Here is a 97,231-nt window from a genome sequence, read left to right on the forward strand (position 1 = left end):
TGAAGCCGAGGTACGCAAAATAGGCATTTCGATTAATTCAAACCGCACCGTCCGGTTAATACAATATGGATGAAGGCAGACGACAGGATCGGAGCTGGAGGACACCCATGCTGGCATCTACCGAAAAAGCGAAATCGTGCGAAACGTTGCTGAGCGAATTTCGCCGGGAGAAGACCTCGGCTTTCGGGGAGAAGTTGGTTTTCTCCGGCGTGGGAACCCGGGACGTATACAATATCAGCGCGCCATTCATGGACGAAGGGGAGACGGTGATCGCGGGACGCGTGGAGGAGCGCAGCAGCGAGTCTGCGGAAGTGATGTTCTTCGCCTTGCGGGGAGAGGAATGGGTTCCCCGGCCGGGAGCGCCGGTATTTGCCTTGCAGGATCCGTTCGTCGCATTCATCCGGGGAGAGCTTGTTTTCGGGGGCGTCGAGGTGTACTTCGACGGCGACGATCCCCACTATGTCACCTCCTGGCGGACCGTCTTTTACCGGGGCGGGAACATATCCGAGCTTCGGCCGTTCGCCAAAGGCCCGCTGACGATGAAGGATATCCGCCTCCTTGAACTCCGGAGCGGCAAGATCGGCGTCTTCACGAGACCCATGATGGTAGACGGCGCCCGGGCGATGATCGGCTACACGGAAATCGGCGACCTCTCGGAGCTCACCGAGGAAGCGATCGACGGTGCCGACCTGCTGCGCAACCAATTCCTCCCTGACGAATGGGGCGGCGCGAATGAAGCGCACTTGCTCGCGAACGGAACGGTAGGGGTTCTCGGCCATGTCGCGTACATGGAGAACAACAACATCCGCCACTATTATCCGATGGCGTTCGCTTTCGATCCCGAGACGCGCAGGCATTCACCGCTGAAGCTGCTGGCGGAGCGGAGCATGTTCCCGGACGGCCCGGCCAAACGTCCCGACCTGAGTGACGTCCTGTTCAGCGGAGGGCTTGTTCGCTTGAAGGACGGCAATGCCCGCTTGTACACGGGCGTCAGCGACGCGGAAGCGCACGCGATCGTCATCTCCGATCCGTTCATCGAATATGAGACCTAACGGCGGGGCCGGCATGGCGCGGAGTATCGATGCTCCGAGCCCGTGCCGGCCCTTCGCGTCCTGCGGGAGGTCAGCGCTTTTGCCCCGATGGCCTACGGGAACGCTTTTTCCGGCGGGATTTTCTGTTCCTGCGAGCGCCGCCGCTGGCGTCGGCCGCCTTGACGGCGGCGCCTTTGCCGATGAAGAGCCGCAGAAGCGGTGCCATCTGCTGCATGGTCGTCACGATTTTCTGGAGCTTGCCCATCGTGGTCAGAACCCCGTCGATGCCTCCCAGCCGGTCGAGCATCAGTTTCCATTCGGCCAGGTTGCTCAGGAATCCCGGTTTGGCATTCCCCGGCCCGGGGAGCACCTTCGGGTTCGCGAACGCGGGAGGACCGGCGAACGGATCCCCGAGACCGGGATACATTTCGCCTCCGAAGCCCTGCGGCTTGTTCCAGCCTTGGATTGAAGGAAGATTCGGATCGTTCATGGAGTCACACCCTTTCTCTTGTAGGGTATGAAGGCAGCAGCCCCCGCGAATGGACGGATGCCTGCTTTTCCGTGATTTTAGTCCGGTAATGCGTGAATACGGCAACGCTTGAAGAACTTCACGAGACGCAGTACAATGGGGAGTGATCGGATTAGCGAGGAAATCGGGGTGCCGGCATGCAGCTGAAAAAATTGAACGATCCGTCGATCGACCAACTGTTCGAAGCCATCCTCACGCTCAAGAACGTGGAGGAATGCTACGTCTTCTTCGACGATCTGTGCACGGTGAACGAGATCCAATCGCTTTCGCAGCGGCTGGAAGTCGCCCGGATGCTGGGCAAGGGCAACACGTACAACCAGATCGAGACGGAAACCGGCGCGAGCACCGCCACGATCTCCCGGGTCAAGCGCTGCCTCAATTACGGCAACGACGGCTATAAGATGGCGCTGGAGCGCCTCGGGCGGTTCGGGGGCCAAGGGAATACGGAAGCCGCTGAATAAGGCGGACGTGAGGATGACGGAGAGCGGAATCGCCCTGGGAATAGGACCTGATATCGGCAATTAGGAATGGGACGAAGCCGCAAGGCGAGGGTGCCGGAAGCGCGCATGGGGATATCGAAAGCCGGCAAGCAGCGGGCGCATAGAGCGCACGCTTGCTTCCCGGCTTAAGGCCGTTTGGGGTATGGAGGCAGGCCTTCTCAACCGCCCGCGCTGCTGTAACGCTTGATCGATACGTTCCAGAAAATTCGGACCAGTCCCATAAACAGGAGGGGTGCGGCGATTGACCATAGCGCCATCTTCCAAGTCAACTGATTCCATAGAAACATCGCCGGAACATTGAAGATGAGAAAGATCGGAAATAAGGAGGTGCCGATCCGCTGCATCCATCGGCGGTAGATAGCCATGGGCATCGTGTTGAAATCCCAAGCCTTGTCGGCGAATTCAACGACCGCAGACGTCCGTACGGTCCAGAAGGTCAGAATTTGGGGGAATAAGTACAAGGAATAGGCAAGGAATACGCCGCACAGAAGCAGCCCTGCGAATCCCGCGACATGAACGAAATCGAAGGGAATCGAAAGCCGCCGCCAACCGATCGCGATGATAATGCCGCCCGCGATCATGTTGGGGACCGGAATGGCAAAATCGACATGACGGGTGCTTACCATGAACAACGTGGAAACCGGCTTCGTAATCAATAAATCAAGCGTTCCTTCCCTTACATAATCGGGGAGCCGGTAGAAGTTGTTCATGAACAATCCGGTGTAAAAAGCGGTGATGAGAATGAAAACTCCGATGTACAGAAACATGGCGTCCGGCGAGAGCCCGCCCAGCTGGATCCCCGTTTTGTACACGACAGCCGCATAGATGAGCTTCGATAGCAAGAAACACGATTCAACCGCCAAAGTCAGCAAGAAATTCGAACGATACTCCATTTGGGACATCAGGCTGTATTTGGCGAACAAGGCCCATATTTTCATATGGTATCGGATACCGGCAACAAGTTGGCCCACCTGTCTAACCTCCAACCGCGATATATTTTTTCATCCCTTGCTTCCACCACAACCCGGAGCACCCCATGAGAACGACGATCCATAAGAGTTGCAGCATGCAGCCCTGCAGCATCGCATCCGCCGAGATTTTGCCGTTCAGGATGTTGATGGGGAAGAAGATCGTATATGGAAAAGGCGAGAAGCTGACGATTTTCATGAAGGTTGCTCCGAACACATCGAGCGGAAACACGCCTCCGCTGCAGATGTTGATGAGCAGATTCAAGCCGATGAACGCCGCCCACGCTTCCGTCAGCCAGAAGGCCAATATACTGACGCAGTAGAAAATAAAGAAGTTAAGCGCAAGGGCCAGAAGCATGGCGGGCACAAAGAAAGCCAATCGGCGGAGCAGCTCTTCCGCGTGCAGCGAACCGTCCACCAGGAGCACCGTTGCGATCGCCACGATGAAGATGAACAGGCTTTGAGGCGCCTTGCTTCCGAAAAAACAGAACATGCGGAAGTATAGATAATGGATCGGTTGAACGATAAATTTGCTTAATCCCCCGCTCTTGATATCCCCCGCCACTTCGTATTCGAAGCCGGTCGCGACCAAGCGGGATACGATGCCCGCAATAATGACGTAAGCAATCATCTGTTGATAGCTGTAGCCGTACAGCGTCTGTCTGTCTCCGCTCTCGAACATGGCCGTCCAGAGGAATACTTGGAGCAGAACGGCAAAGCTTCCGCTCACGAGCCCGATCAGAAAATCCGCCCGATATTCGATGGCGTTTTGCATCCCCATTTGAAAACAGCGCCAATATTTGCCGAATACCCGCATCCCGTTCACCCCCCCTTCGCAAACAGCTTGGCGACCGCTTCGTCAATCGGCTGTTCTTCGACGGCAAAGTCCAGCACGGGGAAGCGGTTTAGCAGCTGCTGGGACACGGCCGGAACGTCTTGATGATTCGTTTCGATCGTCGCATGGACGCCGTCCCACTCGGTCACCTTCCCGAATGAACGCAAACGTTCGACATCTACTTCCTCGGCGAATTGAACCTTCAGTCTCTTAATATCGGCAAACGATGTTTTGATGCGGTTCAAATCGCCGTCAAACATCACCTGGCCTTCATTGATGACAATCGTGCGGCGGCAAAGCTCTTCAATATCTTTCATATAATGGCTGGTGAGCAGAACGGTTATTTTGAACCGTTCATTGTATTTCCGTATGAATTCCCTTATTTTTTTCTGGGAGATCACATCCAGACCGATGGTCGGCTCGTCGAGGAACAAGATTCGCGGCCGGTGGATCAACGATGCGATCAGCTCCATCTTCATTCTTTCGCCAAGCGACAAGCGCCTGGCTTGAACATGAAGCAGCTCTTTGACATCGAGCAGCTCGACGAGCTCGTCCAGCGTAGCCGAGAACGTTCGGTCATCGACTTCATAGATGGCTTTATTCAACTGAAACGATTCATAGGCGGGCAGGTCCGGCCAAAGCTGGCTTTTTTGCCCCAGGACGATCGCGAACCGCTTCTTGAACTCCTTTTTCCGCTCCCATGGGGTAAACCCGAGCACGGAAGCGCTGCCGCCGGTCGGGAACAGGATGCCCGACAGCATCTTCAGCGTCGTCGTTTTGCCCGCGCCGTTCGGCCCCAAGAAACCGACGATTTCGCCCTCGTCGATCGAAAACGAAATATTCCGCACGGCTTCTTTCACCAGCTTTTCCCGATGAAAGAGATTTTTCACGGATTGCGCAAGCCCCGCCTGTTTCTTGTAGTAATGATACTGCTTGTTCAGATCCTTCACGATGATAGCCATGATTGCCGCTCCTTTTGAGTGAACGATTTTCATACGAGATCGTATTGGATGTAAAACGTTTTCTAACGTATACTGATGATTATATATCGATATTTTTCTGCTTGATAGAAGTCGATTTTAGTATTTATTTAACGATTTTCGTATTTTCGAGAACGAGGGGCGCAGGGAACATGGATCGTTTCGCTTTTCTGATGCAGCAGGAGATCGAATTAAGGCTCCCCATTTATGTATCGGGGGCGGGGCATTGGGACAACCAGGAAACGATCGTCCGTCCGGAGGGATTTCCGTTGTTCCAATGGCTGCACTGCGCAGCCGGGGAAGGGGAATTGAAGGTGGCCGGGGAATCCAGCCGCGTGAGGGAGGGGACGGGATTTTTTCTTTACCCGAATGAGCCTCATGAATACCGGGCGATCAGCGAGCCCTGGGAAATATATTGGATCGTTTTTGGGGGGGAGCTGGCGGAGCCGCTGGCCCGGTTGGCCGGACTAACCCGGTCCGGGGTGTACAGCGTGACGGACGACGGCTTGATTCGCCACATCCAGAACGCCTTGACATTGGCATCGGCCGGGAAGCCTTTGGCGGGTCTGGAATGCTCCAAATTGGTATACATGCTGCTCATCGATATCATGAAGTGCATTACGGTTGACCGTCCGTCCGTGGAACAAAATTACATGAGACTTCAGCCCGTTTTCGAATATATGGAATTGCATTACGACCGAAAAATCACGCTGGAAGAGTTGGCGGACGTCATGGGGGTCTCGATCCAACACTTGTGCCTGTTGTTCCGGAAAATCGTGAAGACGCGTCCGATCGAATACCTCAACCAGCTCCGCATCCACAAAAGCAAGGGAATGATGCTCCGGGACCGGGATGCCCGAATCAGTGAAATCGCCCGAAAGGTGGGATTGGATGCCCCGGGGTATTTCAGCACCCTGTTCAAGAGAGTGGAAGGAATGACGCCGGAGGCATTTCGCAAAATCAGCGGGGTGCGCTAAACACCCGCATGATGATTCGCTTCCTCCGGCGTCTTTGCTACTCTTCCCGTCTCTGCTCCTCCAAGGGCCCGTCCCGCAGCCCCAAGTCCGCGCGGATGGTGTCCATCATCTCCTCCACGGCTTCGCTCACCATGTCGATAGGCGACACGTCCTGCTGGTCCGGCGGGGTCGGCACGGTCGCTTCCATGTCCCCGCTGTAGTAGTTCGGGATCTGGTCGTCTCTCATCGCACGCACTCCTTTTTTTGTCGACTATTGGCTAGCATTTCCATGCACCCGGCCGCCCATAACGGGAAACCTCCGCGAAAATATACGTTGCCCGCCCGCAAACCGCTAAGTTATGCTAATGGCGTACCTGTGTTCGACACGTTTCCGGGGAGGGACGTCCATGCGTTTCTGGCAATCGGTGCGCTTCAAAATCGTTTTCGGGTTCGCGCTTATCCTGGCGCCGATGGTCGCCTTTCTCATCTACCACAACATGTATGCCACGGGCGTAGTGCGCGAGCAGATCTCCATCCAGTACAGCAAGCTGCTGGACGCGAACGCCGGCGAGACCGACAAAATCCTCAAAGAGTACCGCTATTATCTGCTGCGTCTCGCCCGCGACCCCGACATCCCGATCATCCAGTCCTACCCGTCCGATTCGGACGAATACGTGCTCGCCAAGCAGCGGCTGCTCATCCGGTTCGCGCTGGATTCGACGAGTATCTACGACATGCTGGACACGCTTTTCCTGTATCCGCGCAAGGAGCGGAACATCATCTTCGCCACGCAGTATAACAAGAACTCCGAGGAGAAGGAATCGGCGCTCGTCGATTGGTCCAGGAAGAACCTGGGCGACCCTCGCACGCTGGATGCACGTTGGGACACGTTAACGCTCCCAAGCGGCTACCATTATTTCCTGCATACGGTAGATCTCGACCTGAACGTATTCGCCGGGGCGCTCGTTCCGGCCGACAGCCTGATGCGCGTGCTGGCGGGCTTCGACGTCGGACCGTCCGGCGCCACGATGCTGCTGGACTCGGGCGGGCAGCTGCTGGCGGGCAGCGCCACCGGACCTGCGCAGAGCGCCGAGTTCCGCAAGCGGGCAGCCGCGCAGACCGGGCCGTACGGCATCCTGCGGGGCGAGGATAACGCGAACTATCTCGTTATGGCCAAACGCTCTCCGTATGCCGACCTGACGTATGTCCTCGTGATGCCTGAATCCTACATTTTGAAAAACCTGCCTTTCTTCCAAAAAGTGCTGTACTTCTGGATTCCGCTGCTCGTCGCCGCGCTGCTGTCCCTTTACCTGCTGTTCCTCCAGAGCGTCGTGTTCCGGCCGCTCATCGAGCTGATCCGCGGCATGCGCAAGCTCGGACAAGGCCGGTTCGACATCCGGCTGCCGGTCAACCGGAGCAGCGAATTCGCCTTCATGTCGAGCTCGTTCAACCAAATGGCCGAGCAAATCGAGAAGCTCAAAATCGACATCTACGAGGAGCAGCTCCGCGTCCAGCGCGCCGAATACAAACACCTGCAGGTTCAGATCAACCCGCACTTCTACATGAATTCCCTGAACATCATTTATAACCTGGCGGCGCTGAAGGATTTCAAATCGGTGCAGAAGCTGTCGCTCCATCTTGCGGATTATTTCCGGTTCCTGATGCAGAGCAATCGGCCGGTCGTTGCGCTGGAGGACGAAATCCGTCACATCGGCCATTACCTGGAGATCCAGATCGTACGTTACGTGACGAAGCTCGGCTACGAAATCGACGTGAAGCCGCATCACTTCCGGACCGAAATTCCGCCGCTCATGATCCAGCCGTTCGTCGAGAATTCCGTGATCCATGCGTTCAACAAGCGGGTCCAGGACGGCAGCCTCTTCCGGATCGCGATCCGGTCGGAGGACGAAGCGGACGAGTCGGGACGTTACGTCGTTCTGAGGGTGTCCGACAACGGCCCGGGTTTTCCGGACGCGATGCTGCGGGAATTGGAGAACGGCGCGTATCTCTCGGGCAACGGGGAACAGCACCTCGGCATCTGGAATGTTTTGCGGAGGTTCCGGATGCTGTACGGAGAGGCGGGCGGCATTTCCTTCCGCAACGCGGAAGAGGGAGGAGCCGTCGTCGAAATCCGGCTGCCGGCCGCCGCCAAGCTGCCGATCGGTTCGGAGCAACAAGCGCGGGAGGAGCCGGTGTCCGGCGAGTGGCCCCTGGCGAACGCGCGTTAAAGGAGGAGAGACTGGACGATGCTGACGATGCTCGTGGTGGACGACGAGATATACGCTTTAAAAGGCATTACGCAAGGAATCGATTGGAGCGACCTGCCCATCGGATCCATTCTCGAGGCGGAGAACGCGGATCAGGCGAAGGCGAAGCTTCGGGAGGCGAAGGTGGACCTCGTCATCTCCGATATCGAGATGCCGGGCGTGAACGGAATCGAGCTGCTTCGCCACATCCGGGAAGTTTCCCCGGATTCGCTCACGATTTTCCTGACCGGACACGCCCGTTTCGAATACGCGCAGGAAGCGCTTCAATACGGCTGCTACGATTATGTGCTTAAACCGATCGACCACGACGTGCTGAAGGAAATCGTGCGGCGGGCGGCCGGGGAAATCGAACGGAAACAAGAGCGGCAACGGTTCGAAGAGACGCTGGAAACGTACCGCAGGCACTGGACGAACCAGCTGCCCATCCTGGTCGAGCGGTTCTGGCAGAACGTCCTGTCCGGCCGCGTCCCCGCGGCGGGCCTCGAGCGGCTCGCGCGGGAATTCGAGATGTACGGCATTCCCCTGACGGCGGGCGGCCGGGTGCTGCCCGTGCTGCTCAGCATCGAGCAATGGGACGCGGAGATGGACGCCCGCGACGAGCGCATCATGGAATACGCGGTGCGTAAGGCCGCGGAGGAGATCGTGCTCGGACAACGTCAGGGGGCGGTCCTGCAGGATCGCAACGACATGAATCTGGTGCTGGTCTACTTGACGGACGGCGTCCCGTTTGACCGGGAAGCGGTGAAAGCGGCATGCGCGGAATACGTACGGGCTTGCGGGGGCTATTTCCATTGCCGAGTATCCTGTTACGTGGGCGGCGTTGTCCGGATCGGCGAAATCGCGGAAGCGGTGGAACGGCTGTCCCAGCTCGAACGAGCCAACGTTTCCAGACCGCAGACGGTGATCGACGGCCTGGAGGCTGGCGAGAACGTCGCCGCCGGCGGCGGGCCGGGCTTGCCTTCGTTGCTTGAATGGGGCATTCTGCTCGACAACGGAAGCCAGGACGAGCTGGTCGCCGAAATTGCCGCGACGATGCGCCGGTTTCAGGACGAAGCGGCCGGCCGCGAAACGCTGGAGCTGTTCTATTACGGCTTCGTGCACCTGCTGTTCCAGGCGGCGCACCGCCGGGGGCTGTCGGTTTACGACGCTTTGGCGGCGCAGGAAATCGCGGACGGCCAGTCGGCGAGGACGCCGCAGGCCATGCAAGCTTGGGCGGCGAAGACGGCGCTGAAGCTGGGACAAGCCATGCAGGATCGCCCCCGCGACGCCTCGGCCGTCATCGCCAAGATCCAGGCGTTTATCCAGGACAACCTCCACAAGGAGCTGGGCCGGGACGACATCGCCGCCGCGGTGTACCGGAATCCGGCTTACTTGTCCCGGATGTTCCGCAAGGAGACGGGGCTCTCCTTGACCGACTACATCGCGCAGATCAAGATCGAACGGGCGAAGCGGCTGCTGGTCGAGACGAACGACAAGGTCAGCAACATCGCCGAAGGGCTCGGCTACCTGCATTTCTCCTATTTCGCCAAACTGTTCAAGAAGATGACCGGCATCACCCCGCAGGAGTACCGCAAAAAGCACCAGACGATCGTATGACCCGCCGCGCGGTCAGGCCCTCGCTCTACGGAGCCGGGCCGTTCTTTCTTCATGGGGAAATGTTTTTCCTCCAAGTCACCATAGTGCTATCTAAGTCACCTCAGTAGATAGATGGAGCCGAGCCGCGCCCTGTACAATGGGGACACAGAAACAGACGCGCAAGGCAAAGGACTGGTGGAGAGATGGAGCAAGTCGCTGGGCAGGCGGTACCCCCGAAAATCGAAGTTCGCAAGGAGAAGACGCTGAACCAAAGCTATTGGAAGCGGTACGGTGTTTTCTATCTGATGATGGCGCCCGCGCTCATCGTCCTGATCATCAACAATTACATTCCGATGGTCGGCAGCTTGATCGCATTCAAGAGTATGACCTACGCCTCGCCGAGCTTTTTCCAGAACTTTGTCGATTCGCCCTGGATCGGCTGGAAAAACTTCGAGTTCCTGTTCAACTCGAGCGACGCCTGGCTCATTACCCGGAACACGCTCGCTTACAACGCGGTATTCATCGTGCTGAACCTGGTCGTCGGCGTCGCCCTCGCGCTCATGTTCCACAACCTGCGGAACAAGAAGCTCGCGAAATTTTACCAGACCACGATGTTCCTGCCTTATTTCCTGTCCATGATCATCGTTGCCTACCTGGCCTACGGGTTCCTGAACCCGGATATCGGGGTCATGAACAAGCTGATTCTTCCTTGGTTCGGCAACGAGGAAGGCGTCATGTGGTACTCGGACCCGAAATGGTGGCCGCTCATCCTGCCGATCGTCAACACGTGGAAATTCATCGGCTACTATGCGGTATTCTACCTGGCGGCGATCATCGGAATCGATAACGAGTACTACGAAGCGGCCCACATCGACGGCGCCACCCGGTGGAGACAGGTGTGGACCATCACGCTGCCGCTCATCAAGCCCGTCATCATCATTTTGACGCTGCTTCAGATCGGCCGGATTTTCTACGCGGATTTCGGCCTGTTCTTCCAGGTGACGCAAAACGCGGGCGCCTTGTACGAGAAAACGCTCATCATCGACACGTACGTATTCCAAGGATTCAGAGCCACCGGTGATATCGGGATGTCCTCGGCTGCAGGGCTGTATCAAGCCGTCGTCGGATTCGTGCTGGTGTTCGCGTCCAACCTGATCGTCCGCCGAATCAGCAAAGAAGACGCCCTGTTCTAGGAGCAATAGGAGTTTAGGAGGCTTCCCTTTATGGCAACCGCGGCTGTGAATAAAAAGAAGTTCGACGTGAATCGGATTTCCGGCGGCGCGAACTTCGCGATCAACGTGTTTTTCTGGATCTACTCGGCGCTCTGCATCATTCCGCTGCTGCTCGTGATCTCGGTATCATTCTCCGACGAGACTTCCGTCTTGGTGGGCGGTTACCGCTTCTGGCCGGAGAAATGGAGCCTCGAATCCTATAAATTCCTGGTCAGCGACTACATGGTGATCGTGAAATCGTACGGCATCTCGATTTTTGTCACCGTCGTCGGGACGATCGCCGCCATGCTGATCATGACCTTGTATGCGTATCCGATTTCGCGCCGGGACTTCAAGCACCGCAATCTGTTCGCCTTCATCATGTTCTTCACGATCCTGTTCAACAGCGGGCTCGTTCCGTTCTATCTCGTCTACAAGCAAGGGCTGCACGTCGATGACACGCTGTTCGTGCTGATGTTCCCGCTGTTCGTGCAGGCGTTCTTCGTCTTCGTCATCCGGACGTTCTTCCAGAACCAGATTCCGCCGGAGCTGCTGGAATCGGCGAGGATGGACGGGGCGGGCGAGCTTCGGACGTTCTTCCAAATCGTGCTTCCGCTGTCGCTGCCCGTGCTGGCGTCCGTCGGCCTGCTGTGCACGCTGAACTACTGGAACGATTGGTTCCTGAGCCTGCTGTTCATCTCGGACGACGGTCCCGTCAGCATCCAATTCCGGATGTACAAGACGCTGCTGGACATTCAGTACCTCAGCTCCAACACGCAAGCCTACTCGGCGATCATGCAGGCGAACCCGAACTTCAAGGTGCCGAGCGAAACCGCGCGGATGGCGATGGGCGTCGTCGGCATCGGCCCGATCATCTTCGTGTACCCATTCCTGCAGCGGTATTTCGTCGCGGGACTCACCGTCGGCGCGGTCAAGGGTTGAGTTCGATCATGAAGGCTTCTACCGGTTACCGGCCGGTTAAGCATATACCATTATATGGAGTAAAAGGGAGGCAACACCCATGCTCAAAATGAGCAGCAAGCTTGGCAAATCGTCCATCCTGCTGCTGGCGGCCGTAATGGCGCTGGCGGTCATCCTGACGGCCTGCGGCGGGAGCAACAAAGGAGGCAGCGCTTCGCCTTCGTCATCGTCGGCATCTCCGTCGGCCAGCGAATCGGATTCCCCGTCCGCTTCCGCCAGCGAATCTTCGAGTCCCGCATCCGATTTGAAGGAGTATAACCTGACGGTCTTCTTCCCGGGCTCCCCGCCGAAGGACGAGCAGAAAGTGGAGGCCGAGATCAACAAATACCTCAAGGACAAAATCAACGCGACCGTCGACCTGCGCCCGATCGACTGGGGCCAGTGGGAGAACAAAACGAACCTGGCCATCGCGGGCCGCGATCCGATGGACATCATCTTCACGGCCGCGTGGGACCGCCACGCTTCCAACGTCGCGAAGGGGGCGTTCCTGCCCCTGAACGATCCGAACGGCAAATACGGCAACCTGTTGGAGAAATACGGCAAGGATATTCTGTCCACGCTGCCTGAGGCGTTCCTTAAAGGCGCCAAAATCAACGGCTTCAACTACGGAATTCCGGCCAATAAAGAGCTGGCGGAGCAAGGGGGCATTATCTACCGCACGGACATCGCCCAAGAGCTCGGCTTGACGGACAAGATCGAAGCGGTCAAGACGATCGCCGACCTCGAGCCGATCCTGGCCGAAGTCAAAGCGAAGAAGCCGGACATGATCCCGATGTTCATGCGCGACGGCGAGAACTTCAATGCCCACTATTTCGCGAAATACGATTACCTGGGCGACGGCTCGATCGACGGTGTCATCATGAAGGACGGCGAAGATACGACGGTCAAAGCCCGTTACGATCAGCCGCGTTATAAGGAAACGCTGAACATCACCCGCGACTTCTTCAAGAAGGGCTATATCAACAAAGACGCTGCCACGACGCAGCTCGGCGCGGGCGACGCATTGAAGAAAGGCAACGTGTTCATGATTCCGTGCCCGCTGAAGCCGGGTAAAGATGCCGAAATGGCAAGCGCGACGAACCTCACGGGCAAGTTGAAGCAAGTCAACATGACGGCACGCACCGTATCGACGGGCGATACGGCCGGCTCGCTCCTCGCGATTTCCACGACTTCCGGAGATCCGGAGCGCGCGATGATGTTCATCAACCTGCTGCATTCCGACAAGTATCTGAACAACCTGATCAACTTCGGGATCGAAGGCGATCACTATACCCGCAACGGCGAAATCATCTCGCGCACCGACAATACGGGGAACTACTTCGCCGGCGGGCAAGCCTGGCAGTTCGGCAACCAATTCCTGAACTACGTGTGGGATACGGAAGCGCCGGACAAATGGGAGCAGTTCAAAAAATTCAACGAAGGGGCGCACAACTCCCCGGCGCTCGGCTTCACGTTTAACGCCGAACCTGTGAAATCCCAGGTCGCCGTCATGCAGAACATCCGCAAGCAGTACGATCCGGCGCTCGACACCGGTTCGATCGATCCGTCCAAAGCCGAAGAGTATTACAACAAGCTTAAGGCGAACGGACTGGACGACGTGATCAAGGAGAAGCAGAAGCAGCTGGACGCGTTCCTCGGCAAGTAATGCGAGTACGCGCAAACGAACAGCCGGCCCACCTGGGGCCGGCTGTTTTTCGTTTTATTATGAGGCGGTCCGATGCCGGATCATCCGCTTCTGTCTGAGCTTGCGGAAGATCACGCCATGCGATGGGGAGAAAAGCAGCGCCACCAGGAACAGGCCGCCGGCGACCGCGATCATGCAGCCTGCGATCGAAGCGTCGAGCAGGCTGGCGAGGCCATAGCCGAGGACGGAGCTGGCGCAGCCGATCGCGACGCTGTAGGCAATCATGCGTCCCAGCTTCTCCGTGAGCAGGTAGGCCGTCGCCGGAGGCACGACCAGCATGCCGACGACGAGAATCGCGCCGACGCTTTCGAAGGAAGCGACCGTGGTGACGGAGACGAGGCCCATGAGCAGATAGTGGAATAACGCCACCGGAATGCCGACCGCCGCCGCCATCGCGGGGTCGAACGAGCAAATTTTGAATTGCTTGTAGAAGAGAAACAGGAGAGCGAGTATCAGCGCCAGAGCGATCCCGACGCCCCATACCGCTTTCGGCCCGATGTCGATGCCGGCGAGCTCGATCGTATTCCAGGGCACGTAAGCAATTTCCCCATACAGCACGCAATCGAGATCCAGGTCGATGTGCCGGGTGTACAAGCTGACCAGCACGACCCCGACGGCGAAGAGGGCGGTGAACACGACGCCGATGGATGCGTCCGATTGCACCCCGCTCTGGTGGAACCATTGGATGAGGAACACGGTCACGAGACCGATCGCCGCGGCGCCGAGCATCATGGCCAGGGAGTCCCGCGACCCGCTGATCAGGAAGGCGATGACGATGCCGGGCAGCACGGAGTGGCTGATCGCGTCTCCGACCAGCGCCATTCTGCGCAAAACGAGGAAGCAGCCGACGATGCCGCAAGCGCTCGCGACGAGCGCGCCGGTCAGGATGATCCAGAACGTGCTCATACGGCCTCCTCCCTTCGTTCCCTGCGTTCCGCGAGCAGGAACTCCTTCTCCCGCCGGAGTTCGTTCCGGGCGGCAGCGCGCAGGAGCACCTTGGAAAGCAAGCCCCTGCGGGGTGCGAACACGACCGAGACGACGAACAGAACGGTGGAAGCGAGCACGGTCAGGGGGCCCGTCGGCAGGTTGTTGCCGCTTGCGCTGACATAGGTGCCCACAAGCCCGCTAAGCGCGCCGATCACCCCGGATAGAACGACCATGACGCCCAGCTTTTCGGTCCAATACCGGGCCGATACCGCGGGCGTAATTAAGAGCGCCGCCATCAGCACGACGCCGACCGCCTGGATGCCGACGACGACGGCGATCACGATGAGCAGCATGATCAGCTGTTCCAGGAAGGCGACGGGATACCCCAATCCGCGGGCGAAGCCGGGATCGAAGCTGAGCAGCTTGAATTCCTTGAAGAGCAACGCGCACACCGCGATCAGGACGGCGGAGATGACCGCCATGAGGATGACGTCGGACCGGACCATGGAAGCGGCCTGGCCGAACAGGAACTTGTCGAGCCCGCTCTGGTTGCCGGCGCCGCTGTGCTGGATCCGGGTCAGCAGGACGATGCCGATGCCGAAGAACACGGACAGCACGATCGCGAGAGCGGCGTCCTGCTTGATCCGGGTATGCCGCGTGATAAAGCCGATTCCGAACGTGGCAACGACTCCCGCCGCTGCGGCGCCGATCAGAAACAGCAGAATCGACTTCGACCCGCTCAGCATGAAGGCGATGCAGACGCCGGGCAACGCCGCGTGCGCCAGGGCGTCGCCCATGAGCGACTGCTTGCGGAGATAGGCGAAGCTGCCGATCACGCCGCTGCCGAGGCCGAGCAGCATGCAGCCGAACAGGATCCACTGCGCGTTGGGGTCTCTGAAGAGGGCCAGCCATTCTCCCGCCATGTTCATCCCCTCCCGCTGACGAGGATTGCGGACCGGTCGCCGTGATCCAGCATCGTGAGTTTTCCGCCGTAAGCCCGCTGCAGGTTGTCGGCCGTGAACGTCGTCTCCGCGGGGCCGAAGGAGATAAGCCGCTCGTTGAGCAACATCACCCAGTCGAAGTATTCCTTCACCGTCGCCAAGTCATGGTGGACGACGAGCACGGTTTTCCCTTGCGTCTTCAGCTCGTTCAGGAGCGTGACGATCGCCTTCTCCGTGGCGGCGTCGACCCCGACGAACGGTTCGTCCATGAAGTACAGATTGGCGTCTTGGGCCAGCGCCCGCGCCAGGAAGATCCGCTGCTGCTGGCCGCCGGACAGCTGGCTGATCTGCCGGCCCGCGAAGTCCGCCATGCCGACCTTCTCCAGGCATTCCATCGCGCGCTTCTTCTCCGCGGTTCCGGGGCGCCGGAACCAGCCCAGATGCCCGTAGCGCCCCATCATCACGACGTCGAGCGCATTCGTGGGAAAATCCCAATCGACGGATTCCCGCTGGGGGACATAGCCGACCAGCTTGCGCTGCTCCGAATACGGCTTGCCATAGATCGCCACGCTGCCCGACAGGCGGGGGATGAGGCCGAGCGCGGCTTTGATCAGCGTCGATTTCCCGGCTCCGTTCGGGCCGACGATGCCGATGAGTTTGCCTTCCGGTGCCTCGAAGGTGATGTCCCGAAGCACCGGCTTCTTCTGATAAGCGACCGACAGATCTTCAATCGATAAGGGATTCGCGCGTTTCATGGAGACGAGTCACTCCTTTCGCATGTCATTTGAGGGCGTTCACGATGGTGTCCGCATTGTGGCGCACCATGCCGATATAGGTGCCCTCCGGCGTTCCTTCTTCTCCCATGGCGTCGGAGAACAGCTCGCCCCCGATCGTCAGGTCGTGGCCTTGCTCCTTCGCCCCTTGGATGACGGCGTCGATCGCTTTGCGCGGCACGCTGGATTCGATGAACACCGCCTTGATCTTGTTCGCGACCAGATAATCCCGCAAATCCGTCACGTCCTTCGTGCCCGCCTCCGACGCGGTGCTGATGCCCTGCAGTCCCATCACTTTCATGCCGTACGCGTCGCCGAAGTAGCCGAACGCGTCGTGAGCCGTGACGAGCACGCGGGCGGGCTCCGGGATCGAGCGGATTTTGGCGGCGACTTCTTCGTCGAGCTTCGTTAGTTCGCCCAGGTAGGCTTCCGCGTTCTTCCGATAGTCCTCGGCATGTTCGGGGTCCTGCTCGGCGAGGGTGTCCCGGATCGCTTCCGTCGCCTTCATCCACAGCTTGACGTCAAACCAGACGTGCGGATCGTACTCGGTATCCATGCCATTCTCTGCGCCGGTTCTGAGCTTGGAGCGGTCGATGCCGTCCGTGACGGCGACCGTCGTTTTGCTCTTGGCCATCTTCTCGAAAATCTCCGCCATTTTTCCTTCCAAATGAAGTCCGTTATAGAAAATGATATCGGCTTTCTCCAGCAACTCGATATCTCCATGGGAGGCCTTGTACAGGTGGGGGTCGACGCCCGCTTTCATCAATCCCGTCACTTCCACGTGCCCGCCTCCGACCTGCTTGACCAGATCGGTGATCATGCCGACCGTCGTCGTCACCTTGATTTTGTCTTCGCCTTCCGGTGTGGCTGCACCGCTTGCCCCGCATGCGGACAAGAGCACGACCAACATCGTCAAGGCCAACCGCTGCACCGAACCCTTCAACCTCGTTTTCGCTTGGATCATCATCGCCGATTTCCTCCTCTTCGATTTCCTTTGCTCAATTATGTTTCCCTTAGGCAACATTTCGGGTTAAAAAAAAGCAGGCCATACTCGGTTGTTACCTACATTATTAGCTTACTGCAAAACAATTGCCTTTACAACAGAAATTTTCCTTAGGGAAAGATTTTGGGCGGGGGACCCGGTCCGGATCCGGGATTTGACACAAGCGGTGCGCCTGCTTTGCGGCTTGCTGCGCCTGCGTTGCGGCCTGTTGCGCCTACTTTGCAGCCTGCTGCGCGTACGTAGAGGTCCGTTGCGCCTACGTAGAGGCCTGTTGCGCCTGCGATACACCTACGTTGCGGCCCGTTACGACTGCGTTACGCCTACGTAGAGGCCAATTGCGCCCGCGTTGACTTTCATGTCAGCTTTCGCTAGCATATTAATGTTGGACGAATGTTCGGTGAGTGTAAAAAATGCCCGAGAGGGTGAACGAAAATGGACCGCAAGCCCGGGATCCTGGTGATCAGTCACGGCTCGAGCGAGAACGGCTGGGTTGCGCTGGTGGACGAAACGGTGAACGCCGCGCGGGCGGCTCTGCCGGCGGACACGCCGGTAGAGGCCGCTTTCCTCGAGCTCGTCGGCGGCCGACTGATTCAGGACGGCATCGACCGGCTGGAGCGGGAAGGCGTGACGGATCTGCTGGCCATCCCGATGTTCGTGTCGTCCGGGAGCACCCACGTGGACGAGATCGGCTGGGCGCTGGGCGCGTATCCGGAGGCCAGGACGGAGACGGATCTGGAGCCGTTCCGGGTCGGTGCCGCGTTAACGTATGGGCGACCGATCGATGACGATCCTGAGTTCGCGGAGATTCTGCTGGAGCGGTTGTCCGGGATGTCGGCGGATCCGGCTGCCGAGTGCGTGCTGCTCGTTGGACACGGGAGCGAATGGCCGGGTTTTCACGAAGCGTGGCGGGACGGATTGACGTCGCTGGCGAACGCGGTTCGGGAGCGGGGCGGTTACGCTGCAGCCGGAATCGCGATGCTGCGGCCCGACATGGCGGCGGAGACCGTGCGTTCGTTGCGCGAGAAGCGCCCGGATGCCGCCGTGCTGGCGCTGCCGGTGTTTCTAAGCGAAGGGTACTTTACGAAGGAAGTCATTCCGTCGCGGCTGGAAGGGCTGGGATGCCGGTACGAGGGCAAGACGCTCATGCCGCATCCGCTCGTGGCGCAGTGGGTGCAACGGCAGGCCGAAGCGTGGTTGGGTCGGTTTCGTGATTAGATTCACAAGGGTAGAAAAAGAGGGGATCACGTTTGGACAGCATACGAGCAAGACTCATCTATAATCCGACCTCCGGACGGGAAGAAGTGCGGCGCAGATTGCCCGCCATCCTCCAGCGGCTGGAGCGGGGCGGCATCGAGACGTCCTGCCACGCCACCGAAGGGGAAGGCGACGCCGCGTTCGCGGCCTCCGAGGCCGTTCGGCGCGGGTTCGACATTGTGATCTCCGCGGGCGGGGACGGTACGCTGAACGAAGTGGTCAGCGGACTGTCCGGCCATGAGCGGCGGCCATCGCTCGGGATTCTGCCGCTCGGCACGACGAACGACTTCGCCCGCGCGCACGGCATTCCGAAGCAATGGGCGGACGCCTGCGATCTGATCGTCCGCGGCTATACTCGGCCGGTCGATGTAGGCAGAGCCGACGACAAATATTTCATCAACATCGCGGGCGGCGGTTCGCTCACGGAGCTCACCTACGAAGTGCCGAGCAAGCTGAAGACGATGGTCGGACAGCTTGCTTACTATATGAAAGGCTTGGAGAAAATCACGAGGCTGCAAGCCGTTCCCATGAAGATCATTGCGAACGGCCAGGTCGAGATCGACGAGGAACTGATGCTCTTCCTCATCGCCAACAGCAGCTCGGTAGCGGGCTTCGACAAGCTGGCGCCCGACGCCAGCACGAACGACGGCGTGTTCGACGTGCTCGCGCTGCGCAAATGCAACCTGGCGGAGTTCATTCGGATCGCCACGATGGTCATGCGCGGGGAAGTGATCAAGAACGACCCGCATTTCATTTTCTTTCAAAGCAACAATATCCGGGTGGAGTCGGACGACCGCGTTCAGCTGAACCTGGACGGCGAATTCGGGGGTACGCTGCCTTGTACGTTCTCCATTCTTCCGTCGCATTTGAACGTGATCATGGATGAACACGGGGAGTCCACTTACCGGCGCGGAGCAGGCATGGGCAACGTACGGGGATTGTTGCCATGAGCAAGGAACGGACGGTTCCGGTGGCGGTCGGACAAGCCGTGGAATGCGAAATCGTCGGATTGACGCACGAGGGTGAAGGGGTAGGCCGGTACCGGGGCTTTACCCTTTTTGTTCATGGGGCGCTCCCGGGCGAGCAGGTTCGGGCCAAGGTGATCAGCGTGGGCAAATCGTTCGGCAAGGCGCGAATGACCGGGTTGGTATTGGCCAGTCCCGATCGCAGGGCGGCGCCTTGTCCGATCTATGACGCTTGCGGCGGCTGCCAGCTGCAGCATCTGGATTACCCGGCACAGCTGCATTGGAAGCGGCGGCACGTGGTGGACAATCTTGTGAGGGTCGGCAAGTTGCCGGTGGAGGGAGAGCCGGTTGGGGGTGCGGGGAGTGTAGCCGCGGAAGGCGAGAATGACGGCGCCGATACCGCCGGGAAAGGCGGGGATCACGGGGATAGCGCAGTGAACGGCCGGGCTAACGGAGATACCGCCTGGAAAGGCGGGATTGCCGGATCTTTACGGGTTTCCGGTGCAGAGCAGCGGGCTCCGGTTCGCGTGCACCCGACCATCGGAATGCCGGATCCTTGGCGGTATCGGAACAAGGCGCAGGTACCAATCGGCCGCGGCGAAGCCGGGCTCATCGGCGGCTTCTTCGAAGAAAGCAGCCACGACATCGTGGACATGGAGGCTTGCCTGATCCAGCAGGAAGCGAACGAAGAGACCGTCCGCGCCGTGAAGGAAGCGGCCCGGACGCTTGGTATATCTGCATACGACCGGGTTTCGGGGCGCGGTTTGCTTCGGCATGTCGTCGTCCGGCATGCGGCGGCGACCGGCCAACGGATGGTCGTGCTCGTGACGAACGGCCGGGACATCCCGCACGAGGCCGAGCTCGTGGGACTCATACGGGAGCAAGTGCCGGGAGTTGTGAGCGTGGTGCAGAACGTCAACACAACGCGCACGCCAGTCGTGTTCGGGGAAACGACCCGCACGTTGTGGGGCGAGGACGTCATCTACGACGAAATCGGCTGCATCCGCTTCGCCATTTCGGCGCGCTCCTTCTTCCAGGTCAATCCCGAGCAAACGGAGTTGCTGTACCGGAAAGCGGTGGAGTGCGCCGGCTTAACCGGCGAAGAAACGGTCGTCGATGCCTACTGCGGTATCGGCACGATCACACTGTTCCTCGCCCGCCATGCCCGGCGCGTCTACGGCGTGGAGATCGTGCCGGAAGCGATCGAGGACGCTCGGCGGAATGCACAGCTCAACGGCATCGGCAACGTCGAGTTCGCGGTAGGCCGCGCCGAAGCCGTGCTGCCCCGCTGGCAGAAAGCCGGCGTGACGCCGGACGTCATCGTCGTCGACCCTCCGCGCAAAGGCTGCGACCCCGCGCTCATCGCGACGATGCTGGAGCTTCGGCCCGCACGCATCGTTTACGTGTCGTGCAATCCTTCGACGCTGGCGCGCGATTTGAGGCTGCTGGAGGATGGGGGATACCGCACCGTCGAGGTGCAGCCGGTGGATATGTTCCCGCATACGAGTCATGTGGAGTGCGTAGCTATGTTGGAGAACGTTGAAACACCAAGCTGAGATTCCTTGTGGCTATTGAGTTTTTGGTGGTAATACAGGGTTTTTGAGTTTGTGGTACAGCACGTGAAACATGCTGTTGATGTAATTTTGATGTAAAAAAAACCAAAAGCCCAAAAGTACGAAGAGACACCGGGGAGCCCCGCGCGTCTCTTTACTATTTATGTGCTGTTTTTCATTGTGAAAAGCAATTCGAACTTATAGGCAACCGCTTGATCTGCGTTGCTAGGAGTCATAGAGTCACAAAGAAAAAAATTAATTTAAAGAAAATATAAAGCGACAAATAACGACATAAAACGATTAATACAGACATTTTACACCCTATCCAATATTTTTCTGCCAGGTTTATAATTAGGCACATCGATATAGTTACAAGGATAGAGATAATTCAAGCCGTTTTGTTGTGCGCACATAATGCTTGAATATTACGACCTAATAACGATATTCGTTATGGTCAGATACCACCATGATTGATCTTTTTTTGTCGTTCATTTAGCTTCATAAACATTGATTTCGGCACAATACGACAAAATAATATGATGTGACTTGGTTCAACAAATAGGAGTTCTTTTATCTATCCCAAGGACAGCTTAGTCTCCTCGGGCCACTCTCGCGCTTCGCTTGGGTTGCGCCTTCCATAGGGACAATATTATTAAGCTTTCAAGGTGCAAATCTTATGAGCAACCCCTAGATCGGGAACTGCTCTTAGCATACAAGGAGACGATACTATGTTTAAGAAAATAATCGCAATGGCAGTAGCTGCTGCGGTAATTTTTGGCGGAATAGGGATTAACTCCGTTACGGCAGCTGCTGTAAACGAAGGTCAAATCATTTTGCCTGTCATCGTCAATGGTCATAAAGTGAAATTTCCGGATACTGAACCTTATGTTGATGAAAACGGTCGTACGATGGTTCCTGTTCGCTTCGTCAGTGAGAAGCTGGGCGGGGAAGTAAAATGGAATAACGAAACCAACACTGTCACCATTAAAACAGCCGGCAAGGATATCTCACTGACAATCGGCTCTAAAACCCCTACTGTTAACGGACAAACTATTGAACTGGATACTGCGGCCGCTAAGGTCGATGGACGTACGATGGTTCCTCTTCGTTTTGTAAGCGAAGCTCTAGATTCCAAAGTAACTTGGGATGCTGGTGCTAATGCAGTACAAATTACTGATGCTACTTACCAAGCAAAAATCGATAACGGTTCTGTAAAGCTCGATGCTTGGGGTCGTGAATTGGGAATTGCTGATGATAAGTGGAACAAACTTGCTGATATGCCTTCTTACGTATACTCACTTTATTCTTATGCTGATATGAGCAATAAAGAATATGCTTCTATTGGATTCAATGGAGCAGACAAAAGCCACATTGATATGTGGGCAAGTAAAATTCGCAACTACTACCAAGCTCAATTGAATGTTGATTACCGTACTATTGACGAAGTTAGTTTTACCAAAGCTATTGTTTCAAATATGGGGCTAGATAATTACGGAACTAGTCAGGTAAAATCTGCCGTCAAACAATATATTGCATGGGTAAAGAAAAATCATATTGTAGCTAAAGGTTATGCTGATCCAGAGAACTCTTTAGTCGCTCATGGAAGAAGAGGTCCTGTGTTCTTAACTCATTTCAAATTTATGATTGTGCAAGCTTACGATACTGCTCAAACATTCATGGACAACTATGACGTATCTCAGTCATCAGATTCTTTTAAACTGAAAACAGGTGTTTGGTACGATGGTTATTCTAGTGTGATCATGGGTACTAACTATGCTAAAGAGCAAGAAGACCACTTTGGCTTAATTGCAAACGAAAACATGTTTGCTAAAGGCTTTTACAAATATGAAGTAGTGATGTAATAAAGTAAGGGAGCTTGAGCTAATTCATTCAACTTGCTTGCAGATTTTGGGGGCCAAACCGTGAAAGCCAATAAAGACTTTGGCGAGTGAGATCATTATTTGAAGTCACTTCAAATAATCCGTTTTTCTTTAACGTTGAATTGAAGCGACTGGTGATCGTATTTTTTCCGAAAGCGCGTTGTGAGGAATGGTAAGCGCAGATGCTGGTTGTTGAACCACGCTCAATGTGTTGTTGTGCAAAATACTATCATATGCCCTCTCACATCCGGAATCACCTAAATCTTGACGTTGTGGTGCTCCCTGTTTGTTGAACGAGAGGGTATGAGTCTACAGTAAAACTATCCATATTTCTAACCGATTAGGGAATAGCGCACAATTTGAGTTTGTATCCCTTAAGGAGCCATTCCTGTAATGAATGAATTCGAGGTTTGAATAAAAAAAGCACCTTCTGTATACTGGGGAACGTTCCGTCCAAAGAACAAATCCCAGCGCAGGAGGCACTCTACAATGAAGTATAAACACGCTAGGAAACAGAATCAACGGATTCTACAAATTACCGAATCAACTCTTGTTGTTGGAGCTGATATTGCCAAGAAAACGCATGTTGCAAGGGCGGTCGATTACCGCGGAATCGAGCTCGGCAAAGACTGCGTATTCGGCAATGATCATCACGGCCTATCGAAACTTGTAACGTGGATGAAGGAGCTTCAGCGGCGACATCACAAGACAGAGATCGTCTTGGGGATCGAGCCCACCGGACACTACTGGTTTCCATTGGCCGAATTTCTACAGCGAGAAAGCGTTAGAGTCGTCGTTGTTAACCCGCATCACGTAAGCAAGAGCAAGGAGCTTGAGGATAACTCGCCGACCAAGAACGATTACAAAGACGCCAAGGTGATCGCCGATCTGGTGCGGGGCGGGAAGTACTCCGAACCTAAATTGCCGATCAACGTTTATGCAGACCTTCGAATCCTGATGAATCTTCGAGAGAAGGTCATGGTGAACTTCGGTCAAGTCCAGCGCCGCATACAGAACTGGCTAGACCGCTTTTTTCCGGAGTATGACCAGGTGTTTAAGGACTGGGAGGGCAAGGCTTCGCTGATTACGCTGAGCGAATTCCCAACCCCGAGCGATATTGTGGCGTTAGGTGCCAGCACAATCGTGCGTCGTTGGAAGGAAGACGTAAAGCGTGCGGTCGGTCCTAAACGAGCGGCGCAATTGCTTGAAGCAGCGAAAACTTCAATCGGGCTTACGCAAGGTCTGGCAGCGGCGAAGATGGAGCTGAAGACGCTTCTCGAGCAATACGAGATGTTCGCCAAGCAGATTGAAGAGATCATGACGGAAGTAGAGCGGTTGTTAGCTCAAATTCCGGGAACGAAAGAGATGCTGACCATCCCTGGCGTTGCTATCGTGACGCTCGCCGGCTTCCTGGCTGAAGTTGGAGACCTAAGTGGCTACGACCACGGTCAGCAGATTATTCGGCTCGCTGGCTTTAACCTCAAAGAAAATAGCTCTGGCAAGAAAAAGGGCAAATCGACGATTACAAAACGCGGCAGATCCAGGCTTCGGGCTTTGTTGTTCCGAGCGGTGCTGCCGATGGTTGCGAAGAACGCCGAATTTAAGGCATTACACCAATACTTCACGAAACGGAGTCACAACCCGCTGAAAAAGAAGCAATCCATTGTGGCACTTTGCGGGAAACTGATTCGCGTCTTATACACGCTCGGCACCAAACGCATCTCGTACCAACCTAACGACGTTCTAGGGCTGGTACGTCAAGCCCAGTTACAGATGGCAGCTTAATTCAAACCATTTTCGCGTTTCTCACCAGGACTTGAAATAAACCAACGACAATTGAAGCACGGAGCAGCCGTAGATTTTATTCCATTAGGGCAACGACCCAGTAAAGGAGCAAGAAGCGGCGTCCACACCTCGAGAGGCAGGACGAAGGAATGTAAGGGCTAAGACCCAGCGTGACATGGGAGGGTAAGCCGTCGAGGGAATGGAGTGGATATCCAGAGTGCGGTCATACGACTTATCCACAGATTGGGAATAGCATCCCAACGTCTATTCCCGCCACCGGCTTCTTCAGAAAATTATGTCATAGCTACATGACTTCTCCATCTCTCGTATTGGTCGATAGTTGAAAATCTAAGAACGAGTGAGAAAACGCGAGAAAACATTAAATTATAGTGGGAGGATATCATGACCAAAATTGAGTTCTTAAATAAACTTGCAAACGAAAAGCCTAACATTGGTGTCTATCAAATAGAAACGGAAGTAAGTTCTGAAGCATCATTTATACTAGGATGCTATTTTGATTCGCAAAATAAAGAATGGATCATTTATGAAACCGATGAGAGAGGATTGAAATCCATTGTATTTAGAGCTGAAGATGAAGAAAAAGCCTACGATAAGCTTTATAAACTAGTATCAATCCAACAAAGACTTCACAATTAATCGGGAATTGCTGATGATAAGTGGAGCAAACTTGCTGATCCAGCTGACGATACTGCTCAAACATTCATGGACAACTATGACGTATCTCAGTCATCAGATTCTTTTAAACTGAAAACTGGTGTCTGGTACGATGGTTATTCTAGTGTGATCATGGGTACTAACTATGCTATTATGCTCTCTGAATTTTTCCTTACATACTTAATCTCAGATTCTCTACAGAGGGGCTCATATCATTTCTTCTGATCGGCCAGTTTACTGGCTTGTTCCGTATGCCATAAACCAATAGGAGACGTGAATCAATGATGAAAAAATTTGAGAAGAAAATAATCGCAATGGCAGTAGCTGCTGCGGTAATTTTTGGCGGAATAGGGATTAACTCCGTTACGGCAGCTGCTGTAAACGAAGGTCAAATCATTTTGCCTGTCATCGTCAATGGTCATAAAGTGAAATTTCCGGATACTGAACCTTATGTTGATGAAAACGGCCGTACGATGGTTCCTGTTCGCTTCGTCAGTGAGAAGCTGGGCGGGGAAGTAAAATGGAATAACGAAACCAACTCGGTCACCATTAAAACTGCCGACAAGGATATCTCACTGACAATTGGCTCCAAAACGCCTACTGTTAACGGACAGACTATTGAACTGGATACTGCGGCTGCTAAGGTCGATGGACGGACAATGGTTCCTCTTCGCTTTGTCAGTGAAGCTCTGGACTCCAAAGTAACTTGGGATGCAGGTGCTAATGCAGTACAAATTACCGATGCTGCTTACCAAGCAAAAATCGATAACGGTTCTGTAAAGCTCGATGCCTGGGGTCGTGAGTTGGGAATTCCCGATAGTAGGTGGAACAAACTTGTTGACATTCCTGATTATGTATATCACTTAGCGACGCCAGCTGAGTTGACTAATAAAGAGTTCTTTTCAAAGGGGCTCGATTGGGTTAACAAAGAACACATTGATATGTGGGCGGGTAAAATTCGAAACTACTATAAAGCTCAGCTCAATATAGATTATAGAACAATTAACGAAGCAGATTTTGTCGCAAGTCTTCTGAATGAGATGGACTTAGGATCATCGTACTATAAGACGCAAGGCGTTGAAGGAATTAAGCGGTATGTTGCATGGGTAAAGAAGAATCATGTAATAGCAAAAGGTTACGCAGATCCAGAGAACTCTTTAGTCCGTTATCTATTTGGAGCACCTATATTTAGAACTCATTTTAAGTTTATGATTGTCCAGGCCGATGATACAGCCCAAACTTTTATGGACAACTGGGAAGTCACTCACAAATCGGATTCTTTCAAGCTTAAAACAGGAGTATGGTATGACGGATACTCAGATGTCGGGATGTATACTCATTTCGGTAATAACCAAGAAGATCACTATGGAATAGCGGGTTTTGAAAACATGTTTCAGAGAGACCGGTATAAGTATGTGGAATTAAAGTAACCAAAGAAGGGGGATAGAATCTTGTGAGGAGATTGAGAAAATGGAACACGTTAATATCCATCGGTCCTTACAAACACTGACGTAAAGCAACATCGGCTGCTATCCGTTACACTACAGTTGCTTGGCTCATAAGGTTGCTGGAGATGAGGCTAAGCAATTTCAAGTCCCATAACCAACAGACTCGGATCAATACACCCGTCTTTTCCGATTAGGCAAATCGATATCGATATAATGAACAGGGTTCGATTAAGATTATGGAGCACATGAGGTTTTAAACCGAGGCTATACTGAAGCGGCCGTTGCTCTATCGAAATCAAATGGTATCAACTCTCGGCTTAAATCGGTTGAAAGCAAAGGAGACGATGTTTAATGTTCGCGAAAATGTTATCGGCAATAGTGGTCGTTTCCATTGCCTTTGGGCTCCACGAAGAACTCGCTCATGCAGATCCCGGGAAGGATCTGCGTATCATTCCTGTAATCGTCAACGGCCAAAAAGTAAGATTCCCTGATACCGAACCGTATATCAATACGGATGGCCGAACGATGGTTCCTGTTCGCTTTGTGAGTGAGATGCTCGGTGCCAATGTCAAATGGGAAGCAGGTACTCAGTCTGCGATAATCAATTATGAAGGCAAAACGATCCAGATGTCTGTCGGTTCTCAAATCGTTATGGTAAACGGACAAGTTACTGAACTCGATACTGCCGCTGAATTCACGGATGGCCGTACGATGGTACCTCTGCGATTCGTCAGCGAAGTCCTTGGTTCTACTGTCGAGTGGGACGACGGCGCTCATGCGGTCAAAGTTACGGATGCAAAGTATCAGACAAAAATTGATGCTGGCGAAGTAAAGCTTGACCCCTGGGGGCGTGAGTATAGTAAGAACTACGATGCTAACTGGATGAAACTAACGGACCTCGAAAGTGCCAAGTTTTATGATTTTTACGGAGCTAAACCGAGCCGTTACTTCCTCGAGCCGAAAAACGAAGACGTTGCTTTTTTCAAAGAAACAGCTGACGTTCTGAGTAGCAAAATACGTAAGTACTACGAAGCTCAATTAAATATCGACTATAGGACCGTAGATGCTGATAAGCTTATTCAAGTACTTCTTGACAGTTCATCCGGGGTTAGAAACATGAATGCTTTTTATATTGATCAAACAAAAAAGATGGTAGCTGATTATGTATCTTGGGTTAAGAAAAACAAGGTAGTTGCCCGAGGTTACGCAGACCCTGAGATGTCTTCTGTCTATAAACCCGATAACTCCGGATTAATGTTCTGGGTACCTACACACTTTAAGTTTATGATTATTTCGGCAGACGATACCGCTCAAACTTTCCTGGATAACTATAAAGTATCGTCCACATCTGATTCTTTCAAACTTAAAAAAGGTGTATGGTACGACGGGTATTCTGTTGTCAGCATGACTACGAACGTAGCTAATAGCACGTGGGGTAAAAGCTACGGTATTCGACACACAGAGAACATGTTTTACAAAAACAGCTATTTCTACAACGTAGTAGAGTAACATAGAGGCAAGTGGAGGACTGATCAATAGTTCCATAAAGGACTCATTCCTATAATGAAGTAAATTGCCCTTTTAAAACAAAAACGCCCCTTGTTATACTGGGAACCGTTCAACCAAGAACATATCCCAAAACGAAGGAGGCGCTCACCATGACGACAACTTCTAAATATAGAGTCATATTAAGCGCGTCTCTTCTACTATTTGTTGGAGAGACGTTTTTAATGCATACCTAAGACCCTCTGATATGATGTGAAATTGATGACAACAAAGATGATCGGAATGCAACTAAATAAAGAATATCCCGATCATGGCCAAAAGGCTCGCCGAACACGGCGAGGAATATCTCCAGTTGCGCAAAGAAGTTCATGCAGCCGCAATAAGGTACAATACGCATACGGATAATATCGAAGAACCGGTGGAATATCCAGAGGTTATAGAGTGGTAGGCAAACCTGTCGTTTCCTCGCTGATCTCCCACAGACGGCGGGCTAATGAGGCATCATAGGCGGTTTTGGAAGCGCGCGCTTCTCGGCAGCGAGCAAAATATTTTCCTGTAACCCCCTCCACTTCAGGAGAGGAGGCGAGATAGACGCTTGTTGCCGCACCTTTGTCCACAGGAATCAAAAGGGGGTTTAACATCGAGTTCACCCATTTTTCCAAACCGGTCAGTTGCTGCGTAAATGGCGTATTCACAAAACCGGGATGCAGACAGTTGGCCGTAACGCCGGTACCGTTTAGCCGGCGTGATAGTTCATAATTGAACAATAGGTTGGCTAGCTTGGATTGCCCATAGGCTAGACTGGGCAAGTAGCGGCGTTTACTGTGCAGATCATCGAGGCGAATGCGGCTAAACCGGTGCGCGATCGAGCTTACCGTCACGATACGGGCGTTGCCGCTTTCTTTCAGCAGTCCCGTCAATAAACCGGTTAGCAGAAACGTGCCGAAGTGATTGACGCCAATCGTCAGTTCCAACCCGTCCTCCGTTTCGGTTCGCTTGTTCGCCATCGTGCCGGCATTGTTGATCAGAACATGCAGTCGATCATACTTCTTGTTGACGGATTCCGCGAACTTGCGAATGGAAGTGAAGGAAGCCAGATCCAGCTCCATGACTTCCAGGCGCTCGTTTCCGCTCTGTTTGGCGATTTCCCGCCGAACCGCTTCCCCCTTCCCCGTATTGCGACAGGCGAGAATAAGGGAGGCTCCCTTTGTTGCCAGCGCTTCCGCCGTCGCTCTTCCGATTCCCGTATTTGCCCCAGTAATTAATACGGTACGATTGATCATCAGAGAGACCTTCTTTGCTCTAAGGTAAATAAACGCTAAAGCACGTACCGGTACCCGGCTTGCTCCGGACGCGGATGAATCCTCCGTGGGCTTTGACGAAGTGATGCGCAATGGACAGTCCGAGCCCCGATCCGCCTGAATGCCGCGAACGGGCTTCTTCCACGCGGTAAAACCGATCGAATAGATGGGCAAGATCTTCTTCGGGGATCCCGATGCCGGTGTCCGTTACGGAGACCTTGGCATAAATCGAGCCCCGGTCGACGACTTGCTCCTCGATTTCAACCGAAATCTTACCACCTCCCGGCGTGTAGCGGATTGCATTCGTCAGCAAATTGATGAACACCTGCGTGATCCGTCTCGTGTCGGCCATCACCATTACCGGCTTCGTGTTCGAATAGAAGCGTAACTCCAGTCCGTTCTCCTCAGCCTCCATCTTCACATCATCAACGATTTGCTCCAGTCTTGACGATAGATCGAGCGGTTTGCGATCCAATGCCAAACGGCCCGCCTCAGCCAACGATAAGACATGAAGATCTTCCACGAGCAAGCCTAGGCGGATAACTTCGTCATGGAGTCTCAGCAGCATTTCCGGAGGGACGTATGGAACGGTCTGTTGGGCATTTTCCAATTTAAGCTGCATGATCGACAGCGGAGTTCGAAGCTCATGAGCGACATCAGCGACCAACCGCTTGCGGGCGTCCTCCGCTTCCTGAAGGCGAAGCGTCATCTCGTTGAAAGTTTGAGCGACCTTCCCATACTCATCTTTCGAGTATACAGGTACTTTGACGTTCAGGTCTCCCTGCGACACGCGCTCTATTGCGGCTATCAGCTTTTTGAGCGGGTGGGTCAGCACCCCCGATATCCAAAAACTGAAGACCAACCCGATCGCAATAAAAGAGAACAAGCGTACGCCGTGCGTGACATTGAGCAGTGCGTTCGCCCGCATATTGTCAAGGAAAAAAGATTTAAACATTTCGATTTGCTCTTCGGGCTCGGCACTCAAATAGCGGGCATCGATGTGTTCCCTTTGAAATTGATCGATCAGGTTGCTGGAGTAAACTTGTGTTGTAAGAGCGAATGTCATACTTACAATGAGCACGAGCAGTCCCATACAGGCGAATATTTTCATGCGGACCGTCAGCTTCATGATTGTTCTCCAAATCGGTAACCGAAGCCGTATACCGTTTGAATATAACGCGGACTGGTCGGATCTTCTCCCAGCTTGCGGCGAAGATTGCGGATATGGGAATCCATCGTTCTTTCGTATCCCATATATTCGTCCTCGAGTGCGGCTCTTAATAATTGCAGGCGGCTGAAAACGATTCCGGGACGCGCGGCCAACGTGTACAAAATTTTGAATTCCGTCGGTGTCAGTTGGATCTCCTGGCCGTCCTTGAATACCTGACATTTGGCCTCGGAAATGATCAGGTTGTCTCTTTCCAGGAACATCGACCTGTCTTCAGGACCGCGCATGCGGCGAAGTAAGGCTCGAAGCCGCGAAGCGAGCTCGCGCAAGCTGAACGGCTTCGTCAAGTAATCGTCCGCACCGATTTCCAGACCTACGATTTTATCCGCTTCATCCGATCTGGCCGTAACCATGATAATGCCGCATTGCGAGGTTTGCCTTAATTCACGGCATACGTCAATGCCGCTTTTCTCGGGGAGCATCCAATCGAGCACGACAAGATCAGGCCGTTCAGATCGGGCAATCGTGAGCGCTTCTCTACCGGTACAGGCGATTAATACCCGAAACCCTTCACGTTGCAGATAGGTGTGCATTTCCTCCAGCATGCCCGGTTCGTCCTCAACGAGCAACAGTTTCGGTTCCATTCCAATCCATCCCATCTTTCCGGTTTCGTCTGCTTCCAGCGCTCGAATATACGACTTACCGAAAATTATACCGTGATTCATCATGCTCTTGAAGAAGTCCACACAATAAGTGGAGGATATGCATAAGTTCTCGACATTTATTGTTTACACTGACTGTAAAATCTGAATTTAACGAAAGCGAGGATTAAAAATGAGTATTCTATCGTTGGTGTTTAAGGCGATGGTAAGGATTTTTGCCGTATGTATTATGATCCAGGTGTTTCTTGCCGGTCTCGCAATATTTTGGGATTCGGCCCAGTGGGCCAGCCACACGGGTTTTGCCAGGGTGCTGATCGTGGTTTCGATCCTGATCCTCGTCATTTCTTTCATCGCTCGGCTGCCGCTTTCTCTTCGACTGCGCAGTGCGGGGTTGTTCGGCATCATCATTTTAATAGCGGTCAGCGCCGAATTGCCGTCTGGAATTGGATACTTATCTGCTCTTCATCCGGTACTCGCTCTATTGTTGTTTATTGGAACGGTGTCCCTCATTCGGAGGACCGATGCGCTCATGGAAGCAAAACAACAATCTGTGGAGCAAAGCGGTTGAATGGTGTTAAGTGTCCTTCTATTCCTTATCGCGTCCGGAGTATCGCTGCATCTGGTTGCGCGTGATGATGAGAATCGGACTCGTCGGTTTCGAATCATTGTAATGGTTCTTTATGGAATGTCCGGTGTCTTTGTTCTCTTTATTATCTTTCCAAGATCATGACGAAAGGCAAGGAACGAAAAAAGGAGAATCAGGCATGAAGGATCGAATTGGAATCGATAGATGGGTGGCTGGCCCCACTTCTAGATGGGTTACATTGCTTACTTGGTTAATCGCAGCAGGGCTGTTAAGCGCGGTGGCTCCGTCCATTAGCAAGGAAGTCGTGAATAATGCTCCCCCATTGGCTGTCGACAGGCCATCCGTGCAAGCACTTGAATTAGTAAAGAGAGAATATCCGAATGCGGAAGAGGCTCTTGCCCTGTTCGTGTGGCACCGCCAAGGAGGACTGACCGATACCGATCTGCGGCGCATCCAACAATTTACCGAAAGATTATCGACACATCCCGTACCGTATCAGACATCCGTACCGCCCTTGCATCAAATGCCGCTTCAAGCTTTGAAAACGAAGCTGTCGGAGGACGGCAGCACCATCGTCACGCCGGTATTCTTCAGGAAAGGAGCACAATCGAATGAGTGGAAGGAAGGCGTAGATCAAGCGAAAGAAGAAGCAACCGTCCTATTCGGTACCGATCTGTTCGCCGTCGCCATCGATTCTCCGGCCGACTTGAACGCAAGAGTTACCGGTCAGGTCGGCATACAGATCGACGCGACCGGAGTATTCGGACAGGCCGACAAAACGTTGCTCCTCGGAACCGTACTTCTTGTGCTCGTGCTGCTGCTGCTCATTTACCGCTCGCCGATTCTGGCCATAACCCCGCTGGTTGCCGTAGGAATCGCTTACTTCGTCATCAGTCCGATTTTGGGCTGGATGGTTCACAGCGGCATGATCACGGTGGAAAAGCAAGGAACCAATATCATGACGGTATTATTGTTCGGCGCCGGTACGGATTATTGCTTGTTCCTCATTTACCGGTTCCGTCAACTGCTCATGATCGAACCGGATAGAGGCAAGGCACTTCGCGGCGCCATTACCGGATCGTCAGGCGCGATCGCGATGAGCGGGTTAACCGTCATTCTCTCGCTCCTTACGATGATCGTTGCGGAGTACGGTTCGTTCCGACTGCTCGCCGCACCGTTTGGTATTTCGATCTTCATTATGGTCCTGGCCAGCTTGACGCTTGTTCCGGCTTTGCTCGCCATTATGGGACGCGCTTCATTCTGGCCGTTCATTCCGAGGACACCGGGCATGCTGGCCGAACGAGCCAAGCGTAACGGACAACCGACCCCGGCTTCAAACAAGCCCTCGCGCAATTATATTGGTTCCCTTGTCGTACGTCGGCCTTGGCTGATTATGGTCCTGACCTGCTTGGTGCTTGGCGGATTTGCCGTATTCTCGACTCAGGTTAAGTTCACGTTCGATAAGCTTGCCATGTTTCCCAAAACGATGGCATCCATCGAAGGATTCTCCGTCATCGGCGAGCAATTCTCGCCCGGCGAACTCGCTCCCGTTAAAGTGATCGTGGATACCGAAGGCGAGAATCGGGACGTTGCCCGGACCTTGGCCTCGCTTCCTTACGTGACACAAGTATCCGAGCCGCAGGCAGGGAAGATGAACCCTGCAATCCTGGCATATGACGTTTCCCTTTCCCTGAATCCTTATTCGACGGACGCGATGAATCTCATTCCGGAACTTCGCCAAACGGTAGAAGGCGTGTTGAGTCAGTCTGGCGACACGAACGCTGCGAAACACGTTTGGATTTCCGGAGAGACAGCGGAGCAATATGACACGAAAGAAACTAACATACGGGATATGAGCAGCATTTTGCCGCTGATCATTCTCGTGATCGCAACTCTCCTGGTCGTGTATCTGCGTTCTTTGGTCGCGGCAACTTACCTTATTCTAACCGTATTACTCTCGTATTTGTCAGCGTTGGGATTAGGGTGGGTCGTCTTGCACTACATTATGGGCATGGACGTGATTCAAGGCACGATACCGCTTTATTCGTTTGTATTTTTGATCGCGCTGGGCGAGGATTACAACATTTTCGTGATATCCTCCATATGGCAGAAGAGCAAGCGTTTGCCGTTGAAACAAGCGGTCTGGGAAGGGGTGGGGGAGACGGGATCCGTCATTACATCAGCTGGCCTCATTCTTGCGGGGACTTTCGCCGTTCTGATCACGATGCCGGTTCAGTTGATGCTGCAAATGGGAGTCATAACTGCGCTCGGAATTTTGCTCGATACGTTCGTTGTGCGCCCATTGCTCGTACCGGCCATAACGCTGATCCTCGGCAAGTGGAGTTTCTGGCCCGGACGCCGCAACGCCGTTTCAGAGACGGATTCAATATCGGCTGACAAGCAAATGACATGGTCATCCATGTGAAATAGGTCGCATCCGGGATACCATATGATTTCGGCTGCGACGAATTCCTTCTCGGATACGTCGAACAGCTGGGCGAAGCCGTATTTCGAGCAACTGCACAACGCGGGCATCATCTACGGCACCGGCAATCGAACACTCTACGAATAGTTCTCCATCATGTTATATAAATATTTTCGAAAGTCATCCACATAAGTTTGGGGCTCTACGATTTTCAGTTGGGTGCCGAAGCTTGCCAGAAACTGAAAGCCCGTACTGTTGTGAGGAACATGAAGGGTTGCTAATAACCATTCAGCACCATCGGTTTCAATACTCTTTCGACCGTACCTCTCCATGAAGTGATCTTTAATGCTAGGCGAAATCAATGCCTTAATCGTGACAAGCTGCGGTTGATAACTGGCTTCGTGTACTTGTTCCGGCCAATCATCTCTAGGGGTAAATGTTCTTTCCCCCACCGTCAGATGATCGATCCGGGACAATTTAAACGTTCGATATCCCTGACGATCCAGACAGAAGCCTTTCAAGTACCAACTCGATTCGCTGAAATGAAGTCCGTAAGGCTCGACGATTCGATTCGTCACGGTGCCGTTTTTGTCGATATAATCAAACGAAACGAACCTTCTCTTTACGATGATCGAAATCAACCTCTCGACCTTGTCCATATGTTTACCTCATTTTTCTCGACGCTGTCTCAGAAAAGTGACGGATAGCTGTCACCTTTTATTCATTATACTACAGTTATCACAAGAAGGAGGTTATGCATGATGTCAGCGATTGCCTATTTGAACTTAGATGGAGTTGCAGAACAAGCGATTGCATTTTGAATATGATCATGGAGTCTTCTATCGCATTCCCGGGAGGAAAGATCATGATGTCGGATCTGCTGCCTTCCATGAAGAGCGTAACAGGCGAGTTAGCAAAAGGAAACAACGTATGGATTAGTCTAGTGATCGAGGATAAACAAAAATTTGGAAGAGTACTTTGCTCATTTATTGCTTAAAAAACGTTATATACATTTTCGCATTCTTTTACGGTCGGCTCATAAAAACAGTGAAGCTTGTATCGTCCTACGATCGGCTGATTATACCAGTTCGGGGGACATGGCTGAGGAGCCGCGGCCGTTCCCGGACGAAAATACCAGAGGGAGAATTTGGCCGGCCAATGACGCTCCCCATTCACGGCCCGCCGTGCCAGACGGCGTACTTTGTCTTTAGCCTTTTGGTAAAACATCCCGTGAAGCAGAGCTTCAAACGCATGCGGCTGGTTGATCATTTTGGGGAATGGTCCGGATTCCTTTGAAGTCGGAGCAATTCGCTCTTATTCGATTAATGCCGACATTGCCAGCAAGGAGCATCCCCAATTCGCCTTCACCTTCAGCTTCGGCTCTAAGCAACCTTGCCAACATGTCAATATCACTGTTCCTGGCTTTTACGACTGCCATCGGCTCACCCCTTTAGATGACTCTAGGCACATCATATTTTGGATGCAAAGGATAGGTTACGATGCCCTTATGAGATGAGGCAGCTTGATCCGAAACGCCGTTTCCACGTTCGGCGTACTGTTCATCTCAATGCTGCCCTGGTGGGCTTCGGCGATGTCCTTGACAATGGCCAGACCAATCCCCAATCCTTCTCCCTTTCTTCCGCGATCCACCCGGTAAAAGCGCTCGAATATTTGCGCTTGATGTTCCGGAGGAATCCCTTTGCCCTTGTCCTTCACAATTACGTTTACGGATTGTTCATCCGCTGTCAGCTGGATGCCGAGATATCGTCCATCCTTCCCATAACGGATCGCATTATCAAGAAGATTTCTTAATGCCCTTTCCATAAGAGGCGCATCCATAGAGAGATAAATATCCTCATCCGGGACCTCGACATCAAACTGAAAGGGTTCTCCATCGAATATCATGATATATTCAGCCGCAATTTTGCGAATGAGCTCGGATAAATTGTGATTTTCCAGATGGATGGCCATACCGTCCGCATCTTGGCGGGAGATGTCCAGCATTTGATCCAGCAGCTTATCCATATACCTGCAACGTTGAAGGATGATTTTGGCTCTGGCTTGAAGCTCTTGCTGGTCTTGATAATTTCCGGTACGAATCATTTCCGCATAACCGAGCATCGTGGTCAGAGGAGTTCGCAGATCATGCGACAGATTGGATAGCAGGAGCTTGCGCTTGCTCTCGAACTGTTGAATTTCCGCGAATTGAGCTCGGATCCGATGCGCCATGGAATTATAATGCTGCGTAAGCTGGCCAAGCTCGTCTTTGGATGAATCCTTCAATTCGACAACGGGAGAATCGCTCTGGATACTCAGTTGATTCAACGCCTTGTTTAACTTGCGTATTCTTCTATTGATGACAGAGAAAAACCATAAGGCCAGCAAGAAAGGTATGGAAAACGATAGAATCAGCGGAACAACCAGCGTTAACAACGATGACAGCTTGCGAACGAAAAAATACATCTCGCCTTGCTTCATCGCGGAGGCCGGAATGCTCAGGAGCAAGAAATACGACTGTCCGTCCTTGGCTGCTGGCGTAAGGATACGGATGTCTTCTCCAGATAAGTAGCTCTTGGGCATATTCTGCATGAGCATCGCCAAGTCATGGAATGTAAATGTCGGATTGAGTCCCGCCGTATCATAGATGGACTGTCCTTTATCGTCAAGCCACACCAATCGAATGGCGGGGTGATCTGCGTGCGCCCGATCCAAGGTTTGCTTCAGTACGTCTATGTCCAATTTAGGCTGTTCCTGTATCGAGTCCACAATGGATTGCGCGAGCGGATTTAACTGAAACAGCGCGTATCCTTTATTCGCTGCCTTCCCGATCCAGACTGACGTAAATCCGAAAACCACCATACTCATCGCGGCGCTAAGCACAAGCAATAGCCAAAGCTTGGTTCGTAATTTCATAAGCCAACTCCTGTTAACCGGTATCCAACGCCGCGAACCGTTTGTATTTCCCACGATGACTGAGCCCGTTCCAACAGTTTGCGTAACCGACTCATAAAAACGCTTAAGTTATTATCGTCATAACGTTCATGTTGCCAAACTTGTTGATAGATTTCGAGCTTCGTCATCACCTGATCGGGATTGCGCATGAAGAGCTGCATCAGATCGCACTCTACGAAAGTTAAGGAAATCTTCTCGTTATGAATAAGCAGCGTGTAATTATCGACATCCAGAATCATAGGGTTCAGACGAATGACGACGGAAGCGTGACTGGATTTCGGATACCGTCTGCGCAGAACGGCTTGAATGCGGGCCATTAACTCCATGGGACTAAAGGGCTTCGTCATATAATCGTCGGCCCCGAGTCCAAGCGTCAAGATCTTATCTTGTTCCTGTCTTCTTGCGCTGACCACGATCGTGAGAGTGTCTAATCTGCGATTGTTCAAGTAGCGCAGCACCTCGAACCCGCTCTGGTCATCCATCATGAGATCAAGAATGATGACATCCACATGCTCCGACTCCAGCCGATCAATCGCTTGTCGTCCGGACTCGGCTTCAAGTGCATGCATTCCCGATTGTTCGATATGGGTGCGGATCAGTTCTCGGATTTGCGGATCGTCATCGACGACGAGAATTCGTTCCATTATTGATTGTCGTCACCGCCCAAATATTAGTATAGCTCGATCATAGCACGGGCCGCGATTCTTGTCATTTGAACGGCGATGATGTCGAATCGTTAAGATTTCATTAAGATTTCCACGAAAGAAGTGTTGATAATTATCGAATGAAAATCACGAGAATGAAGATGTTCCATGGCTTATCTAATATCGAACTGGCAAAACTGTTGGGAAAGTTGGATAAGTTGCAGCTTGCTTCAGGCGATACCTTGTTCGAACAAGGCGATCACGGCGAATCGATGTATCTTAACGAAAAAGGGAAAATCGAGTTTTACTCCCAAAAAAATGATGCCAGACAGCCGCTTGCCTTCTTGATGGAGGGAGACAGTCTGGGCGAAATGGCGCTAATCACGGGAGAAGCCCGAAGTTCAACCGCCGTGGCCGCAGAGCATTCGGACTTGGTCGCCGTCGAGGATCATGATATATTCCACCGCGATTTGCGGATAGGTCGAATCTATTAAGATTTCATTAAGACTTCCGCAAAAGAGCGGTTGGTATAATTTTTTCATATATGAAGGAGAAATCTGGGGAGATGTGGGGAATCGATGCTGGTGACAAATGAATCGATAGCAAGCTTGAATTCTACCAAAAAGGAACGCAGGGGCTGGAAGCTCCAACGCGAGCAACGGGTTGCGGCGCTAATTCGCATGATGATTGCTTTCGCACTGCTGTTTCCGACTTTGCTTCCGGCAGCGCAACCGGCTTCGGCAGATACGAGATTGAATGCCGTGGCGGCGGGGACGACTCCTGAGGCAGTTGCGGTGAATCCGGTGACGAACAAAATCTATGTCGCCAATCGTAATAGCAATAACGTGACGGTCATAGACGGCGCGAGAAACGCGACGACGACGGTAACCGCGGGAACCAATCCTCGGACAGTCGCGGTGAATCCGGTGACGAACAAAATCTATGTCGCCAATTATGGCAGCAACGACGTGACGATCATTGACGGCGCGAGCAACACGACGACGACGGTATCGGTGGGAACGAATCCTCGGACAGTCGCGGTGAATCCGGTGACGAACAAAATCTATGTCGCCAATTATGGCAGCGCCAATGTGACGGTCATTGACGGCGCGAGCAACACGACGACGACGGTAGGTGCGGGAACCGGTCCTTGGGCAGTCGCGGTGAATCCGGTGACGAACAAAATCTATGTCTCCAATTACGACAGCGACAACGTGACGGTCATTGACGGCGCGACCAACGCGACGACGACGGTAACAGCGGGAGACAGTCCTGTGGCAATCTCGGTGAATCCGGTGGCGAACAAAATCTATGTCGCCAATTTTGATAGCGACAACGTGACGGTCATTGACGGCGCGAGCAACGGGAAGATGACGGTAAACGCGGGATCGAATCCTCGGGCAGTCGCTGTGAACCCGGTCACGAACAAAATCTATGTCGCCAATAGTGGCAGCGACAACGTGACGGTCATAGACGGCGCGAGCAATGCGACGACGACGGTAAACGCGGGATCGAATCCTCGGGCAGTCGCTGTGAACCCGGTCACGAACAAAATCTATGTCGCCAATAATGGCAGCGCCAACGTGACGGTCATAGACGGCGCAAGCAATACGACGACGACAGTATCGGCGGGAACGGCTCCTGAGGCAATCTCGGTGAATCCGGTGACGAACAAAATCTATGTCGCCAATCGCGGCAGTAATAACGTGACGGTCATTGACGGCGCGAGCAACGCGACGACGACGGTAGGGGCGGGAACGATTCCTCGTGCAGTCGCGGTGAATCCGGTGACGAACAAAATCTATGTCGCCAATCGTGACAGTAATAGCGTGACGGTCATTGACGGTGCGAGCAATGCGACGATGACGGTAGGGGTGGGAACGAGTCCTGCGGCAGTCGCTGTGAATCCGGTGACGAACAAAATCTATGTCGCCAATCAAAACGGCTACAACGTGACAGTCATTGACGGCGCGAGCAACACGACCACGACGGTAGCGGCGGCGGGGATCTATCCGTTGGCAGTCGCTGTGAATCCGGTGACGAACAAAATCTATGTCGCCAATTATGGCAGCAACGACGTGACGGTCATTGACGGCGCGAGCAACGCGACGACGACGGTGGGGGCGGGAACGAATCCTGCGGCAGTCGCGGTGAATCCGGTGACGAACAAAATCTATGTCGCCAATCAAAACGGCTACAACGTGACAGTCATTGACGGCGCGAGCAACACGACGACGACGGTAGGGGCGGGAACGAGTCCTCTAGCAGTCGCTGTGAATCCGGTGACGAACAAAATCTATGTCGCCAATCGTGGCAGCGCCAGTGGCAGCGCCAACGTGACGGTCATTGACGGCGAGAGCAACACGACGACGACGGTAGCGGCGGGAAGGTTTCCTGATGCAATCGCTGTGAATCCGGTGACGAATAAAATCTATGTCGCCAATCGTGTGAGCGCCAACGTGACGGTCATTGACGGCGAGAGCAACACGACGACGACGGTAGCGGCGGGATCCGGTCCTTGGGCTGTCGCGGTAAATCCGGTGACGAACAAAATCTATGTCGCCAATTATGGCAGCAACGACGTGACGGTCATTGACGGCGCGAGCAACGCGACGACGACGGTAGGTGCGGGAACCGCTCCTTGGGCAGTCGCGGTGAATCCGGTGACGAACAAAATCTATGTCTCCAATAATAGCAGCGCCAACGTGACCGTCATTGACGGCGCCGGGCGTACAACGAATCCGCTGTCTGTAACGATTACGCCGCTTGTCGGCGATGTCGCCTACGGTACGGAAGCCACCGTTACGTTCGCGGTTTACAACGGCTACAGCCCGAACGCATCGGTGGTACAGGCTGTCTATTTCCAGTTGGACAGTACGGATGGGAATTGGAGTCCCGCAACTTCGACGGCAGGCGATTGGACGGGAACCGTAACGTCATTAACGCCCGGCGAACATGTGATTTATGCAGTAGCGTTAGAGGCGCAGGAGGTTGGAGCTCCGGCAGGAGTAGCCGCCGCCTATTCATTTATCGTTTTGCCTGACAACACGATCAGTCCGGCAAGCGCAAGCTTCGACAAATACGCCGGAGCGACCGCGAATACGGATGTAACGACCGCGTTGACGCTGCATTACAATACGCTTGCCAGCATTTCCGACGGCCTGACGACCCTTGCGCCGGGTACGGATTATACCGTATCGGGCAATACGGTAACGATCAAGAAGGCGTACTTGGCGGCACAGCCGGTCGGCACAACAACCTTGACATTCGCGTTCAGCGCCGGAACGCCGCAAACGCTAGCGATTGCGGTGAGCGATACAACGCCGAACAGCACGATTAGCCCTACGACGGGCAATTTTGACAAATTTGCCGGAACGGTGGCAAACGCGGATGTATCGACGACGTTGACGCTGAACGGCAACACGCTGACAAGCATATCCAACGGCGCGACGCCTTTAGTGTCGGGAACGGACTATACCGTAACGGGAAGCACGGTAACGATCAAGAAAGCGTACTTGGCGGCACGGCCGGTCGGCACAGCAACCTTGACGTTCACGTTCAGCGCCGGAGCGGCACAGACGCTTGCGGTAACGGTAAGCGATACGACGCCTACAAATATAAACAGGGATAGAGACTCAACGCCCACCGTCACCAATCCGGTCATCGACCAGAACGGTGTAGCGCTTAATACGGATAAAATAGACACGACGAAGCCGTCCGTCACGCTTGAGGTGACGCCAAAGGATGGCGTAGCTTACGTGAGCCTGCCTGCCAGCATTTTAACGACCTTTGAAGGCAAGAACGCTACTTTCATTATCGAGATCAAGACGCCGTACGGCAACTATCGCGTCCCGGTGAACCTGGCATCCTTGATTCCAGGGCTAGAAGGCTTACTAGCTAAGAACAACCTGAAAGCCGAAGACATCAGCTTCAAGATTTCGTTGACCGACAAGTCCGGCGACGAGAACATGCAAGCGGCGCTGGAGAGCGGCTTGCCGGACGGCAAGGTGCTGGGCGCGATCGTCGATTTTCATATCGAGATCATCAACGCGAAGACAGGGCAATCGATCGGAATAGCTGATCGGTTCAGCCAAGCGCTCACAAGAGTTATTCCGCTGCCGATGAGCATGACCGAAATGCCGGCGCAATGGGGCGCGTTCCGGTATAACGAAACGATGAAGAAGTTTGAGTTCATCCCAGCCACTCATGTCAAGATCGACGGCGTCTGGTACGTGATGATTAGCTCCTATTCCAACAGCGTGTACGTTGTGGCGGAAAATGCGCTGAGCTTTACCGATGTGCAGAAGCATTGGGCGAAGTCGTGGGTCGAGATGGCGGCAGCGAAAGGTCTTGTGGAAGGGGTTGGCGGCGGAAGGTATAACCCTGACAAAGCCGTGACCCGAGCGGAATTTGCCGCCATGCTCGTCCGGGCTTTGGGACGGGGTGCCGCCTACGTCGGCAGTGCGGTGCCGTATGAAGATGTCCGTCCAGACGCGTGGTATTTTGGAGCCGTGGGAGCAGCGAAGGAGCTTGGACTGCTGGATTTCGCGAGCGGCAACCGATTCAAGCCCGATCAACCCATCACTCGGGAAGAAATGGCAAGTATGCTGGCCGCGGTGATTCAACTCGAAAAAATGCCGGTATCCAATGATTTCGCAAGCTTGAGCGGGTACAAGGATATTGAAAGAGCAGATGCTGCCTATCTGGAGAACATTCGCCTGATGATCAAGCTTAAAATCATGGCAGGTACAGGAGCGAAAACATTCGATCCTAAGGGGGCAACGACACGCGCACAAGCGGCGGTCGTCTTGATCAGGACACTGCACACGCTTGGATGGATGGATTAATAAGGCGCACTTCGTGCATCATTCATTAAAGGGAACAAAAGCAGGGCCTATCGCAAATCTTGCGGTAGGCTCATCTATTTTTCAATGACGATGATGTCGAATCCGTTAAGATTCCATTAAGATTTCCACGTAAGAAGTGTTGATATAATTTCCATGTGGAGGAAGCAGATTTGATTGGAGAGGAACACCGAAGGATGAAAAAAACGATAAGTTTCATTCTGATGCTTATGCTCGTTATTCAGACGTTATCGATGTCCGTCTGGACGATGAAAGTCCACGCGTCGATGAGTGGCGGCGGGACATCGGCAGATCCGTACACCATCCTGACGGTTCAGGATTTGTCCGATATCCGCAACAACATGTCGGCGCACTACAAGCTGGGGGCCGACATCGATTTGGCCGGCTACGACTATGGCGACGGCGGAGGGTGGATGCCGATCGGCACCATCAACAATCCCTTTATCGGCACGCTGGACGGGAACGGATATGAGATCCGGAACTTGACGATCAACCGTTCATCACAGGATTACGTCGGGCTGTTTGGTTACATCTACAACGCTAATTTAACAGACATCCGTCTGCTTGATGTCAATGTGTCAGGTCATGACTTTGTCGGCGGCTTGGCGGGTGTGAACAATTTCGGAAGCACCATCCAACATTCGTATTCGACAGGCAGCGTTAACGGGCTTAATTATGTCGGAGTATTGATAGGCAACCACTCTGGCGGAACCATTCTGGACTCGTATGCGACAGGCAGTGCTAGCGGCGATACCTATGTCGGGGGCTTGGCGGGTGAAATTGATGGTGGCGGAACCGTTCAAAACTCGTATGCGATCAGCACTGTAAACGGGAACCAAGAAGTCGGCGGCCTGGTAGGTTCGAATATAGGACTCATCGAAAACTCGTATGCGACCGGCAGCGTAAGCGGAAATCAGGATGTCGGCGGCTTGGCGGGTAGGAACTATGGCGGATCCACCATCCAAAATTCGTATGCGACCGGCGATGTAACGGGGGGGGATGTTGTTGGCGGCCTGGTGGGTATGAACGATGGTGGTGTACGGGTGGGGGGGATTGGCTCAATAAGCAAGATCGCAAACTCGTATGCGACAGGTCGTGTAACCGGCTCCGGCACTCTCGGGGGCTTGGTGGCTATTAACGTTTACGGCACCAGCGTTAACTCCTATTGGAACACGGAAGCGTCCGGCCAATCCGTCAGCTCGACAGGAATCGGGAAAACGACTGCCGAAATGAAATTCCAGAGCACCTATACTGGCCTGGACTTTACCAATGTCTGGGGCATCCGCGAAGGGGAGACCTATCCGTATCTGCTTGCGTATAAGCCCGAGCTTGCTGCCGTTCCGCTCGCGGCGACGATGTATAACTTGTCTTCCGGCCAAGACGAGATAACGGTGACGGGGACCGTTCGCGACGGAAGCATCGGGGATCAAGTCACCGTCAATTATGTCGTTAAGGATAGCTCGAACGCCACCGTTACAAGCGTCACGTACAGCGTGTATGCCGATGGCAGCGAACAGTCGATCGGCCGTACGATCCCTATTGCCGGATTAAGCAGTGGGATCTACACCTTGAACATATCGGCCGAGGATACCAATCATCCTGCAATCGCCGCGACACCGTTAGCTTTTACCGTTGATGCGACTCCGCCGTCCGTCGGCTTCGGAACGAACGGCAGCGAGAGCTGGGCGCAGTCGGCATCGACGACCGTAACGGTTGCGGACAGCATCAACGGTGTAGACGCTTCAACTTTGGCGTATGCGTGGACGACCGATACAGGTGTCCCGACATCGGGCTGGACATCGTTTGCGAGCGGAGCGACGCTGAAGCAAAGCGCGGTTGACGGGGATTGGTACTTGCACATTCGGGCGGGGGATACTGCAGGCAATATTGGGGACAAGGTGTCGAACCGTTTCCGGCTGGACAATACGGCTCCGGTGATTACGCTCATCGGTTCGTCCAGCATGCATATGACGGCGGGCGGTACGTATACGGAAGAAGGAGCAACGGCAACGGATACCGGAGGTTCAGGAGTCGCAGGCCCGGTAGCGGTGAATGCAAAAGCGCCCGGAACGTACACCTTGCGGTATAACGTATCCGATCTGGCGGGAAATACGGCCGTAGAGGTAACGCGCACAGTCACGGTAGACGCTGCTCCGCAGCCATCGTTACCGCGAAGTGATGACACTTCAGCACCTTTCGCTTCGAGGCCGGTCATCGATTTGGGCGGTACGCCGCTTGACCCGGCTGACATCGACACTTCCAAGCCATCCGTCACCCTTGACGTTGTGCCCAGGGACGGAGCGGCCGTGGTCAGCATACCGGCGAGCATTCTGACGAGCCTCGAAGGCAAAAACGCTGCCTTTCTCATTGAAATCAGAAACCATACGGGAGCTATCAAGTCCCGGTCAATCTGGCGTCGCTGATCCCGGGGTGGAAGGAATGGCTTGCGAAGAACAACCTCAAAGCCGAGGAGATCAGCTTCAAGATCGTCTTGACCGACAAGTCCGCCGACAAGGAGCTTCAAGCCGCGTTTGCGAACGGCTTGCCGAACGGCAAAGCGATGGGCGCGATGGTCGATTTTCACATCGATATTCTGAACGCCAAGACGGGTCAAACGATAGGTACGGCAGATCGATTCAGCCAGATGCTGACAAGGGTTATTCCGTTGCCGAAGGATATAACGAGCATGCCGGCGCATTGGGGCGCGTTCCGATATAACGAAACGACGAAGAAAATGGAGTTCGTTCCCGCCAAGAGTGTACAGATCGACGGCGTACGGTACGTAATGATTAGCTCTTATTCTAACAGCGTGTACGTTGTGGTGGACTATGCAGCGAGCTTCACCGATGTGCAAAAGCATTGGGCGAAGTCATGGGTCGAGCAGGCCGCGGCGAAAGGCCTTGTGGAAGGAGTTGGCAGCGGAAGGTACAATCCTGACAAAGCTGTGACACGGGCGGAGTTTGCCGCCATGCTCGTCCGGGCTTTGGGGCGGAGTGCCGCAAATGTTGGCAGCGCGGCGCCTTATGAAGATGTCCGTCCAGACGCGTGGTATTTTGGGGCCGTGGGAGCAGCTAAGGAGCTTGGACTGCTAGATTTCGCGAGCGGCAACCGCTTCAAGCCCGATCAACCGCTAACGCGTGAGGAGATGGCGAGCATGCTGGCCGCTGCGATGGTCGTTCAAGAGGCGCCGATTACCAAGGAAACGGTGAGCTTGGACGGTTACATGGATATCGCAAGAGTAGACGCGTCCTATCGGGAGGATGTTCGCTTGATGGTGAAATATCGGATCATGACAGGCACAAGCGAGGATACTTTCAATCCCAAGGGTGAAACGACACGCGCGCAGGCGGCGATCGTATTCATTCGTATGCTGCGTCAGCTTGGAATGATCGACTGATTCCATTTGAATCTCATATGCCCTTCAATCCCGCCTGAGCGAATAACTGATTCGGGCGGGATTCGATATCTTCGATTCTCCCTTTATTATCTCATCCCGCAAACCAACGGTTTTATTTGATCGGCTATTGTCACTTACCAGGCAGCAATTCGTTAACCGTCCACATCCACAAAAGGGTTATTTTCTTTTCTTCTCTGTGGTATACTGGAACCACGAATTGAGCAATATGCAAAGGGAGCCGGTTGCAGCCGACTCCCCCGCGCAATAGCCGCTTTTAAGGGCGGTAGGCTTCAATGGTTCACACGATCAGAAATAGACCGCGACCTTTGACCGAGGGCGGTCTATTTCCGTTTTTGGGACAGGATCGCTGCGACTAGCATACCAAAGGTAAGCATAATCATAAGTGCTTCGAACACTGTCACGGGCATCCCTCCCTTCCGAGAGGTAGCCGACCGCCCTTGCAAGCCTATTCTATTGCATTCCAATTATAGCATAAGCACTATGGGAATAGCGAACGTACATTCGTATAATTCGGCGGCATAGTTCTTGGTCACAATGGTGTTTGCGGCTTGCCGGGAGGCAATTGCTTGGGTCACTGGGCAGCCTCAATTTACACCCGCAGCTAAGTCGGAATTTGCTGACGTTGGGACAGTTGGTTAATAGCGTGTGCGAAGTGCCTTATACTGATTTATGCAACCCCTCGCAGCATAGGGGGGGCTGTTAAAGTGAAAAAGATGTAAAAAATCATATCAACAGCTAATAAGCCGAAGCGAAGGGGAAAACTATTTTACCGGTCCCATGACGCCGACGATGAAATCCAAAGGCGAACTGCTGAAGAAACTCGCTACGGAAAGCTATCTCAAAATCATTTACGGCGAAAAACCGATCGAGTACTTCGACGAATTCGTCAAAATTTTTATCGGGGCGTTGCCGATTTTGCTCGTCTATCCCTTCTTGCGTGAATAGCGTCAACTATCCTCCCGAGCATGCCAACGAAGCGTATTTCGCCATTGCGGGCACCTATCAGTATATGGCACACAAGAAACGTCCTCCTTCGGTCTCATGTCCGCGGCTCCTTCGCTTAAGCAATTAGAGAAGTGGGCCTTCTTCATGCTCCGAAGTCTTAGAGCAGTCGGAAGGTTCCACCGATAAGCAGACCGGTTTAGTCGACAAGGTGCATAAATTCATCGAGGAGAACATGAACGATCATTTATCGCTTCGGACGATCGCGGCGCATATCGGCCTTCATCCCCCTTGTCGAGAGCATACTGGGCAGAAACGGGAAACGGTTTGAGCGATTATATTCTGAGATATCGGATGGAATTGGCCTCGTATTTGCTGCGCAGCACCGACAAAAAAATATACGAGATCGCTCAAATCATCGGATACCAGGCAGTGCCGCATTTTATTAAGCTATTTAAGGCTTTTACGAACATGACCCCGCAAGAATTTCGCGATCGAACGGGGTTGTGTTGACGCTGCCTCCCATGCACATGCAATCTTAATATTGACAGGACAAGCTTGCCGAGGATAGAATGGGAATGTAAGCCCTTACAAGGCAACCTGACCGGACAACACGATAGGATACGTTATTATTTTTTACCGTTTATGAAACCCATTTCATGAAAGGGATTTCATCGACTGGGTTCGACAGTTACATGCAGTCTCGCGATGGAATCCGGCCGGCCTCGATCGGTTATTCGTCTTCTATTCGCCAAAATGAAACCCATTTCATGAAAGGGGTTTCAAAATTCGAGGTCATCCTGGAAGCGCATTCAAAATCCATGATGAAAAGAAGTGGCCTATGCGAGTGATACGGAAACCCCATCTTCCGGCGATCATCTTGTTGATCGTCTGCGGAGTGATCTTCGCGCTATATTCGAATCCGCTCCGCCCTGTGTCGGAGCAAAGTCATACAGGGGATGATTTCGTGGGGAAAAATATAAAGCTTGATTATGATGCCGTGCATCAAAAAATCGAGGGTTTTGGAGCATCCGGCGCATGGTGGGCCCAGGACGTCGGCGGATGGGATAATCTCGGCGAAATCATGGATTTGTTGTATGACGACAAGAAAGGCATTGGGCTCAATATTTACAGATATAACATCGGAGCCGGCAAGCCGATCATCGCGGAGGATCCCTGGCGCAGTGCGGAGACGCTTGAAGTATCTCCCGGTGTCTATGATTTGAACCGGGACAAAAACGCCATCCGTGCCATGAAAGAAGCGGCCAAACGCGGAGCGACGATTGAATTGTTCGCGAACAGTCCTCCGGCAAGGCTTACCAAATCGGGCTATTCCTCCGGCGAAAGAACGGGGAAATCCAACCTGCCGCCGGAGAATGAAGAAGCGTTCGCCAAGTATCTCGTCGATATCGCCGAGCTGTTCGTAAAGGAAGGCGTGCCGGTCAAATACGTAAGCCCGATCAATGAACCGCAATGGGATTGGAAGGGCGGTCAGGAAGGCTGCCATTATGAGCCGGAGCAAGTGATCAGCTTGTCCAGGAAAGTCGCGTTGGAGCTGGAGAAGAGGAATCTCCCCGTCAAGCTTCTCATCGCCGAATCGGGAGCGTGGAACGATCCGAACTATACGTTGACCATGTACAAGAGGATCATGAACGACGAGGTCCTCTCGAAGCATATCGATGCTTATGCAGTGCATTCTTATTGGTCCAGCGAGAACGACAAGAAGATTGCGGCGTCCTACTTCTCGCAGTTTGATCGCATGGTTCCGCTGTATCAGACCGAATGGTGCGAGATGAAGAACGGCAACGCCGCGAGCATGGACGCCGCTTTGGTACTGGCGAGAACGATTCATGAGGACATGACCATATTAAATGTATCCGTATGGGAACAGTGGCTGGCGGTAGCCAAGGGGGATTACCGCGACGGTCTCGTCTATGTTCGCGAGTCAACCCGGCAGTTCGGCGCGGCCAAACGGATGTGGAGCTTCGGAAACTACTCCAAATTCGTCAAACCGGGCGATCACCGGATCCAAGCGGAAAGCGAAGACGGCGATATCCTCGTATCCGCCTATGTCAGTCCGAAAGAGGATCAAACCGTTATCGTCGCCATCAACCCAACCCCTCAGGAGAAGCCGGTTGCGTTTCGTCAGTTGAAGGGGAAGAAGACGAAGATTTACGAGACGTCGGAGAAATCCAATCTCGCGCTGGTGAAGGAGGTGAACAAGCTGGAGAGCTATGTGATGCCGCCGGAGTCGGTCACGACATTCGTTGTTCAAGCAGGGGGGTTATTCAGCTTCCTGGATTAACAAGGCTGTACATATAAACAAATAAGGAGGGCGACAAAATGGCAAGCAAACGGTCTGGATTTCTTGCAATGTTTGTTGTACTTGCTTTATTCGTTACTTTATTAAGCGGGTGCTTTGGTTCAGGAGGCAATGAAGCCACGCCGACAGGCACGAGCTCGGAAAGCAAAAACGAACCCTCTCCATCGAGCGAAGCTGCCAAGGAAACGAAGACGGGAGCGCCGACGGTCATCGTTTTCGGTACGCATTGGCAACAGGGGGACGATCCCGAATGGAAGGATCCCGTCACGGGCGCGCCGGGCATGGCGCCGGACCAGCTGCTGGCCAGACAGAAGGCGCAAGAAGCCGTTCTGAAAGAGTTGAATGTCCAGATCAAATGGATCCAGTACCCGAGCGATGTCAGGGAAGCGCTCTTGAAATCCGTGCTCGCCAATGATCCCATCTGCGATGTCTGCCTGTTGTGGGGCGGTTCGCAGGGAACCTTGCTGGGGCAGAACATCTTCCAGCCTCTTGATGAATATCAGAGCATCTTCAGCGACCCGGACAACGCTTGGATGTTCGGCGACAAGATGTTCGGGCACAACTACTTCCTGAATTATATTCTGGATTTCGTGAACACTTGGCCGCTGGTTTACAACATTGCGTACCTGGATAAGGTCGATGCCCTGAAGGAAAACGGTCAAACCGTGTATCCGGTCGATCTGTGGAAACAAGGGAAATGGACCTGGTCTGCCTTCGAAGATTACCTGACGAAGGTCAATGCTTATTATGCAAACAAGAAGGCTCCCGTAAGAACGGACGTGCCGATCAAGGCCTTCCAAACGGACTACCGCTATACGGCGCAGCAGGCGATTCACTCCAACGGCGGCGCGGTATACGGAGCCAATGGACTGACGGCAGACGCTCCGGAAGCGAAGAAAGCGGTAGAATACATCGACGGGCTGATGACGAAAGGCCTGATGATGTCGGTCAGATACGGAGACGATACTTCCGTTCCGGGATGGACGTGGAACGGCAGCGACTTCGGCAATGGAGAAACGGTATTCACCAACATGGTTCCATGGCTGTCCACCGGCGCAGGTCAGACGCTTGCCGGGCGCGGCGAATCCATGGGCGTCGTGCCTTTCCCGAGACCGGACAACATCGCGGCGGATGATCCGAAGTACGAGCAGGTTGTTTTTCCGGGCAACCAGATGGCCGTCTTGAAAGGGATATCCAAGGAGAAGACGGAGCTTGCTTTGAAGGCTTATCAGCTGTACTGGTCGACGGCATACAAAACGCTGGCGAGCAGCGATAAGGCGCTCGACTTCTTCACCAAGCAAGCCAAAAATACGGCGATCAGTTATGGATATGACGTGACGAACGAGAAGCTGGGCGCCAATATGATGGAGGCGTTCACGGCGATCGCCGGAAGCAAGCCGAATGAGTATTCCAGCATCATGCCGTGGGCCAACCTGTGGAGCGACACCATTCTGGGGAATTCCATTTACGGATTGAACGGTTCTCCGAAGTACGCCGCAGCCATCGACGCGCAGAAGAATCTAATCCTTGAATCCATGAGTTCAACGGAAAAAGCGCTCAGTTCGGGGAAATTCATCGATAACATTCCTCCGTCGTTCACGGAGACCGGGACACCGATTGCCGTGGCGGCAGGTACGGATCCGTCCTCCATCCAATGGGATACCTTCGTTAAGGCTCAAGATGCGGTAGACGGGGATATTGCTTTCACCAATGTCAAGGTGGACACCAGCGCGGTTACGTTCAACAAAGTCGGAAAATACGACAACGGCCTTGCCGTATCCGCCAAAGATGCGGCCGGCAACGAGGGGAAAAAGAGCTTTACCGTATTCGTCTACGATCCGAAAAACAAAACCGCTCCGACGATCAAGGCCAAGGAAGGCTACAGGGCGATTAAAGTCAATGAGGATGCTTCCAAGATCAATTGGGCGAACGATTTCGTAGACCAGGCTGCGGACAAGGACGGCTTTGACTTGAAGAGCAAGATTACGGCCGATATCGGGGAACTTGACGTGACGACGCCGGGCAAATATGAGGTCACGCTTACCGTGACGGATTTTGCCGGGAATAAGGCCGATCTGAAGATTACGGTGACGGTAGAGTAGCAAGCTTGGAGGCGATAGGTGCTATGAAGGATTTCATAGCACCTATAGGCCTATTAATGGAGGTTTAGGGGTATGAGGTCTAAGCGCATGATCATGGTGAAGAGAATGTTCGCGTTTAGTATTCCGATCATAGCAGCTTTCCTCCTGTTCATGCCTGCTCAAGGACCGGGGAATGTCCGTGCGGTATCCGCCATGATGCCGGAGGACAACCAGGGGTATGTGGAAGAATCGTACCGGCAATACCTTGCCGATCAAGGCTATGCCGGAACGATGGCCTCCTCGGAAATCAAGGTGGATCTGGGCTCCTATCGGACATCCGGCGATATGCAAGCAAGGATGGACAACGGTTCCGTCATCATCGGCGACAGCGGCACCCTTACATGGAATGTGTCCGTGCAGGAAGCCGGCTTCTATAACATTGCCGTGAAGTACCTTCCAGTTAAAGGAACGAACTCCAAAATCGAGAGAAAATTAACGATCGACGGGCAAAGTTTGTTCAAGGGCATGGACCAATTGATCTTCAACCGGATCTGGGACAACAGCGGCGGAAAGCCGATCGCGGAGAAGGACGGGAATGAGATTCGTCCCGAAGCGGTGGAAAAACCCGAGTGGAAGACGGTTTATCTGAACGATTCGCAAAAGAGAAGCTTGGAGCCTTATAAATTCTATCTGAGTGCAGGTAAGCACACGTTAACGTTGGAATCGGTCAAGGAGCCTCTGGAGATTGGCGACATTACGCTCAAGGCGGCGCCCGAAATCAAGCCTTACGCAGAGGTCATCCAGGAATGGAAAAAAGAATACAAGGTTTATGACAAAGCCAATCTTGTCTACCAGGCGGAGAGAACGGACCGGAATACGCTGAATATCGAGAAATCATCGGTCGATATCGTAATGTCTACCGACTACAGCAATCCCAATACCGTCCCCTATCACCCGTACAAAATCAAACTGAATACGATCGGAGGTCCCAACTGGAGAACCCCGGGCGATTATATCCAGTGGCGGATGAACGTGCCGGAAGAGGGTTTATACAGCCTTTCTTTCCGGGGGGAACAGAACACGAACCGGGGCGTGATGTCCTACAGGCAGCTGAAAGTAAACGGAGAGGTTCCGTTTCTCGAAGCGGCGGCGATCCCCTTCGGCTTCCATACCGGATTTGTCAACTATGTATTAGGGAAACCCGGCGAAGATTATCTGATTCCTCTGAAACAAGGCGAGAACACGATATCGCTGGAAGTCGTGTTGGGCCGGTTCGCCATGCCGCTGTCGGAAGTGGAGCAGAGCGTGCTCGTCCTGAATGAACTGTACCGCAAAACCGTTCAAATTACCGGACTTGCGCCGGACAAATATATCGATTATGAAATCACGAAAAAAATTCCCGACTACGCGGAAACGTTCCGGGCGGAAAGCGACCGTTTGAAAAAAGTGGTAGACGAATTGGTCCGAATCACCGGGGAGAAAGGCGAAAAGACGGCGATCATCGGCAAGATGCAGGTGCAGGCGGAACAATTAAGCCGGAAGCCCGAAAGCGTCATCTATGAGCTGCACACGCTGGAAAACAATATCTCCTCTATGGGCTCCTGGATCTCATCCATATCGGAGATGCCGCTTCTGCTGGACAGCTTTGCCTTGTCCGCGCCGGGAGCGGAGCTGCCTTCTCCGAAGCCGAATGTCTTCGTTCGAGGCTATAACAGCACGGTACGGTTTCTGTCCACTTTCTTCGTCGACCAAACCCAATTGTCCGACGCTTCAAGCGGCAAAGCCCTTAAAGTATGGTTTTCGGCCGGGCGCGATCAGGCACAGATCATCAAAAATCTGATTGATCAGAGCTTCACGCCGGAGTCGAATATTGCGGTGGATTTGCAGCTCATCCCCGAGGATGTCATCCTGCCGGCCACCCTTGCGGGCAATGGCCCCGATGTCGCCTTGGCGATCCCTCAGGCAACGGTTGTCAACTTTGCCATGCGCAACGCCCTGGTCGATCTGTCCAAGCTGGACGGCTTTAACGAAATCGGCGCCAAGTTCGCGGACAGCGCATTGAAAACGGTGACCTATCAGAACGGCATATACGGTCTTCCGGAGCAGCAAACCTTCATGATGATGTTCTACCGGGAAGATATTCTGGAGCAGCTCGGGCTGGAGCCTCCCAAGACCTGGGATGATCTTGAGAATGTGATCTCCGTCCTGCATGCGCACCAATACGATTTCTATGTAAACGCTCAAGGGTTGTACCCGTCGCTCGTGTACCAGTACGGAGGAGACCTCTATCAGGGCAGCGGCAACGATTACGGCATTCGGAGCGGCTTGACCGACGAAAGCGCCATGAATGCGTTTAAAAGGCTTACCAGCTTCTTTACCAGCTACAGATTGCCGGTATCCGCCGATTTCCCCAACCGGTTCAGGTCCAGCGAGATGCCGATCGGCATTGCGCCTTATACGACCTTCAACCAACTGGCGGTATTCGCGCCGGAGATCCGCGGCTTGTGGTCTTTCGCCCCGCTGCCGGGTGTGAAGAATCCTGACGGAAGTATAAACCGCTCTGCCGTTTCCGAAACCGTGGACAGCATCATGATGAGCTCCTCGAAGAAACAGAAGGAAGCCTGGGAGTTTCTGAAATGGTGGATGGATACGGATACCCAGACGCGGTACGCGAACGCGCTTGAGGCGGTCATGGGCGCGGCTGCGAGATATCCGACGGCGAATCTCGAGGTGTTGAAGCAGCTCCCTTGGTCGACCCAAGATTCGCAGGAACTGATGAAGCAGTTTCAGGAGACCGTGGGAATGCCCGAGGTACCCGGCGGATATATGACGGCAAGAGCGATCGATTATGCTTTCCGCGCCGTAGTCACGTGGGACGGCGTAACGAGCGGCGTGAATCCTCGCGAGGCGCTGTTCATGCATGTCAAGCAAATCGACAAGGAGCTGGCCAAAAAACGCAAGGAGTTCCATTTGTCTTCCATTCAGAATGAGGGAAAAGAGGAGTACAGGTGAAGCAGGCGTGGAAAGAGCACTGGGAAAAATATTTGCTGATCCTTCCATTCGCGGTTCTGTTCATCGTGTTTACCGCCATCCCTGTTCTGGCGTCGATCGTGATCAGCTTCACCTCTTTCAACATGCTGGAATTCCCCAAGTTCGTCGGGTTCAGCAACTATATCAATCTCATGGTCAACGATGACGTCTTTCTGATCGCGGTAAAAAATACGCTGTTATTTGCCTTGATTACCGGGCCGGTCAGTTATTTGATGTGTTTCGTTTTTTCCTGGCTCATCAATGAGCTCTCGCCCAAAATCCGCGCGTTCATGACGCTGGTGTTCTATGCGCCTTCGATTTCGGGCAACGCCTATCTGATCTGGAAGCTGATTTTCTCGTCCGATATGTATGGATACGCCAATTCCTGGCTGCTGAGACTCGGATTCGCGGATGAGCCGATCTTATGGTTCGACAAGAAAGAGTACGTGCTTCCCATCCTGATCTTGGTGCAGCTGTGGTTAAGTCTGGGCGTCAGTTTCCTGGCCTTCATCGCGGGATTGCAAAATGTGGACAAAACGCTGTATGAAGCGGGTTCGATCGACGGGATCCGAAACCGCTGGCAGGAGCTTTGGTTCATTACGCTTCCGTCAATGAAGCCGCAGCTGATGTTCGGAGCGGTGATGCAGATCACGAGCTCCCTGTCGGTATCGCAAATCTCGATCGAACTTGCGGGTTTCCCTTCGGTCTCCTATGCCGGCCACACGATTCTGACCCATCTCCACGATTACGGATTTGTCCGGTATGAGATGGGGTACGCTTCCGCGATCGCCGCGATCTTGTTTTTCATCATGGTATTTACCAATATCATCGTCCAGAAAGCGTTAAGAAGGGTAGGTGCCTAGCGTGATCGGTGTTGCCGCAGCGGTCAGGAAAGCTTACCTATCCAGGAAGTTCAAGAGAAGGAACAGAAGCATCCTCGGGGACTTCTCCCTTACTTTTTTTCTGGGCGTATTCGGATTATTCAGCGTATGGCCGCTTGTGTTCATTATCAATAACGCCTTTAAACCGCTGAACGAGATCTTCGTCTTTCCGCCCAATCTGTTCGTGCAGAACCCGACGCTGACCAATTTTGCCGATTTGTCCATCATTCTCGGCAACTCCTGGATCCCGTTGTCGCGGTATATCTTCAATACCGTGTTTCTCACCGCGCTGGGAACGGTCGGAACGGTCCTCATCGGTTCCATGGCCGCTTTCCCGCTTGCCAAATACGTCTTCCCGGGCTCGAGGCTGATGTCGAAGCTGGTCGTCTACTCCCTCATGTTTAACGGAACCGTTACCGCCCTGCCGAACTACATCATCATGTCCAAGCTGCATATGATCGACACGTATTGGGCCATTATTCTTCCTTCCGCGGGCGGCACATTGGGGCTGTTTCTGATGCAGAACTTCATGGTTCAGGTCCCCAGCGCGCTGCTTGAGGCCGCCAAAATGGACGGGGCCGGCGAGTTCACCATCTTCTGGAGGGTCATGATGCCGCTCTCCAAATCGGCCTGGATCACGCTTGTCATCCTATCCTTTCAGTTTCTGTGGGGGACCACCGGGGGCGGCTTTATTTACAGCGAGAAGCTGAAGCCGGTCAGTTACGCGTTGTCGCAAATCGTGAACGCGGGCGTCGCCAGAACCGGGGTCGCATCGGCCGTTACGCTCATCATGCTGGTCGTGCCCGTCGTGGTGTTCGTGATTTCGCAGAGCAACGTGATTCAGACCATGGCGACGACAGGCATTAAAGAATAATGGACGACTCGGAAAGGAAGGCCGGGCGGTTATGAGAGATAAGTGGGCTGCTGTTATCGCCTTCATCCTATGCTTGACGCTTCAACCTGCCGGCGCATATGCCGCGAATACCTTTGAAAGCAATTATACGTACGACTATTGGGCGGATGCCGTAAGGAGCCTTCCGGCGTTCGAATGGGTGACTACGCTGGATAGCGGCAAGATGGGCAAAATCAAAATGGAAAGCGTCGACGATGTGTATGTAAGCAAGGACAGGATCTTTCTGGTGGATTCCGTGGAAAGCCGGGTCAATGTTTTCGATTCGGATCTCCGGTTCCTTCTGTCCATTAAATTGGTCAAGAATGAGCACGGCAAATTCGTCGTCGATCCGGAGACGAACAAACAGCTGATGTTGAATCAACCGGAGGGCGTATTTTACAGCGATGCGCTCGAAGAGCTATATATTGCCGACACAGGGGCGGAGCGGATAATCGTTCTGGACGGGAAGACCTACGTTTACAAAAGGACGATCGAAAAGCCGGAAAACATGCCGGGGGTGACACCGTTTAAACCTTCCAAGCTGGTTGTGAACAAGGAAGGGAAAATCAGCGTCGTTGTCCAGGGCAGTTATGAAGGCATCGTGGAAATCAACCGGGACGGCTCCTTCTTCCGATATTTCGGCCTGAACAAGCCCAGGGTCAACGTGGCGGATTACTTCTGGAAATCGATCGCCACCAACCAGCAGAAGGAAAAGATGAAGAAGATATTCGCCCCTTCCTTCAATAACGTGAGCATCGATTCGGAAGGGTTGATCTATGCGACGACCTTTGATTCCTCGGCCAAGGATCGGGTATTCCGCTTCAATGCCAAGGGAGAAAACGTGCTGATTACGTATGGTTGGCCGGTCATCGGCGACCTGCATTACATGAGCGAGCAGGATTACAGCCGGTTTGTCGATATCGCGGTTACCGACTATGGCGTGTACGCCCTTCTGGATAAAACAAGGGGCAGGGTATTTCTCTATAATTTCGAAGGGGAAATCATGAACATCTTTAATTCATCCGGGAACTTGAAGGGCAATGTCCGGAATCCGACCGCCATTGCCTGGTTTGGAGATAAGCTGATCGTGGCCGACAAGCAATTCGGCGTCGCCCATATCTTTCAACCGACGGAATTCGGTCAGGCCGCTCTGGAAGCCGAAAAACAATACCTGAACGGAAACTGGGAATCGGCGGGCAAAGCGTACCAAGATACGCTCGCGCAAAACGCGAATTACGAGATTGCCTATACCGGCGTAGGCAGGAATTACCTGATGCAGGATTTGTACGAAGAAGCGTTATATTATTTCAAACTCGGCAACAGCCGTCATTACTATTCCAAAGCTTTCGCCGAGTATCGCAATTTGTTCATCCAACAGCACTTCATCTGGTTTGTCGTCTCGTTCGTGCTCCTGGCCGGCGCATTGTTGTATTCGGAATATCGATACAACAGGAAACACGGGTAACGAAAGGCCAAGGCTGGAAAGGGGAGGGGTGCTCGATATGTCGGGAATGATGGCAGACGGAAAATACATGTTCTACGTACTCTTTCATCCGTTCGAAGGTTTCTATGATCTGAAATTCGCGAGAAAAAGAAATTACACGATTCCTACGGTGATCATGCTGATCTGCGGCGTTGCAGGCATTCTGGGTTATCAATACACCGGCTTTATTCTGAACCGCAATCCGCTGTTTGCCATGAACAGCATCACGCTCTTCTTAACGACTTTGTTCCCTTATTTGTTGTTTCTGATCAGCAATTGGAGCATCACGACCTTGTTCGACGGCAACGGAACCATGGGAGATATTTATATCGTGATAAGCTATTCTCTGGTTCCGAAGCTGATCTTCGACCTCGCGGGAATGATATTCAGCAACATGATTATTCAGGAAGAAACGGCGCTGCTGCATGCATTCGAGGCGATTGGAACGGTGTGGTTCTGTTTCTTGCTGTTCTGCGGACTGTGTGTCGTTCATGAATACAAACCGTTAACGAACGTTGTCACGCTTGTCGTTTCCTTCTGTTCCGCGGTGATCATTGTCTTTCTCTCCATGTTGTATTTCACCTTGCTCGGGAAAGTGTTCGGATTCATTCACACCGTATTCATTGAGTTGACGAAAAGGTGATGACCAGATGATCAACCGTGTGAGCGGAGCGGCGGTAAGACGAATCCAGGGTGCGGGAATCAAAGGGCTTCTGCTGGCGTTGCTTGCCGTACTGATTGTTGCGGCGATTTATTACGTTCCCCGGTATGTCGAACATGCGAACATTAAACGTCAGGCACCGCCGGCGTATTCCAGAGAAGGATTATCGGCTTCGATCGGCAAGATCGACAACAAAACGGGAACGGTTCGATTGGCAAGCAGCGAGGGAAAAGAGCTGTCGATCGATACGGCCACATTGAATATCAAAGTCGTGGATACGAAATCGGGCGCCGAGTGGAACAGCATCTATCCGGATGAAAAAAGCGGGGATCTGGAGAAATCGCCCATGGTGATCAAGTTTCTGGGCAAGGACAGTTCCATGCGCGAATGGGATGCTTATCGATACAGCATTCAGAACGGCAGCTACACCCTCCATCAAATCAACAACGGTGTCCAAATCGTATTCGACTTGTCCGAAACGGAATCCTACCGTCTGGACGAATATATGCCGGCCAAAATATCAACGGAAAATTATCAAAAAGAGTTTCTGGATGCGTTGGATCAGAAGGTGAAGGAAGGAAAAATAAGCGCGGATCAAGCTCAAAAATATAAAGAAGCGCTGGAGCTCACCTATCAGCTGGACCAGGATAACGGCTATTATTTCAACAAGTTTGCAGGGCTTCCGCCGCTCTCTCTCGTGAAAGAACTGATCCAGTTCTCCAAAGCGGTGGAATACACGACGGAGATGCTGATGGCCGACAGCCAGGCGTACGGAATCAGCGTAACGATCACGAAACCCGCAAGATTCCTCGTCACGATGGAAGTGACGTTGGACCAAGGGGATCTTGTCGTCAAAGTACCGACGTACGAGACGCAAGGCGACAATGATTTCTATACGCTGCAGAACATCTCCGTGCTCCCCTCCTTCGGACTGGCATCGGCGGAGAAGGCGGACGACGGGTATATCCTGGTGCCGGACGGTTCCGGAGCGCTGTTCAGACTTAATACGTTCAATGGCAAGTATCCGGAATACGATCGGCCTGTCTACAACAACACCTATTACGACACGCTCTACGTGATGCCTGAATATCCCGAGAATCTGACGATGCCTGTGTTTGGCATGTACGGCACGGATCAGACAGGAAAGTCGCGTGGATTCATGGGAATTATCGAGAAGGGGGCGGAGCTCGGACACATCAAGGTCCAGCTCGGCGCGAAGGATACGTCGGCCGGAGGTACCTTCTACAATAAGGTCTACAGCGCTTTCGACTCCATGCAGTATTCCCGGGTCAAGGTGTTTGGACCTTACAGCGACAATGATGCTCGCTTTCTGGCTACGACCGGCTTGATACCCGTGGACTACACGGTAAGATACAAGCTGTTTCCGGGCAAGGTAACCTATTACGATCTGGCGAAGGCCTATAAGGAATATCTGAAGGAGAAATACAACCTCAAGGATTCCTATAACACGACGCCGAAGCTGTTTCTCGACGTGATCGGAACGGTAACCCTTAAGAAGCGGTTTCTGGGGATCCCCTACAAAGAGAATTATTCCATGACGAAATATAGTCAGCTGCTGGCGATCATGAAGGATATGCAGGGCATCGACAAGATCGTCAACTATAAAGGCGTCTTCAACAACGGCCTGAATAACTCCATCGGAAACAAGGCCGAATTAGCGGGGGCAAACGGAAGCAAGAAGGAATTGGACTCATTAATGAAATATTTCGACGGAGAACGCAATTCGCTGTTCCTGAATGCCGACCTGATGAGAGTAACCGATACAAGCGGAGGCTTCCGGCCGAAAAGCAATGCGTTGTACGGGTATGACGGAAAACCGGTTGAAATCCGGAAGTATCTCTATTCGATCGGCATTTTTAATCGGTTCAGCACGAAGCAATACCTTTTAAACCCATTGTATTTAAGCGATACGGTGGACAAATTCATCAAGAAATCGAAGGACTATCCGAATCTATTCGTGGAGGACATGGGGTCGACTTACTATGCCCACTACAATCCCCGGGAAATCATCGATCCCGTCATCGCCGGTTCGATCGTGAATGAGAACCTGAAGAAACTGTCCGATCATAAAACGATCGCCTTGGAAAATCCGAATATCGATAAAATCGGTTATATCCGCTACGCGGCCGATATCTCCAGGGAGAGCAGCAATTACGGCACCATGTACGTTTCGATCCCGTTCCGGCAGCTGGTGATGAACGGACTGACGGAATATACGACCTTGAATGTGAACATGTCCTCGGACAGAAGCGATTATTTCCTGCTGCAAGCCTTCGAGCTCGGAAGCATCCCGAAGTTTACCATCAGCGCCGAGAATGCAGATATCCTTAAAAATACCGATTACAGCGACTACTTCTCGATTCAGTACGCTTCGCTGAAGGATAAAATCAAAGACGTATACGAGAAGTATAGCAGAGGACTTGCGCAAATCGGTTCCAAGGAAATCGTCGGCCACCGCATGCTCGATCAAAACGTATTTGAAACGACGTATGCTTCAGGAGCAAAAGTGATCGTCAATTATAACAAATTTCCTGTCTCCGCCTCGGGATATCATCTTGATGCGTTAGGCTATCTCATCGAAGGGAGGTAAGGAAATGGCGAAAATCCGCGTTTCATATAAAAACATGAGAAAAATCCACGGCATCGTCTTCGTGCTGCCGTGGCTGATCGGGTTCATCCTGTTCTTCATCACGCCGCTGGCGAACACGATCAAATACTCCTTTCACAACGTAGGCGTGGCGGACACAGGCGGAATGGTTCAAAAATATGTAGGCCTGCAGAATTACATCGATCTGTTCAAAGTGGAAGTGTCCAGTCAGAGCAAGCAGTTTTTAAGAATATTCTCCGACGAGAATCTGAATATCTTCGTCAATACGCCGGTGATCGTCGTATTCAGCTTGTTCTGCGCCATCTTGATCAATGTCAAATTCAAGGGGCAGGGGCTCGCCAGGGTGATCTTCTTTCTGCCTATCGTACTGGGACTCAAAGTCGTCGTGGATTTGATCATGGTCACGACGGGCGGAGATGTCGCCGACGCGGCCGTAAGCGAGAGGTTCGACAACGGCATGATCATCGATTTTCTGCTAACCTATACCTTTCTTCCCTTGAAGGTTTCGATTTTCATTTCGGATTTGGCCAATAACGTGTTTCTGCTGCTGTCGCAGACCGGGGTCCAGACGCTGATCTTCCTGGCGGGACTGCAATCCATCAACAAGTCGTTGTATGAGGTGGCCAAAATCGAAGGCGCGAGCAGTTACGAAGTGTTCTGGAAAATCACGCTCCCGCTCATGTCCAACATCTCGCTATTTGCTTTCATCTATACTTTTGTCGACATGTTCCTCAAATCATCGATCTCCACGGAGGTTTACTATTTTGCTTTCAACAAGAACAACATCGGCGTAGGTTCGGCGTTATCGGTCGTTTATTTGTTCAATGTTCTTCTCGATTTGCTGCTGTTATTGTTAATCCTTAGCAGGGTGGTGAAGCTGAATCATGCTGCCAAATGATATGAGGGCAGTCCGGGAGAAAATGAAGAAGACGATTTTCGGACTGTTGTTTTTCTCGCTGATTATCGGAATGGGTTTTGCCATCTTGTATCCGTTGATCAAATTGGCTCCGGTCGTATTCAACAACCTGGAGGATCTGGGCAATCCCGATGTCATCTGGGTGCCGGAACAGTTTTCCACGGTCAGCTTTCAGGCGGCAATGAGACTTGCGTTCGGCAACGGAATGCCGATCCTGCAATCCGTAGGTTTTGCCGCCGTGATCGCCTTCATCCAGATCTTCGTCAGCGCGATCGCAGGATACTCGCTCGGACGGGTCGACTTCTGGGGCAAGCACCTGGTCCTGTTTCTTGTCATCCTGACCTTCGTCGTCCCTCCGCAGTCGCTGTTGATCTCGCAATATTTAAGCTTCAAGCACTTTGACATGATGGGAATCATGACGGCCATGAATGGCGGTACGATCGACTTGTTGAACAAGCCCTATACGCTTTATCTGATCGCCTTATTCGGTTTCGGGGTCAAGCAAAGCATGTTTGTTTTCATATTCCGGCAGTTTTTCAAGGGGTTGCCGAAGGAACTGGAGGAAGCTGCCTATATCGATGGCTGCAGCTTCTACAAGACCTATTTCAGGGTCGGACTGCCGAATGCCGTACCGGCGATCATGACGGTGGCCATTCTTGCTTTTGTGTGGAATTACGGAGACACTTACTATACGGGATACTTTCATCCGGATGGCCCTTATTTGAGCCTCAAGCTTGCAACCACATTCGCACCGGCCAATGTCAATCATATTTTATATGCCATCCGAACCTGGTATGACGTACCCGGGGCTACCACCTTTGCTTTCGATGCCGCCAAGCAAGCGGCAGCCTTCATCTACCTCTTGCCGCTGTTGATGATCTACTTCGTCGTACAGAAGCGGATCGTCGAGAACTTTGAACAATCCGGTATCGTGGGATGACAAGAATCCGGCCGGCGATTCTCCTCATATGCTTATTGGTCATCGTACTGGTTGCGATTTCAGCACGATACGTAATGACGTGGCACGGGGAGTCGAAACAGGTGAACTACTCGGGTTATCTCTTTGCTTACTTTAAGGGAGAAGGAGTGCCGGACGGGGAACAAATCTACTTTGCTTTAAGCGAAGGCAACGACCCGCTGAACTGGAAGGAGCTGAATGGCGGGAAGCCGGTCATTACGTCCGAAATGGGCGAGAAAGGCCTGCGGGATCCATTCGTCATCCGGTCTCCGGAAGGCGGCAAGTTCTATCTGATCGCCACCGACCTGAAGATTTACGGAGACGGGAATTGGGACCGGGCCCAAAGACAAGGAAGCCGATCCATCATGGTGTGGGAATCCGATGATCTGGTAAACTGGTCCAAGCAGCGAATGGTGGAAGTGGCGCCGAAGGAAGCGGGCAACGCGTGGGCGCCCGAAGCATTCTATGATGGCGCGGCGGGTGAATTTGTCGTTTTCTGGGCTTCCAAAATCTACGCGGATCACAATCATACGCGAAATACGTATCAAAAGATGATGTACAGTAGAACCCGGGATTTCCATCAATTTACGGAGCCGCAGGTGTACATGGATTACGGATATTCCGTCGTGGATACGACCATGATTGCGGATGAGGGCAAAGTTTACCGGTTTACGAAAGATGAAAGAGATCCGTCGTCTGCAGCCCCGCATGGCAAGATGGTTTTCCAAGAGGTCGGGAGCTCCGCGTTCGATCCCGGATTTGGAATGGTTCAGGAAGGCGTCGGCGGGATCCGGGGAGTGGAAGGTCCGACCGTCTTCAAATCCAACACGGAAGAGAAATGGTATTTGTTTGTGGACTCCTACGGAGGAAGAGGTTATGTGCCGTTTGAAACGGCGGACCTGGCGACGGGGCAATGGACATTATCCGCCGGTTACGCATTGCCGCGCAGCCCCAGGCATGGGACGGTTATACCCATTACGCAAACCGAATATGATGCGATTTCCGCCAAATATTCGATAAGGCGATAACGTTGACGAAAGGATCGGCCCATATGAAGAATATTACGGTCTACGATATCGCCAGGGAAGCCAATGTCTCGGTATCGACCGTTTCGCGCGTATTGAACGATACGGCGCCTGTCAAAGCCAGTACCCGGGAGAAAGTCAATAAGATCATCAAGAAGTACCAGTTTCAGCCCAATGCGTTGGCGAGAAGCCTCATCAGCAAAGCAACCGGCACGATCGGCATCATCGTGCCGGATATTACGAATCCGTTTTTTCCCGAGGTGTTCAAGGGTGCCGAGACCGAGGCGCGCGCCAAGGGCTATACTTTTTTTCTATGCGATACGGAAGGGGACTACGAGCGCGAGTCGGAATACCTCTCCATCTTAAAGGAAAAGAGAGTAGACGGGATTGTTTTCCTCGGGGGGAGAATCAATTTGGCGCGCTGCAGCCCGAAGCTTGCGGAAGAAGTGACCGAGCTGTCGAAACAAATCCCGGTCGTCCTCGTGAACGGAAACCTTCCGAAGAGCTCTATGTACCGGGTGATGACGGATGAAGCCGCAGGAGCGGAGCTGGCCACCCGGCATCTAATCGAGATGGGACATCGGGATATTGCTTTCCTGGGCGGCTATGACGCCATGAGTACGACGAGCCAGAAGGTGAAAGCTTATAAAAGAATCATGAAAGAAGCCGGCTTGCCCGTCCGACCGGAATGGATCATCCACGACGGCTTAAGCATCGAAAGCGGAAAAGCGATGATGGGCCAACTGATCGGGATGAAGGAAAGGCCGAGCGCCGTTCTATGCGTGAACGACTTTACGGCGGTGGGGGCCGTGAAAGAGGCCATCGAGCGAGGACTGCGCATACCCGAGGACATCTCGGTCGTAGGCTACGATGATACCCATTTGTCCACGGCGATTATTCCTGAACTGACTACCGTCACCCAGCATACTTACGAGCTCGGCAAACAAGCGGTGCAAATTCTGCACCAGCTCATCAACCGGGAAGAGACGAGAAAGCTGACGCTGTTCCAGCCGGAGCTGGTCGTTCGTCAAAGCACCGGGCCTTACCATGAACTCGCTCCGAAGGTCGAATAAGGTTATCCCCTTAAGAAATGGATCATTTCTTGGGGGATAACCTTTTCTTTTAACCGGCGATCGAAGGCGATATCATAGCCGGCTTGATGACGGAACGGTAGAGCAAGAGGATATGTACGGCCATGATCAGAAGCACGGCATAATCATAAAGATGGGTAGAAGGGGCATTTCCGGTGAAGTTCAAGAAATTGTGGAAGCCGTGAAAGAGAATACCGGGCACGATGGTGCGATGCTTGACGACGAGCAGCGAGAGCAGCAGGCCGAGCAGGAAGGCGTAAACGATTTGCAGAATCGTGTCTTCCAACGATTGGCCGCCGAGCGCTTGCAGGGCATGGGTTACGCCGAAGAAGAAGCTGGAGACGAAAACCGCGGAGCCGGTTCCTTTATGAAGCAGGACGCGCAGCATGATTCCGCGGAAGAGCGATTCCTCGACAAAGCCGACCAGCAGAAGCTGCGACAGAAGCATATAAGCGAAATAGGAGAACGGATGCGCTTCAAAACCGCGATTCGCGATGAGCAGCAGCATAAGAATGAGCAGAAGCGGCGCAAAATCCAGCCATTGCCTGGGTGAAAGCTTCGGCCCTTCCGCGAAGAAGAATTGCTTGCCCCTTTTCTTGAAAGAAAAATACCAGGCCAGGAACAAGGCGATCGGGATAAAACCGATAAAAGGCGCTGCCGGGTGGGTCGCTTCGGTGATCGAGGCATAGGCGCTGCCTCCCGCGATAAATACGATAAGCGCAAGCTCGATGAGTGCAATGACAAGGTACGGACGTTTCGTATAGGGTTCCATGTTATAGCTCCTCTTTATCAATCATTTTCGTGAAAAACGCATGTTCCATCTTGAAAAATTGCAGGCCGTAATGCATGACCGATACGCGGTAATAATAATCGTCCTTGTTCGGCAACTGTTCCAGTTCTTTGGAGACAATCGTCTTTAAGGATTCCATCCGGGAAATGCCGTTCTGAAGGGAATGCTGAAACGCCTGCAGGTTTCTCTTCCGGATCTCTTCCTCTAAATAGTCGTAGAAAAAAAGTTTGAGCAGATGTTCCCTCCTGTTGCTCTGCAAAGGTTCCTTCAACCACTCCAGAAAATGTCCGCGTCCTTGCTCGGTAATGGCGTACAGCTTCTTGTTCTTGCTGTTGTTCGTTTCTTCCTCCGTCAAGCGTCCGGCGGCGACTAGCCGGTTAAGCGCCGGGTATAGGCTGCCATAACTCATTTTGAAAAATAAGCCAACCGTCTGCTCGGCAATTTTCTTGATTTCATAACCGCTCTTTTGCCCTTCCATCACAATGCCCAAGCTAACGTATTCGACCATTCCGACCACCTCTCATACATCAAACCGATATATCAATTTGATACATTTAATATAAAGGCATCCTTTTCCATTGTCAATCACCATTCCTAAATAAATGAAAAAAACGATAGCTTTCGGTCAAAGTAAGCTATACTTCGGAAAGGAGGGTGCCGAGGCTTCTTGCGACTTCTCGTCCATATCGTATGGTTCTGGTGCCGATCCGGCACGACGCGCAATTCTTGAAATGCTCGCCGACCGAATTGCGCAAAATCGACAGGGGGGAAGAGTGAATGATCCGTTATTCCAAAGGAACCGAAGCGGGAATGGATTTGCTCTATCAGGCTTTTACCGACGGCTTTTCGGACTACATGCTGAAAATGGAGATCAGCCGGGACCTGTTCGAGAAACGTTTTTTCGGACCGGAAGGCAACCGCTTGGAGCATACTTTTCTTGCTCAGGCAGGCGGCAAGCCGGTCGGTGTCGTACTCGGCGGCGTGAAAGGGTATGAAGGAATCAAGACGATGAGATGCGGCGCTTTGGCCGTGCATCCGGAATTCAGAAGGGACGGAGTCGGGCGCCGATTGATGGAGCTTCATCAAGAAGAAGCCGTACGGCTCGGTTGCGGACAATTGTTTCTGGAAGTGATTGCAGGCAACGACAGGGCGATTGATTTCTATACGAAACTGGGATACGAGAAAGTGTACGATTTGGAGTATTTCACTCTCGCAGATGTCAGTCTTCCGGACCCCGGGCACACGGGTCCTGCCATTATCAAGCCGGCGGGCATCCTTGACTTTCAAGCCATCCGTCGACGCCTCTCCGAAGTCCACGTGAGCTGGCAGAACGATGTCGATTATATCGAGCAATCGGAAGGAATCGTCCTATACGGGGCTTACAGCATGGATCGGCTGGTCGGCTTGATTTGCTTGCATCTGACCGGAAGGATCAAGTTTTTGTGGGTGGACGAACCCGTTAGGCGCCAAGGAATCGGCATCGGGTTGCTCCGTAAAGCAGCATCCGAGCTCGGATTGTCCAAACTTCACTTGAACATGGCCGGCAACGCCTCCCTTCGTGATTTTGCGATCAACCGGGGTTTTCGCCAAGACGCGCTCTCTCAAGTTGAAATGTATAAAAGGTTGGCGGAGAATTGATATGATAGAATGGTCTAAAAGGTGACTTTGCGTAAGTATGGAAGTGCACTATCTCCCGAAAGGTGAGGAACGATGGACTTCAAACGGCTCTCGCAATTTATCGATCAGATCACATCTTGGCGCATCCCCTGGGCGGAAGTGGTCGTTATCCAGCGCAACGAAACGGTTTTCCGTTATCGTAACGGTTACGCCGATTTGGAAGAGAAGATTGCGATCGACGATCGCCGGATCTTCAATCTCTACTCGCTGACGAAGATCCTAACGTGTACGGCGGCGCTTCAACTCGTTGAGAGAGGCGCGTTTCTGCTGAACGATCCGCTGTCGGCCTATTTGCCGGAATACGCCGAAATGACGGTGAGGAAATCTTTGCCGGACGGTCGAATCGCGCTCGAACGGGCAGAGAGACCGATCCGAGTGCGCGACCTGTTCGCCATGACGGCCGGTTTCTCCTATGACCTCGGCGCGCCTTCGATCCGGGATGTCGCGAAACGCACGGAAGGAAGGGTACCGACCCGCGAATTTGCTTCGGCGCTTGCCAAGGAACCGCTGCATTTCGAGCCGGGGACCCGGTGGAACTACAGCTTGTGTCATGATGTCCTCGCCGCTCTGGTCGAGGTTGTGGACGGAAGGCGATTCAGCGCGTACGTGCGGGATGAAATTACCGGCCCGCTCGGCATGCAGGATACGGGCTTCGATCTCTCGGAGGAGCAGCGCGGCCGTCTGGCTCCGCAGTACGAATATGACGATGCGCTGGGTAAGCCTGTACGCAAAGACGGAAACGGGTTCCGGGTCGGTACGGAATTCGAAAGCGGAGGGGCAGGGCTGCTGTCGACCGTGAGCGACTACGTTCTGTTTTTGAACGCGCTGACCAATCGGGGGACAAGCCCGGACGGCGTGCGTATACTATCGCCGGCGGCCGTGGACCTGATGCGGACGGATCATTTGGACGCGAGCATGCGCGGCGATTACTCCTGGGAGCAGCTGGCTGGTTATGGGTATGGACTGGGCGTCAGAACCCATATCTCCAAGGCCGCGAGCGGATCGCTCACTCCGCTTGGCGAATTCGGCTGGAGCGGCGCGGCCGGATGTCTGGCGGTCATCGATCCGGATTCGCAGCTGACCGTGATGTATGCGCAGCATTTGCTGAATAACCAGGAGCCTTTCGTGCACCCTCGGTTGAAAAATATCGTGTATGCCTGCTTGTAAGGAGCAACGACAATCGTAATGACGGGATTGCCCGCTCTCGATCGAGGAGTGTTCGACCATGGATCTCGAAACGGTGATGAAGGAGCTTGAAGCTCTCGGCAAGGATCGTCTCAAGAAAATCTACCTATCCAACGGCGCGCGCGAACCGCTATTCGGCGTGGCTACAGGCGAAATGAAGCCCATCGCCAAGAAAATCAAAATCAATCAACCTTTGGCCGAGCAGCTTTACGCCACGGGGAACTACGACGCCATGTACTTCGCCGGCGTCATAGCGGATCCGAAAACGATGACGGAAGCGGATTTCGAGCGCTGGATCGATGGTGCTTATTTTTATATGCTGTCCGATTTCGTCGTTGCCGTAACCTTGGCAGAAACGGATATCGCGCAGGAAGTTGCCGATAAATGGATCGCTAGCGGCGAAGAGCTGAGAATGTCGGCGGGCTGGAGCTGTTACTGCTGGCTTCTGGGCAGTCGTCCGGACGGTGATTTTACCGAAAGCAAACTGGCCGGCATGCTTGAAATGGTGAACAATACGATCCACGATTCCCCCGAACGAACGAAATACGCGATGAATCAGTTTATTTACACGGTAGCGGTATCCTATGTGCCTCTCCATGATCAAGCAGTTGAAACCGCAAAGGCAGTAGGCCGGGTAGAAGTCAAACAAGGCAAGAAGTTCCTGAACGCTTCCGAAAATATTCAAAAGGCGTTAGACAGAAAGCAACTTGGTTTTAAACGCAAATATGTCAGATGCTAAGAGGTGACCCGGCTCAGGCTCGGGTCTTTTTCAATTAACCCCTGGCGGCAAGACAGGCCCGAACTTCACCAGCTGGTTCAATAAGCCCACCATATAGAGGGGATGATCACTGAATGAGCCGGATGCGACGACCTGCCTGGGCGAGGTCTGTGCGCTTGTCATAGGCCTAATTGATTGTTGTGCTCTCTATTGAGAGTTGAATCTAAAGAATTCCTGCGCTCAAAAATCCAAGAATCGTCCTACGATTAGATGATTTCGAAGCTGGCAAACTAAATGCATGGTGGCTCCTTAATCGAGACTTAGGGATAAAAGAGGACGGTAGGCACGTTGAAATAATGAAGGCGGATATAAGGGAATTACCGGGTTGGAACAAGGTTGACACTCGTGCACAGATGCGTATTTTAGCGGCTGCGAAGAAATACATTATTGAAAAAAGCTTAGATGATACTGCTAATTGGTTTGGATCAGATACTTTACCTTGGCCAGCAATAGCTGGTTATAGAGCAATTCGATTGGTGTACATGGAGGATATTAACTTCATAAGATCGTTAACCTCTGTGCATTGGAAAAATTGGTCCCCAGTTGTATTGTCTCAACCTATATCATTATCAATGGATGACGAATTAATAATTCATCATGAGATAATAAAGCTTACGTATGAAAGTGCTCCGGATCAGGTTATTTCCGATTTGTTGAAACTTATCGATAAAGAAAATGAAAAACATTCAAATGTCTATATTCTCAGGTATTTTAAAGGTTGTTGGGATGCTCGATTAGGAGAATCAGTTTTAAATAAGTTAAAAACGCAGAGTCTCATGCCAGAATCTATGAAGTGCATTCTAAATGAACTACTAATACATCAAATAAAAGGAACAGAGGATTATGCCAAGTCATTAATTTCACCCCAGTTATTAGATGATAAGCAATCACGTACGGCGGCAATCATTTCTGCCAACGTATTATTGAGGAATTCTATAGGTTGGAAGGATATCATTTGGCCACTAAAAGCAACTAATCCTGTATTTTTACATGATGTTATACTTACTTTCTCGAGTAACTTTGAAAGATACTACCTTATTCAAAACTTATCAGAAATGGAACTTGCTGATCTATATATTTGGTTAGTAAATAGATTTCCTTATCAAGAAGACCCTAATCATGATGATGATGAAATGGCACATTTCGTAGGACCTCGGGAAGAGGTGACTAGTTTTAGGGATGAAATATTACGCTATCTTTCAAATAAAGGAACCATGGAATCTTGTGATCAACTTGCTCGAATAGTATCGGAATTGCCTGAACTTCCGTGGTTGAAGTGGACACTATTTGAAGCACAGGATGTAACCCGTCGCAAAACCTGGTCCCCTCCATCTCCCATAGATATCATTAAGCTAGTGGGAACCAAGCGTAACAGGCTAGTTCAAAGAGAGGAACAATTATTAGAGGTGCTAATCGAATCCCTTGGCAGGCTTGAGCAAAAACTACATGGGATTACGCCAGAAGTTATTTGGCTCTGGAATGAAACCGATAAACGAAAATACCGCCCTAGATCTGAGAATGAATTTTCTGATTATCTAAAACAACATCTGGAACGTGATCTTGTAAATACAGGAATTGTAGTTAACCGCGAAGTTGAAATACGGAGAAGTACCGGTTCATTGCCAGGGGAACGTACGGACATTCATGTTAACGCTATTCTTTTAGGGGATGGACGGGGAGCAGCGGAGATAATTACGATTATTATTGAGGTTAAGGGAAATTGGCATGAACAGCTTTTTCAAGCAATGGAAACACAATTGGTGGATAGGTATCTAAAAGATGCAAAATGTAAGTACGGGTTATACTTGATTGGATGGTTTGAGAGTGTAAATTGGGATGCTTCTGATAGACGCAAAACTGCAATTCCATCAGGTGGGCTTGAAAAGACCAAGCGTTTATTAAACGACCAGGCTAGAAGGTTATCCAAAAGAGGGATAGAGGTTAAGTCTTTTGTATTGAATGCATATTTGTAAGAGAGTAAAATTGCGCGTCCGGGAAATGGACGTATAGCAGACTTCCGATTACCAGCGATACCCATCCGACTAAATTCGCGTGCACACACATCGGAGACAACAACACTAAGGCTAATAGAAAAGAGGGGCGCGGGCACTCCCCCTCTTTTTATTAGGATTTTGGAGCCTTCACAAGCGGCTCCCAGAACCCGAACGTCGGCGCCGCCCCATGCGGCGAACCGACATAGCGGACGGCATTCGCGATGACCCGCAACACATCCTTATGGTAATAAGTAGGGTTGCCTTGATGTCCCGGGCGGAAATAGAAGATTTTGCCGAGGCCGCGGTGGTATTCGCAGCCGCTGCGGAACACTTCGCCGCCCTGAAACGAACTAATGAAGACAAGCCGTTCCGGAGCGGGAATATCGAAAAACTCGCCATACGCTTCCTCATGCTCGATATCGATATACTGGCCGATCCCTTCCGTAATCGGGTGTGCGGGATCGACGACCCAGAGGATTTCCCTCTTGGCGTCCTGCCGGTATTTCAATGAGCAGGTCGTCCCCATGAGCATCCGGAAGATTCTCGACCAATGCCCCGAATGCAGGACGATGAGTCCCATTCCCGCAAGCACTCTCGCATGAATTCTGCGCACGATCTCGTCCGGGATTTGCTCATGCGCATATTCCCCCCACCAAATGAGGACGTCCGTCTGGTCGAGAGCATCGACCGTCAAGCCGTGCTCAGGTTCCTCCAGCGTGGCGGTCCGAATGCGGAAGCCGTAGGGGGACAACGCGTCGGACAAGGCCATATGTATTCCCTTTGGATAAATCGCGGCGACTTGGGGCTCCTTACGCTCGGCAATGTACTCGTTCCATATCAAGACCCGGATCGGATTCGTCATGGAAGCGGGACCATCGCCCATTACGGTACTCATCTTCACATCGCTCCTTTTCGGAAGAACAGGATTGTCCGTTAGGATTGTGCTTGGCCGCTGATATAATCGGCCGTGCGGATCGCCAATGCGACCGTCGTTAAAGTAGGATGGGCAGGCCCCGACAACCGAACGACGCTGTTATCGGCCACGAACAGACCGGAAATTCCGTGGATTCGGCCGAAGGCATCGGTTGCCGAGGTGTCGGGATCGACGCCCATCCGGCACGTACCGCACTCATGATTGTCTTCTCCCGGAGGCAGAAGACGGGGCGCGCTTTCCAACTCGAGTCCCATACTGGCCACGGCCTTTTCCAGGAATTTGAACTGTTTGCCGATCGTCACCCGGTCTTCATTGCCGTACGTAAATTTCACCTGCAATCTTGGTACGCCGTACTCGTCTTCCGTTCCCGGGACGAGATAAACATGATTGTCGAACTGCGGTTCCATGGTTCCTTGGCAGTAAAACCGGAATCTCAATTCGTTCAAATACGGTTTTTCTTCGTACGCATACCAATAATATTGTTCCGGATCGGGCCCGATTCCGGTCACCAGAATTCGGCTGTTTTCCGGATGGGGGACCATGAGGCTCGCCACCCCCGATACTTCTCCGAATTGATCCCGGCTGCCCCTGGCGATTGCGATCAGCTTCGGGTGATTCACCAAGTAATGTCCGATCGCTTTCCCGGGAATGCCGGAGTGGAGCAGGAGCCGCGGCGTCTCCCAGGTTCCGGCGGAGAGGATGACCGTTTTGGCGGCGATCGTGTAACTTTTCCTGTCGGGAGTCATGACCTTCACGCCGGCCGCTCTCCCCTTGTCGATGAGCACTTGATTCGCCCGTACATGGACGGCGAGATCAAAGGGTCTGATGTTGAGGGCTGCAGCAAAAAAGTTGATCGAGCTGGTAAATACATTCGAATGAATGATGCCGAATTGCGACGCCTGGAGGTCGGCGGAAAGGGGCAGAGCCTGGGCATCGGCAAGCCCTTGCGCTCGAAGCCGCTTCAGAAGCGTCTGCTGGATCGACGACCCCTTGGCGTAGTCGGTCGTGACACTCATCATTTCTTCGGCAAGCAGGTAATATCGAACCATTTCCCGATACGAAATCGGCCATGATTTGAACTGTACCGGGGATAAGCGGGGCGACACCAAGTTCCATTGCAGGGTTCGTCCTCCAAGAGCCCTTATGATCTTGGCACCCGGGTATTCCGGCCACTGCTTTCCGATATATTCCGTATGCAAGGGATTGTCGAAAAAACGTACGAAACGTTCCTGGTCCATGGTCGGGAGATTTCGCCCGTGCGTCGGCAAGAGCAGCGGGCCCGATTCGATGATTCCGATTCTTTTCCCGGATGCTGCCCATTGCTCGCTCAGTCTCCATAGAACGGCGCTTCCTCCGGCTCCGCTGCCGACGATCAGCGCATCGTAATCGGTTTGCGCCATCTTCTCTATAGGGGTCATTGGCAACCATTCCGGTTGCAAAGGACCGGGGGGAACCCATTGTCTGCGAGTGGGGGAGAGAATAAACGGGTTAAGGGGTTCGGGGTCCGTCTGACGCGATATCGGCATGATCCATCACCTCCAAGCCGGGAATCTCTCTTCCGTAATCAACTCGACGTTTCGACGATATAGTCGGCCGTGCGAATGGCGAGCGCAATCGTCGTCAAAGTGGGGTTTGCCCCCGCGGTAAGCGGCACTACGCTGTTATCTGCCACATAGAGCTCCGAAATGCCGTGTATTTGCCCGTAACGATTACACGCCGACGCAGCGGGATCGTCGCCCATCCGGCACGTTCCCGCCTCATGTCGGATGCTTCCCGGAGGCCATAACTCGGGCGGTCTCCGGGTCGACATTTTCGCGATTTCGATCCATTTGCCCGTCCAAACGATCATTTGTTCAATTAACGCCATATCCCGGTTGCTGAAAGAAAAATCGATGTCAATTCTGGGAACGCCGTAGGCATCAAGCTGCGATGGCTGGAGGAATACCCGGTTTTCGAACCTTGGCTCGACCGGTCCATAGGAATAAAACAAAAAAGGGAGCGAATCGGCCACGGCCGGTTCCTCGAATTTGTGACGAAAACTCGGTCCTAACAACAGCATATGAAATCTCCGTTCTTCCGAGTCCGGTACGTAAATCTTTGAGGTTCCCAATACTTCGGGGAACTCCCGACGTCCGGCCGTTGCTTCGGCGGCCACGAAAGAATGATCGACCAAATATCTGCCGATGGCTTCCCCCGGAATGCCGGAATGGAGCAGAAGGCGCGGAGTTTCTAGCGTGCTTGCGGACACGATAACGGTTCTCGCGGAGATGACATACGATTCTCTATTCCAATTCATGACCTGAATGCCGGAGACTTTGCCTTTCTCGGCGAGTACCCGAACGGCGCGCGTCCTTACGGCCAGATCGAATGGTCTGGCATTCAGCGCACGAGCCATAAAATCGATGGAGCTGAAAGCGGGATTGGAGTGGACTTGCCCGAATTGAGTGACCTGGGGATCGAGGGCGAGCGGTACGGTCGCGGCTTCCGGAAGTCCGCCGGAACGTGAGCGGTCTAGCAGGATGTCCTGAATCGCAGAGCCTAGAGCGTAGCTTGTGTTTACCTTCATGACCCGTTCTGCAATATTGTAGTAGGGTACGAGCTCCCGATAAGAGATCGGCCAAGTTTCGAAAGTGAACGGGGGGAAGCGCGGGCTTTCCATGGCCCAAACGATAGTCCTTCCGCCGAGTGCCCTGAGGATGATCGCATTCGGAAAATCAGGCAAGAGATTCCCCACATGATCCGAATGGGCAACTCGGAACTGCTCAAAGCGGTTACCGTTAAAAACGGGCATGTTCGCGGCGTGTGTCGGAACCAGCAGGTCCCCGGCTTCGACGAGGCCGATTCGTTTGCCGGTTCGTCTCCATTTCTCGCAAAGCCGCCAGAGTGCCGCTCCCCCTCCTGCGCCGCTGCCGACGATGATGACGTCGTAGTCGGTCTGCGCCATTTTCTCGATCGGGGTGAGCGGAATCCATTCTTCCATGTCCGCTTTGGAAGGATTCAGCGACATGCGCATTCACACCCTTGTTTAAGTGATACTTATACTTATGTTGAGGACGACAAAATACATGCACCAAGCATCTTATGTTAGGATATAGAAAAGAAGTCCTTCGGAGGTTGCCGCGTGAACTGGAGATGGATCGGTTATTTTGCCTTGGCGTTTGTCGTGATCCAAATTCCCGTCATCGGGACGTTCTTCAAAATCGCCGACACGATGATCCACGAATCGTCTCATGCCATCATGACCTTGCTCCTGCAAGAAAAGGTGCTCCAAATCGAATTGTTCGCTAATACGGAAGGCGTCACGTATTCCGAATTTTCCTCCCGGACCTCTTCGATTCTCATTAGCGCTGCCGGCTATACGGGCTCGTCTATCGCCGCTTTGTGTTTAGCCGTTCTATGCGCGCGGGGAAAACATGCGGCGTCGCTCTGGTTCTTCCTGCTGGTCGCGGCCGTGAATCTGGTACTGTGGGTACGCAATCCATTCGGAATGACATGGCTTGCGCTGTTTATCGGGTTATTGCTCTTTGCGCTATGGAGGCGCGGGAACTGGACCGTCGTCTTGTCCGTCGGGCTGTATGTGTTCGTGCTGGCGGAATCGGTGTCGGGAAGCTTTACCATTCTATGGTTGAGCTTGCATAGTCCCGCTTCAGCCGGGGATGCGGCGAATTTGGCTCGAGACACCTTATTGCCCGCCGGGTTCTGGGGCGCGCTGTTCATGCTGCAAGCGATCGTGTTCGGCTTCTTGAGTGTGAGGACGGTCATGCGCAGAAGCGTAACGAGTGCAAAAGGGCGAACGGTATCTTATTAGCTATTCTTTCAGCATTGAAGCAGGGGAGTACGCCGCAAGTGCGTCTCCCCCGTATCGTTACGGCAGATCTTGAAACATATCGATGAAGCGCCGAGCGGTTTTGGAGAGATAGCGGTCCCGCAGCCATACAATTCCGTTTTCGGAATGAAAGTCCGCGTTTGCAATCGGAAAGGTGGAGATGTTCGTGAGGGGAAAAGAAGCGGTAACCGATTTCGGCAAAATGGTGGCTCCGATTCCAGCCGCGACGAGAGCGATCGTGATGGCGACGCTGGAACATTCACATAGAATCCGGGGCTCAAGGCCCGATTGGCGGAATTCCTTCAAGACCTTGGCATGCATCCCGGTCGTCTGATCGCTCTTCAGCGTGATGAAGGGATATTGCGCCAGCTCCCGCATGTCGATGCCGGGTTCGGCCGAAGCCGGACTCCATGAATCGGGAAGCAAGGCCACGAACGGGTCGGGAGGCAAGGGCAGGACGGAATAACGCTCCGGGTCGGAGGCTGCTTCGAAGGGGAGCCTGGCGATCACGAGCTCGATGTTTCGTTTCTCCATCTGTTCCCCGAGCAGGAAGTGATCCCCTTCGCGGATTTTGAAGGTGACCCCCGGAAATTGTTGACGGAAACGTTCGATCCGCCGCGGCAGGAGGGAAACGCAGGAAACGACGGAACCGATCGAGAGGACGCCTTGAATGCCTTCGTCCAACTCCCGGACCTCTTGCACCGTTTCGTCGAACTGCTGAAGCAGCCGCTCGGCTCTCTCACGCAAAAGTTCACCGGCATGCGTCAGGGTTAACCGTTTCCCGCTCCGGTCGAACAGCGTGACGCCCAGCTCCTGTTCCAGCATTTTCATCTGTCGGCTGAGCGGGGGCTGCTCCATATTCAAACGTTTGGCAGCGCTTGTCACTTGGCCTTCCCGGGCGACCGCCAAAAAATAACGGAGCTGACGGATATCCATCTGAGCGCACATCCTCATCATACTTTTTCGGTATATTTTTTCTACAAAACAGATATTTCCAATATACATAACGGGTTGCTATGATTCAACTATCGAATGAGGAGAGGAATGGATGCGGAGATGATTCAAACGATTTCCATGGAACGTACGCGTGCTCCCAAAACGAAACCGGAGATGGATTCGCTGGGCTTCGGAAATGTTTTTACCGATCATATGTTTCTGATGGACTACGAACCCGTCCGTGGCTGGCACCAGCCGCGCATTGTGCCGTACCAACCGATTTCCTTGGATCCCTCGGCCAGAGTGTTTCATTATGGACAATCGGTGTTTGAAGGGCTGAAAGCCTATCGAACGCAAGATCGCAAAATCCTTCTCTTTCGTCCCGAAATGAATATCCGAAGGCTGAACCGCTCATGCGAGCGATTAAGTATTCCTCCCCTGGACGAGGAGATGGTCCTGGAGGCGCTGAAGCAGCTCATCCGGACCGATCGGGAGTGGGTTCCCGGCGAACCCGGCTCCTCCCTCTACGTCCGTCCCTTCGTTATCGCGACGGAGCCCGCGCTTGGCGTGGCACCTTCCCGCCAATACCGGTTCATCATCATCCTCTCGCCGGTCGGCTCTTATTATTCCGAAGGAATCCATCCCGTTTCCATCCATGTGGAATCGGAGTACGTTCGGGCTGTTGCGGGTGGCGTAGGCCATGCCAAAACCGCCGGCAACTACGCTGCAAGCTTAAAAGCCCAGGAGGAAGCCTCCCGGAACGGGTGCGCGCAAGTGCTATGGCTGGACGGCGTACATCGGAAGTATGTCGAGGAAGTCGGCAGCATGAACGTGTTTTTCCGAATCGGCGATACCGTAGTGACGCCGTCCTTGACCGGCAGCTTGCTCGAGGGGATCGTCCGCGATTCGGTGATCCGGATGCTCCGTCACTGGGATGTCGCCGTAGAGGAGCGGATGATTTCCATCGGGGAGGTTGTGGAAGCGCATCGTGAGGGCTTTCTCCAGGAAATTTTCGGTACGGGGACGGCCGCCGTCATTTCTCCTGTCGGAGAGCTGCATTGGCAAGGCGAGAAGCTGGCGATCGGCGGCGGGGGAACGGGCGAGTTGTCGGCCAAGATTTACGAGACGTTAACGGGTATCCAGACGGGAAGGCTTCCCGACCCGTTTCAATGGATGATGGAGTTGCCTCCTGCTTAAGAAGAGTAACATTATCCAGCGATCATATCGATTGGAAGACCGAAGAAGGAAGTCCCCGACATTCCCATTGATCGTGATATAATGCTCCCATAATAGGCAAAAACCAACACCGTACAGAGGGAGAAGATATGAGATATGACTCTGATTAGCGCAATACTTGTAGCGGTTGTGGCTCTCGAACATCTTTACATCTTGGTCCTGGAGATGTTCTTGTGGACGACGCCGCGAGCGATGAGAATTTTCGGTACGACCGAGCCATTCGCGGAAGAAACGAAAACATTGGCGGCGAATCAGGGACTCTACAACGGCTTTCTCGCAGCTGGTTTGATCTGGGGGCTCGTACATCCCAATCCTGCGTTCGGGCATCAAATTCAGCTGTTCTTTCTCGGGTGCATTCTGGCGGCTGCGGTATACGGCGGCTTAACGTCGAAGCGTTCCATACTCCTTACGCAAGGACTTCCGGCTCTGACAGCGTTCGTGTTTGTTCTCGCTTGAGGTCCGGGACCGAGCTCTGGGGCTCCATTCGGGCTCCATTCAACTGCAGCGGCAAAAACAACCTCATTCCGGCCTGTTGCCGGATCGAGGTTGTTTTTGTTTTTCCGTTCTTTCCGTTAAATCCCGGCTCCGATGAACGCGCGTCCCGAACCTTCGTGGTCCTTGGCGGCCGTTTCGTCGGCAGCCGTTCTCCTTTTGCGATAAAGCACATACGACCCGGCGATCAAGGCGAAGTATACGAGCATCGGCAAGCAGGCAACGACGGAATCGCCGACGGCTAGGCTCGAATAAACCACGCTGATCAAGTCGAAGGCCAATCCGGCATAGGCCCATTCTTTCAACCGGGGGAAGCCTGGAATCAGAATCGCCGCGACACCGAGTATCTTCACGATTCCGCTGTAGAACACGAAATAGTCCGGGTAACCATAGTGCTCGGTGATGAACTTCGCGGTTTCCTTCTCCCCCGCGACAGCCAGGATCGCCGAGAACAACATCGACAGCGAAAACAGGATGGTGACCGTCCAATAAGCGATTTTGATTTTTCTCACGATACATCTCTCCTTCAATTCGATTGTGTTTTCCTTGATCAGAATATACCATATTGAGAATATTCCTGTAAAGGAATATTTTAAAATAGCATCAAACTTCAAATAAATCGCGGAAAAGGCAGCCTTGATCCGGTCTGTTGCCAGGTTAAGGTTGTTTTTGCGTCTATAGAGGACTTCGCCCGGATGCATCTTGAGATCGATAGGGGTATAGTAGGTTTGTGCGAAAAAGGCGAACGGGGCGCGGAGAGGAAGTGCGACAAATTGAAACCGGTGCGGTTGCTGCTCGATTTTCTTCGGGTGAGATGGTACTTTTATTTGCTTGGAATCGCGATCATTACGTCGGCCAACCTCTTCTACGCGTATTATCCGAAGGTGCTGGGAAGCTTCACCGATACGCTCAAGCGGGGAGAATTGACGGGTTCGTCCGTCGTGGACTACAGCGTCCAATTGATGATCATCGGGCTGTCCTACGGGATTCTCGGCGGTATCGGCCAGTTCATCATCGTGTACTTGGGGCGGTCGTTCGAAAATGTGGCCCGGCGGCGGTTGTTCGGGCATCTGACGCTGCTCAGCGAGCATTATTATTCCAAAAAAGGAGTCGGCCACTTTCTCAGCTACATGATGAACGACGTGACGGCGGTTCGGGAATCGCTCGCGATGGGGGTCAACCAGACCACGAACGCGACGATTTTGATGGTGTCGGCCGTGGCGATGATGCTGTCGAGCGATATTCCGCTTTATGTAATCGCGGTATGTATCCTTCCGCTGTTGCTCATCCCGTTTATCGTCGTCAAGATCGGGCCGGTGATCCGCCAGCGGTCGCTGGACACGCGCGATGCGCTCAGCCGGATGACCGAGTCTGCCGAGGAGCAGTTCGCCGGCATCCGCGTCACCAAGAAATTCGCGGTAGAGGACGTGATGAACGGCCGGTTCGGCGATACCGTAGACGCGATCCGGGATCGGCAAATCCGGCTCATTCGCGTATCGTCGCTGTTCCAGGCGCTGATTCCGTTTCTCGGGGCACTTTCACTGATCGTAACCCTCGCGTTCGGCGGGTACCACGCGCTGCACGGCACGATCACGCTGGGCAGCTTCGTCGCGCTGACGCTGTATATCCGCATGATGATCAACCCGCTTCAGGCGGTCGGCAACGTCATCAACTCGATGCAGCGATCGCGCGCTTCGCTCGACCGGCTGAACGGGCTGTTCGCCACGTTGCCGGATATCCGGGAGAGCGATCAAGCGGTGGCCCTGGATATGGGGAAGGCGGCGATCGAAGTGGAAGGATTGTCGTTCTCCTATCCCGATACGGACAGCGAGTCTCTTCATGACGTATCGATTACCGTTCAACCGGGGAAGACGCTGGGCATCGTCGGCAAGACGGGCAGCGGCAAAACCACGCTCGTCAAGCTCCTGCTCCGAATCTATGACCCGCCGGCAGGAACGATCCGGATCGGGGGCGTCGACGTCCGCGACCTGAAGCTGGAAAGCTTGCGCAGCGGCATCGCCTACGTGCCGCAGGACGGCTTTCTGTTCAGCACCACGATCCGGGAAAACATCGCATTCTACCGAAGGGATTCCGATCTCGAATCCGTGGAGAACGCCGCCCGGCTGGCGCAAATCCATGCCAGCATCGCCGAGTTCCCGGACCGATTCGAGACGAAGCTCGGCGAGCGGGGCGTCACCTTGTCGGGCGGCCAGCGGCAGAGGACCAGTCTCGCCCGCGGCCTGATCAAGCAGGCGCCGATTCTCGTTCTGGACGACAGCGTCAGCGCCGTCGATGCCGTCACGGAGAAGCGGATCATCGATTCGATCCGGCAAGACCGCAGCGGCAAAACGACCTTGATCATCGCCCATCGGATCAGCGCGCTGAAGCACGCGGACGAGATTATCGTGCTTGACGAGGGGCGGATCGTGCAGCGCGGCCGTCACGAGGAACTATTGAAGCAGGACGGCGTCTACAGGGCGCTGCATGCCATTCAGGAGGAGGGAAGCCGAGTTGCCCAAGGCTATTGACGACTGGCAAGGCGCCCGATCGGATTCCGCGGCGCAGCCGCAGATGCGGACGCATGTAAAATCGGTTTCGGCTTTCCGGGCGTTATACGAATACGCGGGACCCTACCGGCTGACCTTTCTCGGCGTGATCGGCTGCACGCTGCTCGCGATCGCGGCGGATCTGCTGCAGCCGTATTTGGTCAAAATCGTCATCGACGACCATCTGATGGCGGGCAGCCAAGATTACGGCACGATGCTTGTCATCGCGGGCGTGTACCTGGCGCTCGCGCTCGGCGGCTTGCTGTTTACGTATTTGCAGAACAACTTGCTCCAATTTGCCGCCCAGAGCATCATTGCCGCGATCCGGAAGCGGATTTTCCGGCACATCATGTCCCAATCGATGTCCTATTTCAACCGGGTCCCGAGCGGCAGCCTCATCACGCATGTCTCCAGCGACACGGAGGCGCTCAGCGCCTTTTTCAGCCAGGTGCTGCTCAGCCTGCTGCGGGACGGGATGACGCTTGTCTTCATCGTCGCGGTCATGTTCAAGCTGGACGTCACGCTTACCTTGTACTGTTTGTGCCTGTTGCCCGTGATCGCGCTGATCGCCGTCTCCTTCCGCTCCTATATCCGCCGAACCTATCAGATGGCGCGGACGAACCTGTCCCGGCTGATCGCGTTTACCGCGGAAAATTTGGCCGGCATGGGGCTCATTCAGGCTTTCCACCAGGAGAAGGAGCAGCAGTCCCAGTTCTTGGTGCGCAACCGCGCCTATTTCAAAGCGAACATCCGGGAAGTCCGTTCGAACGTGCTGTTTAACCGGTCGTACGAGATTCTGGGAAACCTGGCGGTCGCTTTCGTGACTTGGCTGGGAGGCAAGGCGGTGCTTGGCGGCGGCATCGAGCTCGGCGTGCTGTATGCATTCATTACGTATATCCGGCAGTTTTTCCAGCCGATCAACAACATTACGCAGCAGTGGAACACGCTGCAATCGGCCAACGTGTCGGCAAGCCGGATATGGGGAATTTTCGCGACCGAGCCGGAGGTGAAGGATGCTCCGGAACCGGTGGTGCCGGATGAAAGCCAGGTGAAAGGCAAGCTCGATTTCGAGCGGATTACGTTCGGGTACGCGCCGGATCAGCCGGTCATCCGCGATGTCAGCCTTCAGGTCCGGCCGGGCGAAATGATCGGCATCGTCGGTACGACCGGGGCGGGCAAAAGCTCCCTGATCGGCCTGATGTGCCGGTTTTACGACGTATGGAGCGGAAACGTGCGGATTGACGGCACCGATGTCCGCGACATTCCGCAGCAGAAGCTCCAGCGGATGATCGGGCTCGTGCAGCAGGAGCCGTATTTGTTTTCCGGCAGCATCGTGGACAACGTCAGGCTGTTCGACGAGTCGATTCCGCGGGAGGAAGCCGTGGCCGCGTGCCGGCTGGTCGGTGCGGATGCGCTGATCCGGCGGATGAAGGACGGCTACGATACGCGCCTGACGGATCGGGGCAGCGGTTTGTCCGCGGGCGAGCGGCAGCTGATTTCGTTCGCCCGGATCGTCGTGTTCAAGCCGAAAATCCTGATCCTCGACGAGGCGACGGCGAACCTCGATTCGCATACCGAGCAGCTGCTCCAATCCGCGCTGAATTATGTTTCGCGAGGACGCACGACCCTGGTCATCGCGCACCGGCTGTCTACCGTGATGCACGCGGACCGGATTCTCGTGATGAAGGCCGGCCAAATCGTGGAGCAGGGGAAACATGCGGAGCTGCTGGCGCGGCGAGGGTACTATGAGGAGCTGTACCGGCATTCGCAGGGGAGGCACACGGGGTAATGGTTTTCGGGCATGGTCAAACAGCGGGCGAACGGTCAAGATCGTATCCGGCGCGACGCAGGCCGATCAAGTGTTGGAGACGTAGATGAATTTGCCTATCCATGTCGTTAAATGATGCCAGATGTCCGGAAAATTCCGTTCACAATCCGCATCGATTTGAAGAGCAACCCCGCGTACGGAATATGCATCATCCCAGATAAGGGGGGCAGGCTTATTGGCAGCCCCGCCCAAATCGATCAAAAGGTAAGGTCTTTCGCGCAAAAATTCAAGCTCCGGCCAAGCACCCGGACCTAGCTTCATAGAGTAAGAGTAGTCGATCAACACCAATTTCCAGTCTTCTTCCCGCATATCGATCATCAAGTTGTCGGGGCGAATGTCCCGATGGATATACCCTGCTTCATGGAGTGTCGCCAAGATGGAGCACAACTGTTTCAACAACGTTTGCTTTTGCCGGCGGGTGAGAGAGTCCCGATTCTCCAGCAGCGTACTTAAGGTCATTCCTTCAATCCACTCCAGGGCAAGAAAAGGGAATGGAGGTTTATCTTCGTATGCCACGAGACGCGGGAAATGATCGCCCGCAAGCTGGTTGACGATAACAGCCTCTCGCCGCGTCGCTTCCCCGGACGTTCCATCTACTTTGATGAATACCCTTTTTCCGTCCGCCGCGTCAATGCCTTCATAATAATAAAAGCCATGATGGGCTTGTGAGTCTAAATAAGGGTTGAGATTTACGATTCGATAATTCTTCTCCAGATGTGCGGAAAACAAGGCATTAAGACTCATGTTCTTTCAGCTTCTATCGAGAAGGCTGCGATTAAAAAATACAGACAGATCGAGCGGAACGGTATACTGATAATTCCTGCTATTCAAATACGCGTCTAAAAAGGATTTAAGTAAGCGCGGATCAGTCATCGTATCGGGGGTAAAATCCGCGATCTCCATTTGTTTCGCCATCATCGACAAGCGCTCGAAATAATCCGGGGCAATGAACGGTTTATGGATGGCTGCATGGTAGAGCAAACTGTAAAAATAATCGCGGGGATTCGGGGTGAACAAACCTTTCGAGGAATAGGTCTTATTTTGCATAATGGACATTTCCCAGTTTTCGTCCATATAACCGTCTCCCACATGACGGAAATCGAATAACACCGACTGCCCTCCAACCGGAACCCGATAATGAATCCGATAGGGTTCCGGAAATACTTTTTGACCGTTGAGAAGATAGGCGACATCGACAGGATCCCGAACCAACAAATCGATATCGCCGTGCAGCTCCGTGGAGTAAATGTTCGGCAGATGTTCGAAATTACGCAATACGACATAGTCGGTCGTGGCATTGAGCACGGAAAAAAGCTGGCGCAAATCCTCCCAGCCGTGCGTTCCCCTAAGATCTTGATGCAGCACGGGACATTGCCCATCCCAATTCATCGGATGGTTCAGCAGGAAGGTATCCGGATCGTAACCTAACAATAAATTTAAGTCGCGGGAGCATTCCGCCGGGGTGTTCGTTGCATGGATTTTGTGCCCCCCTCCGGTCCATTGCCGATACAGGGATTTGGAGTCAAAAACATTCGTATTTACGGTCAAAACGCCTTTGGAGGTTTGCCGCGGTCCGTAGGCGGGGCGCTCGTCCAGAACGATGATGCAAAAAAAAGGACCTCGACCGCAGTGCATTTCTTTTTCGGAGCAGGGAGGCAAATCTTGACTATAGAAACGAGAGAGGTTGGAGGAAAATAGAGAAGGGGTCCAATAAATTTGATACGCTTTTTTGACCTTGAATTTTGTAAGAATGTCTTGCATGATGGGCTGCATCATAGGAGCGGCTTGCTCCCATACGATAAACAAATGGAGCTCAGGTTTCATGTGTTCTCCCAACTCCTTGCCGGATTCATACAGCAGTTTATGTCGGGATACTCAAGATAGCTTATACGTTCGTCACGATTGTTTCCTCGAATGAGGGACTGGCTGTCGCATGATTCCATATCCCGTGCTTGGAAACGGCTTTCCCCCGTTTTCGGCATCCGATGTTACGTTTTTTCCTCGACACGTTTTCACCGTCTCGATTTCTTTGGCGAACGACACCGGCTCTCTCCGAGATGCTGTCAAAGGGGTAACGTTTGAAATGCAATCGATTATACCACGCTTATGGAGGCTGAATATGCGCAAACTGATATTTTTCATAGGTGGAGCGGGAGCGGGAAAGACGACGCTGGCGAAGGCGCTCGCGAAGAGACGGGGGGCGGCTCTGTTCGACATGGATACGTTGCTGCGTCCCGCGGCGGAAGCGATCATGAGGCTGTCCGGCTTGGATCCCGACGACCGCGATTCGCCCGCTTACAAGACGCGATGCCGAGACTTGGGTTATCGGCTGACGATGAATGCGGCGCTTGAGAACCTGGAGATCGGAATGGATGCCATCGTCATCGGACCGTTCACCCGGGAGACCGGGGACGCGGCGTGGCTCGAGAGCGAGCTGGCCAGAATCGGCGCCTCGACGCGCGACGTGGAGGTGAAGGTTATCGTCGTCTCCTTGAAGGATACGGATTCTTACCGCGAACGCATTCGCGGGCGGGGCTCCGTACTGGACGTATGGAAACTGGATCATTGGGACGAGTTCAGCCGGTCTCTTACGGCGGATCGGAAAGTGAAATGGCGCCTTCCGGCGGATTCCGTACTGTATTTCGACAACTCGGGACCGTTTACGGACGGCAAAATCGCGCAATTGGATCAGTTTGTCTACGGTTCGAAGGAGTGAAAAGGAAGTCCGAAAATCGCGGACAAGCTGGAAATCGATAGGAGTGCGGCTGCATTTGCGGAAAGGGAGTATTGTCCAATGAAGAACGGTCAACTCGAAAAGATTAATCTGTACGACATCACGAAGGGGATAACGGATTATCGAAATTGGATCGTGAGCGAGGTGAACGACCATGCGCTGCGTATCGCCGTTATTGATGGAGAATTCCATTGGCATCAACATGAAGATTGCGACGAGTTGTTCATGGTGCTCGAAGGAGAGCTGTTCATCGATTTGGAAGACAAGACGATTTCGCTGAAGCCGGGGGAGTTATTCACGATTCCGCGAAACGTGATGCACCGTACTTGGTCCAAGGAAAGAACGGTGAATCTGTGTTTTGAAAAAACGAGCAACGAAATACAGGGGGAATGATTCGTCCAAGCCATGATACAAAGAGATTTTGCTCCTTGTACGCCCAGCATGGGCGTCATCTTTAGGGTGAAAGTCCCGAACGGGGGCTGGCGAGCGCCTACCGTAGCCAAGGGCAAGGGTGTCCGTCGTGAGGAGGAATCTGAAGGAAGCCGGAGGCAAATGCACGGGCCAAGGTACACGAACTGGATTTGAGGCAGGACTAGTCGGATGAGTTGCCAAGACACAACGAAATCCAAAGCCGCCAAGGGCTAATCCTGTAAACTCCAGTGGTCGCGGGCAGACAGATGACGCTCTTATCTGGGGAGGCCTGCGAATACGCGAAGTTATTTCGTAACCGCGGTTGAGAAGCCGCGCTGAATCCGCAGGAGTCAGCAGAGGCCATAGTACGGCAGTACGGGACGCCGGAAACCGGAAGGGCCGAACCGAAAGGAGAGAGGAAACCGATGCGTTCGCGCGAAGAGCAAAGACAGCAGAATATCTTACAAGAGAGCTCGCGGCAAAGAGAAGCAGTGAAGCCGTCAGGGTATGCCGGAGCGCCGAATTCTTCGTCGGCACAAATCGCCCCTTCCTCTCGCGAAGGCCAGAACGACCTGCTGGATAAGATGCTCGAAGGAAACAACCTTCGGCTCGCCTATAAGCGGGTGGTACAAAACGGAGGAGCGCCCGGAGTGGACCGAGTAACGGTAGCCGAGCTACAAGCTTACCTGAACACACACTGGGAAACGGTGAAGGCCCAACTCCTCGCGGGAACGTACGGACCCGCGCCAGTCAAACGGGTGGAAATCCCCAAACCCGGAGGCGGCGTGCGGCTGCTCGGAATCCCGACCGTGCTGGACCGCTTCCTCCAGCAGGCGCTTCTGCAAGTGATGAACCCGATCTTCGACCTCATTTCTCGTGGCACAGCTATGGCTTCCGCCCGGGAAAGAGAGCGCACGACGCGGTGAAGCAAGCGCAAAGATATATCCAAAACGGCCTGAAATGGGTCGTGGATATGGACCTCGAGCAATTCTTTGACCGGGTGAACCACGACATGCTTATGGCAAGAGTGGCACGAAGGGTGACGGACAAGCGTGTCCTGAAACTGATTCGTACCTACCTTAATGCCGGGGTCATGGCAGATGGCGCACTGGAACGAACGGATGAAGGCACGCCGCGAGGCGGGCCACTGAGTCCGCTCCTGGCGAACATCTTGCTGGACGACTTGGACAAGGAACTGACCAAACGAGGACTGCGGTTCGTCCGCTATGCGGACGATTGCAACATCTTTGTTGCGAGCAAGCGCGCCGGAGAGCGTGTAATGGAGTCGGTAACGCGCTTTGTAGAAGGAAAGCTGAAACTGAAAGTGAACCGGGATAAAAGCGCGGTAGACCGGCCATGGAATCGAAAGTTCCTTGGTTTTAGCTTCCTGTCGAGGCAGGCGACGATCCGATTGGCACCGAAAACCATCTCGCGTTTCAAAGAGAAGATTCGGGAGCTGACCGACCGGACACAGTCGATTTCGATGGAAGAACGCATCCTCCGCCTCAACCGCTACCTCATGGGATGGATAGGCTATTTCAGGCTGGCTTCGGCGAAAACCCACTGTCAGAATTTTGACCAGTGGATTCGAAGAAGACTCCGTATGTGCCTGTGGAAGCAATGGAAACGGGTGCGAACCCGCATCCGCGAGCTCCGGGCGCTCGGGGTCCCCAATTGGGCGGCCTTGGTGATGGCCAATTCCCGACGTGGAGCGTGGGAAATGTCCCGAAACACAAATAATGCCCTTCCGGCTTCCTACTGGGAAGCGAAAGGGCTGAAAAGTTTGCTTTCTCGGTATCTTGAACTTCGTTAACCTTTTGGAACCGCCGTATGCGGACCCGCATGTACGGTGGTGAGAAGACGGGGGCTCGCCGCCCCCTCTTACTCGATTATTCCTCGTATTTGGAGATTTCGACCAGTTCTCGCAGGGGAACGGATTTTGCCGCGTTCAGCGCGACGGCAGGAAACGGTATCATTTGAAATCGAATTGACTGCCCGGCTGGATCCTTTTTTGGGGGGGATGTGAGCAGGATCAACCGTTTAGGACTTTGAAAACGGTTGAAGGGGGGTATCCTTTGACGGACTTGAACACGTTGCTGAAATACGAAATGTCGCGGAAGCCGCACCGTTCGGCCACCTGCGTGACGGAGAAACCGCCGGTAGACAGCAGCATTTCCGCATGATTGACACGGATCATGTTCAAATATTCCTTGAACGAGCAGCCCATGTTCTTTTTGAACAATTTCCCCAAATAGACCGGATGAAGGTTGACGATTTCGGCCATGCCGGATAAATCCAGCTCCTCGGGATAGTGCTCGGCCACGTATTCCAAGACCTGATTCACCCGTTGATCGGCTTTCAGAAGCGAGGTATTCCGGTTCGTGATCGTCAAGAGGCGATGAACGATCAGCATGAACAAGGCCCTGGACTGCATGACATATCCCGGTTGCTTGCTCATCCACACTTGCGTGAACTGCTTGAAATACCCGATGAGTTCGCTCGTGATGACGTTTTTGGTCACGGTTTGAAGCGGGAGCGGGTCCGTCCTGCCGGCCAGCCATTTGAAATTGAAAGCGTAGGAATGCATGGGATTATCCTTGAACGTATGCGCCTCGCGAACGCTGCCGACGGGGATGTAGACGACGTCGCCGGCTTCGATCGTATGCTTGACGCCATTGACGAAGTAATGGGATTTTCCTTCCACGATAAACGTTAGATCGTGAAAATCGATCGTTTGCTTGATGATTTCCCAGTCGGGAAAGCACCGCCGGTCGACGAAGAAATCGACGCTGGGGACCAGGTCCTGAAATCGGTCGAATACCGTCTCCATGATGTTCACCGCCCGTATCGCCTGAGGATATCGAAATCGATGAATGGTTGATTCCGGCTTCATCTTATCACCGAAGCCGGGCGAAATAAAGAAAGATGTTTAATAATTACAAAAAATATCTAGTTGCTCTATGGATTATGGAAACGCTTAAACTTATAATCTGAACCAGATAAAAGAGCTAATCACGGAATAACCGGCTTTTATTGGAGGAACCCGAATTGAAAATCGGCAACAAAACCGTCCGGGAAACGACGAGCAGTGACGGGGAGGTTATGGGAGAAGCATACAAAGCTTGGCTGCGATATGCCCCGTTACACCCGGATCAAGCAAAGGAATACGCCCCTTGGTGCGGCATGATCGTCGCGGAGGCTTCCGGTCAATCTCCGCTATTCGCTGCCGCCTGCGAAGAGCTGGTGAACGGAATCGGATCTATGCTTGGCCGTAGGCCCGAGGCAGGAGCGAGTACGGATCGCGAACATTATCTCATGGTCGGTACGGGGGAGCATTCCGAATTCCGAGGCGTAATGGAAACGGCGGAGCTTGAGGCTGCGGGGGATGAGGGGTATGTGCTCAAGACCGTCGAAGAACCCGGGCGGAGGTTCATCGCGATTGGCGGCAAAACGGACCGGAGCGCGTTGTACGGGGTGTTTCATTTCCTTCGCCTGATGCAAACCGGACAACGCATTCACGAGCTTCACGCGGTCGAGAAACCGGCTGCCAAGCTAAGGATGATCAACCACTGGGACAATATGGACGGAAGTATTGAACGGGGGTATGCGGGCGGATCGATTTTTTTCCGCGAAGGGAAGTTCATCGCGGATCGCAAACGAATTCGGGACTATGCCCGTCTGATGGCAGCCGTCGGGTTGAATGCGGTCTGCATCAACAACGTGAACGTTCACGAGGTGGAATCGAACCTGATAACGCCCGAGCTGCTGCCTTCCGTGGCGATGGCGGCGGATTCCTTCAGAGCGTATGGAATCCGGCTTTACTTGAGCGTGAACTTCGCAAGCCCGATCCAATGCGGCGGGCTTGCGACGGCCGATCCGCTCGACCCGGAGGTGAAACGGTTCTGGGCGGAACGGGCGGCCGACGTGTATCGTCACATTCCGGATTTCGGCGGTTTCCTCGTGAAAGCCGACTCGGAATTCCGGCCGGGACCCTTCACCTACGGACGCGATCATGCGGACGGAGCGAACATGCTTGCGGAGGCGCTTCAACCTTACGGAGGAATCGTGATCTGGCGCTGCTTCGTATACGACTGCCTGCAGGACTGGCGCGACCGGTCGACCGACCGGGCCAAGGCGGCGTACGACCATTTCCGCCCGCTCGACGGGAAGTTCAGCGATAACGTCGTCCTGCAAATCAAGAACGGCCCGGTGGATTTCCAAGTGAGGGAGCCGGTTTCACCTCTATTCGGCGGCATGCGGCAGACCAATCAGCTTCTGGAGCTGCAAATTACCCAGGAGTACACGGGTCAGCAGAAGCACCTGTGCTATCTGGTTCCGCAGTGGAAGGAAGTCATCGACTTCGACACCTATGCGCAAGGCGAAGGCTCGACGGTGGCGAAAGCGGCGAGCGGAGCGCTGAACGGCCGGCCGCTGGGCGGGTTCGCGGCCGTAGCCAACATCGGCGACGATTCGAGTTGGACCGGGCACGTTTTGGCGCAGGCCAACTATTACGGTTATGGCCGTTTGGCCTGGCGTCCGGAGCTGACGTCGGAGCAGATTGCAGACGAATGGGTGCGACTCACCTTCGGCAACGATCCGGCCGTCGTCGGAACGATCAGCCGCATGCTTCTCGATTCCTGGAGCATCTATGAGAGCTACACGTCTCCGCTCGGAATCGGGTGGATGGTCAACCCGGGCCATCATTACGGCCCGAACGTCGATGGCTATGAATATTCGAAGTGGGGAACATACCACTACGCCGACTGTCACGGTCTCGGAGTGGATCGTACCGTAAGTACGGGAACCGGCTTTACCGGGCAGTACCGCGAGATTCCTGCCGCATGCTACGAATCGATCGACAGCTGCCCGGATGAGCTGCTCCTTTTTTTCCACCATGTCCCCTACACGCACGTGCTCAAATCGGGCAAGACCGTGATCCAGCATATCTACGACTCGCATTTCGAAGGTGCCGAACGGGCGGCCAAGCTCGTGGAGACGTGGCGGGGGCTGGAGGGCAAAATAGACGGGGGGCGCTATGCGAGCGTGCTGAGCCGTCTTGAGGAGCAATCGAAACACGCGGAGGAATGGCGCGATGTGATCAATACGTACTTTTACCGTAAATCCGGTTTACCCGATGCGCATCATCGAAGGATTTATCCATGAGTGAGATGAGGGAATATCGGCCATAACAACGGAAGGCGAATGATATTTTCGGCAAAACGAAGATCGTGCCCGGATATTGACATAAAAGACAAGGCCCGGTGCACCGCAAGAGAATCGGTGTTCCGGGCCTTCTTGGCGATTCAGAAAGGATAGTATCCACCATACTTTACTGAATCACCTCCGATAAAAACGTCTATCCGTCGGAGAAGGACGGCGTAGCCGTTTTACTTGAGTCTCTGTTTAGATTATAGCCGAAAACATCTTCGACCTTCCAGCTATCTGGCAGATCCCAGATGATCGTCCAGCCAGGCGGCCAAATGCCGAAAACCTTCGATGGAGAAGGGGATGACCCGCTTTTCGTCCTGTACGTCCTTCATCTCGATCACCAGTTTGTTTTCGCTTTCGGTACAGACCACGGTATACCGGACCGTTCCTTCGTTTCCGTCTTCCTCCCAATTGCAAGCCAGGCTGCTGACGAATCCTTTCATTTTTTCGCTCCTCCCGGGTCGGTTCAAGTTCTTGAACGGATTCAATGGAACAGGTTCTCGGGTAACGGCCGCTTCCGCAATGGCCCGTGGATCCGCAGCGTGCTCTTCAGCGTGCTCTTCAGCGTGCTCTTCAGCGTGCTCTTCAGCGTGCTCCGAGGCTGCCTCGGAGTCCGGTGCATCGGCGGAAAGGTCTAAACCAGGTTCGCCGGGCGAATCCGCGGCTTTGAGAAACGGCAGCGCATATTCTTCGATCACTTCCTGAAGCCGTTCCGGATTGAAAGGCTTCAGCACATAACCTTTGGCTCCGGCTTCGAGCGCTTCCAGGATCTGCTCCTGCTGATTGCTGGCCGAGCAGATCAATACGACGGCTTCCGGGTCCATCTCCAGGATCCGCGTAAGAGCTTCGGATCCGGTCATTTCGGGCATCGTCAAATCCATCAGGACGACATCCGGCCGCAGCTCATCGTATAACCGCACGGCTTCTTTGCCGTTGCTCGCCTCCCCGGCCACCTCGTAACCGAACTGCTTCAGGGAATCGGAAGCCATTCTGCGCATGAAGCTCGTATCATCCACGATCAGAAATTTGTAGGACACGATGAACATAACCTCCTTCACAATGTGCTTACGTCACGGATTTGATCAGTTCATCGGCCGTCGTCAGCCCTTTTCGAGCTTTCTGAAGGCCGTCAAACAGCAGGTTTCTGCCGCCGTTATGCAAGCTTTGCCTGATATCCCGTGCGGATTCGCCGGCGGCGATGCGTTCCCGGAGCGTATCGTCGATGCTCAGCACCTCGTGCACGGCAACGAACCCCCGATAGCCGGAGTTGCCGCACAGCCGGCAGCCTTCCCCGCGTGTCACGGATGGCTTGCCGCTCACTTGGGCCGTGAGATAGGAACGAAAATTGCCGATGACGCCTTTGGAAGCCGGGACCGTTTCTTCGGCCAGCGGGATTCCGTTGGACTCGAAAAGGCGCTGCTCCTCTTCCGATGCGGATACGGATTGTTGGCATTGCTGGCACACCTTGCGCACCAAACGCTGGAAAACGATGCAGGAGAGAGAGGCGGCCAGCAGTTCCCGATCGCGAACCCAAGCCGTCAAACGGCCCAACGTGTCATATATGCCGTTGCTTGTCATCGTGCCGAGCACGAACGTTCCGAACCGGGAGGCAAGCATAGCGGTCTCGGCGGTGTCCGCGTCGCCGATTTCGTCCATCATGACGACATCGGGCCGGTGCCGCAGCGCGGCCTGAAGCGCGCGCGCCATGGTCATTCCTTCCTGCCCGGCGACTTCCACTTGCGTCATGTCGGGCATCGGTCGCTTGATCAGATTTTCGAGGGTGATGATGTTGCGGCCGTCTTTGGCGATTTGTTGAAGCAAAGCGTAGGCCAGTGAAGTTCTGCCGGAGCCCGGCGGTCCCGAGATGACGATCGAACCCGACGTTTGGCGGATGGCTTGTTCGACCTTTTGACGGTGATTCTCGCTAAAGTCCATTTCGGAGAGTGTCAGCAGCGGCGTATACGGATCCGACAGCAACAGATAGAAGCACTCGCCGTCTCGGGAGGGCAGCGTCGAGACGCGCACGTCGATCGGCTTGTGATCGACATCGGTCCGAAACCGGCCGAACTGGGGGAGAGCAACGGACCCCGTTTTCAATCCGGCGATTTGTTTAATCCGATCCGCCAGGGCAAGATGCCCGGATTTGGCGATTACCTTCTCTTCTCCTTGCACGCGGGATTCATCCTTGAAATACCGGACAAACAAGCCTTGCGGCCTGGCTTCGAGCCGGATGGAGGATGCCTGAAGACGCATGCTTTCCAGCAGAATGGCTTCCAACTCCCGGCTCGGGTCATCCGCTCCATAGTAACGAACCAGGGCTTCCTGCATGTCGGAGGTTGCGGCGATCATCGGCTGTACGCGCAATCCGGTTGCCTTCTGGACGTCCCTGACCGCCTCCTGATTGAGGGGATCGACCATCGCCAGCCGGAGTTTGCCGCCATCCCGGCCCACAGGGAAAATCCGGTGCTTGCGGGCAACCGATTCGGGAATCCATTCGCAGCGGGAGGGGTCGAATGCGATTTCGGTCAGCTTGACGACCGGCACGCCGAGTTGAAATTCCAAAGCTTCGACCAGCTGGCTTTCGTTGATGAAACCTTTGGCGATCAGGATTTCTCCAAGCTTGCCGGGACGGAGCCGTTGCTCCTCCAAAGCCTCGGCCAGCTGGTCATCCGAAATCAGTCCGTTCTTCACCAGTAATTCGCCGATTCGCATAAGGTCCTCCTTCAGAACATGTCGAAAAGGGAGCGGCAGCTCTCGCGGGACGACAAAAAGCCGAGCGTCTCGAGCAACCCGGCTGTCATGCCATCGAGGGGCCGATGGTTTAGATCCGCGGCTTTGCGTCCCCGGCTTTCGCGCGGGTTTGCCATTGGTCGTGCGCTCGGCTTAGCTTTTCCTGCTTGCCGATTCTGTCGTTATGAGTAGAAATTCTGCAAACGGAATCAAAATCCTGTCGGGACCCTGTCGTTCCAATCTCCTGTTTTTTTGCCGTTTTTCATGATTCTCAAGACATCCGGTTAGAAAGGGCGATAGACCTAGGGCGTGTTTGATCAGGTGCATCTTCAGAAATCCGAGGCGATTCTCGTCTGGTTTTTCCCGTTCTTTTTTGCTTCGTAAAGTGCCCGGTCGGCACCGATAAACAGGAAGTCCTTTCCCTTGTCGGGTGTAAATTCGTTTAAGCCGATGCTGACCGTAACCGCTTTGCCATCCATACCTTCATGCTTCAGCAAGGCGATGCTTTCCCGGATGGCCTCCAACTTACGGCAGCATTGTTTCATCGTATTTTCCCTGAAAATCACAACGAATTCCTCTCCGCCATACCGTCCCGCGAAATCCTCCTCACCTAACCCTTTGCGGATTGCTGCAGCAACGCTTGACAGAATCTGGTCGCCCACGTGATGGCCGTAGGTATCATTAACCTGCTTGAAGTTATCGATATCGATTAAGGCTATCTGGATTTGCTTCTTCTCGCTTGAATTCGAAAATAATAGCCGGTCCATGTATTCATGAAATGCCCGATGGTTTTTAAGCCCGGTCAACGCATCCGTAGTCACCATCGTCTCCATCTCTTTATTTCTGTAGAGGAGTTCTTGCTCCTTCTGTACCATAATCTCTATCTTTTTTATCATTTCCAACCCGCGCTTCATCAGCTTGAGCAGAATCACGGAACCGGCTGCCAGCAGGGCCAGGATCGTTATGAAATCCGATGCTTCTGTGAAGGGGTTCTTATGCTGAAAGAGATAAAAAACGGGGATACATGTCAATAAACTTACGATGGAAGCGAACTGTACGATTTTTTTATCGAAATAAAAAACCGATGAAAACAACGGAAATAAAAGCACGATCAAGATCAAAGTTTTCTCGTAGATCGACAAGATGACGATCGCCGCGAACAAGTTGCCCGAAACAATCAAAACGTAAGGCAACAAAGAATCTTTGAGATTTCTGTAAGCGATTTCAGTTAACAATAGGACAATAACGATTTTAATCGAGGGAAGGAGAATCGCCGCTCTGAAAAAAACCTCTTTATCCTCGGAGGTATAAAGCAGGTTCGATCCCGTGGCCAACATATAGAATAACATGGCGATCCAATAGGCGCTTACGACTCTTCGATTCCACTCTTTGAGGTTTGCGAGGCAAGCGCAATTGTAATCCATTCAGCCACCTCTTCTAGATTGCCTATTGACATCTTAAATGTAACATAATGGGTTAGAGTCGTAAATGAGTCGAGGACGAGAGCGCTGTTTTTCAACAATCCGAGTTGCGTTCGAGGATAAATCCTCCCTGACGTCGAAGAAAACCATAGGAGGGTGATGATGCATGAAGGGATCGAACAAAGCGGATCGGAAGCTGGAGACGGAAAAAGAAGCGGTTAGGAAAGTGTTCGAACGGTATCGTAACTACTCCGATGAAGATCTGAAGTGTCTTGAGGTTGCATTGATCGCAAACGAGAAGTCGAAAACGGCAACGGGGTTGATGGTCGGTATTTTTGCTTCCTTAATCCTTGGCTTCCTGACGCTCAGCATCGGCAAAATGTTCGAGGATATAGCCGGCGTGTACTTTCTCCTTGGCATCATCGTGATTTATAGCGTTGCCATTATTGTCATCGGCGTCCTGTTTCTGCTCGTTAGGCTCGATTTGAAGTTTGCGTCCGTACAGACGGAAGTCATCAAAAGAATCATCGAAGAGAAGAAAACAAGCTAACAAGCTAATGTGACCGAGTTGGAAGGGCGCCATTCCGGCGCTCAGAAATTTTTGGGACAGCACCGCTGCGACCCGTCGATTAAGTTCTTATGACATACCGATCGCAATGAGGATTGACAAATAGAAACACCCGGCGGCTTATCAGCAGCCGGGTGTTCTTTCCGTCTTCGCTTAGCCCTCTCCTCCGGACGGCACGATTCTCTCATAATACAGACGGAACAGGATGTCCGAACAGGATGTCCTGCTTGTAGTTGCCAATATTAACGATTGATGCCATCCTCACTCCGGCCGCACGGGGGGATTGGTAAAGACTGCTGCTTGCCCAAGGGGAAGCGAAAGTGGAAGATCATGAATAGGAGAGTCCAGGCATGAAGCAAACGATCCGAAGTTCTTATCGGAATCGGTTAGTCAGTCAGCGAGCCGATTCCTGGATTTACAAGCATACGGACGGGCTCTACTAATTCACGGCTTCCGTTCCCGAGTACGACCGGATCGAAATCCGCAAATCGCCGACTCTTCAAGGGCTGAGCAACGCGGAAACGGCCGTCGTGTGGCGGAAACGTCCGGACGGGGCGATGAGCTCCCATATCTGGGCTCCCGAGCTTCATTTTATCGACGGCAAGTTAAGGAACAAAGTGCCTTAATTCCACCCAAATAGCGGCAGAGCGGTGGAGTTAAGGTCAAGTCCAATATTGTGTGTAAAATCCCCGGCGGGTTGTCTAACGGATAGATACAACCTTGCTGGTTTGTTTTTCCTTAGCTCTCTTTTGTTCGTAGTAGTCGTTCATTTCAATG

At 53.2% G+C, this 97,231-nt stretch carries 82 protein-coding genes, 3 pseudogenes and 1 riboswitch (1 of these 86 running past the window's edge); of the genes and pseudogenes, 55 read left to right on the forward strand and 30 right to left on the reverse strand.

All coding sequences use genetic code 11. The annotated features are described in order from the left end of the window. Together GE107_RS06670 and GE107_RS06675 are read left to right on the forward strand one after the other, a co-directional pair. Positions 1 to 3 carry the 3' end of an inorganic phosphate transporter gene (locus GE107_RS06670; RefSeq protein ID WP_219638887.1) on the forward strand. It extends 1,002 nt beyond the left edge of the window, so only the last 3 of its 1,005 coding nucleotides appear in the window; its start codon lies beyond the left edge, outside the window; the stop codon is at positions 1 to 3. 104 nt (positions 4 to 107) lie between these two features. Next, positions 108 to 1,052, forward strand: a complete 945-nt coding sequence (locus tag GE107_RS06675) for a DUF1861 family protein (RefSeq protein WP_219638888.1) — start codon at positions 108 to 110, stop codon at positions 1,050 to 1,052. Positions 1,053 to 1,122: 70 nt separating this feature from the next. On the opposite strand, the gene GE107_RS06680 is transcribed toward GE107_RS06675, so the two are convergent. After that, entirely contained in the window at positions 1,123 to 1,521 is a 399-nt protein-coding gene (locus tag GE107_RS06680) for a hypothetical protein (RefSeq protein WP_219638889.1), read from the reverse strand. 176 nt (positions 1,522 to 1,697) lie between these two features. Here GE107_RS06680 and GE107_RS06685 point away from each other — a divergent pair, with 176 nt between their 5' ends. After that, complete coding sequence (locus GE107_RS06685) at positions 1,698 to 2,021, forward strand: YerC/YecD family TrpR-related protein (RefSeq protein WP_219638890.1); 324 nt, start codon at positions 1,698 to 1,700, stop codon at positions 2,019 to 2,021. Between the two features lie 197 nt (positions 2,022 to 2,218). Here GE107_RS06685 and GE107_RS06690 read toward each other — a convergent pair whose 3' ends face one another. The 3 genes from GE107_RS06690 to GE107_RS06700 are packed head-to-tail and all read right to left on the reverse strand — an operon-like array spanning position 2,219 to position 4,828. Continuing rightward, a complete protein-coding gene (locus GE107_RS06690; protein WP_219638891.1) occupies positions 2,219 to 3,031 on the reverse strand; it encodes an ABC transporter permease in 813 nt (270 codons plus the stop codon). A 4-nt stretch (positions 3,032 to 3,035) separates the two neighbouring features. Then, a complete protein-coding gene (locus GE107_RS06695) occupies positions 3,036 to 3,845 on the reverse strand; it encodes an ABC transporter permease (protein WP_219638892.1) in 810 nt (269 codons plus the stop codon). 5 nt (positions 3,846 to 3,850) lie between these two features. Further along, on the reverse strand, positions 3,851 to 4,828 hold the full coding sequence (locus GE107_RS06700) for an ABC transporter ATP-binding protein (protein ID WP_219638990.1): 978 nt from the start codon (positions 4,826 to 4,828) through the stop codon (positions 3,851 to 3,853). 167 nt (positions 4,829 to 4,995) lie between these two features. On the opposite strand from GE107_RS06700, the gene GE107_RS06705 reads away from it, so the two are divergent. Then, entirely contained in the window at positions 4,996 to 5,820 is an 825-nt protein-coding gene (locus tag GE107_RS06705) for an AraC family transcriptional regulator (protein WP_219638893.1), read from the forward strand. 37 nt (positions 5,821 to 5,857) lie between these two features. Here the strand turns inward: GE107_RS06705 and GE107_RS06710 are convergent, their stop codons facing one another. Beyond that, positions 5,858 to 6,046 carry a hypothetical protein gene (locus GE107_RS06710; RefSeq protein ID WP_219638894.1) on the reverse strand — a complete coding sequence of 63 codons (189 nt, stop codon included), beginning with the start codon at positions 6,044 to 6,046 and terminating at the stop codon, positions 5,858 to 5,860. 160 nt (positions 6,047 to 6,206) lie between these two features. Here GE107_RS06710 and GE107_RS06715 point away from each other — a divergent pair, with 160 nt between their 5' ends. The 5 genes from GE107_RS06715 (at position 6,207) to GE107_RS06735 (ending at position 13,478) form a co-directional block, all read left to right on the forward strand. Next, on the forward strand, positions 6,207 to 8,027 hold the full coding sequence (locus tag GE107_RS06715; RefSeq protein ID WP_219638895.1) for a cache domain-containing sensor histidine kinase: 1,821 nt from the start codon (positions 6,207 to 6,209) through the stop codon (positions 8,025 to 8,027). Positions 8,028 to 8,045: 18 nt separating this feature from the next. Then, positions 8,046 to 9,662: a response regulator gene (locus GE107_RS06720; RefSeq protein ID WP_219638896.1), complete on the forward strand. Its 1,617-nt coding sequence runs from the start codon at positions 8,046 to 8,048 to the stop codon at positions 9,660 to 9,662. A 182-nt stretch (positions 9,663 to 9,844) separates the two neighbouring features. After that, positions 9,845 to 10,834: an ABC transporter permease gene (locus tag GE107_RS06725; protein ID WP_255570268.1), complete on the forward strand. Its 990-nt coding sequence runs from the start codon at positions 9,845 to 9,847 to the stop codon at positions 10,832 to 10,834. A gap of 30 nt (positions 10,835 to 10,864) precedes the next feature. Further along, positions 10,865 to 11,794 (forward strand): carbohydrate ABC transporter permease, encoded by a 930-nt coding sequence (locus tag GE107_RS06730; RefSeq protein ID WP_219638897.1) that lies wholly within the window; start codon positions 10,865 to 10,867, stop codon positions 11,792 to 11,794. A gap of 79 nt (positions 11,795 to 11,873) precedes the next feature. After that, the gene (locus tag GE107_RS06735) at positions 11,874 to 13,478 is read left to right on the forward strand and encodes an ABC transporter substrate-binding protein (protein ID WP_255570269.1); all 1,605 of its coding nucleotides are present in this window, start codon (positions 11,874 to 11,876) and stop codon (positions 13,476 to 13,478) included. 57 nt (positions 13,479 to 13,535) lie between these two features. Here GE107_RS06735 and GE107_RS06740 read toward each other — a convergent pair whose 3' ends face one another. From GE107_RS06740 to GE107_RS06755, 4 genes are read right to left on the reverse strand one after another with little or no spacing between them, the layout of a single operon-like run. After that, positions 13,536 to 14,423 carry a metal ABC transporter permease gene (locus tag GE107_RS06740; RefSeq protein ID WP_219638898.1) on the reverse strand — a complete coding sequence of 296 codons (888 nt, stop codon included), beginning with the start codon at positions 14,421 to 14,423 and terminating at the stop codon, positions 13,536 to 13,538. Continuing rightward, the gene (locus GE107_RS06745; protein WP_219638899.1) at positions 14,420 to 15,367 is read right to left on the reverse strand and encodes a metal ABC transporter permease; all 948 of its coding nucleotides are present in this window, start codon (positions 15,365 to 15,367) and stop codon (positions 14,420 to 14,422) included. The genes GE107_RS06740 and GE107_RS06745 overlap by 4 nt, the downstream gene beginning before the upstream one ends. A 2-nt stretch (positions 15,368 to 15,369) precedes the next feature. Beyond that, positions 15,370 to 16,140 carry a metal ABC transporter ATP-binding protein gene (locus GE107_RS06750; RefSeq protein ID WP_219638900.1) on the reverse strand — a complete coding sequence of 257 codons (771 nt, stop codon included), beginning with the start codon at positions 16,138 to 16,140 and terminating at the stop codon, positions 15,370 to 15,372. Positions 16,141 to 16,165: 25 nt separating this feature from the next. Then, positions 16,166 to 17,125 (reverse strand): metal ABC transporter solute-binding protein, Zn/Mn family, encoded by a 960-nt coding sequence (locus tag GE107_RS06755; RefSeq protein WP_370636283.1) that lies wholly within the window; start codon positions 17,123 to 17,125, stop codon positions 16,166 to 16,168. A 468-nt stretch (positions 17,126 to 17,593) separates the two neighbouring features. Between GE107_RS06755 and GE107_RS06760 the strand changes: the two genes are divergently transcribed. From GE107_RS06760 to GE107_RS27390, 9 genes are all read left to right on the forward strand, one after another. After that, positions 17,594 to 18,376, forward strand: a complete 783-nt coding sequence (locus GE107_RS06760; protein WP_219638901.1) for a sirohydrochlorin chelatase — start codon at positions 17,594 to 17,596, stop codon at positions 18,374 to 18,376. 32 nt (positions 18,377 to 18,408) lie between these two features. Then, complete coding sequence (locus GE107_RS06765; protein WP_219638902.1) at positions 18,409 to 19,365, forward strand: diacylglycerol kinase; 957 nt, start codon at positions 18,409 to 18,411, stop codon at positions 19,363 to 19,365. Next, entirely contained in the window at positions 19,362 to 20,936 is a 1,575-nt protein-coding gene (gene rlmD / locus GE107_RS06770) for a 23S rRNA (uracil(1939)-C(5))-methyltransferase RlmD (RefSeq protein WP_219638903.1), read from the forward strand. The genes GE107_RS06765 and rlmD overlap by 4 nt, the downstream gene beginning before the upstream one ends. 725 nt (positions 20,937 to 21,661) lie before the next feature. Continuing rightward, positions 21,662 to 22,795, forward strand: a complete 1,134-nt coding sequence (locus GE107_RS06775) for a copper amine oxidase N-terminal domain-containing protein (RefSeq protein ID WP_219638904.1) — start codon at positions 21,662 to 21,664, stop codon at positions 22,793 to 22,795. Between the two features lie 507 nt (positions 22,796 to 23,302). Further along, entirely contained in the window at positions 23,303 to 24,598 is a 1,296-nt protein-coding gene (locus GE107_RS06780) for an IS110 family RNA-guided transposase (RefSeq protein WP_219638905.1), read from the forward strand. Between the two features lie 402 nt (positions 24,599 to 25,000). Further along, entirely contained in the window at positions 25,001 to 25,255 is a 255-nt protein-coding gene (locus GE107_RS06785; protein ID WP_219638906.1) for a hypothetical protein, read from the forward strand. 299 nt (positions 25,256 to 25,554) lie between these two features. Then, positions 25,555 to 26,703 carry a copper amine oxidase N-terminal domain-containing protein gene (locus GE107_RS06790; protein ID WP_219638907.1) on the forward strand — a complete coding sequence of 383 codons (1,149 nt, stop codon included), beginning with the start codon at positions 25,555 to 25,557 and terminating at the stop codon, positions 26,701 to 26,703. 369 nt (positions 26,704 to 27,072) lie between these two features. Next, a complete protein-coding gene (locus GE107_RS06795; RefSeq protein WP_219638908.1) occupies positions 27,073 to 28,230 on the forward strand; it encodes a stalk domain-containing protein in 1,158 nt (385 codons plus the stop codon). A 307-nt stretch (positions 28,231 to 28,537) separates the two neighbouring features. After that, complete coding sequence (locus GE107_RS27390) at positions 28,538 to 28,675, forward strand: DUF6904 family protein (RefSeq protein WP_483298235.1); 138 nt, start codon at positions 28,538 to 28,540, stop codon at positions 28,673 to 28,675. On the opposite strand, the gene GE107_RS06800 is transcribed toward GE107_RS27390, so the two are convergent. Genes GE107_RS06800 through GE107_RS06810 form a run of 3 tightly spaced genes read right to left on the reverse strand, consistent with a single transcriptional unit; the run spans position 28,662 to position 31,340 of the window. Further along, complete coding sequence (locus tag GE107_RS06800; protein WP_219638909.1) at positions 28,662 to 29,510, reverse strand: SDR family oxidoreductase; 849 nt, start codon at positions 29,508 to 29,510, stop codon at positions 28,662 to 28,664. The genes GE107_RS27390 and GE107_RS06800 overlap by 14 nt on opposite strands. Positions 29,511 to 29,529: 19 nt before the next feature. Then, positions 29,530 to 30,621 (reverse strand): sensor histidine kinase, encoded by a 1,092-nt coding sequence (locus GE107_RS06805; RefSeq protein WP_255570271.1) that lies wholly within the window; start codon positions 30,619 to 30,621, stop codon positions 29,530 to 29,532. A gap of 32 nt (positions 30,622 to 30,653) precedes the next feature. Next, positions 30,654 to 31,340 (reverse strand): response regulator transcription factor, encoded by a 687-nt coding sequence (locus GE107_RS06810; RefSeq protein ID WP_219638911.1) that lies wholly within the window; start codon positions 31,338 to 31,340, stop codon positions 30,654 to 30,656. A 190-nt stretch (positions 31,341 to 31,530) separates the two neighbouring features. On the opposite strand from GE107_RS06810, the gene GE107_RS06815 reads away from it, so the two are divergent. From GE107_RS06815 to GE107_RS06825, 3 genes are all read left to right on the forward strand, one after another. Further along, entirely contained in the window at positions 31,531 to 31,926 is a 396-nt protein-coding gene (locus tag GE107_RS06815; RefSeq protein WP_219638912.1) for a DUF6220 domain-containing protein, read from the forward strand. A gap of 196 nt (positions 31,927 to 32,122) precedes the next feature. After that, positions 32,123 to 34,369, forward strand: a complete 2,247-nt coding sequence (locus tag GE107_RS06820; RefSeq protein WP_219638913.1) for an MMPL family transporter — start codon at positions 32,123 to 32,125, stop codon at positions 34,367 to 34,369. 24 nt (positions 34,370 to 34,393) lie between these two features. Then, the gene (locus GE107_RS06825) at positions 34,394 to 34,516 is read left to right on the forward strand and encodes an S-layer homology domain-containing protein (RefSeq protein ID WP_219638914.1); all 123 of its coding nucleotides are present in this window, start codon (positions 34,394 to 34,396) and stop codon (positions 34,514 to 34,516) included. Here GE107_RS06825 and GE107_RS06830 read toward each other — a convergent pair. Beyond that, positions 34,507 to 35,028 (reverse strand): WYL domain-containing protein, encoded by a 522-nt coding sequence (locus tag GE107_RS06830; protein ID WP_219638915.1) that lies wholly within the window; start codon positions 35,026 to 35,028, stop codon positions 34,507 to 34,509. The genes GE107_RS06825 and GE107_RS06830 overlap by 10 nt on opposite strands. Positions 35,029 to 35,234: 206 nt before the next feature. Between GE107_RS06830 and GE107_RS27040 the strand changes: the two genes are divergently transcribed. Beyond that, positions 35,235 to 35,366, forward strand: coding sequence for a hypothetical protein (locus GE107_RS27040; RefSeq protein ID WP_370636284.1), 132 nt, complete (start codon positions 35,235 to 35,237; stop codon positions 35,364 to 35,366). On the opposite strand, the pseudogene GE107_RS06840 reads toward GE107_RS27040, so the two are convergent. The 3 genes and pseudogenes from GE107_RS06840 to GE107_RS06850 all read right to left on the reverse strand — a co-directional run bounded on the left by GE107_RS06840 (position 35,363) and on the right by GE107_RS06850 (position 37,965). Beyond that, positions 35,363 to 35,807: pseudogene (locus GE107_RS06840) on the reverse strand (cell wall hydrolase). The gene GE107_RS27040 and the pseudogene GE107_RS06840 overlap by 4 nt on opposite strands. 56 nt (positions 35,808 to 35,863) lie before the next feature. Beyond that, a complete protein-coding gene (locus tag GE107_RS06845) occupies positions 35,864 to 37,282 on the reverse strand; it encodes a sensor histidine kinase (RefSeq protein ID WP_219638916.1) in 1,419 nt (472 codons plus the stop codon). Further along, positions 37,279 to 37,965: a response regulator transcription factor gene (locus GE107_RS06850; protein ID WP_219638917.1), complete on the reverse strand. Its 687-nt coding sequence runs from the start codon at positions 37,963 to 37,965 to the stop codon at positions 37,279 to 37,281. Before GE107_RS06850 ends, GE107_RS06845 begins: the two co-directional genes overlap by 4 nt. 140 nt (positions 37,966 to 38,105) lie before the next feature. Between GE107_RS06850 and GE107_RS06855 the strand changes: the two genes are divergently transcribed. The 4 genes from GE107_RS06855 to GE107_RS06870 all read left to right on the forward strand — a co-directional run bounded on the left by GE107_RS06855 (position 38,106) and on the right by GE107_RS06870 (position 46,227). Then, positions 38,106 to 38,459 carry a cyclic nucleotide-binding domain-containing protein gene (locus GE107_RS06855; RefSeq protein ID WP_219638918.1) on the forward strand — a complete coding sequence of 118 codons (354 nt, stop codon included), beginning with the start codon at positions 38,106 to 38,108 and terminating at the stop codon, positions 38,457 to 38,459. A 186-nt stretch (positions 38,460 to 38,645) separates the two neighbouring features. Further along, the gene (locus GE107_RS06860; RefSeq protein WP_219638919.1) at positions 38,646 to 42,812 is read left to right on the forward strand and encodes a X2-like carbohydrate binding domain-containing protein; all 4,167 of its coding nucleotides are present in this window, start codon (positions 38,646 to 38,648) and stop codon (positions 42,810 to 42,812) included. 194 nt (positions 42,813 to 43,006) lie between these two features. Next, positions 43,007 to 45,253: a GLUG motif-containing protein gene (locus tag GE107_RS06865; RefSeq protein ID WP_219638920.1), complete on the forward strand. Its 2,247-nt coding sequence runs from the start codon at positions 43,007 to 43,009 to the stop codon at positions 45,251 to 45,253. A gap of 68 nt (positions 45,254 to 45,321) precedes the next feature. Further along, positions 45,322 to 46,227, forward strand: coding sequence for an S-layer homology domain-containing protein (locus GE107_RS06870; RefSeq protein WP_219638921.1), 906 nt, complete (start codon positions 45,322 to 45,324; stop codon positions 46,225 to 46,227). A gap of 341 nt (positions 46,228 to 46,568) precedes the next feature. Here the strand turns inward: GE107_RS06870 and GE107_RS27045 are convergent, their stop codons facing one another. After that, on the reverse strand, positions 46,569 to 46,655 hold the full coding sequence (locus GE107_RS27045; protein WP_370636295.1) for a putative holin-like toxin: 87 nt from the start codon (positions 46,653 to 46,655) through the stop codon (positions 46,569 to 46,571). A gap of 382 nt (positions 46,656 to 47,037) precedes the next feature. Here GE107_RS27045 and GE107_RS06880 point away from each other — a divergent pair, with 382 nt between their 5' ends. The 14 genes from GE107_RS06880 (at position 47,038) to GE107_RS06945 (ending at position 65,142) form a co-directional block, all read left to right on the forward strand. Beyond that, positions 47,038 to 47,193 carry a hypothetical protein gene (locus GE107_RS06880; protein WP_219638923.1) on the forward strand — a complete coding sequence of 52 codons (156 nt, stop codon included), beginning with the start codon at positions 47,038 to 47,040 and terminating at the stop codon, positions 47,191 to 47,193. A 288-nt stretch (positions 47,194 to 47,481) separates the two neighbouring features. Further along, positions 47,482 to 47,703, forward strand: a complete 222-nt coding sequence (locus GE107_RS27050) for a helix-turn-helix transcriptional regulator (protein ID WP_370636285.1) — start codon at positions 47,482 to 47,484, stop codon at positions 47,701 to 47,703. A gap of 454 nt (positions 47,704 to 48,157) precedes the next feature. Then, complete coding sequence (locus tag GE107_RS06890; protein WP_219638925.1) at positions 48,158 to 49,495, forward strand: glycoside hydrolase family 30 protein; 1,338 nt, start codon at positions 48,158 to 48,160, stop codon at positions 49,493 to 49,495. A gap of 38 nt (positions 49,496 to 49,533) precedes the next feature. After that, positions 49,534 to 51,615 carry an immunoglobulin-like domain-containing protein gene (locus tag GE107_RS06895; protein WP_219638926.1) on the forward strand — a complete coding sequence of 694 codons (2,082 nt, stop codon included), beginning with the start codon at positions 49,534 to 49,536 and terminating at the stop codon, positions 51,613 to 51,615. 72 nt (positions 51,616 to 51,687) lie between these two features. Further along, the gene (locus GE107_RS06900; protein WP_219638927.1) at positions 51,688 to 54,606 is read left to right on the forward strand and encodes an extracellular solute-binding protein; all 2,919 of its coding nucleotides are present in this window, start codon (positions 51,688 to 51,690) and stop codon (positions 54,604 to 54,606) included. Beyond that, positions 54,603 to 55,487: a carbohydrate ABC transporter permease gene (locus tag GE107_RS06905; protein ID WP_219638928.1), complete on the forward strand. Its 885-nt coding sequence runs from the start codon at positions 54,603 to 54,605 to the stop codon at positions 55,485 to 55,487. The genes GE107_RS06900 and GE107_RS06905 overlap by 4 nt, the downstream gene beginning before the upstream one ends. A 1-nt stretch (position 55,488) precedes the next feature. Next, positions 55,489 to 56,379 carry a carbohydrate ABC transporter permease gene (locus GE107_RS06910; protein ID WP_370636286.1) on the forward strand — a complete coding sequence of 297 codons (891 nt, stop codon included), beginning with the start codon at positions 55,489 to 55,491 and terminating at the stop codon, positions 56,377 to 56,379. Positions 56,380 to 56,410: 31 nt separating this feature from the next. Further along, a complete protein-coding gene (locus GE107_RS06915) occupies positions 56,411 to 57,862 on the forward strand; it encodes an NHL repeat-containing protein (protein WP_219638929.1) in 1,452 nt (483 codons plus the stop codon). A 37-nt stretch (positions 57,863 to 57,899) separates the two neighbouring features. After that, positions 57,900 to 58,523 (forward strand): Yip1 family protein, encoded by a 624-nt coding sequence (locus tag GE107_RS06920; protein WP_219638930.1) that lies wholly within the window; start codon positions 57,900 to 57,902, stop codon positions 58,521 to 58,523. A 7-nt stretch (positions 58,524 to 58,530) separates the two neighbouring features. Then, a complete protein-coding gene (locus GE107_RS06925; RefSeq protein ID WP_219638931.1) occupies positions 58,531 to 61,152 on the forward strand; it encodes a DUF5696 domain-containing protein in 2,622 nt (873 codons plus the stop codon). Positions 61,153 to 61,156: 4 nt separating this feature from the next. Further along, positions 61,157 to 62,068, forward strand: coding sequence for a carbohydrate ABC transporter permease (locus GE107_RS06930; RefSeq protein ID WP_219638932.1), 912 nt, complete (start codon positions 61,157 to 61,159; stop codon positions 62,066 to 62,068). Then, on the forward strand, positions 62,055 to 63,026 hold the full coding sequence (locus GE107_RS06935; protein ID WP_219638933.1) for a carbohydrate ABC transporter permease: 972 nt from the start codon (positions 62,055 to 62,057) through the stop codon (positions 63,024 to 63,026). The genes GE107_RS06930 and GE107_RS06935 overlap by 14 nt, the downstream gene beginning before the upstream one ends. A 101-nt stretch (positions 63,027 to 63,127) precedes the next feature. Continuing rightward, positions 63,128 to 64,072 carry a glycoside hydrolase family 43 protein gene (locus GE107_RS06940; RefSeq protein WP_370636288.1) on the forward strand — a complete coding sequence of 315 codons (945 nt, stop codon included), beginning with the start codon at positions 63,128 to 63,130 and terminating at the stop codon, positions 64,070 to 64,072. 23 nt (positions 64,073 to 64,095) lie between these two features. Further along, on the forward strand, positions 64,096 to 65,142 hold the full coding sequence (locus tag GE107_RS06945) for a LacI family DNA-binding transcriptional regulator (RefSeq protein WP_219638935.1): 1,047 nt from the start codon (positions 64,096 to 64,098) through the stop codon (positions 65,140 to 65,142). 49 nt (positions 65,143 to 65,191) lie between these two features. On the opposite strand, the gene GE107_RS06950 is transcribed toward GE107_RS06945, so the two are convergent. Both GE107_RS06950 and GE107_RS06955 read right to left on the reverse strand, forming a co-directional pair. Further along, on the reverse strand, positions 65,192 to 65,932 hold the full coding sequence (locus tag GE107_RS06950) for a CPBP family intramembrane glutamic endopeptidase (RefSeq protein ID WP_219638936.1): 741 nt from the start codon (positions 65,930 to 65,932) through the stop codon (positions 65,192 to 65,194). A 1-nt stretch (position 65,933) separates the two neighbouring features. Beyond that, positions 65,934 to 66,458, reverse strand: coding sequence for a PadR family transcriptional regulator (locus tag GE107_RS06955; protein ID WP_219638937.1), 525 nt, complete (start codon positions 66,456 to 66,458; stop codon positions 65,934 to 65,936). Positions 66,459 to 66,727: 269 nt separating this feature from the next. Here GE107_RS06955 and GE107_RS06960 point away from each other — a divergent pair, with 269 nt between their 5' ends. From GE107_RS06960 to GE107_RS06975, 4 genes are all read left to right on the forward strand, one after another. Continuing rightward, positions 66,728 to 67,588: a GNAT family N-acetyltransferase gene (locus GE107_RS06960; protein WP_219638938.1), complete on the forward strand. Its 861-nt coding sequence runs from the start codon at positions 66,728 to 66,730 to the stop codon at positions 67,586 to 67,588. Between the two features lie 72 nt (positions 67,589 to 67,660). Beyond that, on the forward strand, positions 67,661 to 68,794 hold the full coding sequence (locus tag GE107_RS06965; protein ID WP_219638939.1) for a serine hydrolase domain-containing protein: 1,134 nt from the start codon (positions 67,661 to 67,663) through the stop codon (positions 68,792 to 68,794). 58 nt (positions 68,795 to 68,852) lie between these two features. Further along, a complete protein-coding gene (locus GE107_RS06970; RefSeq protein WP_219638940.1) occupies positions 68,853 to 69,551 on the forward strand; it encodes a DNA alkylation repair protein in 699 nt (232 codons plus the stop codon). Between the two features lie 335 nt (positions 69,552 to 69,886). Next, positions 69,887 to 71,563, forward strand: coding sequence for a hypothetical protein (locus GE107_RS06975; protein WP_219638941.1), 1,677 nt, complete (start codon positions 69,887 to 69,889; stop codon positions 71,561 to 71,563). 151 nt (positions 71,564 to 71,714) lie between these two features. Here the strand turns inward: GE107_RS06975 and GE107_RS06980 are convergent, their stop codons facing one another. From GE107_RS06980 to GE107_RS06990, 3 genes are all read right to left on the reverse strand, one after another. Then, on the reverse strand, positions 71,715 to 72,479 hold the full coding sequence (locus tag GE107_RS06980) for a ThuA domain-containing protein (RefSeq protein ID WP_370636289.1): 765 nt from the start codon (positions 72,477 to 72,479) through the stop codon (positions 71,715 to 71,717). Between the two features lie 38 nt (positions 72,480 to 72,517). Continuing rightward, complete coding sequence (locus GE107_RS06985; RefSeq protein WP_255570274.1) at positions 72,518 to 73,936, reverse strand: GMC oxidoreductase; 1,419 nt, start codon at positions 73,934 to 73,936, stop codon at positions 72,518 to 72,520. 146 nt (positions 73,937 to 74,082) lie between these two features. Beyond that, a complete protein-coding gene (locus GE107_RS06990) occupies positions 74,083 to 75,525 on the reverse strand; it encodes a GMC oxidoreductase (RefSeq protein WP_219638943.1) in 1,443 nt (480 codons plus the stop codon). Between the two features lie 114 nt (positions 75,526 to 75,639). On the opposite strand from GE107_RS06990, the gene GE107_RS06995 reads away from it, so the two are divergent. Beyond that, positions 75,640 to 76,326, forward strand: coding sequence for a M50 family metallopeptidase (locus GE107_RS06995; protein ID WP_219638944.1), 687 nt, complete (start codon positions 75,640 to 75,642; stop codon positions 76,324 to 76,326). 57 nt (positions 76,327 to 76,383) lie between these two features. Here the strand turns inward: GE107_RS06995 and GE107_RS07000 are convergent, their stop codons facing one another. Further along, positions 76,384 to 77,280, reverse strand: coding sequence for a LysR family transcriptional regulator (locus GE107_RS07000; RefSeq protein WP_219638945.1), 897 nt, complete (start codon positions 77,278 to 77,280; stop codon positions 76,384 to 76,386). Positions 77,281 to 77,400: 120 nt separating this feature from the next. Between GE107_RS07000 and GE107_RS07005 the strand changes: the two genes are divergently transcribed. Further along, positions 77,401 to 78,477, forward strand: coding sequence for a branched-chain amino acid aminotransferase (locus GE107_RS07005; RefSeq protein WP_219638996.1), 1,077 nt, complete (start codon positions 77,401 to 77,403; stop codon positions 78,475 to 78,477). 135 nt (positions 78,478 to 78,612) lie between these two features. Next, positions 78,613 to 78,972, forward strand: a complete 360-nt coding sequence (locus GE107_RS07010) for a DUF1304 domain-containing protein (protein WP_219638946.1) — start codon at positions 78,613 to 78,615, stop codon at positions 78,970 to 78,972. 116 nt (positions 78,973 to 79,088) lie between these two features. Here the strand turns inward: GE107_RS07010 and GE107_RS26450 are convergent, their stop codons facing one another. Continuing rightward, positions 79,089 to 79,520, reverse strand: coding sequence for a DoxX family protein (locus tag GE107_RS26450; RefSeq protein WP_370636290.1), 432 nt, complete (start codon positions 79,518 to 79,520; stop codon positions 79,089 to 79,091). Between the two features lie 261 nt (positions 79,521 to 79,781). Here GE107_RS26450 and GE107_RS07020 point away from each other — a divergent pair, with 261 nt between their 5' ends. Further along, positions 79,782 to 81,536 carry an ABC transporter ATP-binding protein gene (locus GE107_RS07020; RefSeq protein WP_219638948.1) on the forward strand — a complete coding sequence of 585 codons (1,755 nt, stop codon included), beginning with the start codon at positions 79,782 to 79,784 and terminating at the stop codon, positions 81,534 to 81,536. Beyond that, the gene (locus GE107_RS07025) at positions 81,520 to 83,343 is read left to right on the forward strand and encodes an ABC transporter ATP-binding protein (RefSeq protein ID WP_370636291.1); all 1,824 of its coding nucleotides are present in this window, start codon (positions 81,520 to 81,522) and stop codon (positions 83,341 to 83,343) included. The genes GE107_RS07020 and GE107_RS07025 overlap by 17 nt, the downstream gene beginning before the upstream one ends. A gap of 66 nt (positions 83,344 to 83,409) precedes the next feature. Here the strand turns inward: GE107_RS07025 and GE107_RS07030 are convergent, their stop codons facing one another. Together GE107_RS07030 and GE107_RS07035 are read right to left on the reverse strand one after the other, a co-directional pair. Beyond that, a complete protein-coding gene (locus tag GE107_RS07030) occupies positions 83,410 to 84,126 on the reverse strand; it encodes a serine/threonine protein kinase (RefSeq protein WP_219638949.1) in 717 nt (238 codons plus the stop codon). Between the two features lie 6 nt (positions 84,127 to 84,132). After that, positions 84,133 to 85,206 carry a hypothetical protein gene (locus tag GE107_RS07035; RefSeq protein WP_219638950.1) on the reverse strand — a complete coding sequence of 358 codons (1,074 nt, stop codon included), beginning with the start codon at positions 85,204 to 85,206 and terminating at the stop codon, positions 84,133 to 84,135. A 295-nt stretch (positions 85,207 to 85,501) separates the two neighbouring features. Here GE107_RS07035 and GE107_RS07040 point away from each other — a divergent pair, with 295 nt between their 5' ends. From GE107_RS07040 to ltrA, 3 genes and pseudogenes are all read left to right on the forward strand, one after another. Next, positions 85,502 to 86,098, forward strand: coding sequence for a P-loop nucleotide/nucleoside kinase family protein (locus GE107_RS07040; protein WP_219638951.1), 597 nt, complete (start codon positions 85,502 to 85,504; stop codon positions 86,096 to 86,098). Positions 86,099 to 86,176: 78 nt separating this feature from the next. Beyond that, positions 86,177 to 86,509 carry a cupin domain-containing protein gene (locus GE107_RS07045; protein ID WP_219638952.1) on the forward strand — a complete coding sequence of 111 codons (333 nt, stop codon included), beginning with the start codon at positions 86,177 to 86,179 and terminating at the stop codon, positions 86,507 to 86,509. Positions 86,510 to 86,952: 443 nt separating this feature from the next. Next, positions 86,953 to 88,340 (forward strand): annotated as a pseudogene (gene ltrA, locus GE107_RS07050) (group II intron reverse transcriptase/maturase). Between the two features lie 219 nt (positions 88,341 to 88,559). Here the strand turns inward: ltrA and GE107_RS07055 are convergent. Next, entirely contained in the window at positions 88,560 to 89,357 is a 798-nt protein-coding gene (locus GE107_RS07055; RefSeq protein WP_219638998.1) for an AraC family transcriptional regulator, read from the reverse strand. A gap of 272 nt (positions 89,358 to 89,629) precedes the next feature. Here GE107_RS07055 and GE107_RS07060 point away from each other — a divergent pair, with 272 nt between their 5' ends. After that, positions 89,630 to 91,690: an alpha-glucuronidase family glycosyl hydrolase gene (locus GE107_RS07060; RefSeq protein WP_219638999.1), complete on the forward strand. Its 2,061-nt coding sequence runs from the start codon at positions 89,630 to 89,632 to the stop codon at positions 91,688 to 91,690. A gap of 275 nt (positions 91,691 to 91,965) precedes the next feature. On the opposite strand, the gene GE107_RS27055 is transcribed toward GE107_RS07060, so the two are convergent. The 3 genes from GE107_RS27055 to GE107_RS07075 form a co-directional block, all read right to left on the reverse strand. Beyond that, positions 91,966 to 92,772 carry a response regulator gene (locus GE107_RS27055; RefSeq protein ID WP_219638953.1) on the reverse strand — a complete coding sequence of 269 codons (807 nt, stop codon included), beginning with the start codon at positions 92,770 to 92,772 and terminating at the stop codon, positions 91,966 to 91,968. Positions 92,773 to 92,800: 28 nt separating this feature from the next. Continuing rightward, positions 92,801 to 94,447 (reverse strand): GspE/PulE family protein, encoded by a 1,647-nt coding sequence (locus GE107_RS07070; protein WP_219638954.1) that lies wholly within the window; start codon positions 94,445 to 94,447, stop codon positions 92,801 to 92,803. 69 nt (positions 94,448 to 94,516) lie between these two features. Further along, positions 94,517 to 94,610: riboswitch (cyclic di-GMP riboswitch) on the reverse strand. Between the two features lie 184 nt (positions 94,611 to 94,794). Beyond that, complete coding sequence (locus tag GE107_RS07075) at positions 94,795 to 95,889, reverse strand: GGDEF domain-containing protein (RefSeq protein ID WP_219638955.1); 1,095 nt, start codon at positions 95,887 to 95,889, stop codon at positions 94,795 to 94,797. A 163-nt stretch (positions 95,890 to 96,052) separates the two neighbouring features. On the opposite strand from GE107_RS07075, the gene GE107_RS07080 reads away from it, so the two are divergent. Further along, positions 96,053 to 96,436, forward strand: coding sequence for a hypothetical protein (locus GE107_RS07080; protein ID WP_219638956.1), 384 nt, complete (start codon positions 96,053 to 96,055; stop codon positions 96,434 to 96,436). 368 nt (positions 96,437 to 96,804) lie between these two features. Further along, positions 96,805 to 97,059: pseudogene (locus tag GE107_RS07085) on the forward strand (family 43 glycosylhydrolase); the annotation flags it as partial. Between the last annotated feature and the right edge of the window lie 172 nt (positions 97,060 to 97,231).

This window comes from Cohnella sp. CFH 77786 (genome assembly GCF_019400745.1).
In the GTDB taxonomy this organism is placed as follows: Bacteria; Bacillota; Bacilli; order Paenibacillales; family Paenibacillaceae; genus Cohnella.

Excerpts from the sequence above, each read along its gene's own strand:
- GE107_RS06965 (WP_219638939.1), top strand. The coding sequence starts at position 67,661 with ATGGACTTCAAACGGCTCTCGCAATTTATCGATCAGATCACATCTTGG.
- GE107_RS06755 (WP_370636283.1), bottom strand. The coding sequence starts at position 17,125 with ATGATGATCCAAGCGAAAACGAGGTTGAAGGGTTCGGTGCAGCGGTTG.
- GE107_RS07055 (WP_219638998.1), bottom strand. The coding sequence starts at position 89,357 with ATGGAGACGGTATTCGACCGATTTCAGGACCTGGTCCCCAGCGTCGAT.
- GE107_RS06820 (WP_219638913.1), top strand. The coding sequence starts at position 32,123 with ATGAAGGATCGAATTGGAATCGATAGATGGGTGGCTGGCCCCACTTCT.
- GE107_RS06715 (WP_219638895.1), top strand. The coding sequence starts at position 6,207 with ATGCGTTTCTGGCAATCGGTGCGCTTCAAAATCGTTTTCGGGTTCGCG.
- GE107_RS06680 (WP_219638889.1), bottom strand. The coding sequence starts at position 1,521 with ATGAACGATCCGAATCTTCCTTCAATCCAAGGCTGGAACAAGCCGCAG.
- GE107_RS06720 (WP_219638896.1), top strand. The coding sequence starts at position 8,046 with ATGCTGACGATGCTCGTGGTGGACGACGAGATATACGCTTTAAAAGGC.
- GE107_RS27390 (WP_483298235.1), top strand. The coding sequence starts at position 28,538 with ATGGCCAAAAGGCTCGCCGAACACGGCGAGGAATATCTCCAGTTGCGC.
- GE107_RS06795 (WP_219638908.1), top strand. The coding sequence starts at position 27,073 with ATGTTCGCGAAAATGTTATCGGCAATAGTGGTCGTTTCCATTGCCTTT.
- GE107_RS06960 (WP_219638938.1), top strand. The coding sequence starts at position 66,728 with ATGATCCGTTATTCCAAAGGAACCGAAGCGGGAATGGATTTGCTCTAT.
- GE107_RS06930 (WP_219638932.1), top strand. The coding sequence starts at position 61,157 with ATGGCGAAAATCCGCGTTTCATATAAAAACATGAGAAAAATCCACGGC.
- GE107_RS06735 (WP_255570269.1), top strand. The coding sequence starts at position 11,874 with ATGCTCAAAATGAGCAGCAAGCTTGGCAAATCGTCCATCCTGCTGCTG.
- GE107_RS07075 (WP_219638955.1), bottom strand. The coding sequence starts at position 95,889 with ATGGATTACAATTGCGCTTGCCTCGCAAACCTCAAAGAGTGGAATCGA.
- GE107_RS06790 (WP_219638907.1), top strand. The coding sequence starts at position 25,555 with ATGATGAAAAAATTTGAGAAGAAAATAATCGCAATGGCAGTAGCTGCT.
- GE107_RS06895 (WP_219638926.1), top strand. The coding sequence starts at position 49,534 with ATGGCAAGCAAACGGTCTGGATTTCTTGCAATGTTTGTTGTACTTGCT.
- GE107_RS06880 (WP_219638923.1), top strand. The coding sequence starts at position 47,038 with ATGAAATCCAAAGGCGAACTGCTGAAGAAACTCGCTACGGAAAGCTAT.
- GE107_RS06775 (WP_219638904.1), top strand. The coding sequence starts at position 21,662 with ATGTTTAAGAAAATAATCGCAATGGCAGTAGCTGCTGCGGTAATTTTT.
- GE107_RS06860 (WP_219638919.1), top strand. The coding sequence starts at position 38,646 with ATGATGATTGCTTTCGCACTGCTGTTTCCGACTTTGCTTCCGGCAGCG.
- GE107_RS07005 (WP_219638996.1), top strand. The coding sequence starts at position 77,401 with ATGATTCAAACGATTTCCATGGAACGTACGCGTGCTCCCAAAACGAAA.
- GE107_RS06705 (WP_219638893.1), top strand. The coding sequence starts at position 4,996 with ATGGATCGTTTCGCTTTTCTGATGCAGCAGGAGATCGAATTAAGGCTC.
- GE107_RS06970 (WP_219638940.1), top strand. The coding sequence starts at position 68,853 with ATGGATCTCGAAACGGTGATGAAGGAGCTTGAAGCTCTCGGCAAGGAT.
- GE107_RS06850 (WP_219638917.1), bottom strand. The coding sequence starts at position 37,965 with ATGGAACGAATTCTCGTCGTCGATGACGATCCGCAAATCCGAGAACTG.
- GE107_RS06985 (WP_255570274.1), bottom strand. The coding sequence starts at position 73,936 with ATGACCCCTATAGAGAAGATGGCGCAAACCGATTACGATGCGCTGATC.
- GE107_RS06695 (WP_219638892.1), bottom strand. The coding sequence starts at position 3,845 with ATGCGGGTATTCGGCAAATATTGGCGCTGTTTTCAAATGGGGATGCAA.
- GE107_RS27045 (WP_370636295.1), bottom strand. The coding sequence starts at position 46,655 with ATGCCCGTGACAGTGTTCGAAGCACTTATGATTATGCTTACCTTTGGT.
- GE107_RS07010 (WP_219638946.1), top strand. The coding sequence starts at position 78,613 with ATGACTCTGATTAGCGCAATACTTGTAGCGGTTGTGGCTCTCGAACAT.
- GE107_RS06825 (WP_219638914.1), top strand. The coding sequence starts at position 34,394 with ATGATTTCGGCTGCGACGAATTCCTTCTCGGATACGTCGAACAGCTGG.
- GE107_RS07070 (WP_219638954.1), bottom strand. The coding sequence starts at position 94,447 with ATGCGAATCGGCGAATTACTGGTGAAGAACGGACTGATTTCGGATGAC.
- GE107_RS06900 (WP_219638927.1), top strand. The coding sequence starts at position 51,688 with ATGAGGTCTAAGCGCATGATCATGGTGAAGAGAATGTTCGCGTTTAGT.
- GE107_RS06750 (WP_219638900.1), bottom strand. The coding sequence starts at position 16,140 with ATGAAACGCGCGAATCCCTTATCGATTGAAGATCTGTCGGTCGCTTAT.
- GE107_RS06980 (WP_370636289.1), bottom strand. The coding sequence starts at position 72,479 with ATGAGTACCGTAATGGGCGATGGTCCCGCTTCCATGACGAATCCGATC.
- GE107_RS06830 (WP_219638915.1), bottom strand. The coding sequence starts at position 35,028 with ATGGACAAGGTCGAGAGGTTGATTTCGATCATCGTAAAGAGAAGGTTC.
- GE107_RS06710 (WP_219638894.1), bottom strand. The coding sequence starts at position 6,046 with ATGAGAGACGACCAGATCCCGAACTACTACAGCGGGGACATGGAAGCG.
- GE107_RS06990 (WP_219638943.1), bottom strand. The coding sequence starts at position 75,525 with ATGTCGCTGAATCCTTCCAAAGCGGACATGGAAGAATGGATTCCGCTC.
- GE107_RS06780 (WP_219638905.1), top strand. The coding sequence starts at position 23,303 with ATGAAGTATAAACACGCTAGGAAACAGAATCAACGGATTCTACAAATT.
- GE107_RS06915 (WP_219638929.1), top strand. The coding sequence starts at position 56,411 with ATGAGAGATAAGTGGGCTGCTGTTATCGCCTTCATCCTATGCTTGACG.
- GE107_RS07040 (WP_219638951.1), top strand. The coding sequence starts at position 85,502 with ATGCGCAAACTGATATTTTTCATAGGTGGAGCGGGAGCGGGAAAGACG.
- GE107_RS06945 (WP_219638935.1), top strand. The coding sequence starts at position 64,096 with ATGAAGAATATTACGGTCTACGATATCGCCAGGGAAGCCAATGTCTCG.
- GE107_RS07000 (WP_219638945.1), bottom strand. The coding sequence starts at position 77,280 with ATGGATATCCGTCAGCTCCGTTATTTTTTGGCGGTCGCCCGGGAAGGC.
- GE107_RS07080 (WP_219638956.1), top strand. The coding sequence starts at position 96,053 with ATGAAGGGATCGAACAAAGCGGATCGGAAGCTGGAGACGGAAAAAGAA.
- GE107_RS06685 (WP_219638890.1), top strand. The coding sequence starts at position 1,698 with ATGCAGCTGAAAAAATTGAACGATCCGTCGATCGACCAACTGTTCGAA.
- GE107_RS06925 (WP_219638931.1), top strand. The coding sequence starts at position 58,531 with ATGATCAACCGTGTGAGCGGAGCGGCGGTAAGACGAATCCAGGGTGCG.
- GE107_RS06745 (WP_219638899.1), bottom strand. The coding sequence starts at position 15,367 with ATGGCGGGAGAATGGCTGGCCCTCTTCAGAGACCCCAACGCGCAGTGG.
- GE107_RS06740 (WP_219638898.1), bottom strand. The coding sequence starts at position 14,423 with ATGAGCACGTTCTGGATCATCCTGACCGGCGCGCTCGTCGCGAGCGCT.
- GE107_RS27040 (WP_370636284.1), top strand. The coding sequence starts at position 35,235 with ATGATGTCGGATCTGCTGCCTTCCATGAAGAGCGTAACAGGCGAGTTA.
- GE107_RS07030 (WP_219638949.1), bottom strand. The coding sequence starts at position 84,126 with ATGAGTCTTAATGCCTTGTTTTCCGCACATCTGGAGAAGAATTATCGA.
- GE107_RS06950 (WP_219638936.1), bottom strand. The coding sequence starts at position 65,932 with ATGGAACCCTATACGAAACGTCCGTACCTTGTCATTGCACTCATCGAG.
- GE107_RS06855 (WP_219638918.1), top strand. The coding sequence starts at position 38,106 with ATGAAAATCACGAGAATGAAGATGTTCCATGGCTTATCTAATATCGAA.
- GE107_RS06845 (WP_219638916.1), bottom strand. The coding sequence starts at position 37,282 with ATGAAATTACGAACCAAGCTTTGGCTATTGCTTGTGCTTAGCGCCGCG.
- GE107_RS06815 (WP_219638912.1), top strand. The coding sequence starts at position 31,531 with ATGAGTATTCTATCGTTGGTGTTTAAGGCGATGGTAAGGATTTTTGCC.
- GE107_RS06920 (WP_219638930.1), top strand. The coding sequence starts at position 57,900 with ATGTCGGGAATGATGGCAGACGGAAAATACATGTTCTACGTACTCTTT.
- GE107_RS06725 (WP_255570268.1), top strand. The coding sequence starts at position 9,845 with ATGGAGCAAGTCGCTGGGCAGGCGGTACCCCCGAAAATCGAAGTTCGC.
- GE107_RS06805 (WP_255570271.1), bottom strand. The coding sequence starts at position 30,621 with ATGGGACTGCTCGTGCTCATTGTAAGTATGACATTCGCTCTTACAACA.
- GE107_RS07035 (WP_219638950.1), bottom strand. The coding sequence starts at position 85,206 with ATGAAACCTGAGCTCCATTTGTTTATCGTATGGGAGCAAGCCGCTCCT.
- GE107_RS06760 (WP_219638901.1), top strand. The coding sequence starts at position 17,594 with ATGGACCGCAAGCCCGGGATCCTGGTGATCAGTCACGGCTCGAGCGAG.
- GE107_RS06935 (WP_219638933.1), top strand. The coding sequence starts at position 62,055 with ATGCTGCCAAATGATATGAGGGCAGTCCGGGAGAAAATGAAGAAGACG.
- GE107_RS06865 (WP_219638920.1), top strand. The coding sequence starts at position 43,007 with ATGAAAAAAACGATAAGTTTCATTCTGATGCTTATGCTCGTTATTCAG.
- GE107_RS06800 (WP_219638909.1), bottom strand. The coding sequence starts at position 29,510 with ATGATCAATCGTACCGTATTAATTACTGGGGCAAATACGGGAATCGGA.
- GE107_RS07060 (WP_219638999.1), top strand. The coding sequence starts at position 89,630 with ATGGGAGAAGCATACAAAGCTTGGCTGCGATATGCCCCGTTACACCCG.
- GE107_RS06810 (WP_219638911.1), bottom strand. The coding sequence starts at position 31,340 with ATGGAACCGAAACTGTTGCTCGTTGAGGACGAACCGGGCATGCTGGAG.
- GE107_RS07045 (WP_219638952.1), top strand. The coding sequence starts at position 86,177 with ATGAAGAACGGTCAACTCGAAAAGATTAATCTGTACGACATCACGAAG.
- GE107_RS06955 (WP_219638937.1), bottom strand. The coding sequence starts at position 66,458 with ATGGTCGAATACGTTAGCTTGGGCATTGTGATGGAAGGGCAAAAGAGC.
- GE107_RS06730 (WP_219638897.1), top strand. The coding sequence starts at position 10,865 with ATGGCAACCGCGGCTGTGAATAAAAAGAAGTTCGACGTGAATCGGATT.
- rlmD (WP_219638903.1), top strand. The coding sequence starts at position 19,362 with ATGAGCAAGGAACGGACGGTTCCGGTGGCGGTCGGACAAGCCGTGGAA.
- GE107_RS06785 (WP_219638906.1), top strand. The coding sequence starts at position 25,001 with ATGACCAAAATTGAGTTCTTAAATAAACTTGCAAACGAAAAGCCTAAC.
- GE107_RS06975 (WP_219638941.1), top strand. The coding sequence starts at position 69,887 with ATGAAGGCGGATATAAGGGAATTACCGGGTTGGAACAAGGTTGACACT.
- GE107_RS06675 (WP_219638888.1), top strand. The coding sequence starts at position 108 with ATGCTGGCATCTACCGAAAAAGCGAAATCGTGCGAAACGTTGCTGAGC.